62 protein-coding genes and 1 pseudogene are annotated in these 91,392 nt (G+C 68.0%); 31 read left to right on the forward strand and 32 right to left on the reverse strand.

Annotated elements, in window-relative coordinates; genetic code table 11:
• Positions 1 to 134: 134 nt before the first annotated feature.
• Together IEW15_RS26750 and IEW15_RS26755 are read left to right on the forward strand one after the other, a co-directional pair.
• A pseudogene (locus IEW15_RS26750) lies at positions 135 to 656 on the forward strand (NAD-dependent epimerase/dehydratase family protein); the annotation flags it as partial.
• Between the two features lie 438 nt (positions 657 to 1,094).
• Positions 1,095 to 2,261: an anhydro-N-acetylmuramic acid kinase gene (locus IEW15_RS26755; RefSeq protein ID WP_372402851.1), complete on the forward strand. Its 1,167-nt coding sequence runs from the start codon at positions 1,095 to 1,097 to the stop codon at positions 2,259 to 2,261.
• Positions 2,262 to 2,276: 15 nt separating this feature from the next.
• On the opposite strand, the gene IEW15_RS08085 is transcribed toward IEW15_RS26755, so the two are convergent.
• Positions 2,277 to 2,915 carry a class I SAM-dependent methyltransferase gene (locus tag IEW15_RS08085; RefSeq protein ID WP_229707923.1) on the reverse strand — a complete coding sequence of 213 codons (639 nt, stop codon included), beginning with the start codon at positions 2,913 to 2,915 and terminating at the stop codon, positions 2,277 to 2,279.
• A gap of 252 nt (positions 2,916 to 3,167) precedes the next feature.
• A complete protein-coding gene (locus IEW15_RS08090; protein WP_188576644.1) occupies positions 3,168 to 3,662 on the reverse strand; it encodes a MerR family transcriptional regulator in 495 nt (164 codons plus the stop codon).
• Positions 3,663 to 3,823: 161 nt separating this feature from the next.
• Here IEW15_RS08090 and IEW15_RS08095 point away from each other — a divergent pair, with 161 nt between their 5' ends.
• Entirely contained in the window at positions 3,824 to 6,073 is a 2,250-nt protein-coding gene (locus IEW15_RS08095; RefSeq protein WP_188576647.1) for a heavy metal translocating P-type ATPase, read from the forward strand.
• 35 nt (positions 6,074 to 6,108) lie between these two features.
• Here the strand turns inward: IEW15_RS08095 and IEW15_RS08100 are convergent, their stop codons facing one another.
• Positions 6,109 to 7,245, reverse strand: coding sequence for an MFS transporter (locus IEW15_RS08100; protein ID WP_188576649.1), 1,137 nt, complete (start codon positions 7,243 to 7,245; stop codon positions 6,109 to 6,111).
• 313 nt (positions 7,246 to 7,558) lie between these two features.
• Here IEW15_RS08100 and IEW15_RS08105 point away from each other — a divergent pair, with 313 nt between their 5' ends.
• The 5 genes from IEW15_RS08105 to IEW15_RS08125 all read left to right on the forward strand — a co-directional run bounded on the left by IEW15_RS08105 (position 7,559) and on the right by IEW15_RS08125 (position 14,025).
• Complete coding sequence (locus tag IEW15_RS08105; protein WP_188576651.1) at positions 7,559 to 8,779, forward strand: M24 family metallopeptidase; 1,221 nt, start codon at positions 7,559 to 7,561, stop codon at positions 8,777 to 8,779.
• 55 nt (positions 8,780 to 8,834) lie between these two features.
• A complete protein-coding gene (locus IEW15_RS08110; protein ID WP_188576653.1) occupies positions 8,835 to 9,632 on the forward strand; it encodes an IclR family transcriptional regulator in 798 nt (265 codons plus the stop codon).
• 58 nt (positions 9,633 to 9,690) lie between these two features.
• Complete coding sequence (locus IEW15_RS08115) at positions 9,691 to 10,656, forward strand: TAXI family TRAP transporter solute-binding subunit (protein WP_188576656.1); 966 nt, start codon at positions 9,691 to 9,693, stop codon at positions 10,654 to 10,656.
• A 108-nt stretch (positions 10,657 to 10,764) separates the two neighbouring features.
• Positions 10,765 to 12,708, forward strand: coding sequence for a TRAP transporter permease (locus tag IEW15_RS08120; RefSeq protein ID WP_229707924.1), 1,944 nt, complete (start codon positions 10,765 to 10,767; stop codon positions 12,706 to 12,708).
• A gap of 33 nt (positions 12,709 to 12,741) precedes the next feature.
• On the forward strand, positions 12,742 to 14,025 hold the full coding sequence (locus tag IEW15_RS08125) for a pyridoxal-phosphate dependent enzyme (protein WP_229707925.1): 1,284 nt from the start codon (positions 12,742 to 12,744) through the stop codon (positions 14,023 to 14,025).
• A 30-nt stretch (positions 14,026 to 14,055) separates the two neighbouring features.
• Here the strand turns inward: IEW15_RS08125 and IEW15_RS08130 are convergent, their stop codons facing one another.
• Positions 14,056 to 14,655: a TetR/AcrR family transcriptional regulator gene (locus IEW15_RS08130; protein WP_188576658.1), complete on the reverse strand. Its 600-nt coding sequence runs from the start codon at positions 14,653 to 14,655 to the stop codon at positions 14,056 to 14,058.
• Positions 14,656 to 14,663: 8 nt separating this feature from the next.
• A complete protein-coding gene (locus IEW15_RS08135; RefSeq protein ID WP_188576660.1) occupies positions 14,664 to 15,302 on the reverse strand; it encodes an alpha/beta hydrolase in 639 nt (212 codons plus the stop codon).
• 202 nt (positions 15,303 to 15,504) lie between these two features.
• Between IEW15_RS08135 and cysE the strand changes: the two genes are divergently transcribed.
• The 4 genes from cysE to IEW15_RS08155 all read left to right on the forward strand — a co-directional run bounded on the left by cysE (position 15,505) and on the right by IEW15_RS08155 (position 19,292).
• Positions 15,505 to 16,263 (forward strand): serine O-acetyltransferase, encoded by a 759-nt coding sequence (cysE, locus tag IEW15_RS08140; protein ID WP_268237145.1) that lies wholly within the window; start codon positions 15,505 to 15,507, stop codon positions 16,261 to 16,263.
• Positions 16,264 to 16,286: 23 nt separating this feature from the next.
• Positions 16,287 to 16,880 carry an RrF2 family transcriptional regulator gene (locus tag IEW15_RS08145; RefSeq protein ID WP_188576664.1) on the forward strand — a complete coding sequence of 198 codons (594 nt, stop codon included), beginning with the start codon at positions 16,287 to 16,289 and terminating at the stop codon, positions 16,878 to 16,880.
• Entirely contained in the window at positions 16,877 to 18,013 is a 1,137-nt protein-coding gene (locus IEW15_RS08150; RefSeq protein ID WP_188576666.1) for a cysteine desulfurase family protein, read from the forward strand. The genes IEW15_RS08145 and IEW15_RS08150 overlap by 4 nt, the downstream gene beginning before the upstream one ends.
• Before the next feature lie 61 nt (positions 18,014 to 18,074).
• Positions 18,075 to 19,292, forward strand: coding sequence for a cysteine desulfurase family protein (locus tag IEW15_RS08155; RefSeq protein ID WP_229707926.1), 1,218 nt, complete (start codon positions 18,075 to 18,077; stop codon positions 19,290 to 19,292).
• A gap of 350 nt (positions 19,293 to 19,642) precedes the next feature.
• Here the strand turns inward: IEW15_RS08155 and maiA are convergent, their stop codons facing one another.
• Genes maiA through IEW15_RS08185 form a run of 6 tightly spaced genes read right to left on the reverse strand, consistent with a single transcriptional unit; the run spans position 19,643 to position 25,159 of the window.
• Complete coding sequence (maiA, locus tag IEW15_RS08160) at positions 19,643 to 20,332, reverse strand: maleylacetoacetate isomerase (protein WP_188576670.1); 690 nt, start codon at positions 20,330 to 20,332, stop codon at positions 19,643 to 19,645.
• A gap of 60 nt (positions 20,333 to 20,392) precedes the next feature.
• The gene (locus tag IEW15_RS08165) at positions 20,393 to 21,700 is read right to left on the reverse strand and encodes a TRAP transporter large permease (RefSeq protein WP_188576672.1); all 1,308 of its coding nucleotides are present in this window, start codon (positions 21,698 to 21,700) and stop codon (positions 20,393 to 20,395) included.
• Positions 21,701 to 21,706: 6 nt separating this feature from the next.
• The gene (locus tag IEW15_RS08170) at positions 21,707 to 22,297 is read right to left on the reverse strand and encodes a TRAP transporter small permease (RefSeq protein ID WP_188576675.1); all 591 of its coding nucleotides are present in this window, start codon (positions 22,295 to 22,297) and stop codon (positions 21,707 to 21,709) included.
• Complete coding sequence (locus IEW15_RS08175) at positions 22,294 to 23,337, reverse strand: TRAP transporter substrate-binding protein (RefSeq protein WP_188576677.1); 1,044 nt, start codon at positions 23,335 to 23,337, stop codon at positions 22,294 to 22,296. Before IEW15_RS08175 ends, IEW15_RS08170 begins: the two co-directional genes overlap by 4 nt.
• A gap of 41 nt (positions 23,338 to 23,378) precedes the next feature.
• Positions 23,379 to 24,089, reverse strand: coding sequence for a fumarylacetoacetate hydrolase family protein (locus IEW15_RS08180; RefSeq protein WP_188576679.1), 711 nt, complete (start codon positions 24,087 to 24,089; stop codon positions 23,379 to 23,381).
• The gene (locus tag IEW15_RS08185) at positions 24,086 to 25,159 is read right to left on the reverse strand and encodes a cupin domain-containing protein (RefSeq protein WP_229707927.1); all 1,074 of its coding nucleotides are present in this window, start codon (positions 25,157 to 25,159) and stop codon (positions 24,086 to 24,088) included. Before IEW15_RS08185 ends, IEW15_RS08180 begins: the two co-directional genes overlap by 4 nt.
• Positions 25,160 to 25,528: 369 nt before the next feature.
• On the opposite strand from IEW15_RS08185, the gene IEW15_RS08190 reads away from it, so the two are divergent.
• Both IEW15_RS08190 and IEW15_RS08195 read left to right on the forward strand, forming a co-directional pair.
• On the forward strand, positions 25,529 to 26,338 hold the full coding sequence (locus tag IEW15_RS08190; RefSeq protein ID WP_188576681.1) for an IclR family transcriptional regulator: 810 nt from the start codon (positions 25,529 to 25,531) through the stop codon (positions 26,336 to 26,338).
• Between the two features lie 101 nt (positions 26,339 to 26,439).
• Positions 26,440 to 27,270 carry an SDR family NAD(P)-dependent oxidoreductase gene (locus IEW15_RS08195; protein ID WP_188576683.1) on the forward strand — a complete coding sequence of 277 codons (831 nt, stop codon included), beginning with the start codon at positions 26,440 to 26,442 and terminating at the stop codon, positions 27,268 to 27,270.
• An 18-nt stretch (positions 27,271 to 27,288) separates the two neighbouring features.
• On the opposite strand, the gene IEW15_RS08200 is transcribed toward IEW15_RS08195, so the two are convergent.
• The 4 genes from IEW15_RS08200 to IEW15_RS08215 all read right to left on the reverse strand — a co-directional run bounded on the left by IEW15_RS08200 (position 27,289) and on the right by IEW15_RS08215 (position 31,962).
• The gene (locus IEW15_RS08200) at positions 27,289 to 28,572 is read right to left on the reverse strand and encodes a TRAP transporter large permease (RefSeq protein WP_188576685.1); all 1,284 of its coding nucleotides are present in this window, start codon (positions 28,570 to 28,572) and stop codon (positions 27,289 to 27,291) included.
• Positions 28,569 to 29,009: a TRAP transporter small permease gene (locus tag IEW15_RS08205; protein WP_229707928.1), complete on the reverse strand. Its 441-nt coding sequence runs from the start codon at positions 29,007 to 29,009 to the stop codon at positions 28,569 to 28,571. Before IEW15_RS08205 ends, IEW15_RS08200 begins: the two co-directional genes overlap by 4 nt.
• Positions 29,010 to 29,231: 222 nt before the next feature.
• Positions 29,232 to 30,263: a TRAP transporter substrate-binding protein gene (locus IEW15_RS08210; RefSeq protein ID WP_188576690.1), complete on the reverse strand. Its 1,032-nt coding sequence runs from the start codon at positions 30,261 to 30,263 to the stop codon at positions 29,232 to 29,234.
• Between the two features lie 52 nt (positions 30,264 to 30,315).
• Positions 30,316 to 31,962: an amidohydrolase family protein gene (locus IEW15_RS08215; RefSeq protein WP_188576691.1), complete on the reverse strand. Its 1,647-nt coding sequence runs from the start codon at positions 31,960 to 31,962 to the stop codon at positions 30,316 to 30,318.
• Positions 31,963 to 32,190: 228 nt separating this feature from the next.
• Between IEW15_RS08215 and IEW15_RS08220 the strand changes: the two genes are divergently transcribed.
• Positions 32,191 to 33,621: an FAD-binding oxidoreductase gene (locus tag IEW15_RS08220; protein WP_188576693.1), complete on the forward strand. Its 1,431-nt coding sequence runs from the start codon at positions 32,191 to 32,193 to the stop codon at positions 33,619 to 33,621.
• Here the strand turns inward: IEW15_RS08220 and IEW15_RS08225 are convergent.
• Positions 33,587 to 34,648, reverse strand: coding sequence for an AraC family transcriptional regulator (locus IEW15_RS08225; RefSeq protein WP_188576695.1), 1,062 nt, complete (start codon positions 34,646 to 34,648; stop codon positions 33,587 to 33,589). The two genes, IEW15_RS08220 and IEW15_RS08225, sit on opposite strands and share 35 nt — an antisense overlap.
• 171 nt (positions 34,649 to 34,819) lie before the next feature.
• On the opposite strand from IEW15_RS08225, the gene IEW15_RS08230 reads away from it, so the two are divergent.
• On the forward strand, positions 34,820 to 35,611 hold the full coding sequence (locus tag IEW15_RS08230; RefSeq protein WP_188576697.1) for a crotonase/enoyl-CoA hydratase family protein: 792 nt from the start codon (positions 34,820 to 34,822) through the stop codon (positions 35,609 to 35,611).
• A 120-nt stretch (positions 35,612 to 35,731) separates the two neighbouring features.
• On the forward strand, positions 35,732 to 36,226 hold the full coding sequence (locus IEW15_RS08235; protein WP_188576699.1) for a hypothetical protein: 495 nt from the start codon (positions 35,732 to 35,734) through the stop codon (positions 36,224 to 36,226).
• On the opposite strand, the gene IEW15_RS08240 is transcribed toward IEW15_RS08235, so the two are convergent.
• From IEW15_RS08240 to IEW15_RS08270, 7 genes are all read right to left on the reverse strand, one after another.
• Positions 36,183 to 37,832 (reverse strand): N,N-dimethylformamidase beta subunit family domain-containing protein, encoded by a 1,650-nt coding sequence (locus tag IEW15_RS08240; RefSeq protein ID WP_188576701.1) that lies wholly within the window; start codon positions 37,830 to 37,832, stop codon positions 36,183 to 36,185. The two genes, IEW15_RS08235 and IEW15_RS08240, sit on opposite strands and share 44 nt — an antisense overlap.
• Positions 37,829 to 38,764, reverse strand: coding sequence for an aminotransferase class IV (locus IEW15_RS08245; protein WP_188576703.1), 936 nt, complete (start codon positions 38,762 to 38,764; stop codon positions 37,829 to 37,831). The genes IEW15_RS08240 and IEW15_RS08245 overlap by 4 nt, the downstream gene beginning before the upstream one ends.
• On the reverse strand, positions 38,761 to 39,408 hold the full coding sequence (locus IEW15_RS08250) for a TetR/AcrR family transcriptional regulator (protein WP_229707929.1): 648 nt from the start codon (positions 39,406 to 39,408) through the stop codon (positions 38,761 to 38,763). The genes IEW15_RS08245 and IEW15_RS08250 overlap by 4 nt, the downstream gene beginning before the upstream one ends.
• Before the next feature lie 137 nt (positions 39,409 to 39,545).
• The gene (locus tag IEW15_RS08255) at positions 39,546 to 40,298 is read right to left on the reverse strand and encodes a pyridoxine 5'-phosphate synthase (protein WP_188576705.1); all 753 of its coding nucleotides are present in this window, start codon (positions 40,296 to 40,298) and stop codon (positions 39,546 to 39,548) included.
• 144 nt (positions 40,299 to 40,442) lie between these two features.
• A complete protein-coding gene (gene ggpS, locus IEW15_RS08260; protein WP_188576707.1) occupies positions 40,443 to 41,975 on the reverse strand; it encodes a glucosylglycerol-phosphate synthase in 1,533 nt (510 codons plus the stop codon).
• A 76-nt stretch (positions 41,976 to 42,051) separates the two neighbouring features.
• On the reverse strand, positions 42,052 to 42,774 hold the full coding sequence (locus tag IEW15_RS08265) for an HAD family hydrolase (RefSeq protein ID WP_188576710.1): 723 nt from the start codon (positions 42,772 to 42,774) through the stop codon (positions 42,052 to 42,054).
• Positions 42,774 to 44,105 carry an NAD(P)H-dependent glycerol-3-phosphate dehydrogenase gene (locus tag IEW15_RS08270; RefSeq protein WP_322111488.1) on the reverse strand — a complete coding sequence of 444 codons (1,332 nt, stop codon included), beginning with the start codon at positions 44,103 to 44,105 and terminating at the stop codon, positions 42,774 to 42,776. Before IEW15_RS08270 ends, IEW15_RS08265 begins: the two co-directional genes overlap by 1 nt.
• Before the next feature lie 437 nt (positions 44,106 to 44,542).
• On the opposite strand from IEW15_RS08270, the gene IEW15_RS08275 reads away from it, so the two are divergent.
• The 5 genes from IEW15_RS08275 to IEW15_RS08295 all read left to right on the forward strand — a co-directional run bounded on the left by IEW15_RS08275 (position 44,543) and on the right by IEW15_RS08295 (position 49,844).
• Positions 44,543 to 46,186 carry an alpha-amylase family glycosyl hydrolase gene (locus IEW15_RS08275; protein ID WP_188576712.1) on the forward strand — a complete coding sequence of 548 codons (1,644 nt, stop codon included), beginning with the start codon at positions 44,543 to 44,545 and terminating at the stop codon, positions 46,184 to 46,186.
• Between the two features lie 38 nt (positions 46,187 to 46,224).
• Positions 46,225 to 46,677 carry a GFA family protein gene (locus IEW15_RS08280; RefSeq protein WP_188576714.1) on the forward strand — a complete coding sequence of 151 codons (453 nt, stop codon included), beginning with the start codon at positions 46,225 to 46,227 and terminating at the stop codon, positions 46,675 to 46,677.
• Positions 46,678 to 46,794: 117 nt separating this feature from the next.
• A complete protein-coding gene (locus tag IEW15_RS08285; protein WP_188576716.1) occupies positions 46,795 to 47,565 on the forward strand; it encodes a FadR/GntR family transcriptional regulator in 771 nt (256 codons plus the stop codon).
• 80 nt (positions 47,566 to 47,645) lie between these two features.
• Positions 47,646 to 48,794, forward strand: a complete 1,149-nt coding sequence (locus IEW15_RS08290) for a CynX/NimT family MFS transporter (protein ID WP_188576719.1) — start codon at positions 47,646 to 47,648, stop codon at positions 48,792 to 48,794.
• A gap of 90 nt (positions 48,795 to 48,884) precedes the next feature.
• Complete coding sequence (locus tag IEW15_RS08295; protein ID WP_188576721.1) at positions 48,885 to 49,844, forward strand: CPBP family intramembrane glutamic endopeptidase; 960 nt, start codon at positions 48,885 to 48,887, stop codon at positions 49,842 to 49,844.
• 66 nt (positions 49,845 to 49,910) lie between these two features.
• Here IEW15_RS08295 and IEW15_RS08300 read toward each other — a convergent pair whose 3' ends face one another.
• Genes IEW15_RS08300 through IEW15_RS08320 form a run of 5 tightly spaced genes read right to left on the reverse strand, consistent with a single transcriptional unit; the run spans position 49,911 to position 72,807 of the window.
• Positions 49,911 to 50,141, reverse strand: a complete 231-nt coding sequence (locus IEW15_RS08300; RefSeq protein WP_188576723.1) for an MbtH family protein — start codon at positions 50,139 to 50,141, stop codon at positions 49,911 to 49,913.
• Positions 50,142 to 50,178: 37 nt separating this feature from the next.
• A complete protein-coding gene (locus IEW15_RS08305) occupies positions 50,179 to 56,823 on the reverse strand; it encodes a non-ribosomal peptide synthetase (RefSeq protein ID WP_188576725.1) in 6,645 nt (2,214 codons plus the stop codon).
• The gene (locus IEW15_RS08310; protein WP_188576727.1) at positions 56,820 to 60,251 is read right to left on the reverse strand and encodes a non-ribosomal peptide synthetase; all 3,432 of its coding nucleotides are present in this window, start codon (positions 60,249 to 60,251) and stop codon (positions 56,820 to 56,822) included. Before IEW15_RS08310 ends, IEW15_RS08305 begins: the two co-directional genes overlap by 4 nt.
• The gene (locus IEW15_RS08315) at positions 60,248 to 66,424 is read right to left on the reverse strand and encodes an SDR family NAD(P)-dependent oxidoreductase (RefSeq protein ID WP_188576729.1); all 6,177 of its coding nucleotides are present in this window, start codon (positions 66,422 to 66,424) and stop codon (positions 60,248 to 60,250) included. The genes IEW15_RS08310 and IEW15_RS08315 overlap by 4 nt, the downstream gene beginning before the upstream one ends.
• Entirely contained in the window at positions 66,421 to 72,807 is a 6,387-nt protein-coding gene (locus tag IEW15_RS08320; RefSeq protein ID WP_188576731.1) for a non-ribosomal peptide synthetase, read from the reverse strand. Before IEW15_RS08320 ends, IEW15_RS08315 begins: the two co-directional genes overlap by 4 nt.
• Before the next feature lie 366 nt (positions 72,808 to 73,173).
• Between IEW15_RS08320 and IEW15_RS08325 the strand changes: the two genes are divergently transcribed.
• The 6 genes from IEW15_RS08325 (at position 73,174) to IEW15_RS08350 (ending at position 82,141) form a co-directional block, all read left to right on the forward strand.
• Positions 73,174 to 74,433, forward strand: a complete 1,260-nt coding sequence (locus IEW15_RS08325; protein WP_188576733.1) for an efflux RND transporter periplasmic adaptor subunit — start codon at positions 73,174 to 73,176, stop codon at positions 74,431 to 74,433.
• Positions 74,433 to 77,525 carry an efflux RND transporter permease subunit gene (locus tag IEW15_RS08330; RefSeq protein ID WP_188576735.1) on the forward strand — a complete coding sequence of 1,031 codons (3,093 nt, stop codon included), beginning with the start codon at positions 74,433 to 74,435 and terminating at the stop codon, positions 77,523 to 77,525. The genes IEW15_RS08325 and IEW15_RS08330 overlap by 1 nt, the downstream gene beginning before the upstream one ends.
• A 223-nt stretch (positions 77,526 to 77,748) precedes the next feature.
• Complete coding sequence (locus tag IEW15_RS08335) at positions 77,749 to 78,387, forward strand: YcjF family protein (protein WP_229707930.1); 639 nt, start codon at positions 77,749 to 77,751, stop codon at positions 78,385 to 78,387.
• Between the two features lie 130 nt (positions 78,388 to 78,517).
• Complete coding sequence (locus tag IEW15_RS08340; RefSeq protein WP_188576737.1) at positions 78,518 to 78,730, forward strand: hypothetical protein; 213 nt, start codon at positions 78,518 to 78,520, stop codon at positions 78,728 to 78,730.
• Between the two features lie 124 nt (positions 78,731 to 78,854).
• The gene (locus IEW15_RS08345) at positions 78,855 to 80,510 is read left to right on the forward strand and encodes a cyclic peptide export ABC transporter (protein ID WP_188576772.1); all 1,656 of its coding nucleotides are present in this window, start codon (positions 78,855 to 78,857) and stop codon (positions 80,508 to 80,510) included.
• Complete coding sequence (locus IEW15_RS08350) at positions 80,507 to 82,141, forward strand: prohibitin family protein (protein WP_188576740.1); 1,635 nt, start codon at positions 80,507 to 80,509, stop codon at positions 82,139 to 82,141. Before IEW15_RS08345 ends, IEW15_RS08350 begins: the two co-directional genes overlap by 4 nt.
• Here the strand turns inward: IEW15_RS08350 and IEW15_RS08355 are convergent, their stop codons facing one another.
• On the reverse strand, positions 82,142 to 82,933 hold the full coding sequence (locus IEW15_RS08355) for a thioesterase II family protein (protein WP_188576742.1): 792 nt from the start codon (positions 82,931 to 82,933) through the stop codon (positions 82,142 to 82,144).
• A 178-nt stretch (positions 82,934 to 83,111) separates the two neighbouring features.
• On the opposite strand from IEW15_RS08355, the gene ybaL reads away from it, so the two are divergent.
• Positions 83,112 to 84,812 carry a YbaL family putative K(+) efflux transporter gene (gene ybaL, locus IEW15_RS08360; protein WP_188576745.1) on the forward strand — a complete coding sequence of 567 codons (1,701 nt, stop codon included), beginning with the start codon at positions 83,112 to 83,114 and terminating at the stop codon, positions 84,810 to 84,812.
• On the opposite strand, the gene IEW15_RS08365 is transcribed toward ybaL, so the two are convergent.
• From IEW15_RS08365 to IEW15_RS08375, 3 genes are read right to left on the reverse strand one after another with little or no spacing between them, the layout of a single operon-like run.
• On the reverse strand, positions 84,766 to 85,617 hold the full coding sequence (locus IEW15_RS08365) for a 4'-phosphopantetheinyl transferase family protein (protein ID WP_188576747.1): 852 nt from the start codon (positions 85,615 to 85,617) through the stop codon (positions 84,766 to 84,768). The genes ybaL and IEW15_RS08365 overlap by 47 nt on opposite strands.
• Positions 85,604 to 88,702 carry an efflux RND transporter permease subunit gene (locus tag IEW15_RS08370; protein ID WP_188576749.1) on the reverse strand — a complete coding sequence of 1,033 codons (3,099 nt, stop codon included), beginning with the start codon at positions 88,700 to 88,702 and terminating at the stop codon, positions 85,604 to 85,606. The genes IEW15_RS08365 and IEW15_RS08370 overlap by 14 nt, the downstream gene beginning before the upstream one ends.
• A 21-nt stretch (positions 88,703 to 88,723) precedes the next feature.
• Positions 88,724 to 89,923 (reverse strand): efflux RND transporter periplasmic adaptor subunit, encoded by a 1,200-nt coding sequence (locus tag IEW15_RS08375; RefSeq protein ID WP_188576751.1) that lies wholly within the window; start codon positions 89,921 to 89,923, stop codon positions 88,724 to 88,726.
• Between the two features lie 290 nt (positions 89,924 to 90,213).
• Here IEW15_RS08375 and IEW15_RS08380 point away from each other — a divergent pair, with 290 nt between their 5' ends.
• A complete protein-coding gene (locus tag IEW15_RS08380; RefSeq protein ID WP_188576753.1) occupies positions 90,214 to 90,546 on the forward strand; it encodes a HesB/IscA family protein in 333 nt (110 codons plus the stop codon).
• A gap of 302 nt (positions 90,547 to 90,848) precedes the next feature.
• Positions 90,849 to 91,181, forward strand: coding sequence for a ferredoxin family 2Fe-2S iron-sulfur cluster binding protein (locus tag IEW15_RS08385; RefSeq protein ID WP_188576755.1), 333 nt, complete (start codon positions 90,849 to 90,851; stop codon positions 91,179 to 91,181).
• Positions 91,182 to 91,392 lie beyond the last annotated feature (211 nt).

Here is a 91,392-nt window from a genome sequence, read left to right on the forward strand (position 1 = left end):
AGGCCAGGCGCAAACTTGCTACGTGGGACACACAATACCTCATGGCGGCTCTGCAAGCGCGTTAACCTGGACTCGTTGCCCTGCCGGCCTGACGGGCCGGCAGATACCAAAGCCAGATCGAGAAGGACAGGCGGATGCGGATCATCGTGACCGGGGCGACCGGCTTCATCGGCGCGGCGCTGGTGGCGCGGCTTCGGGCGGCGGGTACGATCATGATCGACGGTGCGGCAAGGCCCGTTTCCCGAATCGATACCGCCGGCCGCAACGGCACACCGCCTGTCGACATCACCGATGCCACGGCTGTGCGTGCGCTGGTGGGTGCCGGGGCGGACATCATCTTTCATCTGGCGGCCGGCAATACGCCGGCGGGCGAGGCTGATCCGGCGGCAGCGGCGGCGATCAACCTGGACGCCACCCGCCACCTGATCGACGCGGTGGCGGCAAGCGGCCATCCGGCCCGCTTCGTCTTTGCCTCGACGGTCTCGGTCCATGGCGGCGCGGTCGCCCGATCGCTGGCGACCGAGGCGGATGCACCGCGCCCGGCCACCACCTATGGCGCCACCAAGGCTGCGGCCGAACTGCTGGTGGCCGATGCCAGCCGGCGCGGGGTGATCGATGCCCGGATCGCGCGGCTGGTCAGCATCATCGACCGGCCGGCACCCGCGGCTGGCCGGGATGCGCCGGTCAGCACGGTCGCGCGGCTGGCCGAGGTGCTGACCGGGCCGCCGGCAGGGCGGGCGGCGGTTCTGCCGGTGCGGGCGGATCTGCGTTTTGCCATCGCCGATCTGGCATCGACGGTCGATGCGCTGATCTATCTGGCGGGGTTGCCCACGGCGGCATTTGGCGGCGACCCGGTGCTGGCGCTGCCCTCGATCCAGATCCGGGCAGGCCAACTGATCGACGCGCTGCACCGGGCTGCCGGCGACGATGCGGCTGGTTTGGTGCGCATCGTACCCGATCCGGCGGTCGAGGCGGTGATCGGCGGCTGGCCGGCGGCGCAGGACTGGTCGCGGGCGGCGGCGCTGGGCTTTCCGGCACCGGCCTCGCTCGATGATATCGCGGCACGGCTGGCGGGTCGCGATCTGCCGCCGGCCATGCGGCCCGATGCACCGTTGATCGCGGCCTCGGCCGATCAGGGCATCGCCCGGCGCCGGCCGGTCTGGGCGGTCGGGCTGATGAGCGGCACATCGCTGGACGGTATCGATGCCGCTCTGGTCGAAACCGATGGCGTCGACATCATCCGCTTCGGCCCGACGCTGTTTCAGCCTTATCCCGAGGCGCTGCGTGCCGATCTGGCGGCACTGCTGGGCGGCAATGCGCCGGTGATTGCCGCCGCGCGTGCCGAAGCGGCGCTGACCGAGGCGCAGGCGGCCACCGTCACGGCGCTGCTGGCGGCGGCGCCGGAGATTGCGCCCCATGTCCGGCTGATCGGCTTTCACGGCCAGACCGTGCTGCATCTGCCGGATGAAGGCATCACCGTGCAGCTTGGCGACGGCGCCCGTCTGGCCGCGCGCGCCGGCATCGACACGGTGTCGGATTTCCGGCGGGGCGACATGGCGCGCGGCGGCGAGGGCGCGCCGCTGGTGCCGGTGGTGCATCGGGCGATGATCGCCTGGGCGGGCATTCCGGCACCGGTGGCGGTGCTGAACATCGGCGGCGTCGCCAATCTCACCTTCATCGGCAGCGATGGCGGGCTGCTTGCGTTTGATTGCGGGCCGGGCGGCGCGCTGCTGGATGATCTGATGCGCCGGCGCGCAGGTCTGGCCTTCGATGCCGATGGCGGCACGGCGGCGTCGGGGCGTGTCGATGATGCGGTTCTGGCGCAACTGATGGCCGACCCGTTTTTCGATCGTCTGCCGCCCAAATCGCTGGACCGCGACCGCTTTGCCAGTGCGTTGGATCTGGTGGCGCGGCTGTCGCTGGCCGATGCGGCGGCGACGCTTGCAGCCTTCACCGCGGCGGGCGTCGCCCGTGGTCTCAGCCTGGCGATGGCCGTCGGTGCCGAGCGTCCGTCGCGGGTGCTGCTGGCCGGCGGCGGCCGGCGCAACCGCGCCATCGCTGCCGCCATCGCGGCACGGTCGAACCTGCCGGTGGCCCCCGTGGATGATGCGGGGCTCGATGGCGATGCTCTGGAAGCCCAGGCCTTCGCGGTTCTGGCGGTGCGGGCGGCGGATGGTCTGCCGCTCAGCTATCCGTCAACCACCGCCGCCGCCATGCCGGCGCCGGGCGGTGCGTTGCACAGAGCGGCGCTGGCCAGATGACCGGGCGGCGCGGCCTCAGGCCGGCAGGGGCATGAGCCGTGACGAGGGCCGGCGGGTGATGCGATAGACCGTGGCCGGCGGCAGATTGCGGCGGGTGGACCCCAGCTTCACCGCCTTCAGGCCCAGGCGGTCGAGGATCGCACGGCTGATCGGGCAGCGCAGGCCATAGGTGAACTGATAGAACGCCCCTCCCGGGCGCAGATAGCTGAAGGCGCCGGCCAGGATCGACATCACCTTGCGGGCCGGCATCGACAAGACCGGCAGGCCGCTGACCACCGCGCCGACGCGGGGCGTGTCATAGAGCCGATGCTGCCGCAGCCGGGCGGCATCTGCCTGCACGACCCGGGCCTCGGGGAAGCGATTGCTCAACAGGCCGGCGAAGTCGGCGCCGAACTCGATCAGGGTCAGATCGCGCTGATGCACGCCCCGGTCGATCAGCGCGCGGGTGAATACGCCGGTGCCGGGGCCCAGTTCCAGAACCGGGCCGGTCTGGGCCGAAACCTCGCTGGTGATCAGCGCGGCCAGGCCCGCTCCCGACGGCATCACCGATGCAACCCGCAACGGATCCGCGATCCAGGCCCGGAAGAAGGGCAGGAAATCTCCGCCGATCCGGCGCGCCCTCGCGACCGCCACCATATCGTCGCCCGAATGCATTGCAGAACGGCTGCCGCCGGAGCACGTGACCGATTTCATTGAAATGCCGCCATTCGGATCATCAACAGATGCGGACGCGGCTGTGTCGCCTCCGCTGCACCGGACCGCGAACCGCAGCCCACCAAAGCGCCTATTCGATATCACATCGGCGCGTGGCAGGCTTGGGCTTCGTTGCGGCCCGACATGAATTTTGCACGGCGATGATGGCCATCGCAATCGCTTGTCCCGGGTGCGGCCGGTACAGGCGCCGGATCAGTACGCGGCCTGATCACGCGCGGCGCCGGCCAGCGGTTGTTCCGCCACCTGCTCGTGATGGGTGACGCAATGGCCATGGCTGTGATCGGCCAGAACCTCGATCACCCGGCAATCGGCGATCGTGCCGGTGCGGGCGTGGTCGCACAACATGCGTTCCAGCTCGGTGCGCAGGGCATCCAGGCGGGTGATCCGAGCCTCCACGGCGGCCAACTGGTCGCGGGCGATGCGGTCGGCGGTGGCGCAGGGGTGATCTGGATGATCCGCCACCTTCAACAATTCGCGGATCGCATCCAGCGGAAAGCCCAGTTCCCGGGCATGGCGGATGAAGGCCAGCCGGTCCAGATGGGCGCGGCCATAGATGCGCTGATTGCCGGCACTGCGGGCGGCTTCGGGCAGAAGGCCGATCTGCTCGTAATAACGGATCGTCTGCACCTTGGCACCGGTGGCGCGAGCGAGCGCGCCGATGCTGTGGCCAATGGTCTGCACTGTCATCCGGTTTCGCCTTCGCTGTCTCTGATGCAGTATCGCTCTGATGCAATATGGCCCTGACGCAATATGGGATGCGAGGCCGTCGCAAGAAAGGGCTTGAAGCTACAATCGCTGTAGGTCTTAGGCTGCAGGCCATGAACCGAAGCCGCCGGAGACGGAACATCATGCGCCAGATGGCCCCCCATGATCATGACATCACCAGTCTGGGCACCAGCCCCGGTGGCGCGCAGCCGCCGCTGCGCCTTGCCGTCGACGGTATGGACTGCGCGTCCTGTGCGATGAAGATCGAGCGCGCGGTCGGCCGGGTGGCGCCGGGTGCCGAGGTCAGCGTCAACGTGCCGCAGGGCATCGTGCGCGTGGAGGCCGTCGACGCCACCCGGCCACTGGACCGCACGGCCGTGACCGCAGCGATCACGGCGCTGGGCTATAGCGTCGCGCCGGCCGGCGGCGGCGATGCCGTGGCGGGTGCATTCCGCCATGGCCATGACAATGATGCCGCCGCCCCGGCCGGTGCTCATGATCATGGCGCGTCGGCTGATGCCGGACCTTGGTGGCAGACGGCCAAGGCGCGGATGGTCGGGCTGGCGGGCGGCGCGCTGGCCCTGGCCACGATCTTGGATCTGCTGTGGCCGGCCGCCGGATCCTGGCCGTTTGTGGCGGCGGCCCTGATCGGTCTGGTGCCGGTCGCGCGCTCGGCGATCAGGGCCGCCCGCGCCGGATCGGTGTTGACCATCGAGATGCTGATGACCATTGCGGCCGTGGGCGCGCTGGCGATCGATGCGGCCGGCGAGGCGGCGACGGTGGTGTTCCTGTTCGCGGTGGGCGAGATGCTGGAAGGGGTTGCGGCCAGCCGCGCCCGGCGCGGCATCCGTGCCTTGGCGGATCTGGTGCCGCGCACCGCGCGGCGCATCGGCGCCGATGGCCGGGTTGCCGAGGTTCCGGCCGCGGGGCTCGTCATCGGTGATCGGGTGCTGGTGCGGCCCGGCGACCGGATGCCCGCCGACGGCCGGATCATCGAGGGTGCGGCCCTTATCGACGAAAGCCCGGTGAACGGCGAATCCGTGGCGCGTGAAAAGGGTGAGGGCGACGATGTCTTCGCCGGCACCGTGGTGCAGGATCGTGCGCTGACGGCTGAGGTGACCGCCGCTGCCGCCGACAACACCATCGCCCGGATCATCCGGCTGGTCGAGGAGGCGCAGGAGTCGAAGGCGCCGGTTGCCCGCTTCATCGACCGTTTCGCCCGCGTCTATATGCCGGTGGCGGTGGGGCTGGCGCTGGCGACGGCGGTTCTGCCGCCGCTGGTGGCGCACGCCGACTGGACGACCTGGATCTATCGCGGGCTGACCCTGCTGCTGATTTCCTGCCCTTGCGCGCTGGTGATCTCGACCCCGGCCGCGATCGCCGCAGGGCTTGCCGCAGGGGCCCGGCGCGGGCTGCTGATCAAGGGTGGTGCGGTGCTGGAAGGTCTGGCCGGCATCCGCATGGTGGCCTTCGACAAGACCGGCACGCTGACCGAAGGCCGGCCACGGGTGGTGGCGGTGACCGGCTTCGGCATCGACGAGGGCGAGGTCGTGCGGCTGGCGGCGGCGCTTGAAACCGGCGCTTCCCATCCGATCGCCCGCGCCATTCTGGACCGGGCCATTCTGGACGGGGCCATTCTCGACCCAAGCGGCGGGCTGGATCTGCCGCAGGCGCGCGCTGTAACCGCCATTGCCGGCCGCGGCCTGTCGGGCGAGGTCGAGGGCCGGTCGCTGCTGCTGGGTGCAGCCCACGGCCTGGATGATCCGGCGCTCGACGCCGCCGTGTTGGCGGCGGGGGAAAACGGCTGGAGCATCGCTGTGTTGAGCGAGGCCGGCCGGCCGCTGGGCCTGATCGCGATGGAGGATGCGCCGCGCGCCGATGCCCGGGCGGGGTTGGATGCACTGGCAGCACACGGGGTTCAGGTGGTCATGCTGACCGGCGACACGCCGGCGGCGGCGGCGGCGGCCGGCCGCGCGCTGAGGATCACCGCCCATGGCGGGCTGCTGCCCGAAGACAAGGCGCGGATCGTGCGCGAAATGCAGGCGGCGGGGCAGGGGCCGGTCGCGAAGCTTGGCGACGGCATCAATGATGCGCCGGCGCTGGCGGCGGCAACGGTGGGCATCGCCATGGGCGGTGGCACCGATGTGGCACTGGAAACCGCCGATGCCGCCCTGCTGGAAAGCCGCGTGGGCGGTGTGGCCGATCTGATCGTGCTGGCGCGCCGGGTGATGGCGGTGATCCGCCAGAACGTCGCCATCGCCATCGGCCTGAAGCTGGTGTTTCTGGCCACGACCATCATCGGGCTGACCGGCATGTGGCCGGCGATCCTGGCCGATACCGGCGCCACCGTGCTGGTCACCGCCAACGCGCTGCGCCTGTTGCGGCGCCACTGATCCTCATACCCGCAGGCCCCCACCCCTGCAGGCCCTCACCGCCGCAGAACCGGGTGCCGGCGACCCAGGCGGGCGATGGCGATCGCGCCCGCCACCGCGCCGCCGGTCATCGCGGCGACAAAGCCGTGATCCGGCCAGACCGACATCGCAGCGCCGGCCACCGCTGGTCCGATCATGGCGCCGGCCTGATACATGATCAGGAAGGCGGCATTGGCCACCGCCAGATCCTGCGGCCGGACCTGATCGCCGATCACGGTAAGCGACAGGGTATAGAAGCCGACCAGCAACCCGCCGGCCAGGAACACCACCGGCCCGAGCAGAGCCGGATGGGCCGTGGCGGCGGGCAGGGTGGCGATAACGGTCGCCACCACCAGGGCCAGCGCCACCAGCAGACGCCGCCGGTCCAGCCGGTCGGCCAGCCAGCCGATGGCGAATTGCAGCATGATCCCGCCCAGGATCAGGGTGGAGAGCAGGCGCAGCGCCTGGTTCTCGCCGATGCCGGCCTGGATGAGCTGGTTGGGCAGCAGGGAGAAATGGCTCATCTCCAACAGCCCACCCAGAACCGCCCCGGCCATGGCCGCGGGCGCGAGGCGGATGGCGCCGAAGACGCTGGTCTCAGGGTGCTGCGGCAGTGCAGGGGCAAGCCGCGCCGCGGCCAGGATCGGCACCACCGACAGCACCGCACCGCCGATGCCGAGCAGAAACGGCGCCCAGCCGGTGACGCCCACCGCTTCCAGCAGGATCGGTCCCGTGGCGAAGCCGCCGAACACCGCCATCGAATAGAGCGCGATCATCCGGCCACGGCGCGCGTCGGTGGTGACGGTGTTGATCCAGGTCTCGCCCACCAGCCAGGGCAGGGCGATGCCTGCACCCATCAGGAAGCGCAGCACCAGCCAGGGCACCACCCCCGGCAGCAACGCCATGGCGATGAAGCACAGGATCTCCACCGTGCAGCCGATCACGATCGCACGCACGGCACCCAGCCTGCCGGCGAGGCGTGGGAACACCGGCAGCAGCAGGAAGATCGCCAAGGCGGGCACGCTGCCGGCGAGGCCGGTGAGCCAGGGGGCAGCACCCCAGACCTCGAAATTCAGCGACACCAGCGGATAGCCGATGCCGTAGGACAGTCCGACCCCGAAGGAGGACAGGATCACGGCCGAGATGCTGAGCATCGGCCGCCGGACGGGGGCCTGCCGGACGGGGGCCTGCCCGACGGGGGACTGCCGGATAGGCCCGGCATCGCAGGGGATCATTGAAGGATACCTTCACAGACCATTGGTCTGCGTATGATCTTCGCAGACCAATGGTCTGTCAATGAGGCCCATGCATCCGTCGACATATCCATCCGCGCATCCGCCCGCACATCCGTATGCCGAGGAGAGGCTCTTGACTCCCTCGGAGCAAGGCGGCTACGCTGACTCAATAATGAAACACAAGATCAATTATAGGAACAGTTGGATGCGGGATGGCGGCGAGGACATCAGGATGAGGGCGGCAACACCGGCGCATCGCTCGGAACGCGCGGCACAGGTTGCAGGCAGCATGGCGCTGGCCGGCCAGGTGCGGGAGAGGTGCTTTGCCGAGGTCGGGGATGCCGTCGACGTGGTGGTGTCGTGCCATGCGGCGCATAAGGGCTATCTGAGCGGCTATTTCAGCATCGTCCACGACCTCAACCCGCGTTACCTCAGCGCGGTGATCGCCACCCGCGATACCGTGGCCCTGGTCGTGAGCGCGTCGGATGCCGGCCCGGCCCTGGAAGACTTCGGCAACCCCGACCGGATTTTCCGCTATGGCTTCTTCTGCTTCGAACAGGTCGAAGGGGCGGGCGCCGGGGGCTATGACCTGCCAGGCTTTCCGTCGTTCGACGCGGCGCTGCTCGCCGCACTGCGCGACATCGCGGGCGATGCCCGGACCATCGGGATCGACCGTTCCGGCGACGACAGGGCCTGGGCCGTGATCGCCGGGGGGATGACTGCGCATGTGCTGATCGATATCACCGACGCGATTGCCCGGACCCGGCGCCACAAGCTGCCGGGTGAGGTCGAGCGGGTCCGCCAGGCGACCAGGCTGGTCGAGGCCGGGCTTCTCAAGGTGGCCGATCAGTTCGCCCCGGGCATGACCGAACTGGACATGGCCGCCATCATCACCGCCGGGATGGTCGCCGGCGGCGCCGTTCCCCGCTTCGTCAGCGTGACTTCCGGTCCGCGCTCCGCCCTGGCGGACGCCTATGCGACCGCGCGTCGCGTGGTCCCCGGAGACCTGATCCGAATCGATGCCGGCTGCATCTATCAGGGATACGCGTCCGACATGGCGCGCAGCTTCGTCTTCGGCGCACCGGATGCAGGGCAGGCACGCTGCTACGCCGCAATTCGTGCGGGCATCGAGTACGAACTGGCGGTCATCCGCGACGGTCTGGACGTGGCGGATCTGTTCAACGAGACGGTGCGGGTCGTCCGCGAGAACGGCATCCCATCCTATCGGCGGCAGCATGTCGGCCACGGCATCGGCCTTGGCGGCGGCTATGACATGCCGATCCTGAGCCCGCAGACGGTGGACAGCATCGAGGCCGGCATGTGCCTGTGCGTCGAGACGCCGTATTACCGGATCGGTTGGGGCGGAATGATGATCGAGGACACCATCCTGGTCACCCGCGAGGGTTACGAGCCCATCACCACCATCCCCCGCGACCTGATCTGTGTCGGCTGATCCGGCCGCCACAGATCAGGTCGCCACCGGGCGTCATGAACAAGGACACACGCCTTTGAGCAATGGCAATCAATCCCTGCAGCGCGGTCTGGCGATTCTGTCTGAACTGGAACGCGCGGCGGAAAGTCTGGGCGTTCGCGAAATCGGTCGCCGTCTGGACCTGAACCCGGCGACGACGCAGCGACTGGTGAATACGCTTCTGGACGAGGGTTTCCTCGCCCGCGACACGGAACGGAGCCGCTATTCGCTGGGCTACAAGGCCCTGTCGCTCGGCACCTCGCTGCTGAATGACAACCGTCTGGTGTCATCGTCGATGGAAGTTCTGCAGGGGCTGACGCAGGCGCTGGAGGTCAACACCTTCCTCGGCTCGCTGCTGGGCGATCAGGTCGTGTACCTGCTGTCCCTACAGAGCCAGGGGCCGATTTCGATCAATTCCCGGACGGGGCAGCCGCTCGCCCTGCATTCCACGGCACTGGCCAAGGTCATCCTTGCGGACCTGCCGGAAAGCCGGGCGCTGGCGCTGATCCGCGCGCGGCCCCTCGCCCGGTTCACCGGGCGCACCATCACTGGTGAAGATGCGCTGGTCGAACACCTGCACGAGATCCGGCGTCAGGGCTATGCCACGGCGATCGGCGAGAACCTGACCGGCATCGACTCGGTCGGCGCCGTGGTCCGCGGCTCGAACGGCCAGGTGGCGGGCGCGATCAGTGCCGCTTATGCCCCGACGCTTCAGCCGGGGATCCGGTTCGACGAGCTGACATCGAGGATCGTCGAGGCGGCCCGGGACATTTCCCTCCGGCTCGGCTGCCCGGCATCGGCCCTGCCGGGAGAGAGGCGCGCAGCGGCCGGCTGAACGGCATCGGCCGACCAAGTCAAAATCAGGCGATAAGCCAAAGGCCAGGGAGACTGACATGGACCGCAACCGACTTCTTGCGACGTGCCGCATCGCGGCACTCGCGGTCACGGCATGCTTTGCGATGACGGCGGTGCTGCATGCCGACGACAAGCCCCGCAGCCTCACGATCTTCACCTCGGTGTCCGGCAGCAGTTGGTATGGCATCGGGGCCGGGATGGCAGAGATTTTCGCGAAGAACGGTGTCCCCGCCAATCCGGAGCTTGGGGCGGGCCTCTCCAATGTCGCCAATGTCGGTTATCACAAGGGCGAACTCGGCTTCACGGTCGCGCCGGCGTTGACCGTCGCCGCCCGCGGCCAGGCGCCGTTCCCTGAGCCGATCAGGAATGTGCGGGTCGTCGCCGGCCTTTCCAGTTCCCTGATGCATGTCTTCGTCAACCGGGATGCGGGCATCGCCTCGTTCAGTGATCTGGCCGGCCGGCCGTTCATGACCCAACGTCCGGGCACGATCTCGGCGATCGTGTTCGCCGAAGCGCTGAAAGCGGTAGGCCTTGGCGAGTCCGATCTGAAGCTTTCCGCCGGCGATCTCAACGAACAGACCGACGCGATGAAGGATCGCCGCGTCGAAGGCATGATCTCGGTCGCCTCCTATCCCTCAAGCTGGGGCAACGAGTTGGCAAACACGGTGCCGCTGACGCTTCTGCCCGTGACCGACGAGGCTTACGCGAAGCTCAGGAGCGACATGCCGACGCTCGGCCGCGCGGTGATCAGGGCCGGTGTCTATCAGGGCCAGGATGTCGATGTCCCGACCGTCAGCGCACAGATGGTGGTGGTCGCGGCGGCGGACATGGCCGAGGGCGAGGCTTATTGGATCGCCAGGACTCTGACCGAAAATCTCGACACCCTGAAGACGGTGCACGGCTCGTTTCATGATCTGACGGTGCAGGATCTGGCCAATGTCGCGGGTGGCCATCTGCATCCCGGGGCCGAGAAATACTATCGCGAGATCGGCGCCCTCGAATAGGTGCGGCAAACAACTGCGAGCCCGCTCAAGACAGCCCGCTTAAGGCAGCCCGCTCAAGAAAGATGGAGCGGCCCGGCCGCTCCACGCTCCGCCGTCAGGTCAGATCACATGCAACGCAATGACATCACCCCGCACACCATCCCGCCGGCAGCGGCCGTCCCGACCCTGAACGGGGGCTGGTGGCATGTCGCGGTGCAGATGCGGCGGCTGGCCGCATGTCTGGCCCTGTCGCTGTCCGCCTATCATCTGGTCGTGGCGGTGGTGGGCCCGCCGATCACCGAGGCCCACCGTGCCACGCATGTCATGCTGGGGCTTGCGGTCCTGTTCTGCCTCGGCACGATCTCCACCACCGAAACCCGCGGGCGGCGCCAGATCGTGATCGATCTCGCCTTCCTCGGCGCGATCCTGATCCCCGCCGGCTATATCGTCGTCAATGCCTATGGCGTGGCCTCACGGATGCTCTATGTCACGCCGGTCACCCCCGCGCAGGAAATCCTGGGCTGGGTGGTCGTGGTGGCGACCCTGGAAGCGACGCGGCGGCTGCTGGGCTGGCCGATGGTCATTCTCAGCCTGATCTTTCTGATCTACACCCAGATCGGCCCCCATCTGCCATACCCGTTCTGGCATCGCGGCTACCCGATCGACCAGGTGATCGAGCAGATCTATCTCAGCGTCGATGGGTTGTGGGGCATCCCGATCGGCGCCTCGGCCAGCTATATCTTCCTGTTCGTCCTGTTCGGCGCGCTTCTGGTCTCGTCGGGGGCAGGCACCTTCTTCAGCCGCTTCGCCAATGCGCTGACCGGCAATGTCACCGGCGGGCCGGCCAAGACCGCGGTCCTGTCCAGCGCGATGATGAGCATGCTCTCCGGCAGTTCGACCGCCAATGTCGTCACCACCGGCTCCTTCACCATCCCGGCCATGAGGACTTATGGATACAACCGCGAATTCGCGGCCGGTGTGGAGGCGGTCGCCTCGACCGGCGGGCTGATCACGCCGCCGGTCATGGGTGCCGCCGCCTTCATCATGGCGGATTTCCTGGGTCTGTCATATTCGGACATCATGAAAGCGGCGGCGATCCCGGCCTTCCTCTATTTCGTGGCGATCTTCATCGCCGTCGACGTCGAGGCCCGGCGCAACCGGCTGACGCCACCCGAAGGGGCCGGGGCCGAGAGCATCCGGCAGATCCTGAAGGACGGGCTGTTCATGCTGCTGCCGTTGGGGGTGATGATCGCCACGCTGCTTCAGGGATTGACACCGTCCCTCGCCGGCCTCTATGGCATCGCGGCCTTTCTGCTCTCCCTGGCCGTCCGATACTGGCGGGAACCACGCCGCATCGTCTCGATCGTCCTGGATGCCGCCATCGAGGCGCCGAAGATGATGGCGCCGGTCATTGCCGCCTGTGCCGTCGGCGGCATCATCGCCGGCATCATCTCGCTGACCGGTCTGGGGGTGCGGTTCACCAGCATCATCGCCTATGTGGCGGGCGACAGCGCCGTCCTGTTCCTGGCCCTGACCATGATCGTGGCGGTGGTTCTCGGCATGGGCATGCCGACCTCGGCCGTCTATATCATCCTGGCGTCGATCCTGGCGCCCGGCATGGTGGAACTCGGCTTCCAGCCACTGGCGGCGCATATGTTCATCTTCTTCGGCGCGGTGATGTCGAACATCACGCCGCCGCTCGCCATCGCCTCGTTCGCCGCCGCCGCCGTCGCGGGGGGCGATCCGTGGCGGACCAGCGTGTACGCGGTCAAGATGGGGGTCGGTGTCTTCCTGCTGCCCTTCATCTTCGTCTATGAACCCGCGCTGCTGGGGCAGGGAAGCCTGCTGGAGGTCGCTCACGCCATGCTGACCGCCATGGCTGGCATCGCCATCCTGTCGGTCGCGGCCACCGGCTGGTTTCTGCGACCGCTGCACCCGGTGATGCGGCTGATCCTCGGCGCCGGTTCGATCGGCATGATCTTTCCCGGCACCTTGAGCGACATGCTGGGCCTCGCCGCCGCGGGCTCGGTCATGCTCATGCTGTGGGTACAGCGCCGGCGCGCGGCGACCTGACCGCCCCTGCATTCACAGAACAGGACATCCGCCATGCCGGAACGACGCCCGAACGCCAAGGTGGCCGGGTATGAATGCCTGCGCTGCGGCGCACGCTATCCCGCCGATCATCGGATCGATTCCACCGGCTGCGGCATCTGCCGGGCCGACGCCCCCTCGAACCTGGAGGTGGTCTACACCGCAGAGAGCCTCGCACGACGGACCATGCCGACACTGTCGGCGGATGGAGGCCTTGCCGCCTTCGCCGATTACCTGCCGGTCGAGGCCTGCGAGATGGTGAGCCTCGGCGAAGGACACACGCCCCTGATCCGGGCGAATGAGCTTGGCGCGCGGCTGGGCATCGACGATCTGTGGATCAAGGATGAGAGCCGCAATCCGACCTGGTCGCACAAGGACAGGTTCTCGGCGATCGCTGTGTCCTTCGCGAAGCGGCAGGGCCACCGTTTCATCGCGACCGCCTCGTCCGGGAACGCCGGAGCCTCGCTCGCCGCCTATGCCGCCAGGGCCGGCCTCAACTGTCTGGTGGTCACCTTCGAAGGCGCGCCGGGGCCGGTGGTCGATCAGATCAGGCGCTATGGTGCCGTGGTGGTGGAACTTGCCGACAAGACCAGACGCTGGCCGATCCTGGCCGAGGGGGCAGCACGGTTCGGCTGGTTCGTGACCTCGCCCTTCCAGGCGCCGGTGATCGGCAGTCATCCTTACGGGATCGAAGGCTATAAGACGATCGCCTATGAGATCGTCGCCCGCCAGCAGGGGCGGGTGCCCGACTGGGTCGTCGTGCCCGCCGCCTATGGCGACAATCTCCGCGGCATCTGGCGGGGCTTCTGCGATCTTCAGGCAGCCGGGCTGACCGGCCATCTGCCGAAGATGGCTGCGGCCGAGATCCACGGATCGGTCAGGGACAGCCTTGCCCGGCCGGGCGATGCGCTGGTCACGGCCCGGCCCCGGTCCCCCACCCAGGCCCTGTCCATCGGCACGGTGCAGGGAACCTTCCAGTCCCTGGTCTCGGTGCGCCGGTCAGGTGGGGTTGCCGAGGTGGTCGCCGATGCGGCACTCTGGCAGGCACAGGCCGATCTTGCCCGCCACGAAGGCATTTTCGGCGAGCTGTCGAGCATGGCATCGATCGCCGCCGCCGGTCAGTTGCGGCAGCGCGGGGTCATCGGCCCGGAGGAGAGCGTGGTCTGTATCATGACCGCGAGCGGCCTCAAGGATATCGATCAGCGGCCGCCGCAGCCCGCCACCCGCCACAAGCTGGCAGGCGGTCTCGACGAGGTTCTGCGCCTTCTGGCCGCTGAATTCGGCACCGGCTTCGCCTGATACCGGCGCCCATTCCGGGCTCACCCCATGTCAGGCGGGTGCGCAGTATAGCTCGATCATCTCCCGCATCGCGGCACGGGCGGCGTCCAGCGCCTGGGGGCGCACGCCGTTCTCGCCCAGGATATCGTCGGCCAGATAGTCCGAGGCCGCCATCAGCATGGTGCCGAGCAGATCGGGATGGCGGCTGCGCAGCCGGCCAGCCGCGGCCAGCGCGTGGATCGCGCGTTCCGAGGTGTCCAGACAATGGCTGCGGCTGACGGCGATCCAGTCGCTCCAGCCCAGCACCATCAGCCCGTCGCGATAGATCAGGCGGTGCAGGCCGGGTTCGGCGCAGATGATGTCGAAAAAGCCGTCGAAGGCGAGGGTCAGGGCCAGGCGGGGGTCGGCGGCACCCGCCGCGCGGGCCGAGAGGCGGCGCTCGATCCCGGCGCTCACCGCGACGAAGGCGGCGCGAAACACCGCCTTCTTGTCGGCGAAGTGATGATAGAACCCGCCCTTGGTGACGCCGGCCGCGGCCAGGATGTCGGCCAGCGTCACCGCCTCGAAGCCGCGTTCGGTGAACAGGCGGCAGGCCTCGGACAGGATCCGCGCACGGGTCCGTTCCTTCTGTGCCTGCCGTTGCCCGGTCACCGCGCCGCTCAGAGCCCGGCGCGGGTCAGGTAGTCGTCGGAAAGGGCTGCGACCGTGTCGAGATTCTGGCCGAAGAAATGGTCGGCTCCCGGCACCACGCGATGTTCGATGGTGATGCCCTTCTGCGCGTTCAGCTTGGTCGACAGCTTGTTGACCGACTCCGTCGAGACGATGTCGTCGCGGTCGCCGTGGATGATCAGGCCCGAAGACGGGCAGGGCGCCAGAAAGGTGAAGTCGTACATGTTGGCCGGCGGTGCCACGGCGATGAAGCCGTCGATTTCCGGCCGGCGCATCAGCAGTTGCATGGCGATCCAGGCCCCGAACGAGAAGCCGGCGATCCAGCAGCCGGTGGCGTTCGGGTTATAGTTCTGCATCCAGTCGAGTGCCGAGGCGGCATCGCTGAGTTCACCCTGGCCGTTGTCGAAACTGCCCTGAGAGCGGCCGACGCCACGGAAGTTGAACCGCAGGACCGAAAAACCGCGCGATTTGAACGACTGGAACAAAGTGTATGCCACTTTGTTGTTCATCGTACCCCCATGCTGCGGGTGGGGGTGCAGGATCAGCGCGACCGGCGCGTTCTTGGCTGTGCCGTGGTGATACCGGCCTTCAAGGCGTCCTTCGGGTCCGTTGATGATCACTTCGGGCATTGCTGCTCCTAGATAAACGCTATCGACCGGCGGCAATCGCGACTGCAATCTTGACTGTTTCGGTCGGATTTCCGTAGAGTCCGACGAAACGACGTCGGGTCGCGCAGCTGCGGTCGGGGCGCCATAACAAATCCGTCGCCGAACGCACGAGGGGCGCCATCTGATATCAGGTGGCGCCGCCAAACGCGGGGTGGCGGATGATATCACACGGTGCGAGGCCATGTTCAAGAGCCTGAAACGCGAGATCGACGTCGTCTTCGATCGCGACCCGGCGGTGCGGAGCCGTCTGGAGGTGATTCTGTGCTATCCCGGCTTCCATGCGATCCTGATCTACAGGGCGGCAAACTGGCTCTGGCGCAGGGATGTGAAGCTTCTGGGACGCTGGGTATCGCATCTGGGCCGGTTCCTGACCGGCATCGAGATCCATCCCGGCGCGACAATCGGGCGCGGATTCTTTATTGACCACGGCATGGGCGTGGTGATCGGCGAGACCACCGAGATCGCCGACAACGTCACGCTGTATCAGGGCGTGACCCTTGGCGGCACCAGTTGGGAGAAGGGCAAGCGCCATCCCACGGTCGAGACCGGCACCATCGTCGGCGCCGGCGCCAAGGTGCTGGGGCCGATCACGGTGGGCCGCGACGCCCGGATCGGATCGAATGCCGTGGTGGTGAAGGATGTGCCCTCGGGGGCCACCGTGGTCGGTATTCCTGCCCGCATCGTCAAGGCACGTGGCGGCAAGGACGAGGAACTGCCGCGTTTCGACGCCTACGCGATGGCGGCGTCGGATCTGCCTGATCCGACGACCCGGATCGTCGAGGGATTGTTGAGCGAGGTTCAACGCCTGTCAGGCCGGATCAACACCCTGGAGGCGAGCCTGGATCCTGAGCGTGCCGCGCGTGCCGCCGATGATGGCGAAGCACGCATCCACCGCCTGCCTGCCGCCGGCGACCGGCGCTGACCGCTCAGGAGCCGACCCATCCGATGCCAAACTCTGACACTGTGACTGCCGACGCCTCTCTCGATCCTGACTGTCGCCGCGAGGTCACGCCGGCTCGCGTCACGGCGCCCGCACAGGCGAAGTCTGTATCGCCCGGTGCCGCCGTCGGCGGATCGGGGCTGGTGCGGGTTGGGGCACGCGCGCATTACGCCGTGGTGGCGATGGTCGATCTGGCGCGGCGCTGCTGCGCGACGCCGACCTGCATTTCCGATATCGCCGCCTGTGCCGATATTCCGCCGGCCTATCTTGAGCAGTTGTTCCGCAAACTCAGGCGGCGTGGGCTGGTGCGCAGTGCCCGTGGTGCCGCCGGCGGCTATTGCCTGGCCCGGCCGCCGGAGGCGATCAGTGTCGCCGATGTGGTGGTTGCGGTCGAAGGCGGCGACGGCCGTCTGCGGGGCGTGGAAGGCCGCTATGGCTGTGACGTCGCGGCCCTGTGGGGGATGATCGATGCGGGGGTCACGGCACAGTTGCAGGCGGTCAGCATTGCTGAACTGGCCGGGCTGGTGCCGGCTGCGGCCGACCCCCTGGCCGGCCCTCTGGCTGATGCCGTGAAGCCCCTGGCTGGTGCGGCGGAATGACCCGCATCCGCCATTTCCTGGACCACAATGCCGGCGCGCCGCTGCTGGATGCGGCACGCGCGCGGATGATCGAGGTGATGGATCTGGCCGGCAATCCGTCATCGGTGCATGCCGAGGGGCGGGCCGCGCGGGCGGTTGTGGAACAGGCCCGCGCCGAGGTGGCGGCTTTGTGTGGAACCGCCAGCGACCGGGTGCTGTTCACCTCTGGCGGCACCGAGGCGAATGCCTGGATGCTGCATCAGGTGCGCCCGGGCCGGCTGCTGGTCTCGGGCGTCGAACATGACAGCATCACCCGCGCGCGGCCGGATGCGATGGTGTTGCCGGTGGATGGCGGCGGGGTGGTCGATCCCGATACCGTCGCCCGCGCCCTCGATACCCTGCCGGGTGGCCCCGCGGGTGCCATGGTGGTGGTGATGGCGGTGAACAATGAAACCGGCGTGATCCAGCCGATTGCCGAGATCGCCGGCGTTGTCCGTGCCCGTGGAGCCCGGATCGCTTGCGATGGCGTGCAGGCAGCCGGCCGGATCGATCTGGTGCCTCTGGCCGGGCTGGCCGATTTTCTGTCGCTGTCGGCGCATAAGATCGGCGGGCCGAAAGGCGTGGGCGCGCTGATCGCGGGGGCCGGCGTCGAACCCGGCGCGATGATCGCCGGCGGCCAGGAATTCCGCCGTCGGGGCGGCACCGAGAACCTGCCCGGTATCGCCGGCTTCGGCGCGGCGGCGGCTGTGGTGGCGGCCCGTGATCGGGAGGGCGAGAACCGGCGGATCGGCGCATTGCGCGACCGGATCGAGGCGGCACTTGCAGCCGTCGCCGATGATGTGATCTTTGCGGGACGTGACGCCTGGACCGGACGGGTCGCCAACACGACATCGGTGGTGCTACCGGGCCTTGCGGGCGAGATGCAGGTGATGCGGATGGATCTGGCAGGCATCGCCGTTTCAGCGGGTTCGGCCTGTTCGTCGGGTAAGGTGACGGCGAGCCCGGTGCTTCTGGCGATGGGATTGGGGGATCTGGCGGGACAGGCGATCCGGGTCAGCCTTGGTGTCTCGACCACCGAAGACGATGTCGATGCTTTTGTGCGGGCCTGGACGGCGATGGCCGCCCGTCGCCTGCGGACCACAGTTTCGGCCTGACGTCGATCGGGCCGCACAGAAAGAACCAGCGCCGATGACCGCGATGGAGAGATCCGCCCGCATGTCCGACCCCGCCCGCATGCCCGCCCCCATCGACAGCCCGGCGGGCGACCCCATCTATCTGGACAATCAGGCCACCACCCCCATGGACCCGCGGGTTCTGGAGGCGATGATGCCCTATCTGACCCACCAGTTCGGCAACCCCCATTCGGCGACCCACCGCTGGGGCTGGGATGCCGAGGCGGCGGTGATGAAGGCACGCCGTCAGGTCGCGACGCTGATCGGTGCCGATGCCGACGAGATCGTCTTCACCTCGGGCGCCACAGAGGCGAATAATCTGGCGATCAAGGGTGCTGCCCTGGCGGCGGTGGCGGCGGGTGATCGGCGCCGGCATCTGGTGGTGAGCGCGATTGAACATCGCTGCGTGCTGGCCGCAGCCGAGCGGATGGTGGCGTCACACGGCTTCGAGCTGACCGTGGTGCCACCGGGACCGGATGGCATCGTGCCTGTCGATGCGGTGGTGGCGGCGCTGCGCGATGACACCCTTCTGGTGTCGGTGATGGCGGTGAACAACGAGATCGGCACGGTACAGCCGGTGGCCGAGATCGCCGTCCGCGCCCATGAGCGTGGTGCCCTGGTTCATACCGATGCCGCCCAGGCGGCCGGCCGCATTCCGCTGGATCTGCGACGGGTGCCGGTCGACATGCTCAGCCTGTCGGGCCACAAGATCTATGGCCCCAAGGGTGTGGGCGCATTGTTCGTGCGCCGGGGGATCGAAGCCCGGATCGAACCGTTGTTCGATGGCGGGCGTCAGGAACGCGGCCTGCGCGCCGGCACCCTGCCGACACCGCTGGTGGTGGGCCTGGGCGAGGCGGCGCGGCTGGCGCGTCAGGAGGGGCCGGACGAAACCATCCGCATCGGCCACCTGCATCTCAGGTTGCTGGACCGTCTGCGCGCGGCGGGTCTGGCACCCGAGATCAATGGTGCGCCGTTCACCGGCATGGAGGCGCCGGGACACGGCGCGCGGGTGCCGCACAATATCAACCTGTCGCTGCCGGGCACCGAGGCCGACCGCATCATCCGCAGCCTGCCCGATCTGGCGATGTCGGCAGGCTCGGCCTGTTCATCGGCGGCGGTGGAGCCGTCTTACGTGCTGCGGGCGCTGATGCTGTCGGAGGCCCGGGTCACCGCCGCCCTGCGCCTGGGCCTCGGCCGGTTCACCACCGAGGACGAAATCGACCGCGCGGCGGTGATGCTGTCGCGGGTGGTGGGGCGCTGATCCGGCAGGCAGCATGTGCTGCGCCATAAAACGCCGTGAAGCGGCGGTTGCACCGGAGATAATTATCGGGCCATCGTATGAATGCCCTCGTCCCGCGACAGCGGCGGACGGGCCCTGGCACCGGATATTCCTCACATGAGCCCTGTATCTGCCGAAGGCGCCTGTGTCATGCCGCGGCCGCGCCACACATGACCGCTGGCCCGTCTGGCACCTGCCGGTGCTGTCGGTTGCCGACGTCGACCTGACCGCCGCCGGTTTTGTCGGCGACCCGACGGCGACATCAATTCCGGATTGAAGATATTGAGACAGCAGGATGCGATACCTGACGACGCCGAATCCGGCTGGTGCCATTACCCCTCGGCATCCGGCTGACGTTCCGGCAGGGCATCGGCGAAGGCCGGCAGCGCATTGCAGGCGGCCTCCACCGCCACCAGCCGCGGATAGGCGTCCATCGGGCAGTTGAAGCGGCGGGCATTGTAGATCTGCGGCACGAGGCACAGGTCGGCCAGGCCCGGCTGGTCGCCATAGAGGAAGGCGCCACCGGTCCCCGCGTCCAGCGCCTGCTGTGCCAGGGCCTCGGCGGCCGTCAAACCCTCGGCGATCCAGTGGCGATACCATGTGTCTGCCGTGGCCTGATCATGGCCGAGCGGGCCTTTCAGATATGCCAGGATCCGCAGATTGTTCACCGGATGGATGTCGCAGGCGATGGTCAGCGCGAAGGCGCGGGCCTGGGCGCGGGTCCACGGATCGGCCGGCAGCAGGGCCGGTTCCGGGCAGATCTCGTCCAGCCATTCGATGATCGCCAGCGACTGGGTCAGCACGGTGGCGCCGTCACCGCCCGACAGGTCGAGCGCCGGCACCAACCCCGCCGGCGCGATCGCCTTGAAGGCCGCGCTGCGCTGTTCCGCCTTGCGCAGATGCACGAAACGCTGGTCCGGCGCCACACCCTTCAGGTTGAAGGCGATCCGGCAGCGATAGGCGGCTGACGAGCGGAAATAACCGTGAAACACGGCATGGTTCAGCTCAGCGGTCGACGTCATTGCGTGGTCTCCGGCCAGGTGTGGGATCAGACAGGGGGCGGGATCAGACGGGGGGCGGGATCAGAAGCCCAGAAGATGGGGCAGGTACAACACGATCTGGGGAAGGGCGATCAGGGTCGCGACCCTCAGGCCATCGGCCGCGATGAAGGGCAGCACACCCCGGATCACCACCGCCAGATCGAGCTTGGGATCAATGCCCTTCAGCACGAACAGGTTCATGCCGATCGGCGGCGTGATCAGGCCCAGTTCCACCACCGTGACCAGCAGGATGCCGAACCAGATCGGATCGATGCCATTGGCCTCGATCAGCGGAAACACCGCCGGCACGGTCAGCAGCACCATCGACATGCTGTCCATGAAACAGCCAAGCACCAGATAGAACACCACGAGCAGGATGATGACCTCGATCTGCCCCAGCCCGGCACCGGCGATGGCGCTGACCAGGGCCGCCGGCAGGCCCGATGTCTCGACGAAATAGTTGAACAGCGCCGCGCCGATCAGGATCAGGAAGATCATCGCCGAGGTCAGCGCGGTTTCGGCCATGGCGTCGCGCAGGCTGCCGCCCTTCAGCCCGCCGCGCAGCCAGGCCAGCAGCACGGCGCCGCCGGCACCGATCGCGGCCGCTTCGGTGGGCGAAAACAGCCCGGTATAGATGCCGCCGATCACCAGCCCGAACAGCATCGCGATATCCGCCACCGCCAGCAGCCGGGCGGCACTGGACCGGGGGGCATCGTCGGCTGTGGCACGGCGGTCGCCGCGCGGCGGCAGATTGCGGGCCGATACACGCGCGGCGATCATGTAATAGAGCGTTGCCAGAACGCCCGGTACAAGGGCGGCCGCGAACAGCGCGCCGATCGACTGTTCGGTGATCAGCGCATACAGCACGATAATCACGCTGGGCGGGATCAGCACGCCCAGCGTGCCGCCGGCGGCCACAGCACCGGCGGCGAGCGCATCGGGATAGCCATGGCGGCGCATTTCGGGCAGCGCCACCTTGCCGATGGTGGCGCAGGTGGCGAGGCTGGAGCCGCAGATGGCGCCGAAACCGGCACTGGCGCCGATGGTCGCCATGGCGAGCCCGCCCTTGAAGCGGCCGACTAACAGATCGGCCACGTCATACAGCGCCCGCGACAGGCCGGCACGACCGGCGAACACCCCCATCATCACGAACAACGGCACCACCGACAGCCCATAGGGCGACACGGCATCGAAGGGCAGGGTGCCCGAGAGATAGAGAATGCTGTCGAGCCCGCCCAGCGCCAGCCCGCCGGCCATGCCGACCAGGGCCATGGCGATGGCGACCGGTACGCGCAGGACACCCAGCAGCAGCACGGCCGCGAAGCCTGCCACACCGATCATCAGATCCATCGGAAATCAGCCCTTGGTGGCGGAAACGGAAGCGGTTGCCCCGGCGCCGGCCGTGTCGGTGCCATGCGCTGGCATGCGTCGGGGCAGCAGGCCCAATGCCTCGCCCATATTCATCAGGCAGGCGAGGGCACCCAGGCTGCCACCGGCCACGACCAGCGACCGGTGGATCCACAGCGGCAGCCCCAGATCCTGCGACAGCGAGCTGTAATCGAGCGCCAGAAACAATTCATCCAGCCCGCGCCAGGCGATGACGCCCATCACCACCAGGCCCAGCAGGCCGGCGAACAGGTCCAAGGCTCTCAACACCAATGGCGAGGCGCGGTCGTCGAGGATCTCCACCGCGACATGGGCACCGTGCCGGAAGCCGAAGGGCAGGGACAGGAAGGCGCAGGTCACCACGGCCAACTGGGTGAGGTCGACCGTGCCGGTGACCTGGAAGCCCAGGCCCCGGCGGCCGACGACGTCGGCGGTGGTGGCGATGATGGCGAGGCCGAGGCAGGCGACGCCGGTCAGCGCCGCCCCCTCGATCACATGATCGAGCAGCCGGACCACCTGGCCGGACGTGGTCCGTGGTCGGGATGTCCGGCCGCTGGTCATTTCGCGGCCTCGTATTTCGCGGTCAGCGCCATCGCCTGCTCATAAAGCGCGCGGGCATCGGTGACGCCGGTCTTCTCAAGCCGGGCCAAATAGGCATCGATCATCGGGGTCAACTCAGTGCGCCAGCGGTCGCGGGTGGGCTCGTCGACGGTGATGATCTCGTGGCCACGGGCAACCGCGTCGTCGCGGCCGGCCTTATCCCACTTCGCCCACCAGTCACCGAACTTCGCGACCAGAGTGTCGCCCGACATGTCGTCGATGATCGCCTGGACGTCGGGCGGCAGCTTGTCGAAGCTGCGCCGGTTCATGATCACATAGAAGCCGGCGGTATAGACCCGGCCATCGGTGTGGTATTTCACCACCTCATTCAGCCGGGTGGCGCCGACCAGATCCCAGGTGGTGACCAGACCGTCGAGCGTGCCTTTCTGGAGATTCTCATAGATCTCGCTCGGCGGCAGGCCGACGGCGCTGGCGCCCAGCGACTGCAACATCACCGACACCGCCTCGCTGGGGGTGCGCAAACGCAAGCCATTCAGGTCCGACAACTCACGAACCGGCGTGTTGGTGGTGTGGAACAGGCCGCCATTATGCACGAACAGCGCCAGAACCTTGTAATCCTTGTAATCGTCGGCGAGAGCGCCCGATTTGTACATCTCCCACATCGCCCGGGTGCCGGCGCCGGCATCGCTGACCACGAAGGGCAGCTCGAATACCGAACTGCGTTCGAACCGGCCGCGCGGAATGCCGCGCAGGCCAAGCGCGATGTCGATCACGCCGACCCGCACCTGATCGGCCTGCCGGGCGGCGTTGCCGAAGCTGCTGGTGCCGGGGAAAATCTCGGCCTTCACCCGGCCATTGGTGCGCTGTTCAAGCTCGGCCGCCCAGGGGCCCAGAAAGTCGGTCTGGAAACCATGGCCCGCGGGCAGGTAATGGCTGATCTTGAGTGTGGTGATTTCCTGCGCGGCCGCCGGGGCGGCACCGCCCCCCAGCCCGGTCAGTGTTAATGCCGCGCCAAATGCGGCAGCCAGAAATCTGCGCATGCGTGGTCTCCTCCCCAGGGTTCCGGCGGTATCGGTCGTGGTCAGCCGATCGTCTCTGCCGCTCCAACTGTCACCCGCAAAGGCGGCAGCCCGTCAATTTCCGCATAGATCTCGGCACCGGGCGTCACCGGGCCGACACCGGCCGGTGTCCCGGTGAAGATCAGGTCGCCGGGTTGAAGTGTCCAGCTTTCCGACAGGATCGACACCACCTCGGGCACGCTCCAGATCAGATCCGCCAGATCGGCATCCTGGCGCATCGCGCCGTCGACCGTCAGGTGAATGCGGCCCGTCGACGGATGGCCGATCGCCGATGCCGGCACCAGCGCCGCCATCGGGCAGCTCTGCTCGACATTCTTGCCCTCGTCCCAGGGACGGCCCAGGTCGCGGGCGGCGAGTTGAAGATCGCGGCGGGTCATGTCCAGGCCGACGGCATAGCTGTGGACATGGGCCAGCGCGTCATCGATGGCGATACGGGCGCCACCGGTGCCGATGGCCACCACCAGTTCCACCTCGTGATGGTAATTGGCGGTGCGCGGCGGATAGGCGATGGTGCCGTCACCCGCGACCACGGTCTCGGCCCATTTTGTGAAGAAGAACGGCGGCTCGCGGTCGGGATCGCGGCCCATTTCGCGGGCATGGGCGGCATAATTGCGCCCGACGCAGAACACCCGGCGCACGGCGAAGCCGCCGCCACCCACCACGGGCACGACGACGCCGGGGGCGGTGCCGCCGGCGGTGACTTCAGAGGTCATGAACGGTCCTCACGATAAAGTCCGAGCGCTGCTTGCGCGGCCCGGTCGGACAGGCTGAACAGCACCAGATCGGTGCCGTCATCGGCATGGATCTGAAGCGGCGCCCAGGGCGGGACCACCGCCACGTCGCGGGGGCCGATGGTGATGGTGACCGGCGCACCCGTGGCTGTGCCAACCACCAGGCGGCCCTGTCCCTCAACGCCAACCACGATCGCACTTTCCGTGCGCCGGATCGACCGGGTCGTGGTGCCGGCCGCGATCAACTGCGCGAAGGCCGACAGTGTCGGCAGCACCGGGCCACCGCTCGCCGGGTCGGTGAATTCCAGCCGCACGCCTTCATGCGGGTCATGGCCGCCGGCGCGGGCGGCATCCAGCGCCGGGCGCCAGATCGCGAAGGGATAGTGCATCAGGCCGAAGCCGGCGGCGGGGGTGCCGGTCGCCGGCCGCAGCCCAGCGCCATGCATGGCCGGCGAGATGTCGGGCCGGCGGACGGGGGCTTCGTTGTCGCCGATGCGCTCGGCGAAACCGCTCTGGAACAGGCTGATCATCGGAATATCGAGGCCGTCGAGCCAGACGCCCGGCTGTTGGCCGTCATGGCCATGGGCATGCCAGCGCCAGCGCGGTGTCAGCACCAGATCGAACGGCGCCATGTCGATCCGCGCGCCTTCCACCGAGGTATAGGCGCCGTCGCTTTCAATCACGAAACGCAGCGCCGACTGGGTGTGGCGGTGCTCCGGGGCTCGCTCGCCCGGCAGGATCAGTTGTAGCCCGGCATAGATCGAGGCCGTGGCGCGATGCTCGCCCCGATGGCCGGGATTTTCCAGCACCAGCACCCGCCGCTCGGCCTTCTCGGCGGAAATCAGCCGGCCGGATTCCAGCAGGGCCTCGCGCACCATCGCATAGGGCCAGACATGCGGCACGGTCTTGGGGGTCGGATGCTCGGGCACCAGGTTGGACAGCACCGTCCACAGCGGCGCCATGTCCAGCCGGTCGATCTCGCGGGCATAGTCGGCGGGCAGGCCGTCGGCCGCGGGCGGCCGGGCCGGCGATGCCGGTGTGGACGTGCTCATCGGGTCGGTCCTCCTCAGGGCTTGCGCGCAACCAGACGGGGCAACCCCTCGCATGGCGATGAACGGCATGTGCAGACAGACCCGGCCCGGTGGCTCAGCGCGGCTTCCGGCGGCGGTCCATCAGGGCCGCTTGCGGTGACGCGTCTTGATTTGATCCCGCGTGGCGGGCTCTGTATTCTCTATTAGCAAAACGATTGCTCAGAAGCAAATGCCAATGCGGCAGCATGCCGCAGGCTGGCCAATCGGGCAGATGGCTTGCGCCGGCGCCGGTGGCGCTGCACTCTGCGGCCGCCGACAGGCCGGTGAACGGCCGGAGGACAGGGCATGCGCCGCCGGTCAGGCGGTGGTCAGGGAGGGTGCTGAAACGCGATGACCATGGTTGAAACGGACGAAGGTGGCGGCGAGGCCGGCATCGCGGCGATTGCCGGCGGGTCGCGTGGCATCCAGTCGGTGGAGATCGGCAACCGGGTTCTGACCGCGATGATGCGGGCCGGGCGCCCTTTGCCATTGAAGGCGATCGCGCAGGCCGCCGGCATTTCGGCCAGCAACACCCACCGCTATCTGGCGAGCTATGTCCGCGACGGGCTGGTGGTCCAGGACGGCGATGGCGGGCGCTATGATCTGGGGCCGGTGGCCCTGCAACTGGGGCTGGCGGCGATGGCGCGGCTGGACCCTGTCGCGCGTGCGGCGGCGGAACTGGCGCCGCTGGCCGAGGCGACCGGCTTCACCGCCCATCTGGCGGTGTGGAGCCTGCATGGCGCGATTGTGGTGCGCCTGCACCGCAGCCGGGTGCCGTTCGTGGGGGCGTTGAGCCTGGGATCGGTGATGCCGCTGTTGCGCTCGGCCACCGGCCGGACCTTCCTGGCCTGGCTGCCGGCCAGTGTGACGGCGCCGGTGCTGGCGACCGAGATCGAGGCGGCGGGGCAAAGTCCGTCGGAGAGTGAGATCGCGGTGCTGATCGACGGTATCCGCCGACGCCGGGTCGCCACGGTCGACGGATCGGTGGTGCCGGGGCTGGCCGCCGCGTCCAGCCCGGTGCTGGACTGGCAGAACGAGGCACAATGCGTCCTGACCCTGATCGGCACCGACCGGGCGCTGGCCGATCCCGACCATCCGGCGGCGCGGCGTCTGGCCGAACGCTGCCGCATGGTGTCGGAGGAACTGGGCGCCAGCGCCTGATCCGGTTGGCGTGCATCCTTCGCCGGTGCTGCCGGTTGGGATGGTGAGGCAGGCGGCCCAACCGGGGCTGCTTTGCGCATACCATCCGATGGAGGACCATCATGAAGATCGACCTCAGCAACCGTACCGCCGTCGTCTCGGGCTCGACCAAGGGGATCGGCTATGCCATCGCACGTGGTCTGGCAGGCGCTGGCGCCGCGGTGGTGATCAGCGGACGCAAGCCGGACGAGGTGGAGGCCGCCGTGGCCAGGATGACCAGCGAGGTGGCGGGGACCGGCGAGGTGGCGGGGACCGGCGAGGCGCCGGGCGCCGATATCCGTGGCGTGGTCGCGGATCTCGGCACCGCCGACGGCTGTGCCAAGCTGGTCGATGCCGAACCCGCGCCGGACATTCTGGTCAACAATGTCGGCTTCTTCGGGCCGTCCGACGTGCTGGAGACCACAGATGACGAGTGGCGCACGATTCTGGACGTCAATTTCATGTCCGGCGTGCGGCTGTCGCGGGCACTGGTGCCGGGCATGGTCGACCGAGGCTGGGGCCGGGTCATCTTCCTGTCGTCGGAATCCGCCCACAACATTCCGGGTGAGATGGTGAATTATGGCGTCACCAAGACCGCCTATCTGGCGCTGTCACGCGGGCTGGCCAAGCGGGTCGCCGGCAGCGGCGTGACAATCAACGCCATTCTGCCGGGACCGACCCTGTCGGATGCGTTGCGCGACCAGTTGGCCGAAGACCCTGCCAATGCCGGCAAGTCGCCCGAACAGGCGGGGGCGGATTTCGTCAGGGCCAACCGCCCGACATCGATCATCCACCGCGCCGCTTCCGTGGAAGAGGTTACCAATATGGCGGTCTATATCGCGTCGCCCCAGGCCTCGGCGACCACGGGTGCTGCCCTGCGCGTGGATGGCGGGGTGATCGAGGACATCATCTGAGCCCGCCGGTCGCGCGGCTCAACCCAGCAGCCGGGGCAGGGCCAGCACCACCCAGGGCACGTAGGTGATCAGTGCCAGCACGGCGATCTTGACCAGCAGCATCGGCCACAATGCCTTTGATACCTCTTCGACCGACAGTTTGCTGACCGCGGCGCCCACGAACAGCGAATAGCCGAAGGGCGGGGTCGCCATGCCGATCGCGAAGTTGATCACCACGATGGCCCCCAGGTGGATCGGGTCCAGCCCCAGGCTGGCGCCAATGCTGGTCAGCACGCCACCCAGGATGATCATCGCGGCCACATTGTCCATGATCGCGCCGATGAACAGCAGCAGCACGTTCAGCATCATCAGGATGATGATCGGGTTCGACGACACCGACAGGATGGCCTCGGCGATGGTGGTCGGCAGTTGCTCGATCGCGACCAGCCAGCCGAAGGCCGAGGCGACGGCGATGATGCTGCACACGATGGTGGTGGTGCGCATCGATTGCAGCAGGATCGCCGGCAGGTCGCGGAATTTCAGTTCGCGATAAACGAACAACCCGATGACCAGAGCATAGGCCACCCCCACCGCCGATGCCTCGGTGGGGGTGAAGATGCCGCCATAAATGCCGCCAAGGATGACCAGCGGTGCCGCCAGCGCCCATTTGCCGTCGGCCAGCGCCGTCCACAATTCGGCGCGGGTGGCGCGGCGGGTGGCGGCGCCGATCCCCTGGCGGCGGGCGGCGACATAGCACACGCCCATCAGGCCGGCCGCGATCAGCAGTCCGGGCACGATGCCCGACAGAAACAGTTTGGTGATCGACTGTTCGGCGACAACGCCCCAGATCACCATCGGGATCGATGGCGGGATCATCTGGCCGATTGGTCCAGAGGCTGTGGCAAGGGCGGCGGCGAAGCGGCGGCTCCAGCCGTGGCGCTCCATTTCCGGCACCATGATGCCGCCGATCGCGGCGGTGGTGGCGGGGGCCGATCCTGAAATCGCGGCGAAGAACGTGGCCGACAGCACCGTCACCATGCCAAGCCCGCCGGTGACGTGCTGAACAAGCACCTGACACATCCGCACCAAGCGGCGCGACAGGCCGCCATGCATCATCAGATCGCCCGCGATCACGAAACCGGGGATCGCCAGCAGGGTGAAGACCTGGGTGCCGGAAATGACCCGCTGCGCCAGAACGATCAGGTCGAAATCGGCGGCAAGCAGTCCGGCGATGGCGGCAAGGCCGAGCGAGAAGACGATCGGCACGCCGCCGAACAGGCAGACGGCGAAGGCGATCAGCAGAACGGCTGCGGCGGTGCTCATACCATGCCTCCGGTCTGCGGCTGGCCGTCGATGGCCGATTGCGGGGCCAGAAGGCGGGCCAGGGCATGGAAGGCACCGAGGATGCCGGTCACCGGTGCCGCCAGATGCAGCGCCTCGATCGGGTACTGCACCGCCGCCGAAACCTGGCCCATGGTCTGGGTGAGATAGTCGGCGCCGGATGACGCGAAGACCACGCAGAAGGCCAGCACCGCCAGGGTCAGTACCCGCATCCACAGCCGGCGCAGGGCGGCCGGCAGCAGGTCGACGACCAGTTGCAGCCGGACATGGCCGTCATCGCGGATGGCGGTGGTGGCGGCCAGCAGAACCACCCAGGTGAACAGGAACAGGGCCAGTTCCTCGGTCCAGGTGAAGCCCTGGCCGATCACATAGCGCGAGAAGACCTGGAGGATCAGGCTCGCCATCATGACCGTGGTCATGGCGATGATCACCCAGCCTGTCACACGGGCGAGGCCGCGGGACATGGTTTGAAGCAATGCCTGCATCGGGTGCATCTGCCGTCTGGGGCGGCGCCGGAGGTGGCGCGGGGGAGCGGGGATCGCCGGTGGCCGGCGACCGGGCCATGGTTGCGGTCAGATCTGGCGGGGATGGGATGTCGCTCGCCAGATCTGGCCCACAGCGCCGGTCGGATCGGCTGGTGGTTAGTCGACCTGGGCCAGCGCCTTGTCGAACAGCGCGGCGCCGATCCGGGGCTTGAAGCGGTCATAGACGCCGGCAACCTTGGCGCGGAACGCGGCCGGGTTCTCGACCTCGTTGACCGTCATGCCGGCGGCCTTCAACTCGTCGATGATCTTGGTGGTGTTCTCGGCCACGGCGGCGCGCTGGGCGGCGATCGCCTTGGGGGCCGCGCGCAGCACCGCCTGCTGCTGGTCGGCGGTCATCTTGTCGAAGCTCTTCTTCGACAGCATCACGCCCAGCGCGGAATAGGTGTGGCGGGTCAACGACAGATACTTGGTCACCTCGGCGAACTTGTTGGCCTGGATCACGGCCACCGGGATCTCCAGCCCGTCGATGGTGCCCTGCTGAACCGCGGTATAGGTCTCGCCCCAGGCCATCGGCACGGGGTTGCCGCCAAGCGAGCCGAACATCTCCAGGAACACCGGGTTCTGCATCACACGGTACTTCACGCCGCCGACATCATCCGGCGTCGCCACCGGCCGGGTGTTGTTGATCATGTGGCGGAAGCCGCCCTCGGCGAAGCCGAGGCCGATGATGCCCCGGGTCTTCAGCTTGCCCATCAGCTCCTGCCCGACCTCGCCGTCGAGCACCTTGTGGGCCTGTTCCTCATTGCCGAACAGGAACGGCATGTCGAGCAACTGAAACGAGGGTTCGACATTGGCGATCACCGCATTGGTGATGATGCCGCCGTCGATGGTGCCGAACGACATGCCCTCGATCATTTCCTTCTCGTCGCCGAGCTGGCGGTTCGGGAAGTACTTCACCTCGAAGACGCCGGGCATTTCGGCATCCAGCGCCGCCGCGAACTCACGCGCCGCGATCGCATAAGGGTCGGTGGCGCCGTCCGAGGTGGTCCAGCCGAGCTTGAGGGTGACGTCGGCCGCCTGCGCCGGGGCTGCGATGGTGCCGGTGGCGATCAGGGCGCTGAGGCCTGCGACCGTGCCGAGCAGGGCACGGCGCGACAGGTGGGACAGGGGGTGTCGGGAAAAGGCCATGGGTGCGTTCCTCGAAGAAGCGGTGCGGGGACAGGCTTGTTGGGGGGCGCGATCAGTCGTCGAAGCCGTAGAGCTGCGCCGGATTGGTGGCGAGGATCCGATCGCGGGTCGCGGCATCGGGTGACCAGATGTCGAGCATGTCGAGCAGGTCGCCGTCATTTGGCATCGGGATGTTCACGTAAGGGTGCGGCCAGTCGCTGGCCCAGACCACCCGTTCCGGGTTGGCCTGAATGATCGCGCGGGCATAGGGGGCCACGTCGTCATAGGGCGTGCGCGTGCCGGAGGTGATGCGATAGGCGCCCGACAGCTTGGCCCAGGCGCGGCCATCGGCCAGCATCGACAGCATTTCCTGGAAGCCCGGATGGTCGGTGCCGATCGAGGTGGGCATATGGCCCAGATGGTCGAACACCACATCGACCGGCAGCCGGCCCAGGGTTGCCTTGATGTCGGCGAATTCCGAGACATCGATCAACATCTGCAGATGCCAGCCGAAGGGGGCGATCCGCTCGGCCAGCCGGCGGACATCCGAGACCTCGATGCCGCTCTTGAACAGCAGATTGATGCGCACGCCGCGCACGCCGGCTTCGTGCATCCGTTCCATCTCGGCCGCGTCGATGGTCTCGTCGACCACCACCACGCCGCGGAAATCCGGGCCGCCAGCACGGATCGCGTCCAGTGTCGCCCGGTTGTCGGTGCCATAGACGCTGGGCTGCACGATCACCGCGCGCTGAATGCCAAGGGTCGCCAGCATGTGCTTATAGGCGGGCAGCAGCGCGTCAGGCGGGGTATAGGTGCGATGCCGGGTATAGGGATAGCGGGTCTCGGGGCCGAAGATGTGCGCATGGCAGTCGCAGGCGCCGGGGGGCGGTGTGAAGCGCGGCGCCCGGGGGGCGGCATCGGCCGGCGCACAGACCGGTATCAGGTTCTCTCCGATCAAGGTCATCCTGCTTTCTTCCCAACCCTGCAGGCCGCGCAGGCCCAGGCGGTCGGCGGATCTGAGCAGATGAAACCACGAGGCGCGCCGCGCCTTGTCGGGATCGCCCAGGCGCACGGCCTCAAGGATCGCCTCGAATTCACGCAGCATCTTGCGGGCCGTGTCGCGCGCGCCGGTGGCGCGTTCGGTTTCGACCGACAGCGCCACTCGGATGCGGGAGGCAAGGAACTGCATGAAATCGCGGAAATGCGGGTTGTTGCTGGCAATGGCGATCGCGCGGTGAAAGGCATGCTGTTCATCGACAGCCGCTTCGCCGCGTTCCAGCCGGGATTTGAGGGCCGTGAACGCCGCCTCGATCCGGCCCAACTGCGCATGGGTCCGCCTGCGGGCCGCCATGGCGGCGCCGCTGACTTCCAGCTCCATGCGAAGCTCCATCACGTGACGGAAATCCTCGATGGTGCGCAGCGTGTCGGTATCGATGTGAAAAGAGGCGGCACCCGGATCCTCGGACACGAAGGCGCCGACGCCCTGTCGGGTCTCGACCAGACCTTCCTGTCTGAGCTTCGCGATCGCCTCGCGGATCGCGCTGCGGCCCACCGCGAACTCGTCGGCGAGTTCGGCCTCGGTCGGCATGCGCTCCCCCGGCGCGAAGATGCCCGTCGCGATGCGCTCGGAAATCTGCCGGGCGATCTCGTCGGACAATCGCTTGGGGCGATTGAGGGCCTGGAACTGTCGTTCCGGGGCTTTTCCGCTGCGGTCGGTCACGTGGTCTCTTCCCCCTTGGTCGCGCCTTGTATCCGGCTCCGGCACTGTCGTGCCGGGGCGGTCTGGTCTTCAATGCCAGCAGCGCGTTCGGTTGTCACGACTAGCATGACGTCAGTTGTCTGACAACTGAAAACTGATGTATGAAGGGAGCCAGCCGGGCCGCTCGAAGCCCGGCATCTGCCCATGGCCGTCGCTGATGGCCGGCCCCGTTATCCGGAGGAGTCCCGTATGCCCGCCGCCGCCGCTGCACTGTCACCCTCGGCCTTTATCGACCTGCTGGTCGCCATCACCGGCCCGCGCGGGGTGATCACCGCCGAAGGCGACATGGCGCCGTATCTGGAAGACTGGCGGAAGCTGTATCGGGGCCATGCGCTGGCCGTGGTGCGCCCCGCATCCACCGACGAGGTCGCGGCGATCGTGCGGCTCTGCGCCGGTGCCGGCGTGGCGGTGGTGCCGCAAGGGGGCAATACCGGCCTGGTTGGTGGTGCCGTGCCCGATGGCGATGCCCGGTCGATCCTGCTCCAACTGGGTCGGATGAACCGGGTGCGCAGCATCGACCCGATCGATTATTCGATGGTCGTCGAGGCAGGCTGCGTGCTGGAAGCCGTGCAGGGCGCGGCGCGTGATGCCGGCCGGAAGTTCCCGCTCAGCCTGGGGGCCGAAGGCACTGCCCAGATCGGCGGGTTGATCGCAACCAATGCCGGCGGCATCCATGTGATGCGCTATGGCATGATGCGCGATCTGGTGCTGGGGCTGGAAGTGGTGCTGCCCGATGGCTCGGTGCTGTCGGAACTGACCACGCTGCGCAAGAACAATGTGGGCTATGACCTGAAGCAGTTGTTCATCGGTGCCGAGGGTACGCTCGGCATCGTCACGGCGGCGTCGTTGAAGCTGTTCCCACCCTTGCGCGCCACCCGCACCATCTTCTTTGCGCTGCCGTCACTCGCCGACGGGCCGCGCCTGTTGTCGCTGTGCCGGGAATTCACCGGTGACGCGGTGGAGAGCTTCGAGCTGATCCCGCGCCAGGGCATCGATTTCGCCACCGCCCATGTTCCCGGCACGGTCGACCCGCTTGAAGGCCGGCCCGAATGGACGGTGCTGACCGACATCTCCGGCCGGTCCGACGAACGGCTGCAGGAGGATCTGGATCATCTGGTCGAGGCGGCGTTCCAGGCCGGTCTGGTCACCGATGGCACCATCGCCCAGTCGGAAGCCCAGTCCAAGGCCTTGTGGCTGCTGCGGGAGGCGATCGTCGAAGGTCAGCGCCTGGCCCCGGGCATCCAGATCAAGCATGATGTCAGCGTTCAGGTCAGCGACATGCCCGGCTTCGTGCATGCCGCATCGGAAGCGGTGTGGCGCATCCATCCCGATGCCCTGATCAACCCGTTCGGCCATCTGGGTGACGGCAATATCCATTTCAACGTCACATTGCCCGCCGGCAGCCCGCCCGATGCGGTCAAGGGCGTGTCGGAGATCGTGTATCGGATCATCGATGATTTCGGCGGCTCGATCAGCGCCGAGCATGGCATCGGCCGGCTGAAGGCTGTGGCCTATGCCGCGCGCTGCCCGAAGCCCCGCGCCGATCTGGCGGCCCGGCTGCGCAAGGCCGTGGACCCGAAGGGGATCATGAACCCGTCGGTGTTCCGCCCCGCGCGCTGACCGGCGCTGGCGGCATGCCCGGCCGGCGATAGGCGCCGGGCGTGCTGCCGGTCCAGGCCTTGAACGCGCGATGGAACACGGCGGCCGAATCGAAGCCCAGATCGGCGGCGATGGCGGCGACCGGCCGGTCGGTGCGGGTGAGGTCGCGGATCGCGATGTCGCGGCGCAGCGCATCCTTCACCGCCCGAAAGCTGGTGCCCTCGTCGGCAAGCCGGCGGGTGAGCGTGCGGGTGGACTGGCCGAGCGCCGCCGCGATCGCGGGCAGGTCATGGGCGGTACCCAGCCGACGGGCAATCTCGTCACGCACCCGGTCGGCGACGCGCTGTTCGCGCAGTGTGGTGAACAGCCATTGCCGCGGGGCCGCGTGCAGGAAGGGCAGCATGTCCTGCCGGCTGCGTCGGAACCGTTCGCGGCCGATCGCGGCCGGCATGCGCAGCGCCGTCATCGGCGCATCGAAGCTGACCGGGCAGGGGAAGAGCAGGGCGTGGTCGTCGAGGTGCGGCGGCGGCGGAAAGGCGAAATCGACGCCGGTCACCGGCGTTTCGCGCCCCGCCAGCCACGAGGTAACGCCATGATGCAGCTTCATCATCAGGACATGGCCGAAGGGGCGGATACGGGCATCCGGCGATGCCGGCTCCAGCGTCACCTCGATGACCTCGCCATCGCGCCGGCAATCGAGTCGCCAGTCGTCGAGCAGCAGGTTCCACACCCGGGTGAAGCGGTAGAGGGCGGTCAGGATCGAGGGGGCATCCAGAATGGCGGTGCACAGCAGCTTGAGTGACCCGGTGCGGATGCGCCGCGACCACAATCCCATCATCTCGTCGCCGGTGCCGATGGCGACCCGCTGATACAGCGCCACCATCTGATCGCGTGTCACGCGGGCCGAGGGTGTGTCGAGCAGATCGGGCGCGATCCCCGCCGCCACCACGAAACCGCGCAGCCGGTCGGCTGGCGCGATGGTGGCCGCGGCATCCAGCAGCCCGTGCACGAAATCCGTCGACAGGGTGTCGCCGATCCTGTCCTGCATCCGCTGCTGCTTTCCTCATCGCTGACCATCAGTTTGGCGGATTATGCATATCGGACGGCGCATCGCGGGATTTTTTATGCGGCGATTTCAGCGTATGGCTTGGCACCATGGTCCGGGACGTCGCCATGGCGTCCGGCGCAATCTGCGAGTCCTCACCGGAGAGCCAGTCCCATGACAGCCACGCCCGCCTCAGCCGACGACGTGCTGAAGATCGACATCGACGGCAATGTCGCGATTGTCACCATCAATCGCCCGCAGATGCGCAACGCGCTTGATGAGGCGGCGGTAGCGAAGATCGACGCCTTCTTCTCGAACATCCCGCCCGAGGTGGGGGCTGTCGTGCTGCAGACCGAGGGCCCGCATTTCTGCGCCGGTCTGGACCTGAAGGAACATCACGCCAAGCGGCGCTCGCCCACCGAATTCATGCGGGTCTGCCAGGGCTGGCACCGGGCCTTCGACAAGATGCAGCATGGCGGCATTCCGGTGATCGCGGCGATGCAGGGTGCCGTGGTCGGCGGCGGGCTGGAACTCGCGGCGGCGGCGCATGTCCGGGTCGCCGACCGCACCGCCTATTTCGCCCTGCCTGAAGGCCAGCGCGGCATCTTCACCGGCGGTGGCGCCACGGTGCGCGTCGCCCGCATCATCACGCCGGGCCGGATGATCGAGCTGATGCTGACCGGCCGGGTGATCGATGTCGAGGAAGGCCAGCGCCTGGGCCTTGCCCATTACATCGCCGACGACGCCCGCGCCACGGCACTGGAACTGGCGCGCAAGATCGCCGGCAATGCCCGGCTGTCGAATTACGCCATCGTCACCGCGATCAACAAGATCTCGGACATGTCGGCCACCGACGGGCTTTATACCGAGGGGCTGATCATGTGCATGGTCCAGACCGCGATCGACGACGTCCAGGGCCGGCTTGGCGACTTCGTGGAAAAGCGGACCGAGAAGGTGCAGCTCTGATCGCCACCGGGGCCGCTCTCGCACGCCTGTCGTGATATCGAGACGCAGGCGCGTAGGAAACACCGTGGCGCGGCGTGGGATGCATGAACCGTCTTGCAACCCTCGCCGCCAGAGGTCCAGGTGCCTGTCCGCCATATCCGCGCCGTCATCACCGGCTTCACCCTTACCGTGGCCGTTGTCGGCCCGGCGACCGCGGTCGATCGGTTCGATATCCTCACGCAGCGCCCGGGCGATGCCCAACGTCCGGGCGAAGTTCGGCGTCCGGGCGAAGTTCGGGCGTCACTGTATACGACCGTCACCCGGCAGGCCGGGGGCGCGATCGATGCGTCGGCGGGCGGCCCGGTCCGGATGCCTTACAACCTGTCCGTCGTCGGGCGGGTGATCGAGCATCTGGGCGTGGACGGGGCGCGTGCCTGGGTACGGGCCGTGGCGGCCAGCCATGCCGTCGGCGTGCCTGCAGCCGCGACCCCTGCAGCCGCGACCGGCCAGACGATATGCGCCAAGGCCGACGTCGTCGTGACCGGGACGGATGTGTCGGAACGGGCACCGTCGCCGGTGCCCGCCGGTTTGATCACATGCGGGGTGCGCAGAACCGGGCAAGCACGTTGCGGGTGACCGCCACAGTGTACGGGTCACCGGTGATCAGCCCGTTGACCCATTCGCAGGTGCCGGCGGTGAACACCTCGCCGGCGCCCTTGGTGAAGCTGACCACCATGCCGCTGCCGCGACTGTGCTTGCGGACACTCTCTTCCGAGTCGTCATCGGTCAGCAGGGATGTCCGGAAACGGGCATCGGCGTCGCCCAGCATCAGGGAATAGGCGTCCTCGGGCCGGCCGCCTTCACCCAGGGTCGCCCAGCCCATCGCCAGGATCTGCAGCCCCGCCGGCGCGCCATCGGTGCCGGTGGGTTCGGGCAGGCCGTCGGTGAAGGTATAGTCCAGCCCGTCCATCTCGAAGCCGAAGATATTGGCCTCGTCACCGAACATGTCGGCATAGCAGAGCCCGGTACCGGCGAAGGCCCAGTGTTCGGGCCTGAACACCGTGAAGCCGCGCGGTGCCCGCCGCGCCATGCCGCCGAAGGCCGCATAGATGCCGCGCAGCGCATTGACCCCGAACGTGGCGGCGCCAGGCCAGCCGACCATCGGGTCTTCCCAGGCGCTGGTCAGCCGGCTGGTGTCGCCACTGGCCATGACCGGATCGCGGGCGCGGGCGTCGTATTTATAGGCCACCTGCCGGCGCATGCCGTCTTCCAGGCGAATCTGCCACAGGAAATTGCCGGCGAAACGCGCCACCCGGCCACCCTGCTCGACATAGCGGTCGACCACCTCGCGCATCTCACGCGACCAGTATTCGTCGTGGCCGACGAACACCACGCAGTCATAGCCATCAAGGGCGGCCGGATCGGCGTGAAGCTCGTCCTGGGTCAGAACCTCGACGCCATGGCCCTCACGTTCGGCCCAGTGCAGAAAGGGCCGTTCATAGGACGCCCAGCCGGCGAGCGCATAATATTTGGTGAAGCCGTTGAGGAAGGCCCATTCGACGCAGTCATAGCGCGCCGGCCCCGGTGCCCGTGGCCGCAGCGCGTTGACCGAGCGGGGGGCATCGGATGGCAGCCACACCTGGCCCCGCGCCCAGGGGCGCATGGCCGACAGCAGCGGCGATCGCCCGCGCGGCGTGCCGGGGTTGAGGCCGAAATAATGGTTGGCACCACCCCAGTCGTTATAGGCCGCCCAGGTCGAGGTGGCGGCGACCAGGGCGATCGATCCTGCCCGCGCGGTGCCGTGCACGATGATCAGATGATGGCCCAGCGGCCGGCTGTCCGGTGCCGATGCATCCAGGATCTCGATCAGATAGCCGCCCGAGGGCAGATCGGCCGGGATGATCCAGCTTTGAAACAGCGGCCAGTCGCAGCCGGTTTCATAGGCACGCTCCGGCGCCGGGTGGAAAGCGGCGGCGCGAGGCTCGGTTTCGGCCACGACCATCGGGGTGGCCCTGTCGTGCAGGATGCGCAGCCGGACCGAGGCGACGGTGGCCGACAGGAACAGGTCGACCCTATCGCCCGCGTGATAGCTGCGCCGGTCGGAATAACACCAGGCGGCCGGCGTGCCGGCCGGATCGGGCCGCTCCACCCATAATTCGCGCGCGGCATGCCGTGCGCCCGAGATGGCGGCCGGGCGCAGATCGCCACCCGGCCGGTCGCCCCGTGCCGAGCCCGAACTCATGGCTGCACCGCGAGCGGGCGCACCGGGGTGCGGTAGCGGTCATCGTCATGGGCCTGCCAATAGGCATCATGCAATTGCATGGTGATCGGTCCCGGCCGATCATTGCCCAGGATGCGGTTGCCGACCCGGGCGGCCGGCATCACACCGCCGGCGGTGGTGGTGGTGAAGACCTCGTCGGCATCGTCGAGCATGGCGCGCGGGATCGGAGCTATGGCGGCCTCGATACCCCGGTCGGCGCAGATGTCGAGCACGGTGCGCCGGGTGATCCCCTCAAGGCTGCCGCGATCCGGCGTCAGCACCCGGCCATCCTTGATGATGAACACGTTGAAGCCCGGGCCTTCGGTGACGAAGCCGTCATGGTCGCACAGGATGGCAGTGTCATAGCCATGGTCATGGGCTTCCAGCAGACCGGAGGTCAGGTCGCTCCACTGATAATTCTTCACGGTCGGGTCGACCGAGGCGTCGGGCACGCGTGGGGTGCCTGAAATCCACAGATGCGCGCCGCGCGCCTGGACATCCTTGGGGATGACGTCGATCCACGGGATCGCATAGGCGATCAGGTGGTTCTCGCAATCCTCCGGGCGGCGCGATCCGGCGACGCGCGGGCGGCCGCGCAGGCAGGCCATGGCGACATAGGCATCGCTCAGCCCCGACAAGGCCACGCAGCGATGCAGCACATCCTCGATCGCCGCCCGGTTTTCGGCCGGCACCAGCCGGCGTCGCGCCATGGCGCGCTCGAAGCGGTCGAGATGATCGGCCAGCCGGAAGAACGCGCCCCGATGGACATGCACCACGTCGTAGACGACATCCGAGCGGGTGAAGCCCCAGTCGGTGACCGGGATCACGGCGTCGTCCATCGGCACGAAGCGGCCACGGATATAGGCGGCACCGCCGGCGAAGGGGGTGGTTTCAGGCTCGGTGCGGTCGGTCATGGCAGCATCCCCAATGGATGATCGCGCCGGGGCGCGTGCTCGGCGATATAGAGACGAAGATAAGCCACACGGGCGTTGAGCGACTCCGCCGCCATCTCGTCGGTGACGTCGCCGTCGCGGGCGAAAGACAATGCCCAGATCGCGTCGCCGATGGTCATCGACACCGGCAGCGCCCGTTCCAGCGGCGCGCTGCTGGCCACCACGAAATGGCGCAGCAGCCGCTGATACTGGATGCGGCCGATTTGCAGGTTGGCATCCAGATCCGCCGATCGGATCTGCCATCCGCCCTCGGCCCCCAGCAGCAGCCGCATGGCGACCGGATGGGCACGATAGAAGGCGAGCGCGCGGCTGCAATGGATGCGGAACAGGTCTGGCCAGACGGTCAACTGGCCATGATCGACATCTTCGGCAGCCAGCGCCTGGAAACGGGTCATATAGCGCCGGGCCAGCTCGAACAGCAGCACCTGGGCGTTCGGGACGTAATGATAGAGCGAGGCGGGGGGAAGCCCGGCCGCGGCCGCGACATCGGGCAGGCTGATCGCGATCGTGCCGCGCGTCGCGATCAGGGCCTCGGCGGCATCGAGGCTCTGTTCGAAACGCTCGCGGCTGCGGCGTTGCTTCGGCGGATCGACAAGTGCCGACATCAGCGGATGCCCTCGGTCTGTCACAGGCTGACGGACAATCTGAAAGCCGAAATCATTCGACTTCCGGCCGAGGGTATCGCGGAGCTACACGATCATCAATCGTCAAAAACCGATTTAATTCGGTTCTGCCGCGGCCGTCATCCGGCGTTGAGGATGTCCAGATACCGGCGCACGGTCTCGTCCCAGCCGAGGTCGAGCGCTTCGGCGGTGATGGCATGGCCGATCGACACTTCCAGGCAATTGGGCGCGCGATGGAGGAAATCGCCCAGATTGGCCAGATTGAGGTCATGGCCGGCATTCATGCCGATGCCGGCGGCTTCGGCCGCGGCGGCGGTGGCGGCCAGATGGGGTGCTGCCGTGGTGTCGAAAGCGGGCGTGCCCCAGGCCATGGCATAGAGGCCGGTATACACCTCCACCCGGTCCAGCCCCAGGCGCCGGGCCTTGGACGGGGCGGCGGGGTCGGGATTGATGAAGGCGGCGATGCGGGCGCCGGACGGCCGGACCAGCGCCAGACCATGGGCCAGCTCATCGCCACGGGTGTCGAAATCCCAGCCCTCTTCCGAGGTGCGGGCGCCGGGCGCATCGGGAACCAGGGTCACCTGATGCGGGCGGACGCGGTTGACCAGGGCTGCGAAATCTTCGCTGGGATAGCCTTCGATGTTGAATTCGGCGCCGATGACCTCGGGCAGGTCGCTGGCGAACAGGGCGGCCAGATCGTCGACGTCGCCAAGCCGGATATGGCGCTGATCGGGGCGGGGATGAATGGTGATGCCATGGGCGCCGGCGCGCAGCACCCGCCGCGCGGTCGTCACCACGCAAGGGTAGCCATTGTCACGCTGGTTGCGCAGCAGCGCCACCTTGTTGAGATTGACGCTGAGCTTGGTGGTCATGGCGGCGGTCCCCTGAAGATCAACCGCCCCGCCGGTTCCACTGACCGGCGGGGCGGGGCACAGCATATATCTTCAGGCGGCCCGCGGGCGACGGAATGTTGCGGCAATCGCGCGCGCCGCCGCCCGGCCCCCAGGGCGGACCGATCAGCCGGCCTTCAGCGTCGCCGGATCGGTGGTCTGGTCGAACTGGCCGATTTCGGCGAAGCGCTCGAAGGTATGTTCGGCCCAGCGCGCGACGTCATAGCGGCGCACGGTCTCGTACATCGCCGCCATCCGGGCGCGTGCCTCATCCGGCGCCATGTCCAGCGCCTGATCCATCGCCGCGTCCATCGCCCGTTCCGAATAGGGATTGGCCAGGATCGCCTGCGGGAACTCGATGGCGCAGCCGGTGAATTCCGACAGCACCAGCGCGCCTTCCTGGCCGCGCTTGGCCGCGACATATTCCTTGGCGACAAGGTTCAGACCATCGCGCAAGGGCGTGATGACGCAGACATCGGCGCGGCGGTAATAGGCGATCAGCTTCTCGAAGGGAATCGCGTTCGAGAACAGCAGGATCGGCGTCCAGTTCAGCTTCGAGAACCGGCCATTGATCCGCCCGACCAGGGCCTCCACCTCGCGCTGGGTGTCGCGATAGATCCGCATGCCGGTGGCGGCCTGCACCGACACCACCATCAGCTTAACCTTGGCATGCAGTTCGGGGCGCCGTTCCAGCAGCCGTTCATAGCTCTGCAGGGTTTCACGGATGCCCTTGGTGTAATCGGTGCGCCCCACCGCCACGATCAGCCGGCGGCCGGCCAATTCTTCGGTGATCTCGTCCTGAAGCGTCTGGTTTGCCTCGGTGTCAAGCACCTTGGCCACGAATTGGGGATTGGTGCCGACGGGGAAGGCATCGATCCCCACCCGGCGGCCGTTATGGCGGACAGCGGTCGGCACCTCGGGTTCCGACAGGGCAAGGCCGGCTGGCGACATGCCGTCTTCCACCCGCACGCTCTTGTCGACATGCACGTCGCGCAGCGCGCGCGCGACATCGGCGAAGTTCTTGGCATAGCGCGGGATATGGAACCCGACCAGATCGCAGGCCAGCAGGCTGTCGACGATCTCTTCGCGCCAGGGCAGGATGTTGAAGATATCCGGCGCCGGGAACGGCGTGTGGTGGAAGAAGGCGACCCGCAGATTGGGCTTGATCTTGCGCAGATAGCCCGGCACCAGCCACAGATTGTAGTCGTGCACCCAGACCAGGGCGTCGTCTTCGGCCTGTGCCGCGGCCGCTTCGGCAAACAGCCAGTTCACCTCGCGGAACGTGTTCCAGTCGGTGGTGTCATAGCGGAACAGCCAGGGGAAGGAATGCAGGATCGGCCACAGCGCCTCCTTCGAGGTGACGTGGTAGAACATCTTGACCTGATCGGCGGTCAGCGGCAGGCGTGAGACCGCATATCTGCCATAGCTGTCTTCGATCTGGATGACGCGTTCGAACTTGTCCTGGCGTTTGGGGCTGACCTGTTTCCAGGCCACCCAGGCGCCTTTGCCTTCAGGCACCCGACCGAAAAAGCTCTTCAGGGTCGGAACGATTCCGTTGGGGCTCTTGTTCTCACGATAGACAATCTTGTCGCCGACCACTTCCTCTTCGTAAGGCTGGCGGTGATAGACGATCACGAGTGACGATTTCTTGGCAGTCATCCCTGTCCCTTTCGATCTCGATGCGGTCTCGACCCGGCAGCGGGGCGCCCAGACGGTGCTGGAATGCCACCGCGGTTCAGGTGAGGCCGAAATGACGGATCGCCTCGGCGATACCGGCGGCACCGTGGCCGGTGCTGCGGTAGACCCAGGGCTTGTCGGTGAGCTGTTCGACCAGGGGCGGTTCGGAATTGCCGACGGCAACCCCTTTCAATCCGGTCTCGAACAGCGAAAGGTCATTGAGCGTGTCGCCGGCGACCAGAACCCGGTCGGCCGGCAGGTCCAGCGTGTCGATCAGCTTCAGCAGGGTCGGCCCCTTGGCCACGCCCTTCGGCAGAACGTCCAGAAAGGTACTGGCTGACAGCAGCCAGTCGAAGCCGGCATCCTCGATCTTGGCCAGCGTGCGGGGATCGAGCGTGTCGGGGTCGTACCAATAGCTGACCCGGCGCTCGAACGGCGTCGGCTGAAGCCGGATGCCGGGTTCGGCGGCCAGCATGTCCTTCACGCGCGGGCCGGCATTGTCCCACAGCGCGCCGATCGGTCCCTGGACCTCGTGCACGATCTGAAAGTCGCGCCCGGCCACCACCGTGGTGCCGACATCGCCGATCACGTAATCAGGGTGCGGCATGCCGGGCTCGGCGACCAGTTCGCGAATGAAGCCGATATCGCGGCCGCTGACGAAGATCAGCAGCGCATCGTTTCGCGCCGACAGCGCCTGATACAGATCGCGCCGCTCCTGATCCGAACCGCCAAGGAAGGTGCCGTCGAGGTCGGTTGCGAGTATGAGATTGTAACGGGTCATCATGCTTCCGTAATCGCGGTCAAAAGGTCGCCGGCATCGCTGTCACCGGTTCGGGCACCGGTTCGGTCATCGGCCCGGTTGCCGGCATGGGCGGGATTGCTGAGCGCAACCACCGGCTCCAAGGCGCGGCTTTCGGCGCGGATCGGCCGGGTGAGCAGGGCGGTCATCGCGGCGTCGATGTCGAGCCGGCCCTTGATGATGGCGTGCACCGCCTCGCAGATCGGCATCTCGACCCCCAGCCGCCGGGCGAGGGCCGTGACCGTCTCGGCGTTGACGGCGCCTTCGACCACCGCCGATTTGCCGGCCAGCGCTTCATCGGGCGTGGCACCGCGGCCCAGTGCCAGGCCGAAGGTGAAGTTGCGCGACTGCTCGCTGGAGCAGGTGAGGGTCAGGTCGCCGATGCCGGCCAGGCCGGTCACGGTTTCGCGCCGGCCGCCCAGTGCCTGGGCCAGACGTTTCAGTTCGGCCAGGCCGCGGGTGATGATTGCGGCGCGCGGATTGGAGCCGAGCCCTCGCCCGGCGGCGATGCCGCAGGCGATCGCCAGCACGTTCTTGACGGCACCCCCGACCTCGACCCCGGTCAGGTCGTCGGAGAGATACGGCCGGAAGTCGCGCGTGCTGAGGGTGACGGCGATGCGTGCCGCCAGCGACGATGCCAGTGCGGCCCCTGCCTCGTCGGCGTCGATCAGTTCGTCGTCGTCGGCATCGTCGGTGCGCTGGACGTCGGCCGAGGCGATGGTGACCGCGGTCGGCTGGCCTTGCGCCACTTCGGCCGCGAAGCTCGGGCCCGACAACACCGCCTGCGGCCGATCGGGCATCGTCTCGGCGATCACCTGGGTCATCATCAGCCCGGTGTCGCGTTCGATCCCTTTGCTGCAGATCACGACCGGCACGCCGGGCGCCAGATGGCGCTCCACATCCGATGCCACCGCGCGCAGGAACTGCGACGGCACCACCAGCAGCACCAGATCGGTGCCGTTCAGCGTTTCGGCAAGGTCATTTCCAACCCGGATCGCGGCCGGCATGTCGTGGTCTGGAAGAAAGGGATTGCGACCCCCGCTATTGATCGCGGCCACGGCATCCGCTTCGCGGATCCACAACCGTGTGGCACAGCCGGCGCGGTCGGCGACCATGGCCAATGCGCTGCCCCAGGCGCCGCCGCCGACCACCGTGACCGTGCGAAATGGCTTCAGCCGTGCGGTCGGGGTCTGCTGATCGTCGGGGAGGGGGGACGGGGAGGGGAGAGGTGACGGGGATGGTGCGGGATGCGCGCCGGGGCGCGGAGCGGCGGTGCTGCTGTTGGAACTGGCGGCGATGCCGTCGGTCGTCACGTGTGCGGTGCTCCCTTGCCGGTGAAGCCACGGGCTGCCGGAAGCCGGCCCGAGGCGGGACGCCGGATCTTGACAGATCCGAGGCGGGACGCCGGATCTTGACAGATCCGAGGCGGGACGCCGGATCTTGACAGATCCGAGGCGGGACGCCGGATCTTGACAGATCCGAGGCGGGACGCCGGATCATGACAGGCTGCCAGATCACGACGCGATGCCAGGACGTGCCTGGACATCATATGTGTTGCGGTGCAGCGAAAACCAAGGTCGGCAGGTCGTCAAAAACCCGGTTCCGCCGTCGCCGCACAGGCCGTGCGCGGATCGGTCTGCCATGGGAATGAATGATCCACGGCGTTCATGAATGTTCGACGACGCCCGATCCGCGCTATATGAACTTAGCACAGGGCGCGATTTTGCGCGACAGCGAAGGGGCAGCGAGAATGCAGTGGTGGCGCGGCGCGATTATCTATCAGATTTATCCGCGCAGCTTTCAGGACACGAATGGCGACGGCATCGGCGACCTGCCCGGGGTGACCCGACGGCTGAGCCATCTGGCTTCGCTCGGCGTGGACGCGCTGTGGATCTCGCCCTTCTTCAAGTCGCCAATGGTCGATTTTGGCTATGACATTGAGGATTACCGCGAGGTCGACCCGCTGTTCGGCACCATTGAGGATTTTGACGCCCTGCTGGCCGAAGCCCACCGTCTGGGGCTGAAGGTGGTGATCGATATGGTGCTGAGCCATACCTCTCAGCGGCACCGCTGGTTCCAGGAAAGCCGGCGCAGCCGCGAGAATGCCCGGGCGGACTGGTATGTCTGGGCGGACCCGCGCCCCGACGGCACGCCGCCCAACAACTGGCTGTCGATGTTCGGCGGAAGCGCCTGGACATGGGAGCCGCGGCGCCGGCAGTATTATCTGCATAATTTTCTGCCCGAACAGCCCGATCTGAACCTGCATCTGAGGGCGGTGCAGGATGCTCTGCTCGATGAATGCCGGTTCTGGCTGAACCGGGGCGTCGACGGTTTCCGGCTGGATGCCTGCAACTGCCTGACCCACGACCTGGATCTGCGTGACAATCCGGTCCGGCCGGCAGGCATGGCGCCGACCGAGGCGGTCAGGCCATCCAACCCGTATAATTATCAGATGCATGTCTATAACAAGTCGCGCCCCGAGACCCTGGAATTCCTGGGCCGCCTGCGTGCGCTGACCGATGAGTATGGCGACATCCTGCTGATCGCCGAAATTGCCGCCGACGACAGCCTGTCGGTGATGCGCGACTATGCCGGCCCGGCGGCACCGCTGCACACCGCCTATTCCTTCGCATTGCTGGGCCCCGAATTCGACCCGCGCACGGTGACCGGCGCCGTCGCGGCCTTTCATGCCGAGGGCGTCGGCAACCGGCCCGGCCGCGATGGCTGGCCCAGCTGGGCATTCAGCAACCACGATGTCGAGCGGGTGATGTCGCGCTGGGGCGGGCGCGATGCGCCGGCTGATTTCGCCAAGGCCCTGATCGCGCTGCTGTGTTCCCTGCGCGGCACGGTGTTTCTGTATCAGGGCGAGGAATTGGGGCTGCCCGAGGCAGATGTTCCCTACGAGCAGTTGAAAGACCCTTACGGGTTGAATTTCTTTCCGGATTTCGCCGGCCGCGATGGCTGCCGCACGCCGATGCCCTGGGATGACAGCGACCGCCATGCCGGATTCTCGACCGTCGACGGTTGGCTGCCGATCCCCAACGACCATCTGCGTCGCGCCGTGGGCGCACAGGCCGCCGATCCGGCATCGGTGCTGTCGTTTACCCGCCATTTCCTGCGCTGGCGCGCGGCGCGTCCGGCGCTGGTCAGTGGCGATATCGACATCGTGGCGGCCACCGAGGACGTGATCTGTGTTATCCGGACCCTCGACCGCCGCCGCCTGCTGGTCGCCATCGAGCTTGCCGGGCGCGGCGGATCGGTCGATCTTCCCGAGACGGTCGTTCAGGTCGAGGAAGATCATCATCTGGCGCTTGGCTGGGTGGAAGGCGACCGCATCATCCTGCCGCCATATGGCGCCGTCTTCGCCTGGCTTGAAGACCAGCTTGTGGCCTGATCCTGATGACCATGGCCCAGGCCGAAGGAGATCCCCCGATGAGTGACGCCACCACCGCCAGCGTCAGCGGCACCTGCCGATGCGGCTCCGTGACGATCGCGGCTGCCGGCCCGCCGCTGATCACCATGGCCTGCCATTGCCGGGAGTGCCAGCGTATGACCGGCAGCGCCTTTTCGCTGAGCAGTCTGTATCCCACCGACCACTTCCAGGTGACGGCAGGTGAGCCGGTGCCCTGCAAGGTGGGGGCACAGACCACCCATTATTTCTGCCCGCAATGCCACAGCTGGCTTTACAGCCAGCCGGTGGGCATGGAGCAACTGGTCAATATTCGCGCCACCCTTCTCGACGACGCGGCCGGCTTCCGTCCGTTCATGGAGGTGTATACCAGCGAGAAACTGCCCTGGGTCAATCTGCCGGCCAGCCACAGCTTCGAGAAATTCCCGCCGATGGACGCCTATCCGGCGCTGCTTGCCGAGTTTGCGGCAGCCTGATCACACCGGCCCGGCCCTGCATGGATCGCAGGGCTGGGCTCCTCCCGGCAATCTGGAATCGTGAATCGAAACATCGGATGATTGGATCAATCATCGATACCACCGGAGCAGCCCCTGATGTCCATGCCCGCCGCCATCAACCGCCGCAGTCTTGTCGACGCCGCGATCGAGGAGTTGCGCGCGCAGATCACCGAAGGCACCTGGGCGGTTGGTGGCCGGATTCCGCCGGAACCGGAACTGGCCCAGGCACTGGGGGTGGGGCGCGGCACGGTTCGTGAAGCCGTGCGGGCACTGGCCTATCTGGGCATGCTGGAGGTGCGCCAGGGCGACGGCACCTATGTGCGGGCAATGGCCGAACCTGGCCAGACGCTGCGCCGGGTGGCGCATGCCGGCCATCGCGATCATCTTGAACTGCGTGCGGCGCTGGAGATCGAGGCCGCACGGCTGGCGGCACTGCGCTGCACGCCCGCGGCATTGGCGCGGATCGATGCGGCCCTGGCGCTGCGCGGCTCGATCGAGCCGGCGCCATCGGATCCTGTCGCCTTCGACATCTATATCGACCACGACATCGCCTTTCATGTGGCGGTGGCCGAGGCCGGCGGCAATGCGGCGCTGGCTGAACTCTATTGCTGGTTCACCGAACAGTTGCGGCGCTATCTGCGCCTGTCTCTGGCCGATCGCACCCTGCCCGAGCCCAGCCTTGCGGCGCATGTGGCGGTACGCGATGCCATTGCCGCCCGCGACCCTGATGCCGCCGCACAGGCCGCACGCGACCTGCTGGCGCCGGTGGTGACCACGGTTGAACAACGTCTGGCGGCAACGATGCCGCCTGCCCACACCTCTTCCCCCCCGTCCCGGACCCGTTCCATCGAGGAGCCGCAGTCGTGAATGCGCCGTCCCCCCATCGGCATGCAGGTCGTCCGGTTCAGGACGCGCCATCAGCCACCACACCACGACCGGCAGCGCCCATGACCGCCGTGCTTCTGGTCGTGGCCATCGTGCTGGTGGCCTTGAACCTGCGGCCGGCCCTGACCAGCATCGGGCCGCTGCTCGGCACGGTCTCGGCGGCGCTGGGCATCAGTTCGGTCACCGCCAGTCTGGTCACGACGCTGCCGGTGCTGTGTCTGGGCGCGTTCGGACCGGTGGCACCGCTTCTGGCGCGCCGGATGGGGCTGCCGGCGGCGGCCGTGGTCGGGTTGGTGATGATCGCGATCGGCGTGGTTCTGCGCGGCTTTCTGGGCGCGCCCGGCCTGTTTGCTGGATCGCTGATGGCGGGTGCCGGCATCGGGATCACCGGCGTGCTGCTGCCCGGCGTGGTGAAGCAGGCCTTTCCCGAACGGGCCGGCCTGCTGACCGGCATCTATACCATGGCGCTGTGCGGTGGTGCCGCGGTCGCGGCCGGGCTGACCGCGCCGATCGCCGAGGCATCGGGCAGCTGGACGCTGGCGCTCGGGGTCTGGGCGGTGCCGGCGATTGTGGCGGCACTGGTGTGGTGGCCATCGGCCCGCCATCTCGACACACGCTCGGGCCATCGTCCCGCCGCCGGTACCCGGCTGCTGGCCTCGCCGCTGGCCTGGTCGATCACGCTCTATATGGGCCTGCAAAGCTCACTCGCCTATTCGGTGTTCGGCTGGCTGCCCAGCATCCTTCAGGATCGCGGCGTCAGCGTCGTGACCTCGGGGCTGGTGGTGTCGATGTCGTTGCTGGTGCAGACGGCAAGCGCGCTGGTGGTGCCGATGATCGCCGCCCGGCGGCGCAACCAGCAGGTCTGGGTGTTGGTCATCATGGGTGCCACGCTGGCCGGTATCCTGGGCATGATGTGGGGGCCGATCGCCACCATGTGGCCCTGGGCGGTGGTGCTTGGCATCGGCCAGGGGGGCAGCTTCTCGCTGGCACTGGTGATGATCGTGCTGCGTGCCGGCGACGCGATGACCGCGGCCCGGATGTCGGGCATGGCGCAGAGCGTCGGCTATACGCTGGCGGCGCTGGGTCCGCTCGCCATCGGCATGATGCACGAAATAACCGGCGGCTGGGACAGTGTCGGCTGGTTGTTGACCGGCATCGGTCTGGTGGCATTGGTTGCCGGTCTTTATGCCGCGCGTGATCGCACGCTCTGAACCTTTACGCGAAGGTAAGCTGTCATTTATTACCGCTGATACAGGTTGCCAACTTCATGACCTGTCGCGCAAGATTGGCGCGGCGCCGGCATGGCCGGGCGCGGCACTCTGGCGAATGAGGCGATGATGCGCGAGGCGGATGGCAGGGCCCAAGGGCACGAGAATGCGTATCTGGCACAGGGGCTGATCGGGCGCAGCGGCACGCTGGTCTATATCGTCGGCATCCTGACGATCCTGCTGGTGGTGCCATTGCTGGCCGCGCAGGTGATCGGCCCGATCCAGATGAAGCTGATCAGCACCTTCGGGCCGCCGGATGCCACCGTCAACCTGTTCGCCACCAAGGCCAATATCGCCGGCTTTCTGATCTGGATGGCGATGTTCCCGATCTGGATTCTGGGCGTGTTTCTGGTGGTGCGGCTGCTGAACGCCCGGCCCTTCCTGACCCTGATTTCGCCTGAGCGCCAATACAATCTGCGGTTGATCGCCAAGGCGTTCATCATCTATCTGCCGATCGTGCAGGCGTCATCGCTGGCCGGCATGTGGTTGCAGGGATCACCGATCGATCTGGAACTGGCCTTCGAGCCCGCCGGCTGGGTGGCCGGGCTGGTGTTGGGCGGTTTCCTGTATCTGATTCAGGCGACATCGGATGAACTGGTGTTCCGTGCCTATCCGCTTCAGGGGCTCTATGCCGGCATCGGCCGCCCGGTTGTGGCGGCCGTCGGCGCGTCGGTGATTTTCGCGGCCTATCATTACAGCCCGAACAACACGCCGATGGTTTATGTCAGCCTGTTCGTGGCCGGGTTGTTCGCGGCGGCGCTGACCGTGAAGGCCCAGCGGCTGGAGCCGGCGATCGGCGTGCATCTGGCCAACAACATGGCGTTGTTCTCGATCATCCAGAACCCTGAAGTCACGCCGGCCGAGCCGATCTGGCGGCTGATGACGCCGGCCGGGATGTCGTGGTGGATGGTCGCCACCGCGATCGCCGCAGCCCTGATCTTCTGGGTGGTGTTTTTCCGGCTGGCCGGCGGTGTGAAGAGGGCCAGAACGTGAAGAGTATCAGAGCCTGAGCGCGCCGGCGCCGGTTGACCGGCGCCGGCCGTTCCGGCCAAGGGCTGGTCAGTCCGTTTGCCGGGCCTGTTCGGCCTCCATGGCCTTGCGCAGGCTCAGTGGCCGCATGTCGGTCCACACCTCGTCGATATAGGCCAGGCATTCGGCCTTGGGGCCCGACTTGCCGACCTTGTTCCAGCCAAGCGGCGTTTCGCGATCGGCCGGCCAGATCGAATACTGCTCTTCGTGATTGACCACGACCTCATAGATCGTCGTGTCTTCGGTATCATCCCAGCTCATCGGATCATCTCCCGGATCTTGGGGGCGGTTGACAAGGTCATGCGGTTGACACGGTCACGTGGCCGGGGCCGCCGTGACCGGGATGTGCCAGCAGGCGGTCGATCACCGCTGCCAGCCGGTCGACATGGGGTGGAAACACCATCGTGTCGTGCCGTCCGGGCACAGTCTCGACCGCCGGCATGCGGCCCAGCCGTGCAGCCCAACCACAGGATGGATCGGCACCGGCCAGAGATGCAAGCTCCGGTGTCAGCGCCTCGGCCGCGCGCAGGAAGGTGAGCGGGCCGTCATAATGGCCAAGCTCGGCCTCGCGCGCCAGCCGACCCGAAATCCGGCACAAGGCCAGCAGCCGGTCGACCGTGCCTTCGGCGTCATGGGCGGGCAGGGCGCCGGCCGCGACCGCACGGGCGGCGACCAGGGCTACCCGCCGGGCATGATCCAGCGGTTCCAGCTCGGCCTCGATTACGGCGAGGCCGGCCAGACCGGCCAGATAGGCGAGAAAGGCCTCGTCGCGGCGATAGCGGTCTTCCACCCGGGGCACGTGTTCGGGCGGGAAGGTATCGAGCAGCGCCAGCACCGCCACCGTCTCGCCATCGGCCTGAAGCGTCGCCGCGATTTCATGGGCGACATGCCCGCCGAACGACCAGCCGATCAGATGATACGGCCCGTGCGGCTGCACCCGGCGGACGGCGGCGATATAGGCCTGCGCCATCTGGGCCAGCGTTTCATGCGGCGCCTCGCCCGGTTCGACACCGGCTGCCTGAAGCCCGTAAACCGGGCGGCCGGGTGCCAGGCGCTGCACCAGCGGCGCATAACAGAACACGGTCCCGCCGCCGGGTGGCAGGCAGAACACCGGCAGGCCCCGGCCGGCGCGGCGCAAGGGCACCAATCCGGCGCCCGGCGCATCATGACCGGCGCCATCCGGCTGCCCATGGCGGCGGAGATGGTCGGCCATGTCGCGAACGGTGCCGGCACGCATCAGCAGGTCCAGCGGCACCGCCTGCCCGAAACGCGCCTTGACCTCTGCCACCAGCCGCACCCCCAGCAGCGAATGGCCGCCCAGGGCAAAGAAATCCTCGTCGACGCCGATCGGCGCGGTGCCGAGCATGGCTTCCCAGATCTCGACCAGCGTTGCCTCCAGGCGGTCGGCCGGCAGGCTGCGGGGCCGATCCTGACGAGCGGTGCCGGCGGTATCCGGCACGGGCAGGGATTTGCGGTCGATCTTGCCCGAGGCGGTGAGCGGCATCCGCTCGACCACCATCACGGATGCCGGCACCATCGGCCCCGGCAGCACGCTGCGCGCCAGGGTGCGCAGCCGGTCGGCCAGGGCGGCATCGCGGCGCCGGGCCAGCGGGTCGTTGGTCAACGATGGCCGGTTGCCCGTGTCGCGCGGGCGCGGCTGGCGGATCCAGGCGCGCAGATGCGGGCCTTGGGCGGCGCCCATCTGGTCGAACAGGGCATCCATCGCCGCCGGGTCGCCTGAGGCGGCCGGCGCCAGCCGCAGCGGCCGGCCCAGCCGTTCGGCGATCTGCCACAGCATTTCGGGGTCCATCGCCACCAGGCCGGTGTTGCCGCGTGTGTCGATAAGGCCCAGGCCCTGAGCCAGCGCGCAATCATCGACCAGCCGGGCATTGGGAATGCCGGTGATCTCGATGGCGCCGGTGGTCTCGGCGAGCCGGCGCTCAAGCGCGCCGATAGCCGCCAGACTGTCCCAGCCATAGCGGCTGTCGATGGCAATGGCATCCGGCGTGCTGCCGAAAACCAGGGCGACGTCATAGCGGAAGCGCACCAGTTCGTTGTCGTCCGCCCCCCGCTTCAATGCGATCTCGACATGGGCGAGGCCGGGCAGCCGGCCGGTCAGGCCATGGAACCAGGCCGGGTCGAGCATCAGTTCCTCGTCGGCCAGAACCGCCTGCGTCACCGCCCGGGCACGGGCGGCATCGGCCGGGCCGGGCTGGCTGTGGGCCAGCACCGAGGCGTGGAAGGCCGCTGCCAGCCCATGATCGCGGATATCGCCGATAAAGGCGGCCCCCCGGCCTGCGAGCGCCTCGCCGATCCGCGTCAGCACCTGCAGCAGATGGTCGGGACCGGGGAAATACTGTGCGACCGAATTCATCACCACCAGATCGGCTGTAACGCCATCCAGCGGCAAGGGGTCGGCTGCTTCCTGCCGCAACAGACGGATCGGTGCTGCGGTTGTGCCGGATGCCGCGCGAACCGCAAGCCGCGCCTCCAGCCCGGCCAGGGTCGCGGCCGAAAAATCGGTGCCGAGACACGACGCCACATGCTCGGCCAGCGGGTCCAGCAGCAGCCCGGCACCGCAGCCGATTTCCACCAGATGCGGCGGATGTGCCGCCGGGAACAGCCGGCGGATGGCGGCGACCGTCTGGTCGCGCCAGCGGCGCATCTCGGCCGCCGGTATCGCGCGGCCGGTATAGCTGCTGTTCCAGCCGGCGAACAGGGCGTCGTCGTCGGCCGGATCAGCGATGCCGCTGTCGGCGCCGGCCGTATCCGCCGGTCCGGCGGTTTCATAAAGCGCCCGCCATTCGGCCACGCGGTCGCGGGCAAGGACGGCATCGCCTTGCGGGTCGGCGCCCGGCCGCCGGGTCACCCAGGCGACCAGCCGCCGGTCGGCGATCCCGTCCATATCCCGGCCGGCAGGGCTGATCTCGGGGAAGAGCCGCCGATAGAACGGCGTCGCCCGGAAATCGGCGGCACCACCCGGGGCCGGATGATTGGGGCTGGTGGCATCGAAGTGCTCCACGTCGCCATCCGGGGTCTCGATCCGGCCGGTCAGGTGGAAGTCCGGGTTGATACCATTGGCATGCAGCCGCCGGTCGATGGTCAGATATATGCGGGTGCCGGCGGTGACCTTGCGGCCATCGCCGAAAGCCGGCAGGAACACCGGCAGCCAGCAGCAGATCTCGCCCAGCGTGTCCATCACCACATCAGGCCGGGCATGCAGGTTCAGCCAGACCAACAGGCCCGTGAGATGACCATCGCGGGTGGCGGTCAGCACCAGATCGTGACGGCTTTCGGTCGCGACCGGCCCGGCATGGTCCAGATCCTCGAACACGCCGGCGTCGGTCAGCAGGTCGCCATGGGTCAGGCCCTTGATGCACAGCCTGAGGTCGAAGGCGCCGCCGCGATCCTGGAAGATCCGGCGGACATAGCCGGCGGTGAGGCTGGTGAAGCCCGGCTGGTCGCGGAACCCCTGCGGCAGTTCCACGCCCGCGACCATCGACCGGGTGCGGGCCGGGATCATGGTGCCCTCGGGCTTCAGCAGCCGCCAGGCGTCGTTCAGGATCACGGCCGAGCCCTCGCAGCCGCCGATCGGGCCGATGATTTCCGACACGCAGAGGTCGGCAGGTTCGGGCAGGCTGACGCGCCGGGCATCGCCATGGATGACCGTGATCCGGTCGGCGAGGCCCAGCCGGCGGACGGTTTCGGTCGCGGCGCTGGCCGAGGATTCAAGCAGTTCAATCGCATAGACATGGGCGGCGCCGGCCTCGGCGCAGAACCGTGCCAGGATGGCATCGGCGCCGGTGCCGATCTCGACCACGATCCGGCCCGGCACGGCGGCGCGGATCGCCGCCCGGTAATGGGCGTTGCGGGCCTCGTCATGGGTCATCGCGTGATACAGCGTCTCGTCATAGACGAAATGCTCGGCGATCGACGGCCAGAGTTCCAGCCTGCGGCCATCGGCCAGTGCCGCGGCGGGGCGGATGGCGATCGGCGGTCCGTTACGGGCCGTGTCGGCGCCGGCGTCGGCGACGGTATCGGGCGCCATTGTCGATGCCGGCGCGACCACGCCCACCACCGCATCGGCGACGGCGGGGTCCTGGCGCAGCACGGCTTCGATCTCGCCCGGCTCGATCCGGTTGCCGCCCAGCTTCACCTGGGTATCGATCCGGCCCAGATAGTCGAACCGGCCATCGATGCGGCGGCGCACGAGATCGCCCGACCGGTACAGCCGCGCGCCCGGCCGGCCGGCCGAGGGATGGGGCATGAACCGGTCGGCGGTCAGGCCGGGCCGGCGGACATAGCCACGCCCGACGCCCTGGCCGCCGATGCACAATTCGCCGGCGACGCCATCGGGCACGATCCGGCCATGGCGATCCAGGATCAGGATCTCGACACCGTCGATGGCGCTGCCGATCGAGGGCGGCAGCACGGCCACATCATCGGCGTCGATGTCCACATCCATGGTGGCGCAGACCGATATTTCGGTCGGGCCATAGGCGTTGACCAGCCGGCGGCCGGGGGCATGGCGCCGGACCAGGGCAGCGGGGCAGGCTTCGCCCGCGACCAGCAGCACCCGTATCTGTGGCAGGTCGTGATCGATCGCCGCCAGCATCGAAGGGGTGAGGGTCGCGACCGTGATCGCCCGATCGGTCAGGAAACATGCCAGCGCCGCCGGGTCGCGCGCGACATCCGCCGGCACCGGCACCAGGGTGGCGCCGGCCAGCAGCGCCATCATCATTTCCGACAGCGCCGCGTCGAAGCCGGGTGAGGCGATCTGCGCGACCCGGTCATCCGGGCCGATGCCGCATTGGCGGATCTGGGCGAGGGCCGTGTTCAGCAACCCGCCATGGCTGAGCATGGCCCCCTTGGGCGTGCCGGTGGAGCCGGAGGTGAAGATGATATAGGCGAGGCGTGCCGCGTCGATCGCGGGGATACTGGGCACCGGTGCTTCGTCCGCCATACCGATGGTGGCGATATCGGCCACGGCCGGCGCCTCGAACTCGGCAGAGGCGGCGGCAGGTGATGCCAGCCGGGCGAGGCCGGCATCATCGCTGAGCACAAGGCGCGGGCGGCCGGTTGCCAGCATCAGGGCCAGACGGGCATCGGGCTGGGCCGGATCGACCGGCAGATGGCAGGCGCCGGCCAGCCAGATGCCCAGGGTGGTGGCGATCTGGTCCGGGCCGCGATCGGCCAGCACCAGAACCACATCCTCGGCGCCGACGCCGCGCTGGTGGAGGCCGGCGGCGATGGCGGTCGCACGGGCTGCCAACTGGCGATAGGTGCAGACGGTGCCATCGGCGCCGATCAGCGCCGGCCGGTCGCCGGCCTGTGCCGCGACCGCGAGCGTGCTCCGCCCCAGATCGTCCGCGGGCGATGGCGGTGATGCAGCGCCCCGGCCACGGGCGATGGCGCGGGCAAGCCCGGCGTCATCCAGCAGTGGCAGCGCCGACAGGGTCATGTCGGGATGGTCGAGCCCGGCATCGAGCAGCACGATCCAGGCATCGATCATTGCGGCGACGCTGTCATGGTCATACAGCGCGGTCGCATAGGCGACGACCAGATCGAACCCGGCCGGCGCACCATCGGCTTTGGCGCGTTCGAAGACATGCCATTCCATGTCCATGCGGGTCTGGGTGATCGGCGCCTCGAACGGGCTGAGCCGCAGGCCGGGAAGGCTGATGCCGCCGGTGGCGGCGTTCTGGACCGCGAAGGCGATGCGGAATAGAGGCGGACGGGCGGGGTCGCGTTCGGGCTGAAGCTCGGCCACCAGCCGTTCGAAAGGCAGATCCTGATGGTCATAGGCGGTCATCGCCGCCTGGCGGGTGCGCTGGAAGATCTCCGCCATCGCGGGGTCACCGGTCAGCGGCACCCGCACCACCAGGGCGTTGACGAAAAAGCCGATCAGCGCCTCGACATCCGGATGGGTGCGGTTGGCGACCGGAATGCCGACCGACACATCGGTCTCGCCGCTGAACCGGGCCATGAAGGCATTGAACGCCGCCAGCAGGATGATGAACGGCGTTGCCTTGGCGGCGCGGGCCGCGGCCGTCACCCGCCGCGCCAACGCCGCCGGCAGGCGGCGGTTGATGGTGGCGCCGTCGAACTGCTGAACCGGCGGGCGCGGCCGGTCCATCGGCAATTCGCCGGGCACGAAGCCATCGAGCGTGCGGCGCCAGTGGTCGAGTTCCCGCGCCATCACCGGTCCTGACAGCCGGGCCCGCTGCCAGGCGGCGACATCGCCATACTGGCAGGCAAGCGGCGGCAGCGGATCGGGGCGGCCATCCAGGGCCGCTGCGTATTGCGCACCGATCTCGGCGGTCAGCACGCCGATCGACCAGCCATCGGAGGCCACGTGATGCAGGGTCAGCAGCAGCAGATGCTCGTCCGTGGCCAGCCGGATCAGGCGGGTGCGCAGCTTCAGGGGCGAGGCGAGGTCGAAGGGGGCTGCCGCTTCGGCGGCAACCCGTGCCTGAATGTCCAGAGGGTCGGCACCGCTCATATCCTCGACCGTCAGCGGCCAATCGGATGGCGGCGGCGCGATCACCTGTACCGGCCGGCCATCGTGAGCGATGAGGCTGGTACGCAGGGCTTCGTGGCGGGCGACGATGCGGGCAAAACAGGTGGCGAGCGCCGCCACATCCAACTGCCCCGCCAGCCTGAGGGCAGCCGGCATGTTATAGGCCGCCGTGCCGGGCGCCAACTGGTCGATGAACCACAACCGCTCCTGCGCGAACGAGGCCGGCAGCGGCTGATCGCGCGGCACATGCGGGATCGGCGCGGCACCGGCCGTTCCGGTCGGGCCAGGGCTGCGGGGGGTGTTCGCGTCGGCGGGGGCAGCGCGCTTCGCGGCCGCGAGCCTGCGTTCCAGGGCCGCGCGTTGCTCCGGCGTGAGCGCGCGCAGCCGGTCGCGCAACTCGGCGGCAGAGGATCGGTCGCTCATCGCGGCAACTCCGTGGTGTCGTGATCCGTGCCGTCATCGTCAAACAGCGCGAGCAGATCGGCATCGGTCAGGTCGGCGAGTTCCGAGGCCAGGGCATCGGTACGGGCATCGTCGATCAGCGCCGCCATCTCGGCCAGAACCGGCGCCTCGAAGATCCGGGCGACGGCGAGGTCGACGGCGAGATCGCGGGCGATGCGGGCGACGAGTTGGGTGGCGCGCAGGGAATGGCCGCCAAGGGCGAAGAAATCATCGCCGGCATGGATGCTGGCGCTATCGATGCCCAGCACCTCGGCCCAGAGGGCGGCGAGCGCGATTTCGGTGTCGGTGGCGGGCGGGGCCGATGCGGTATCGCCGGCGAGTGTCAGGCCGTCGGTATCGGGCAAAGCGCGGCGGTCGAGCTTGCCATTGGCCGATCTGGGCAGCGCCGGCGCGATCACCCAGCGCGCCGGGATCATCGGATCGGGCAGGCGGGCGCGAAGATGGGCGCGCAGGGCATCGGCGAGGGCGACATCATCGCCCGGCATCACCCGCGGCTCGATATGGGCGACCAGGGTCGCGGCACCGGCGATGCGGCGGACCACCACCAGCGCCTGGGCGACATCCGGGTGCGTGCCCAGCGCGGCCTCGATCTCGCCCGGCTCGACCCGGACACCGCGGATCTTCACCTGATCGTCGGCGCGGCCCAGATAGGCCAGCCGGCCATCGGGCAGGCGGCGGACCCGGTCGCCGGTGCAATAGACCCGGCCGCCATCGGGGCCGGTGACGAAGCGCTCGGCGGTGCGGCCGGGATCGCCATGATAGCCGATGGCGGGGGCCGTGCCGCCGACGCGGAGTTCCCCGGCCACGCCATCGGGCAAGACCCGGCCCTGCGCGTCGGTGACATGCAGCACGGCGCCATCGACAGGATGGCCGATGGGTGGCCGGTCGGGCCAGTGTTCGACATCGCCCGGCTCCAGCAACTCGGCCGCGACGACATGGGTTTCGGTGGGGCCGTATTGATTGTCGAGCCGGAAGCGGCTGCGGCGGCACCAGGCACGGACGGCGGGGGTGATGCGCAATTGCTCGCCGGCGGTGATGACGGTGGTGACGGTCGAGGGGATGTCGCCCGGATGCTCGGCCAGATGATCGGCCAGCGCATGCAGCATCACCACCGGCAGGAACAGGCGGGTGATGGCGTGATCGTCGATGAAGCGGGCGAGGGCTGTGGGGTCGCGGCGGGTGGCATCGCAGGCCACGATCCAGCAGCCGCCCTCGGCCCAGGCGATGGCGGCTTCCTGAAGGCTGACATCGAAGCCGGTGGGCGCGAAACCGAGGGTGCGGGCCGGTTCGGGGTGGCGGGCACGGTGCCAGCCGGTCAGTTGATCCAGCGTCCGCCATGCCACCGCCACTGCCTTGGGCGTGCCGGTGGAGCCAGAGGTGAACAGAAGATAGGACAGGCTGTCGGGGGTGGTGGTGACGGCGCCGCCGGTATCGGCCGACATGGCGGCCGCCTTGGCATCCGGCACCAGCACCGGCACCGGGCCGGCAATGGCCGTCAGGCGCGGTTGCAGCGCCGCGGTGGTGATCAGGGCCGCGGGCTCCGCGATGTCCAGCATGACCTGAAGCCGGCTATCCGGCAGATCATCATCCAGCGGCATCACGCCGGCGCCGGCAAGCCAGATCGCCAGCAGCCCGACGCCGTGGTCGATCCCGCGCCCCGCCATCAACCCGACCGGCCGGCCACGGACATCGTCGCCAAGCTGTGCCGCCAGATGACGCGCCCGCGACAGCAGGCCGGCGCGGGACAGCGTGCCGGTCCGATCGGCGAGCGCCGGCGCATCCGGGGCTTCGGCCAGACGGGCCAGGATTTCGCCCGGAACATGCGGGTGACGGGTGGTGGCACCGCGCGATGCCCTGTCGATCCGCGTGGCTTCGGCCGTGGTCATCAGGGGGATCGCGGTCCAGGGCTGATCCGGATCGGCGGCGATCGCCTCCAGCACCAGCGCCAGCCGGTCGATCAGCATTCGCGCCGCCTGATGGCCGATCACCGCCGGATTATGGGTGACGGTCAGCCCGAAGCGGCCGGGGCTGGCATCGCCATGGATTTCAAGATCGAGCCGGGTGGCCGAGAGCGGCGCGGGGCGCGGGATCACGGTCAAACCGTCCAGCACCAGATCCGGAATCGCCGTGTTCTGCACCGCCACCAGCACCCGGAACAGCGGGTTGTCGGTGCCGCTGCGCGGGATGGCGAGGACATCGACCAGACGGTCGAAGGGCAGGGATTGATGGGCGAGCGCCGCCAGCGTGTCGCTGCGGATCGCGGCCAGAAGCTGGCGCAGCGCAGCCTGATCGCCCGCGGCCGTCAGGCTGCTGCGCAGCACCACCGTGTTGACCAGAAAGCCGACCAGCGGCTCCAGCGCCGGCCGGTCGCGGCCGGCAACCGGGGTGCCGATGGCGAAATCGACCTGCCCCGACAACCGGGCCAGCAGGATCTGCACCGCCGCCGACAGGATCATGAAGGCGGTGACGCCCTGCGCGCGGCCCAGTGCCTCCAGGCGGGCGATGGTGGCGGCCGGCAGGTCGTGGCGCACCACCGGATCGCGGTCGAGACCGGATGTGGCGTGGGGATCGGTGGCAAAGGGCAGGGGTTCGGGCGGTGGCAGGCCGTCGAGATGGTGGCGCCAATATGCCAGATCCCGGGCGCTGATCCGCGCCTGATCGCGCGCGGCATCGGCATAGCGGAGCGGCAGGGCCGGCAGGGCTTCGCCGCCATACAGGGCCGCAAGCTCACGCACCAGAACGCCAAGAGACCAGCCATCGGCCGCGGCATGATGCAGCACCACGACCAGACGATGCCGCCCCGGGTCGCGGGCGACACGGATCAGCACCGTGCGCAGCAGCGGCCCGGTCGCAAGCTCGAAACGACGGCCGGCCTCGGCACGGGCGATGATGTCGGCGGCTGCGTCATCGGCGGCATCGATGATCGGCAGGGGCCAATGGGCAGGTGCCGGGTGCAGCACCGCGCGGGGTGCGCCGTCATGCCCGACCAGCGCGGTGCGCAGCGGTTCGTGGCGGGCGACGATCGTGGCAAAGGCGGCCGACAGCCGGCCGGTGTCGAGCGGTCCGACCAGATCGAGGGCCGCCGCGATCGCGGCCGATTCCGCGGGCGCGCCCAACTGATCCAGAAACCACCAGCGCGCCTGACCGGGGGCGATCGGGATCTCGTCCGGCAGCACGGCCGTGAATGGCAAAGGCGGCTCGCGGTCGTCACCGGTCATCGCCGCCGCGTCGGTCAGCAACTGGATCAACTCGTCGCGGCGTGCGGCAAGCGCGGCCCGCAGATCTTCGGTCAATGCACCCTTGGGCGCGCGGAAGCGCAGGGCGCCATCTTCGACCCGAAGCGTGATGCCGGCACTGGCGACACGGCTCAGCAGATCTGTGGCGGTCACAGCGCGCCCTCCTCGAAATCGTCATCCGCATCGGCACTGCTCCGGGCGTCGATGTCCGCCAGATCATGTGCCGCGCGCAGAGCGTCGATCCGTGCGGCCAACGCACGGATGGTCGGCGCATCGAAGATCACCGCCGGGGCCAGCGTCAGGCGTGCCCTCTGCCCGTCTGCGCCCGGCTGATCGGCCATGGCCTCGGTGATCCGGGCCACGATCCGTGCCGCCAGCAGCGAATGACCGCCCTGCGCGAAGAAATCAGCATCGATGCTGGTGACCGGTGCCGGCAGCAATGCCGACCAGATCCGGGCCAGCAGATGTTCGGTGGCGGTGCGTGGTGCTACCGCCGCCGCGATCTGGCGGTTTCGCGCCAGATCGGCGGCGGCTGCAGGATCGAGCCGGCCATCGGCACCGCGCGGCAGGCGGGCGATGCGCACCACCCGTGGCCGCAGCCTTGTGCCGAACCGGTCGGTGGCCTGAACCAGGGCCGCCGGTGCTATGGCGTCATCCGCGACCAGCAGCACGGCCTCTGTCCGCGCATGACCGGCTGCCGGATCGATCACCCGCGGCCTGATGAAGGGATGGCTGCGATCGATGCCGATAACCGCGCGTGTCAGGCCGGCGGCGATCGTCACCTCCAGCGCCATCATCCCGTCTTCAGGCACCACCGGCAGCAGGCCGCGGGCGCGGGCAAGGCCGGCGGCACCGGTGACCGACTGCCCCATGCCCGGTCCGTTCCACTGGCTCCAGGCGATGGTCAGAATGCGCGGGCCATGACCGTTATTCGTGGTGCGCAGGCGGCTGGCGAGCGCTTCCATCCCGGCATTGGCGGCGGCATAGGCGGCGGTGGATGCGGCCGGCAGATGGGCGACCACCGACGAAAATCCGACCAGCATGCTGTCGGGCCGCCCGGCCAGCAGATCATGAAGCTGCTGAAATCCCGCCAGCTTGACCGTGGCCAGATCGATCACCGATGCCGCGGTCTCATCCGTCGCCGGCGCTTCGCGATAGCGGCCGGCAAGGTGGAAGATCCCGTCCAACGGACGGCATGCCGCGGCTTCGGCGTCGTCTCGGACCATCATCAGTGCCGGCGCGGCGGAGGCGGCGCCGAGGTCGATCGCCGCATAGCGGATGGTCGCACCCGACCGGCCAAGGTCCGCACAGGCGGCGGCAACCGCCGGGTCGGCCGGAACGCGCCGGCCGATGATCAGCAGCGCGCCGGCCCCCCGATCGATCAGATGCCGGGCAAGCGCCTGTCCGATGCCACCCAGCCCGCCGGTGATCAGATAGTGGCCGCCGGGGCGGATGACCGGCCCGTCTGCCGACAGATCCGGGGCGGAGCGATCGGGCGCCGGCCGCAGCGCCGGCATCAGCCGGTCGCCGGTGGCGGTGATCGTCACATCGCCGATGCCATGGTCGATTTCGGCGCGGATCAGCGCTTCGGGCGTGGCCGGATCGACGCCGATCCGCCGCAGCCGCCATGCACGGCCATCGGCATCCTGATACTCGGCCAGGGCCGCGGCGGTGAAGGCGTCGGCCGCTGCGGCGGTGACGTCACCGGCGATGGTGACGCTGACCAGTTCGCCATCCGCGCCGGCGGCAGCCAGCCCGGCCAGAACCGCCTGACGCCGGTGGATGGCGGCGGCAAGCTCCAGACCTGCCGGCAGCCGGTCTTCGACGACTGATGGTGCGGATACGGCCAGGGCAGATGGAGCGGAAAGCGGTGCCGCCGGCACCATCACCGGTTCCAGCATCACATCGGGCAGGCTGCGCGCGGCGCCGAGCGCCTCGTCAATACGCTTGAGCCGGGCATCGAAGGCGCCGGATTCCAATTGTCGGCGCAGGGCCGTGCGCTGGATCTTGCCGCTGGTGGTCTTGGGGAAGGCGGCGCGATCCAGCGGCACCACCGCCGCCGGGGTCAACCCCAGGCTGCGCGCAAGCCGGGTGGTGAGTGCGCGGATCTCGGCCGCGCGCGCCGGGGCGTCGTCGGCATCGCCGTCCGCATCGCCCTCCGGGACATAGAAGATCGCCACGCCCTCGGTGCCGATCTCCGGTCGGTCGACGGCGGTGGCGGCAACGAAGGTGGCGGCGATGCCGGGCACCGTGCCGGCGATATCCTCGATCTCGTGGGCGTGATGATTGACGCCCCGGACGACGATCACCTCTTTCTCGCGACCGGTCAGCACCAGCCGGCCCCGGGCGATGAAGCCCAGATCGCCGGTGTCGAACCAGCCGGCATCGGCGAAGGCTGTGGCATTGGCGGCGGGGTTGTCGATATAGCCGGGGGTGGTGACCGCGCCTCGCGCCTGGAACCGGCCGATGACCCCTTCCGGGCAGGTGCCACCATCGGCATCGGCGATCCGGATCGCGACGCCGGGGATGGGCCAGCCGGCATCGACGAAGGCGGTGACACCGGGACCGGGGCCGCCCGCGCGCCGCAACCGGCCGGCCAGCGAGGATTTCGCCACCAGATGCACGGCATCGGGATCGGTGGCATCGACACCGCCGGTCATCACCGTGCACAGCTCGGCCATGCCGAATTCATTGCGCACCGCACCGGGCCGCAGCCCATGCGGGGCCAGCGCCCGCAGGAAGCCGTCCACCACCGGCGCCGTTACCTGTTCGCCGGCATTGATGAACCAGCGGATCGACGACAGGTCGCGCTGCCGGTCGCTGCCGACGATCCCGGCACTGACCAGCTTGAAGGCGAAATTCGGTGCCCAGGCCAGGGTGACGCGATGGCGTTCGATCAGGTCCAGCCACAGCAGCGGATCGGCCAGAACCGCCGCGGTCGGTGCCTGGATCTGCATCCGGCCCAGCACGGTATCCTTCAGATGACAGGTCAGCATCGGCACGACATGGTCGAGCGGCAGCCAGTTCATCGACACGTCGTCGGACCCATGCCCGAAGGCCGCCACCTGACCCCGGATATGGGCGATCACGCCCCTGTGGGTGATGGGGATGCATTTCGGCGTGCCGGTCGAGCCGGAGGAGAGCTGAATGATCGCGACGTCATCGGGGGTCGGGACATGACGCCGGCCGTCGCCGGTGCCAGCCAGCCGGTCGATCGCGAGCAGGGGCAGGGCGGCCATGCAGGCCTCGGCGGTCAGCGAGGCCAGACGCGTGGCGATATCGGCCGAGGTCAGAACCGCCGGTCGGCGATGAGCGGTCGACAGATGGGTGTGGGTGTTGACGAGCTTGGCCAGCACCGCATCATCGGCCGCCTGCGGCACGGCCACGGTCACCGGCTGAATGCCGCCCAGAATGCAGGCCCACAGGGTTTCCAGATGCAGGGCCAGATCGGCGAAGACCAGAACTGCCCGATCGCCGGCGCCAAGCCCTGCGGCCTGAAGCGCGCCCAGCCGCCGGCGTGCGGCGGCGAGCAGCGCGTCATAGCGCTGAAGCCGCGGCTCGCCCGTGCCATCGTCATGAAGAATGCCGCGAGCGGGATAGCGGGCGGCGGTGGCGACCAGTGCCGAATCCAGCGTGGTCGGTGCATCTTCGGGCAACACCAACGGCCCGCCATCGGCGAATGCCGGCGGGGGCGGATTGCCGGGCACCAGCCAGTCGGTGTCATCGGCGGGCGCGTCCGTTACGGGTGCTTCCGCATCTGCACGGCGCATCGGCCGGTGACCCGGCAGATCCGACAGATGGCGGCGGCCGGGGCCGGCGGCGGGAATGTCGATGAACAGCAGGGCCGCCTCGCCATCGATTGCGGGGGCTGCGGGCAGAGCGATGCGGTTCAACAGCCGCAGATCGGGGCGGCCCGTGCTGTCGCGGGGGATGGCCGCAACCGGCACCACCAGATCGGGACGCAGGCCGGCGGGCAGGGCCGCGCGGATGTCTTCGTCGACACGCAGCGGATCGATCGCGGCGATCGTGATCGCCACCCAGGCCAGCATCAGCGGCTGACCGGCCAGATCGGTGCGGATGGCCACCGCCAGATCGGCGATGTCGGGCCGGCAGCGGATCGCGGCGGCGACCTCGTCGGGCCCGATACGGAGACCATGGCGCGGCAGGCGGCCGGCCATATCGGGCAGGGGCCGGATGCGGCCGCAGGCAAGGCGCCGGCCACGGCTACCGGCCGGATGCAGGCGCCCCGCCGCCTCGACCACCGCCAGTTGGCCCGGCGCGCCCACGGGCAGGGCGGTCAGGCGGCCATCGGGGCCGCCGGCCACCGGTATCAGCCGGGCGGGCGTGTCCAGAATGCGCAGACCCTGATCATCCAGCAGCCAGGCATGGCCCGGCAGGCCATCATCGGTCAGCAGCAGCCCCAGCAGACGGGCGACGCCATCCGGGCGCCGGTCGACGGGTGCTGCGTCGGCGGCGATGACGACGGTTGCTGTGCCGGTGGTCTCGCTGCCGTCTTCGGCGACGGCGACGACATCGGTACCGGCGGCCTGGGCATGGGCCAGGGCAGCGGCATGGCCGGCAAGCCCCGGTGCCAGATCGATCCGCAGCCGGTCACCGGCGGCCAATGGCAGCACTCGTGCGAGCCAGTCTCGCCAGACCGCAGCTTCATCGGTGGCGGATGATGGCCGGGCGAGATCCGGCATGAAGGGGACGGGGGCGAGCGGCAGCGCCGACAGCACGACATCGCCATCGGCGGCAAGGGCGGCGGCGATGCGGGGAATGCTGGCGGCGATCGCATCGGCCAGCGCTGCCGGCACCTGGTCGGGTGCATGGCTGAGCGACCCGCCAAGCCCGCCGCCGGGCAGGTCATGCACGGTCAGATACAGGGCGAAATCCAGCCGGCTGCCCGCCACCGGCAATGACCGGAAGGTCAGGCCATCGCGGGCGGTGGCCGGCACCGGCACATTCAGGAAGCTGAAGGCGGCATCGATCGCCGGCCGTGCATCGGCGCCATGGGCCTGATCGATCGCGTCCATGATCTCGGCCAGGGTGATGCCGTCATGGGCCTGGGCGTCGATCGCCGCGTCACGCGCCGCGATCAGCAGCCGGTTGGCGGAGCTGTCGTCGCTGAGCGCCGCGCGCAGCACCACGACATCGGCGAATTCACCGATGGTGCGGTCCAGCGCCGGATCGTTGCGGTTGGCGACAGCCACCGCCACCGTCAGGTCGTCCATGCCGGTGAAGCGGGCAAGGGTGGCCTGGAAAGCGGCGAGCAGGCCGGTGAACAAGGTAGCGCCGGGCACACGGCGGCTGAGACCCGTGAGCGCGGTTGCCAGCGCCGGCGGGATGTCGAGCGGTATATGGCGCACCGGCAGTACGCTGTCTGTGCTGTCCCCGGCACCGGTCGTGCCGCCATCCAGCGCCAGCCGCGACGGCGCGCCGGCCAGCATGTCGACCCAATAAGATAGCCGATGGTGATGAGCCGCTGTTCCGGCGGCGCCATCGGCGCGCGCGGCCACCAGCCGTTCGGCCTCTTCGAAGGCCTGGCGGGCCGGGGGTGGTGCCGGCGGCAGGCCGGCCCCGCGTCGAGCATAGGCGTCCTGGATTTCGGCCAGACACAGGCCGATCGACCAGCCATCTGCGATGACGTGATGCAGCACCACCACCAGCCCATGCAGATCCGGCCCATGCAGATCCGGCCCGTGCAGATCCGGCCGATGCGGATCCGACCCATGCGGGCCGGGGCGGCACCGGATCAGCCGAAGTCGCGACAACGGGCCGGTGGCGGCATCGAAGGGGCTGCATCGTGCCTCTGTCGCCGCGGCCGACAGGGCGGCATCGATCATGTCGTCATCGGCATCGGCCGACAGATCCAGCGTGATCCGTTCGAGCGCCGCCGCTGGTACCGGCAGCACTTCTTGAACCGGGCCCGCGGGGGTGTCGATGATGCGGGTGCGCAGGCTGGCCTGGGCCGCGACCACGTCGCCAACCGCCAGCGCCAGCCGCTCGGCATCCAGCGGGCCATCGATCCGCAGCACCGCCGCCATGGCATAGGCATCGGCTGCCTGCCCGCCATCCATCAGAAACCGGAAGCGCGACTGTGCCGGCGACAGCGGCGCCCGGCGCCCCGCCTCCGGCAGACCGCCGCCGGCCACCAAGGTCGCGGCTGTTCCACCTGTTGTCGTTCCGGCGACGCCCTCGCGCCCGGCCAGCCGCTGTTTCAGGGCAGCACGTTGCGCCGGGGTCAGCGACGACAGCCGGTCGAGCAGGCTGGCAGTCTGTTCGCGGGCGGCCTGCGGGGCCTGGGCTGCGGGATCTCGGGTCATTGGGCGGCGGTATCCGGAAGCGATTCGATGCTGGCGAGCAGGGCCGCAAGGTCGTCATCGGTCCCGGCCAGATCGGCGGCCAGGGCGTCGGCGAGCGCTTCCAGCGCGGGGGCGAGGGTGGCGATGGTCGGGTTCTCGAACACCGTGCGCAGCGGCACATCCACCGGCAGCGCCTCGTTCAGCCGCCCGACCATGCGCACGGCCTTGAGCGAATGGCCGCCGAGGGCGAAGAAATCGTCATCGATGCCGATCGCCGGGCGGCCGAGGATGTCGGACCAGATGCCCGCGATCAGGTGCTCGGTCGGCGTTGCGGGCAGGCGCTGTGTGGTGGCGGTGCCGGCCGGCACCGCACGGGCTGCAAGCGCCCGCCGGTCCAGCTTGCCGGATGTGGTCAATGGCAGGTCGGTGGTGTGGATGAACCGCGCCGGGATCATGTGGATCGGCAGGTGGCGCGCCAGATGCCGGCGCAGGGCCTCAGGGGCCGGCAGTGGTGCCGTGCCACGCAGCAGCAGCCAGGCGATCAGCGCCTCGGTGCCGTCGGCCTCGGCCCTGACCACCACGCCGGCCTGTGCGATGCCGGGGTGACGGATCAGCGCCGCCTCGATTTCCGCCGGTTCGATCCGCTGGCCGCGCAGCTTGACCTGGGCATCGATCCGGCCCTGATAGCAAAGCCGGCCGGCCGCATCCACCCGCACCCGGTCGCCGGTGAGGTAGCGGCGCGCGCCCGGCGAGGTCGCGGCCGGATCGGGGCGGAAGGCCAGCGCCGTGCGTGCCGGATCGCTCAGATAGCCCCGGCCGACGGCATCGCCGCCGATCGCCAGTTCGCCCGGCAGCCCCGGTGGAAGGCTGTGGCCGGTGGCATCGATCACCGCCAGATGGCTGCCGTCGATGGCAGACCCCAGCGGTGCGGTGCCGCTGGCTGGTACGGCATCGGCCACCCAGGCGGTGGCGTCGATGCAGCATTCGGTGGGGCCGTAGAGATTGATGATCGCGCAGCCGGCGGGGAGGGTCGCGCGCGCGGCGGCGATGGTTTCAGCACCCAGCGCCTCGCCCCCTGAAAACAGCCGGCGCAGATGGCGGGCACGGGCGAGCGGCGCCGGCCCTGTCGCGGCATCGGCCAGTGCGTCGATCAGGGTGGGCGTGGCCTGAAGCACGGTGACCGCCTGCGCCTGCAACAGATCGCCCAGCATTGCCGGATCGCGATGGCTGCCGGCAGGCGCCAGAACCAGCCGTGCCCCCGCCATCAGCGGCGCCCAGAACTCCCAGACCGAGGCATCGAAGCCGACCGGGGTTTTCTGGAGCACCGCATCGCCGGCCGTCAGCGGAAAATGCCGTGACATCCAGTCCATATGCCGGGCCAGCGCCCGATGCGGAACCATCACGCCCTTGGGCGTGCCGGTCGATCCGGAGGTGAACAGGATATAGGCCAGCTGGTCGGGATGTATCGGCCGCGGCGCCGGCATCATCTCGCCACCGGCACCCGCATCGAGCGCGCGGACGCTGTCGTCATCCAGGATCAGCGCAGGTGCTGCCTGATCGCGGATCTGCCGCAACCGGGCTTCGGGTTCATCGGGATCGAGCGCCAGCCATGCCGCGCCCGTCATCACCACCGCCAGCATCGAGACCACAAGCTCGATGCCGCGTGGATGGGCAAGGGCGATGACCGCCTCGGGGCCGGCACCGGCCCGGACCAGAGCTGCGGCGCGCCGGCCGGCACGGGCGACCAGCCCGGCATAGCGCAGCGTCTCGCCGCTGGTGGCATCGACGACCGCTGCGGCATCCGGATCGCGGCCGGCGGCGTCGAGCACGGCGGCGGCGATGCCTGCGGGCTCCGCGGCCGGATCAGGGGTGGTAACCCATGCCGGTCGCGCGGGGGCGCCATCGCCATCGGCCAGACCGGCGACCAGCGCCGACAGGCGCGCATCGGGCGTGCCGGCGGCATGGCGGGCAAGAGCATCCAGCTGATCGGCGATCAAGGCGATGGTGGCGGCATCGAATAGCTGGGTGCGATAATCGAACCGCCAGATCATGCTGCCGCCCAGATCTTCGACCGACAGCATCAGATCGAATTTGGCGGCAGTGAAGACGGGGGCCATGCGGGTGAGTTGCACGCCGGCAAGATCGAGCCGCGACGCGCCCGCCATCTGCCAGGCCAGCATCACCTGGAACAAGGGCGTGTGGCTGAGCCGGCGTTCGGGCGCGAAGGCATCGACCAGACGTTCGAACGGCACATCCGGATGATCGAAGGCGGCGAGGCTGGCTCGCCGTGCCCGGGTCAGCAGCTCGACCATCGCCGGGTCGCCATCCAGCCGCAGCCGGATCGGCAGCGTGTTGGTGAAGAAGCCGACCAGCGGCTCGATGTCGGGATCGGGACGATTGGTGACCGGCGTGCCGATGACGATGTCGGATTGCCCGGCCATGCGGCCCAGCAGCGCCGCGAACAGGGCCAGGATGACCATGAACGGCGTGCAGCTGGCATGCACCGCCAACCGCCGCAACTGGTCGGCGGTGGCCGGCGCCACGAGGTGAACGAGGCTGTCGCCATCCGACGACACCACCGGCGGGCGCGGCCGGTCGGTCGGCAGGTCCAGCACCGGCACCGCCGTCAATACGTCGTGCCAGAAGCCGAGCTGGCGGTCGATTTCGGCGTCGGTCAGGCGCAGGCGCTGCCATGCGGCGACATCGGCATAGGTGAGCGATGGCGGCGGCGGCAACGTTCCGCCGTCATAGAGCGCCGCCAGGTCTTCAAGGATGATCTGGCCCGACCAGCCATCGCCGGCGATGTGGTGCAGATTGATCAGCAGGATATGGGCATCCGCGCCAAGCCGGAGCAGGGCAAGGCGGATCAGCGGCGCGGTCGCCAGATCGAAGGGGCTCGCCGCATCGCGCGCCGACCGGTCTGCGATCACCTGCGCCTGTGCCGTGTCGGGCAGGGCCGACAGATCCTCGACCGGCACCGCTATCGGCAGGCTGGCCGCCGCCTCGACGATCTGGACGGGATCGCCGTCTATAGTGGCGATCCGGCTGCGCAGCATCGGATGGCGGGCGATCACACCGGCCACGGCGTGGTTGAGGGCATCGAGCCGCAACGGCCCGTCGATCCGCACGGCCATGGCCATGTTATAGGCCACGGCGCCGTCGGGCCACTGTGCCAGGAACCAGATCCGCTCCTGGGCAAAGGACAGCGGCCGGGGCGTGCCGTCGGGCAGCATGGCCCGGATCAGGGGGGGAGGCGGCAGGGCGGTGCCATGGCGGCGCAGGGCGGTCACCCGGGCCGCCAACTGGACGAGGCGGGGATGATCGAACAGATCCTCCATCCCGATCTCGACCTCGAACACCGCCCGCAGACGGGTTGCAACCTGCATCGCTTTCAGGGAATGGCCCCCCAGGGCGAAGAAATCATCCTGCGGGCCGGGGCGGACATCATGGGATGCGGGGTGGGCACTGGCCAGCACCTCGGCCCAGATCGTGGCGATGCCCTGCATGATCGGGTCGACGATGCCGGCGCCGGCTTCCCCCTCGGCTGCCGGCATCATGATGGCATCGGCGGCAAGCGCCCGGCGGTCGAGCTTGCCGGATGCCGTCAGCGGCAGGTCGGCGGCGGTGCTGATATGGGTCGGGTGCATGTTCACCGGCAGGATCGCCTGCAGATGACGGCGCAGCCCGGCCATATCCGGCAGAACCTCGCCCGGGGCCGGCACCAGGTGCGCGCCCAGCCGGACGCTGCCATCGGCCAGCCGGGCCAGGGCGACACCGGCCCGCAGGATCGCCGGGTGGCTGGTGAGAGCGGCCTCGATTTCGGCGGGCTCGATCCGCTGGCCGTGAAGCTTGATCTGATCATCCAGGCGGCCGAGCGGCAACAGACGGCCCGCCGCATCCAGCCGTACCCGGTCGCCGGTCAGATAGCGGCGCGCGCCGGGGCGGGCGGCATCGGGATCGGGACGGAAGGTATTGGCGGTGCGGGCCGGATCGCCCGGATAGCCACGCCCGACACCGGTGCCGCCGATCGCCAGTTCACCGACGACGCCGATGGCGACCGGCTGGCCGGTGTCGTCGAGCACGGCCAGGCTGGCCCCGTCGACCGGCTGGCCAAGCGGCGCCACCGTCGGGATCGATGGCAGCGGCGCAGGCAGGGGCGGGCCTGCCGTCCATGATGCGGCGTCGATGCAGCATTCGGTGGGGCCATACAGATTGATGATCGCGCAGGCATCCGGCAGCACCGTCCGCGCGGCGGCGATCGTGGTCATGGCCAGTGCCTCGCCGCCGACGAACAGCCGGGTGAGATGATGGCCGCCGTCGAGCCCGCCACTACGGATCAGGGCGTCGAGCAAGGTGGGCGTCACCTGAAGCGTGGTGACGGCGTGGGAGGTGAGCGCGCGGCCGAGCGCATCCGGGTCGCGATGGCTGCCCGTGGGCGCCAGCACCAGCCGCGCGCCTGCCATCAGCGGCGCCCAGACCTCCCAGATCGAGGCATCGAATCCGGATGGGGTTTTGTGGAGGACGACGTCACCCGGCCCCAGCGGGAAGGCCCGCTGCATCCAGGCCATATGGGCGGCAAGTGCCTGATGCGGGATCGCAACCGGCTTCGGCCGGCCGGTCGAGCCCGAGGTGTGCAGCAGATAGGCCAGCTGTTGGGGGTGCAGGAGATGCTGGACGAGACCGGCCCCGGCATCGGCGCCGACGGTGCTGTCGAGCGCCCCCGCTGTGGTGTCGTCCAGGATCAGCACCGGCTTGGCGCTGGCGAGCACCGCCGCCTGTCGTGCCGGCGGCTGGTCGGGATCGAGCGGCATCCAGGCCCCGCCGGCCAGCACGACGGCCAGCATCGATACCACCAGCTCGATGCCACGCGGATGGGCGAGGCCGACCAGGGCTTCCGGACCGATGCCGGCCGTAGCCAGGGCGGTGGCGCGGCGGCGGGCGCGGCCGGCCAGATCGCGATAGCTGAGGCTCCGGCCGGTTTCGACCTCGACGACCGCGGTGGCGTCGGGTGTGCGTCCGGCGGCGGCAAGGACCGCATCGGCGAGCGGCGGGCCGGCCGCGTTGTCGGGCAGCGCACCGGCGATGGCTGCCGGCATTGTGGACCCGTCGGCGGCATCGGGGCGGTCGATCTGGTCGAGTGTCGCATCCGGCGTGGCGATCAGCCGGGCAACGAGCAGCTGGAACCGGCGGGCACATTCGGCGATGTCAGCCGCCGAATGGGCATCGCTGCGCCAGTCGATGTCGATCACCACCGGGGCGTCATCGTGATAATCCCGCACGAACACCGCCAGCGGATGCGGCTCGCGACCCGTCGACAAGGTGATTGCGCGCGAGGCGGCGGTGCCGAAGCGGGCGTCATAGTCGTGACGCTCGAACGACAGGGTCAGGTCGAATGCCGGGGCATGGCGACCGCGGGAGCGGGCGAGCACCGCCGCCTGTGCCGCCAGTGGCAGCCGCCGATGCCGATAGCCGGCCCGCAACTGCCGGCTGAAGGCGGTGGCGGTGGCAAGCGGCCGGTCGGCGCCGGCGATCGACAGGATCGCCGGTTGAAGGGTGGCGAACAGCCCGATGGCCGCCTTGTGGGCGGGGCTCGGGCGGTTGGCGACCGGCAGGCCGGCAACCAGCGCCCCGGCGCCGGTCACCCGCAGCAGGGCAGCCGCGAAGACAGTGGTGATCAGCGGCGCCGGGCCGATGCCGGCGGTGCGGGCGATCCCGTCCAGCGCGTTGAACCGGTCACGGGCAAGGGTGATCGTCAGCCGGCGTCCGGGGGCCGGCGCCGCCAGATCAGGCAGCGGTGGCGGCACCACCAATGCGGCCGGGGCCGGATCGAGCGCGTCTGTCCAGTAGCGCTCGGCCGCCGCCTCGTCTCCGGTCAGCGGATCGGGCAGGGCGCCGGCGTCGCTGCCGGTCGATTGCGGCTCGCGGCCTTCGATGATGGCGGTATAGGCGCGGGCGGCATCCTGGACGATCAGCGAGATCGCGGCACCGTCGACCAGAAGATGATGATAGGCCTTGAACCAGAGATGGCGATCCGGTGCCAGCCGGATCAGCGCCCAGCGAAACAGCGGCGCGTCATCCGGAAACGGCTCCCTGAACCATGCCTGCATATGCTCATGGGCCGCGAGATCAGGATTTGATGTACCGGAAAAGTCACGCCAACCGAGTGACCATGAGACATCTGTTGATATATAAAACTGTGGCAATTTGCGCGTGAAAATATGTGACGCGCACAACTGAAGACTGCTATGGCGATCGAGCAGCCCATTCAGCGCCGACTTGAAGGCATCGTGGTCAATATGCCCGGCGATTTCAACATGACCACCGATATGATACGAGCCGCGACCGGTATTCAGTCGTTCATCCAGCCAGATATTTTGATGAGCAATCAGAGTTCGAAAAGACATGACAAAATCGTTACCCGTTGACTGACTGCTGGATCATAGGCGTTGTCGGGTGCGATCTGCAACCAGACTACGGGGGACGGTATCGACGGGCGTTTATATGCCAGATGTTGATGTGATGCGGTCGGGGGGGCGATGTTATAGACAGGGTGGGAAGGGAGCGGCGATCACGTCCGTACTGCCTTGTGTCCCTAACGGAAGTGCCGGGAAAAATCCACCGCGTATTGCCGTTAGGGTTGTTTAAAGGTGACTGTTGCGGTGGACAGCCTTTGCACGCCATGTCACCTTCCCATAGGCCGCGACCGGCATCGGTAACCTGACGCGGTATCATGCACCGGCAGCCGAAGGGCATGCCACAGGGGGATCGGGATGAGGCTTTGGCGTTGGCTTGCGGTGCTGGTGGTCATGGGCATCGTGGCCGCGGGGATCTGGGGCTGGCAGTCGGGCATGTTGCCGCAGATGCTGGCGGAAAACATGTCGCCGACGGCTGCGTCCTCTCCATCCACGCCAGGTCAGACGTCGACGGCGGCGCAGGAGGGCTCCGGCCCTGCCAGCGCCAGTTCCAGTGCTGCGGATGCACCGGCGGTGACGGTGTCGGTGACCAGGGCGGTGCGCGGTACGGCGATCGACAGCCTGACCACCTTCGGCACCATCGAGCCGCGCGCTATGATCGTGCTGTCACCGCAATCCGGCGGTCATGTGACCGAGGTGTTGTTCCAGGAAGGCGGGCGCGTCACCGCCGTCCAGCCGCTGGTGCGGCTGGACGACCGGGTGGCCCGCTCGGAACTGGCGAGCGCCCAGGCGGCGGCACACCTGGATCGCGAGACTCTGAAACGTGATTCAGAACTGGGGCGACGTGGCACTAAATCGCACGCCGATATCGACCGGTCCCGGGCGGCGCTTGCCGCCTCGCAGGCGTCTCTGGCGGTGAAGCAGACCCAGCTCGACCTGCTGACCCTGCGGGCACCGATCGACGGCGTGACCATGACCCGCAAGGTCGAGGTCGGCAGCTTTCTGGCACCCGGCGAGGAAGCGGTGACGGTTGCCGATCATTCACAATTGCGGGTGACCTTTCGCCTCTCGGAACGGCTGCTGCCCCGGCTGTCGGTGGGTCAGCCGGTGACGATCACCGCCGAAAGCCTGGGCACCCGACCGATCGACGGCAAGGTGACACTGGTCGACCCATCGGTGGAGGCCGACAGCCGCAGTGTGCTGCTGCGTGCCGGGTTGACGCCCGCCGATGTCGCTGGACGGGCGGTCTATCCGGGCCTGTTCGTCAATGTGTCGCTGGAACTCGGGCGCAGGACCGGCGCCATACTGGTGCCGCGGCCGGCGGTGCAGTCGTCGCTGTCGGGCGATTATGTCTTCGTGGTCGAGCCGGATGCATCCGGCCGTGACACCGGCCGCGCGGTCAGGCGTGCGGTGACGATCGGCGCCGACGGCACCGATGGCCTGGTCGAGGTGGTCTCGGGGCTCGACGAGGGCACGGCGGTGGTCAGCACCGGGCAGTTCAAGGTCGAGGACGGCATGCGGGTGGCCATCGTGCCGGCATCCACGCCCACTCCGGCGTCGACACCCGCGCCGGCATCCACGCCCGCAGCGGCACCGGCAAGCGGTGGGGCCGGCTGATGCTGATCTCGGACCTGTGTATCCAGCGGCCGGTCTTTGCCATCGTCATCAATCTGATCCTGGCATTGCTCGGGATCTATGCGCTCGACCATCTGTCGATCCGGCAGTTGCCGGCGATGGACTTCCCCTATGTCACCATCACCACGGTCTATCCGGGTGCCGCCGCCGAACAGGTGGAACGCCAGTTGACCACGCCGATCGAGCAGGCGGTGTCGGGTGTGCCCGGGGTGCAGCAGATCACGTCGCAGAGCCGTGCCGGCATGTCGCTGGTCCAGATCCAGTTCCGGCTGGGCCTGGACGGGCTGTTGCTGGCCAATGAGGTCCGCAACAAGGTGGCGCCGCTGACCGACAGCCTGCCGCCGGCGGCGCGGGCGCCGGTGGTGGCTCAGCAGAGCCTGGACGCCCAGCCGATCATGTTCGTGACGGTGGCCAGCCAGACGCATGACGCGCTGGAGATCAGCGATACCGCCAACCGGCTGTTGCTGCCGCGGATTTCGGCGCTGGAGGGGGTGGCCCAGGCACTGCTGCTCGGCGAGCGGCGCTATGCCATCCGGCTGGTGCTCGATCCGATCCGGCTAGCCTCCTATGGCCTCACGATCGGCGATGTGCGGGCGGCCGTGGTGGCGCAGAACGCCGACGTGCCGGGCGGCGAGATCCGCACCCGCACCGACCGTACCGATGTGGTGGTCGAAGGCGCTTTGGCAACGGCGGCTGAATTCGAGCGGCTGGTGGTGCGGCCGGAGCCGGGCTATCTGGTGCGGGTGTCGGATATCGGGCGGGTCGAGGTCGGGCCGGAATCGCTCGACAATGCCATCCGTTTCGACGGCCAGGACGTGGTCGCCATCGGCATCGTGCCGCAGAGCACCGCCAATCCGCTCGACATCGCCAAGCTGGTCAAGGCAGAGCTTCCGGCCCTGGAAGCCGGCCTGCCGGGCGGCTTCCACCTGACCATCGCCTTCGACAGCACTGTTTATATCGAGGCATCGGTCCATGAGGTGTTCGAGACGATCATCATTGCCGTCGGGCTGGTGCTGGGCGTGGTGGTGTTGTTTCTGGGCTCGCTGCGCTCCAGTGCGATTGCGCTGGTCACCATTCCGCTGTCGCTGCTGGGCACGCTGGGGATGATGGCGGCGCTGGATTTCAGCATCAACACCCTGACCCTGATGGCGGTGGTGCTGGCGATCGGACTGGTGGTCGACGATGCCATCGTCGAGATCGAGAATGTTCAGCGCCATGTCGATGACGGGCTGGACCCGTTCACGGCCTCTTTCCTTGGCAGCCGCGAGATCGGCTTCGCCGTGATCGCGACCACCCTGACGCTGGCGGCGGTGTTCGCGCCGATCGGGCTGGTCGGCGGCCAGATCGGTATGCTGTTCCGGGAATTCGCCTTCACGCTGGCGGGTGCCGTGCTGGTTTCGGGCTTCATCGCCCGGACATTGTCGCCAATGATGTGCGCGCGCCTGATCGGCACCCGATCGGAGCGCGGCTATGCCCGGCGGGTGGAACGGTTGAGCGAGCGGGTGGCCGTGGCCTATGGCCGGCTGCTGGGCTGGCTGCTGCACCATCGCTGGATCATCGTTCTGGCGGTCGTCGGCGCATTGGTGTTCGGCTATGGTCAGGCCGGCCGGCTGGGTTTCGCCTTCGCGCCGACCGAGGATCAGGGCTATATCCTGTTCGACATCGAGGCGCGCGGCACATCGACCCTGTCTCATCTTGAAGATCAGGTGGCCGGGCTGGAAACCATCCTGCGCGGCGTGCCCGAAGCGACCGGCGCGCTGACATTGCTTGGCAGCCCCAGCCCGTCGAAGGCCAATGCCTATCTGCTGTTGAAGCCATGGGACCAGCGCCAGCGCAGCGCATTGGAAATCGGTGACGCGCTGAAACCACAGCTCGCGGCGCTGCCCGGTCTGCGGGTCAATGTGTTGCAGGTGAGCCCGCTTGGCGGCGGCGGCAGTTCGCGTCCGATCCAGCTGATGATCACGACCACCGGCGACTATCAGGATCTGGCGGCGGCGATGGACCGGCTGGTGGAACGGGCGCGCGCCGTGCCGTCGATCGCCGACCCGGCATCCAGCCTGCAGCTTGAACGGCCCGAACTGCGGGTGACGCTGGATCGCGATGGCGCCGGAGAACAGGGTGTGACCGCAACGGCTCTGGGCGATACGCTGCAGGCGGCGCTGGGTGGCAATCCGGTCTCGACCTTCTCGAACCGTGGTGAGCTGTACAAGGTGATCATCGACCTGCCGCCGGAATGGCGCGGATCGATCGACACGATCAACACCCTGGAAGTCCGTGGCAAAAGTGCCGACCCGCTGCCGCTGCGCGACTTCGTGCAGGTGACGCGCGGCGTCGGCGCCGACATGCTGGAGCATACCGACGGGCTTCGGTCCGCCACCTTCACGGCCGGCGTCGCCCCCGGCCATACGGCGGCCGAGGCCTTCGCGGCGCTGCTGCCCCTGACCACACAGGCGCTGGATCCGGGCATGAAGCCGGTGCTGGGCGGTGATGCCGCCAAAGCCGGGGCCGAGAGCGGATCGGCGGGCACGGTGCTGCTGCTGGCGCTGGTGTTCATCTATTTCATGCTGAGCGCGCAGTTCGAAAGCTTTCGCGACCCGGCGATCGTGCTGGCGGTGGCGCCGCTGGCGGTGGCGGGCGCCATCGTCACGCTGGCCGAAACCGGCGGCGGGCTGAACATCTACAGCTTCATCGGCTTCGTCACCCTGATCGGACTGATCGCCAAACACGGCATCCTGATCACCGAATTCGCCAACCAGCTGCGCGATGCCGGCCGTGACCGGACCGAGGCGGTGGTGGAGGCGGCAACCACGCGCCTGCGTCCGATCATCATGACCACGATCGCCACGGTGCTGGGTGCCGTGCCGCTGGCGATCGCCACCGGTGCCGGCGCCGGCGGCCGCACGCAGCTGGGCTGGGTGATCGTCGGCGGTATGACATTCGGCACCATCGTGTCACTGTTCGTCATTCCGGCCGTCTATACACTCTTGTCGCGGAAGGTGAGGCGGCCGCTGGTCGAGCCGCCACCACCCGACGCCCTGCTTCATCAGCGGCTGAAGGATGCGCCACAGCCATGATGCCGTCACATGTTTCGCCAGCGGACCCGCCCGTCACCACCGGGAATTCCATTGGCGTTTCCCCGGAAGGATGGCACGCTCTGCATGGGCTTTCGGTGCACTGGTTGCCGGCAATCCGGCAGCGGTGGCGGCGACCACCCATGACGGGCCACCTGACGGTTTTTCCTTCCGACCCCATGACCGCTCCCGGCAGAGTCCGGGCCCCAGAATGAGGACAAGATCGATGACCACTGCTGCCGAAATGACGGCCGAGCCCGTCGACACCATTGATCCGGCCGCTGATCCGGCCACCGATCCGGCCGTGCGGGCCGATGACGCCCGTGCGCTGGTCAAGCGCTTCTCGCTGTGGTCGGCCGGCGCCGGCCTGCTGCCGTTCCCGGTCCTCGACATGGCGCTGATGACCGGCGTTCAGGTGAAGATGATCTATCACCTGTCGAAGCTGTATGACATTCCGTTCAGCGAGAACCGCGCCAAGGCGGTCGTCGGCTCGCTGGTCAGCACCGTCGTCCCCGGCGGCGCCGCGATGGGCGTGGTCGGTTCGGTCGGCAGCCTGGTCAAGTCGATCCCGGTGGTCGGCACCCTGGTGGGTCTGGTTGTCACCCCTGTCGTGGGTTATGCGGTCACCTATGCGGTCGGCCGGGTGTTCATGCAGCATTTCGAGACCGGCGGCACGCTGCTGAACTTCAAGCCCGAAGAGATGCGCGAGCATTTCAAGGCCGAGTTCGAGGCTGCCAAGGCCAATGCTCCGGCGACGGCCGAGGCTGCAAAGGCCGAGGCGGCAGGCACCGAGGTCCCGACGACCGAGACCACGAAGACCGGCGACACCACCACGACCACCAAGACCTCGACCAAGACCGCCTGAACAGGCGTTCCGGTTGCGGAGACGATGAAGCCATCCGACGCGACCTCAGGGGCGCGCCGGATGGCGTTCGTTCACGTTCCGCCGCCATTCTGATCCACTGACACCTGATGCCCCGGGAGGGCACCGCTTCATGTCGTCTGCCATCGGTCTGGTCCTGCCGACCATTTATGTCGTCATGTCGATCATGGTCGGGCTGTGCTCCATCGGCCGGAAGCCCGGTTTCGTGGTCTCGTTCCTGCTGTCGTTGCTGATCACGCCGTTCGTGATGCTGCTGATATTGTACGTCACACGTCCGCGTGAGCCCGCACTGCCGCCGCGGCCGGCGAAGACCAAGCGCCGCTGATGGTGATGTCTGCCTGTCTGGCGAACCTTGCCCGTGCCGTTCCATGCGGTGGCCCCGTCGTCGGCCATCCGTCGGCATGCATTTCCCGTTTTATCGACCAGAAGACCGAGACCGCCCGGTGACGATGCCCCTGATCGATCTCATCCGCCGCGAGATGACGACCAAGCCGATGACCATGCTGGTCATCGCGGCCCTTGCCGGTGTGAGCAACGCCCTGGTGATGGCGATCATCAACACCTCATCCAGTCTTGCCGACGAGAAGGTCGACCTGCGGACGGTGGCGTTGTTCGGCATCGTGGTGGCGATCTATATCCTCAGCCAGCGTCGGATGATGCAGATCACGGCGATCGAGGTCGAGGAGATCATTCACCGTCTGCGTCGCGGCCTGATCGAGACCGTCGCCCGGTCGGATCTGCTGCCACTGGAACAGATCGGCCGCAGCAATATTCTGGCCGGCCTGATCCGCGACACCCAGACGATTTCACAGGCCGCGAACATTCTGGTGATCGCCGCCCAGTCGGTGATCCTGATCGCGCTGGCGATGATCTATATCCTGATCACCGACCGCACGGCCTTCTGGTTGAGCACCGGCTTCATCGCCATCGCGGTGTTTCTGGTCGTCCGGCGGCTGATCGATCTGCGCAACAAATATCCGATGGCGATGGGCAAGGAGAACCTTGTCTTCCAGAGCATGCGCGATGTGCTTGACGGCTTCAAAGAGGTCAAGCTTTCCGCGGCGCGTCGTGATGCGCTTCTTGAAGATATGGTTGTGGTCTCGGAACTGGCCCGTGATGCCAAGGCCGATCTTCAGGTCAAATCAGGCAACGAGTTCGTCTTCGGCCAGACGATGATCTTCCTGTTGCTGGGCGTCGTGGTGTTTCTGGTGCCCAGCATCGGCGATACAAAACCCGAGGCGGTGGTGCAGACCGCCACGGCGATCCTGTTCATCGTGGGGCCGCTGGGCATGGTGATCCAGGCGGTGCCGGTTCTGGCCATGGCCAATGCCGCCGCCGACAACCTGTCGCGCATGGACCGGATGCTGCGGGAAATCGCGGCGGCATCCGCGACCGCCACCACGACCGCCGTGACGCCCCTGACGCAGTTCGACGAGATCCGTTTCGACGGCATCACCTTCGCCTATGCCCCGGTGGGCGGCGTGGCATTCGGGGTGGGGCCGTTCGATCTGACGGTGCGCCAGGGCGAGACGATCTTCATCACCGGCGGCAATGGCTCAGGCAAATCGACCCTGGTGCGGCTGCTGGTGGGCCTGTACTACCCCGACCGAGGCATGTTGCGGCTGAACGGGCAGGTGGTCGACCGCCATTTCTATGACAGCTATCGCTCGCTGTTTTCGGTCATCTATGCCGATTACCACCTGTTCCGGCGGCTCTATGGCATCACGCCCCCCTCGGCCGAGGAGTTCCAGGCGTTGGTGACGCTGATGGAAATGGGCGGCAAAGTGGCCCTGGACAAGGACGTGTTCGACACGATCGACCTGTCGAGTGGCCAGCGTAAACGCCTGGCATTGATGGTGTCGATGATCGAGGACAGGCCGATCCTGGTGCTGGATGAATGGGCGGCCGATCAGGATCCCCAGTTCCGGCGCAAGTTTTATCGGGAATTGCTGCCGCTGTTGAAGGCGCGCGGCAAAACGGTGATCGCCATCACCCATGACGACCGCTATTTCGACGTGGCCGACCGCCGCATCGCGATGGAAGAGGGCCGGGTCGTGGCGATCGTCGAACGCGAAGCCGCCACGGGCGGGGAGGATGTGGAATGACGGTCGCGGATATGGCGGGCAGCGACGAGCCGGGGTTCTTCGGCCGGATCGGCGCCTGGTTCTGGCGCCATATATGGTCGATCACCATCACCACGCTGGTGTTGCTGGCGGCGATCATCCTGCTGTGGCCAATGGTCTTCATCACCGTGCCGGCGGGCCATGCCGGCGTGGTCTGGTACCGGTTCGGCGGCACGAATGTCGACGAGACCCGCGGCGAGGGCCTGCAGTTCATCTGGCCCTGGGACCGTCTGGAAATCTATGACGTCCGTTTTCAGACCGTGACCCAGACCTATGATGCCATCACCGCCGACGGCCTGACCGTCGGCACCACGATTTCGTTCCGCTTTCGGCTGGACGAGAAGTATGTCGGCATCCTGCACAAGAATGTCGGCCCGGATTACCTGTATAAGATCATCATCCCCGAGGTCGGGTCGGTCACCCGTGCGCGGATTTCGCAGTACACCGCCGAGGATTTCTATTCGAACCTGCGCACCATCGTACAGACCGAGATCTATGAGGGCGTGAAGACCAACTTCCTGCGGGGCAGTTCCTATAGCGCCGAGGGCGTCGATCTGATCGAGCTGGAGGATGTTCTGATCAAGGCCATTCACCTGCCCGATCGGGTGGCGCAGGCGATCGAGCGCAAGGTCGAACAGTATCAACGGCAGTTGGAATATGATTTCCGTCTGGCCAGCGAGCAGAAGGAAGCCGAGCGCAAGCGGATCGAAGGCGAAGGCATCCGGATGCTGTTCGATCAGGTGGGCGATGCCCAGATCCCGGATTACCTGACCTGGCTCGGCATCAATGCCACCGTTCAGTTGGCCCAGTCGCGCAACGGCAAGATGGTGATCATCGGCAACAAGGACAGTGGCGGCATGCCGCTGATTCTGGGCGGGATCGACAGTGGTGGATCGCAGGCGGTATCGACGCTGGAACGCGATCGCGCCAGCAATCCGCTGATTGCCGGCGACAACAATGTGGGCACGGTTGCCATCGACCCGCTGGGCACCGGCATCAACGGCCATGATGCCGCCGATGCGGCCGGCGTGACCACCGACACGGCCGGTACCGCCGGCCCGCCATCGGGTGGTGACGGTGCCGGTCCACGCACCTATGGCGGGCGCATGGACACGGGCGAGAGCGAAGCGGTCGTCGAGGGGCGCGTGCCCGCGGCCGCGGCAGCCAATCCCCAGCGCGGCACGATGCTGACGCCATCAGCCGCCGCCGCCCATGGCTTCGTGCCGGAGGCCGCCTATCCGCAGACCAGAAACAACGGCATGATGACCCAGCCGGGCATGGCGGCCGCGGCCATGGCCGGTCAGCCCGGCACCAGTGCTGCAGGCGGCGGCATGATGCCGCCGGGCTATGCCGAACATGGCCAGGCGCAGCCCGGCTATGGCCAGCCGGCCTATGGTGCGGCCGGCACCCAGCAGCCGCCATCGGGCCAGATGGGCCGCAGCATGCTGCCCGGTCAGCCGATCACGATCGATCAGGTGGCACGCTGGCTGGGCTGGTCCGAGGGCGGCGAGCTTGCCGGCGGCAATGGCCAGCAGGGCTTCGGTGCTTATGGCGTGGTTCCGGAAACCGCACCACGGACCGGCGCTGCCGGTGTCGCCGGCAGCGGCGGCTGATCAGCCGAGGTCGTCGGGCAGGCCCGCCATCAGGCGGGCCACCACCGCAGCCGGATCACTGCCCAGATAGAAATGTCCGCCCGGGAATATGGCGCTGTCGAAGCGAGCGGTGGTGAAGCCCTGCCAGCCGGCAAGCGTTTCCGGCGCGGCATGCCTGTCGTCGATGCCGCCCATCGCCAGGATCGGGCAGGGCAGGGCCGACAGTTCGGCCGGCTTGGGTTCGTATTCGGCGACCATCCGGAAATCGGCCCGGAGTGTGGGCAGGAACACGGCCATCAGCGCCGGATCGGCCATCAGTGCCGCCGGAATGCCGTCATAGCGTTCCGACAGTGCCCGGGCGAAATCGTTATCATCCATGCCCAGCAGATCTTTCAGCGTGCTGCGGCTGCCGGGCGGCGTGCGTCCGGATACGGCAAGCAGGCGCGGGCCCTGTGACGGCGCGGTCTGGATCAGCCGGCGCGCCAGTTCATAGGCCAGCATCGCCCCCATGCTGTGACCGAACAGCACCGTTGGCTTCGGGGCCAGAAGGGCGATCGCATCGGCGAGTGCGGCGACCACAGGCTGGACCCGATCGAGCGCCGGTTCACGAAACCGGCTTTCGCGTCCAGGCAGCTGTGCCACCAGCAATTCGACATCGCCGCCGGTCAGGGCATCCCAGGGGCGGAAGCTCGACGCGCCGCCGCCGGCATGGGGAATGCAGATCAGCCGCCAGCGCGCCAGATCCCGGCCCGCGGGTCCGGTCAGCCAGCGCTGGCCGGCTGGCTGCACCCAACGATTGGCGGTTGCGTGCATGATCTGTCGCTCCCTCTATGCGCTGTGTCTGGCCACGCTATACCGCAGCACTGTCGGTCTGTCACCCGACGGTTGCGGTGTCGGTGTATCCTGTGGGCGAGGGGGCGGCCCTGTCGAACAGTCACAGCGACACCCGTCCATAGCACATCGACCCCGTTGACCGGAGCGCGCGCGCCGTATGCCCCATGATCTGCCGCTGATCACCACCATCGTTGCCGGCATCGGCCTTGCCTTCATCCTGGGCGCCATTGCCCATCGGCTGCGGGTGTCGCCGCTGGTCGGGTATCTGCTGGCGGGGGTTGTGATCGGGCCGGCAACGCCGGGCTATGTCGCCGACACCACTCTGGTGCCGCAACTGGCGGAGATCGGCGTGATCCTGCTGATGTTCGGCGTCGGGCTGCATTTTTCGGTCAAGGATCTGCTGGCGGTGCGGGCGATCGCCTTGCCCGGTGCCATCGCGCAGATGGGGCTGGCAACCGTGATGGGACTGGGACTTGCCGTGGCGCTTGACTGGGGCATCGGTGCCGGTCTCATCTTCGGGCTGGCCTTGTCGGTGGCAAGCACGGTTGTGCTGCTGCGCGCGCTTCAGGATCGCCGGCTGGTCGAGACCGAGCGTGGCCGGATCGCCGTCGGCTGGCTGATCGTCGAGGATCTGGCGATGGTGCTGGTGCTGGTGCTGCTGCCGGCCTTTGCCGGCCTGCTTTCCGAAGGTCGTGGCGGGGCAGGCCTGCCTCTGGCGGATCTGGTGGCGACGGTGGCGGTAACGCTCGGCAAGGTTGCCGTGTTCGTCGCGGTCATGCTGCTGGCGGGGCGACGGATCGTGCCATGGATCCTGCATCAGATCGCCCATTCGGGATCGCGCGAACTGTTCCGGCTGTGCGTGCTGGCCCTGGCGCTGGGCGTTGCCTATGCGGCATCGGAACTGTTCGGCGCCTCATTCGCGCTGGGGGCGTTTTTTGCCGGGCTGGTGCTGAGCGAGTCGACGCTGAGCCACCGCGCGGCGGAAGAGACCCTGCCCCTGCGCGACGCGTTCGCCGTGTTGTTCTTCGTCTCGGTCGGCATGCTGTTCGACCCGGCGATCATCGTCGACGATCCCGTGCCGGTGATGGGGGCACTGGCGATCATCGTGTTCGGCAAGTCGATCGCGGCCTATCTGATCGTGCGGGCCTTCGGCCACAGCCGTGTGACCGCGTTGACGATTTCGGCCAGCCTGGCCCAGATCGGCGAGTTTTCGTTCATCCTGGTGGCATTGGGCGTGGCGGAAGGACTGATGCCGCCCGAAGGGCGCGATGTCGTGCTGGCGGGCGCGATCCTGTCGATCCTGATCAACCCGCTGCTGTTCCGGGCGATCGACGTCTGGACTGCGCGGACCGCGCCGGTGCTGCCGCCGCGCAGCATCGAGGATGCCCGCGACCTGCCGCCGGCCCCGACCCGGTTGTCGGGCCATGCCGTGGTGGTGGGCTATGGCCGGATCGGCCGGCGGGTCTGTGCCGCTCTGGAAGCCGCTGCCGTGCCGTATCTGGTGATCGAGGATCTGCCGGGGCGCACGGCCGATCTGGCAAGACGGGGGATCGAGACCGTGCACGGCAATGCCGCCACACCTGACATCCTGGCTGTTGCCAATATCGCCGGAGCCAGCCGGCTGTTCGTGATGATCTCGCGCAGTTTCGAGGCGGGGCAGGTGATTGCCCAGGCGCTGGCCGCCAATCCGGGACTGTCGGTGGTGGCGCGGGCGGGCGATGACGACCATGCCGCCTATCTGCGCCGCCACGGCCCGGTCGAGGTGGTGAGCGATGCCGATGAGATTGCCCGGGGCATGCTCGACCGGTCGTTCAGGGTGTTGCCCCTGACAGAAGCCGGGCCGGCGTCATCGGCGTGATCCGCCAGTGCGGTGGGGGCAGGGTTGCCTGACAGAGCAGGCCGGCTGCCAGATGCATGCCGTCATAGTCCTGATGCATCAGATGCCAGGCGAGGCCCTGGGCGAGCGGCGGGTCGCGGGCCTCGATATCCGGCAGCAGGCCCGGGCCGGGCCAGCCGGCGGGAAAACGGATACTGAAGCCCGACAAGGCCTGTGACAGCCCGGCACCGGTGGCCTTGATCACGCTTTCCTTCAGCGTCCACAAGGTCAGGAAACGGCGGGCGCGGTCGGCGGCATCCGGCAGCGCCTCAAGGGCTGCTGCCTCATCCTCGGCAAAGAAGCCACGGGCGATGCGGGCGTCATAATCGCCCAACCGGTCCGCCGCCTCGACATCCACGCCCAGATCGATCACGGCGGTTTCGGGGTCGGCAGTGACGGCGATCGCGACCATTCCCGCGGTGTGCGACAGATTGAAGCGCAGCGCCGGGCGCCCGTCGGGCGTCAGCGGCATCTGCGACGGCGCCAGATCGGGCTTGCCACGCGCGCCGGCGGTGAAGCGCAGGACCGTGGGCGCAAGCCCCAGCCGCCGGCCCAGCCATGCGCGGAGCAGGGCATGAGCGGCGATATAGATCCGACGATGGCGGGCGAAGTGGAAGCGGGCGGCCCGTGCCCGCTCCTCGTCGTCCAGCCAGCCGGCCAGCGCCACCTCGCCATCGTCGTCCATCCCGGCCACGCCCATCACGACCAGCTCGACAACAGGTGCGGCGATGACGGGTGTGGTGATGACGGAGGCGGGCAGGCCTCGGCCCTGATCAATGCTGGACATGACCCTGCGCACCTTCACGGGCCAGGTCGGCGTCGCTTGGGGCATCGATGATCGGCTTCATGTCGCGGCGGCTGATATAGGTATAGACGGTCGGGATCACGAACAGGGTGAAGAAAGTGCCGACCAGCAGGCCGCCCACGATCACCCAGCCGATATCCTGGCGGGATTCGGCACCGGCGCCGGTGGCGAGCGCCAGCGGCACCGTGCCCAGCACCATCGCTCCGGTGGTCATCAGGATTGGCCGCAGGCGCTGGACTGCGGCTTCGACGACCGCATCGCTGCGCGACAATCCCTCGCGCCGGATCTGGTTCGAGAATTCGACGATCAGGATGCCATGTTTGGTGATCAGACCGATCAGGGTGACCACACCGACCTGACTGTAGATGTTGAAGGTGCCGCCCGACAGATACAGCGCCAGCAGGCCGCCGGTGATCGACAGGGGCACGGTCAGCATGATGATGAACGGATCGCGCCAGCTTTCGAACTGCGCCGCCAGCACCAGGAAGATGAAGCCGAGCGCCAGCACGAAGGTGACGACAAGGCTGGAGGCGCTGTCGCGGAATTCGCGGCTCTGGCCCGACAGATCGGTGGTGGCGCGGCCGCCAAGCTCATCCCGCGCGATATCGTTCAGATAGGCCAGGGCCTCGCCCAGCGCATAGCCGGGGGCGAGGTTGGCGTCGAGGGTGACCGCGCGCAACTGATTGAAATGGTTCAGCGCCTGCGGCGCCACAGTTTCCGTCACCGTCACCAGATTGGACAGTTGCACCATCTCGCCGCTGGCAGAACGGACATAGATATTGGTCAGGTCGGAGGGGGTCGCGCGATAGCGGTCATCCAGGCGGACGATCACGTCGTACTGATCGCCATCCAGCTTGAAGCGGGTGATCTGGCGGCCGCCGAGGGCTGTCTCCAGCGTCCGGCCGATGACATCGACGCCGATGCCCAGATCGGCCGCCTTGGCGCGGTCGACCGACACCGACAACTGCGGACGATTCAGCTTCAGGTCGGTCTCGATGTTCTGAAGGCCGGGGTTCTCGCGCGCCTTGGCGACGATCCGGTCGACCAGTTCCCCCAGTTCCTGATAGGGCATCGACGACTGAACCACGAATTGGACGGGCTTTTCACCGATTGCCTGGCCGAGCGGCGCCGGCGGGATCGGGAAGGCGAGCACGCCCGGCAGGCCACCGAACATGGCGGGCCCCACCGATTCGGCGATCGCGGCGGCGCTGCGGCTTCGCTCATCCCAGGTCTGCAGCTTCACGAAGCTGATGCCCTGGGATTTCAGCGGGAAGCCCGCGACCACGAAATAGGTCTCGGTTTCCGGAATGCCGGCATAGATGCCTTCCAGCCCGCGGGCATAGCGTTCCGTATAGTCGAGCGTCGCACCCTCAGGACCGATCAGGAAGCCGATCAGGAATCCCTGATCCTCGTAAGGCGCCAGTTCCTCAGGCAAGGCTTTCAGCAGAAAGAAACTGCCGCTGGCGACGCCCAGCCCGATCAGCAGGATCAGCGGCCGCACCTTCAGGGCGCCGCGCAACGTGGCGCGATAGCCGCGGGTGAGCGCGTTCAGCGCGCCTTCGATGACGCGATAGAACAGGCCGTGGCTGGTCTGGTGCTTCAGCAGCAGGCCGCACATCATCGGCGTCAGGGTCAGCGCGATGAAGCCTGAAATCAGCACGGCACCGGCCAGCGTCAGGGCGAATTCGGTGAACAGCCGGCCGGTGGTGCCGGTCTGGAAGGCGATCGGCAGATACACCGCCGCCAGTGTGATCGTCATCGCGATCACCGCGAAGGCGATCTCGCGACTGCCCTTGAAGGCCGCCCGCATCGGCGACATGCCGGCCTCGATGTGGCGGAAGATGTTCTCCAGCATCACGATCGCATCGTCGACCACCAGGCCGATGGCCAGCACCAGCGACAGCAGGGTCAGCGTGTTGATGGTGAAGCCCAGCATATACATGATGAAGAAGGCGCCGATCAGCGACACCGGGATGGTGACCAGCGGCACCAAGGTGGCCCGGAACGACCTGAGGAACAGGAAGATGACCGCGACCACCAGCACCACGGCTTCGATGATGGTGGAATAGACGTTGTCGATCGATGCCTGAATGAAGATCGAGCTGTCATAGGCAATGTCGACCTTCATGCCTTCGGGCAGGTTGTCGACGATCAGCGGGATGCGCTCGCGGACGGCAGCCGACACGTCGAGCGGATTGGCCGTCGCCTGCTTGACCACGCCCATCGCGACCGCCGGCTGGCCGTTGAACCGGGCGGCGGAATCCTCGCTTTCGGCGCCGATGAAGGCCTGGCCCACATCCGACAACAGCACCTGATGGCCCATGCGTTCGGCCAGCACGATGTTGTTGAACTGTTCGGGGCGTGCCAGATCGGTTTCCGACAGCACAGTGAATTCGCGCTCGGCGCTCTCGATCGTGCCGGCGGGGATCTCGACATTCTGGGCAGCCAGTGCCGCCTCGATCTCCTGAAGGGTCAGGCCATAGCCGGCAACCCTGGTGGGATCCAGGGCGATGCGCATGGAGTAGCGCCGCTCGCCGAAGATCATCACCTGCGAGACGCCGGTCAGGATCTGGAGCTGGTCCTTCACATAGCGGTCGGCATAGTCCGACAGTTCCAGCGGTGAGTGCCGGTCGGACGAGAACGCCAGATAGATGATCGGCTGGGCATCGGCCTCGACCTTCTCGATGATCGGCTCGTCGATCTCGTCGGGCAACTGGCCACGCACCCGGGCCACGCGGTCGCGGACATCGGCCGCCGCGTCGCTGGGATCGCGGTCGAGCTTGAAGCGCAGGGTGATCTGGCTCTGCTGCTGACGGCTGACCGAGGTGATGTAGTCGATTCCCTCGATGCCCGACAGGCTGTCTTCCAGCACCTGGGTGATCTGGCTTTCCATGATCTGAGCGCTGGCGCCCGGATACACGGTTTCCACATTCACCACCGGCGGGTCGATATTGGGATATTCGCGCACCGACAACCGGTCATAGGCCACCAGACCCAGCAGCAGGACGACGAAACTCAGCACGGTCGCAAAGACCGGACGCTGGATGCAGATATCTGAGAGCTTCACGGGTGCGTCCTCGTCTGCGCGTCAGCCGCCGGCCGCGGCATTGCCGCTGGCCGGGGTGGCACCATCATCCGCCGGTGCCGCCGGCGTGGCGCCGGCCGCGGGTGCGGCGTCCTGGCGCGCGAACGGATCGGAGCCGCCCGGCAGCGGCGTCACCGGCATACCGGGGCCGATCTTGATCTGGCCGGCGCTGATCACCAGGTCGCCGTCCGCAAGGCCCTTGGTGACGCCGACCTCGCCCACCCGCCGCGCGCCGATGGTCACCGGCTGCGGCACGGCCTTGCCGTCGACGATCTTGTAGACGAACGGCCCGTTACGATCGGGCACGATCGCCTGTTCGGGAATGATCACCGCGTTGCCGATCTCGTTCAGGACCGCGGTGATACGGGCGAACATGCCAGGCTTCAGGCGGGTATCGGCATTGGGGATCTCGGCGCGGATCGCAAGGCTGCGACCGCCTGCATCGAGCCGGGGGTCGATGGCGGTGATGGTGGCGGTAAAGCGTTCGGCCGGAAAGGCATCGACTTCGACGATGACCGTCTCGCCCGGCTTGACCACACCGGCGAAGCGCTCCGGCAGCCGGAAGCCGACCCGGATCGGGTCCAGCCGGTCGAGGGTGGTCAGGGTCTGGCCCGCCGAGATATAGGCGCCAAGGTCGACGGCGCGGAAGCCGGCGACGCCATTGAACGGGGCCGTGATGGTGGTTTTGTCAAGCCGGACCTGCGCCGAGGCAACCTGGGCCTGTGACAACTGGAGCGCCGCCACCGCCTCGTCGAGTGCACGACCGGTGCCGGCGCCGCGCCTGGCCAGATCGCGCGCACGCTCGGCATTGCGGCGGTTCGCTTCGATCGAGGCCCGGGCTTCGGCCAGTTCGGCGCGCGCGATCGCGTCGTCGAGCTTGAACAGCACGTCGCCTTCCGTGACCCGCGCGCCGTCCTTGACCGAAATCGCCGATACCCTGCCGGCAACTTCCGACGCTACGTCAATCGATTGCACCGCTTCCAGTGTGCCGGCGACCATGATGGTTTCGGCAAAGGGCTCGGCCCGCGCCTTGACCGCTTCGACCGGCATGCCGCCGCCGGCACCCTGGGCCAGGGCATTGCCGCCGCACAAAGCGGCGCCCGCGAGCAGGACGACGGCCGACAGGACATGACGGATCGCCAGACGGTGCGTGCGGAGCGTGGAATGGCGACGGGCGCCGGAAGAAGGCTGCTGAGCGATCATGCGGGTCTGGTCCTGGCTCGTTGAAATCCCGCCGCCGAACCGTCTGACGGAACGGCGGACGGTTCGTGGTCACGGGCAGCGTAAAGCGGGCTGATGTATTGTTCATCCGGACAGCGAAATAGCGTCCGCGGCGGCACGGATCGCCTCTTTCATCCGGCTGGCGAGTGATTATGTTAGAAGACGAGCGCGACGTCGCCCGGAAATCGGGGGCCGACCGACCGGCCGGTTCCATGACGTATCCGATTTGTTCGCGAGCGTCGCATGCAAGCCACAGAGGGGAGACCCTGCCCATGCCCATGGCGGCGATGAGCATTACCGATGCGGCGGCCGACCGGCTGCGCAGCCTGATGGCCGACAAGGATGGTGTGGTCGGGATCCGCGTCGGCGTGAAGACCGCCGGCTGCTCCGGCCTTGCCTATACCATGGAGATGGCCGAACAGGTGAATAAGCACGACGAGGTGGTCGAGGACAAGGGTGTGCGCATCCTGATCGAGCCCAAGGCCGTGTTGTTCCTGATCGGCTCGGAGATGGATTGGGAAGAGGACAAGCTTCAGGCCGGTTTCGTCTTCCGGAATCCGAACGAGAAGGGCCGCTGCGGCTGCGGCGAGTCGTTTCACGTCTGACCTCCACTCAGCCGGCCAGGCTTCGATGCTGGTCCGCCGCCTGCAAAGCGCGCTCCCTGGCCTGGGCGCGCTTTGTCGTACCGGATATCCGCTGCGGTTGCATCCTTACGCCGATATTGACTATAAGTTGATTGGCGATGGGCGTTGCCATCTCCCACGGGGAGTGGACGGTGCCGGTGGCGGGGGATTTGAGAGTTCGCGCTTGCCCCCGACCGCGGAATGCGGTTCAAGAAACGCGAGCGAGCGCGCCGCCGCGACCGGGAGACCGGGCGGCAGCCACGAGGGACGAGAGAAAAAACGCCATGCCCAAGATCACCTTTATCGAGCGTGACGGCAACCGCCGTGAGGTCGAGGCGCCCGTGGGCCTTTCGATCCTTGAGATCGCTCACCGCAACAGCATCGACATCGAAGGCGCGTGCGAGGGGTCGCTGGCCTGCTCCACCTGCCATGTGATCGTTGCGGCCGAGGATTTCGAACGCTTGCCCGAGGCCGCCGAGGAAGAGGAAGACATGCTCGACCTCGCCTGGGGCCTGACCAAGACCTCGCGTCTCGGCTGCCAGATCATCATCACCGAAGAACTGGACGGTCTGACCGTCGCGCTGCCGACCGAAGTGCACAATGCGCTGATCGACTGATCGGCCGCAATGGTGCCGCCGGCGGGGTTCCGCCAGCCGCCATTGGCTGTGGCACGGGTTCCGGCCGGGACGACTGATGATGAAGCGCCGTCGGCCGGTATGGGCTGGCGGCGTTTCGTCGTGATGATGGCAGGGGAATCGGGTGAAAATTTTAAGCTGCGATGATGCTTGCGAGGAAGTCGTCGTCCCAAGCGGCGACCTTGCGTCGGAG

This window comes from Tistrella bauzanensis, assembly GCF_014636235.1.
In the GTDB taxonomy this organism is placed as follows: Bacteria; Pseudomonadota; Alphaproteobacteria; order Tistrellales; family Tistrellaceae; genus Tistrella; species Tistrella bauzanensis.

Bases quoted from the DNA above. Each gene is read 5' to 3' on its own strand.
- IEW15_RS26755 (WP_372402851.1), top strand. From the start codon at position 1,095: ATGCGGCCCGATGCACCGTTGATCGCGGCCTCGGCCGATCAGGGCATC.
- IEW15_RS08085 (WP_229707923.1), bottom strand. From the start codon at position 2,915: ATGCATTCGGGCGACGATATGGTGGCGGTCGCGAGGGCGCGCCGGATC.
- IEW15_RS08090 (WP_188576644.1), bottom strand. From the start codon at position 3,662: ATGACAGTGCAGACCATTGGCCACAGCATCGGCGCGCTCGCTCGCGCC.
- IEW15_RS08095 (WP_188576647.1), top strand. From the start codon at position 3,824: ATGCGCCAGATGGCCCCCCATGATCATGACATCACCAGTCTGGGCACC.
- IEW15_RS08100 (WP_188576649.1), bottom strand. From the start codon at position 7,245: ATGCTCAGCATCTCGGCCGTGATCCTGTCCTCCTTCGGGGTCGGACTG.
- IEW15_RS08105 (WP_188576651.1), top strand. From the start codon at position 7,559: ATGAGGGCGGCAACACCGGCGCATCGCTCGGAACGCGCGGCACAGGTT.
- IEW15_RS08115 (WP_188576656.1), top strand. From the start codon at position 9,691: ATGGACCGCAACCGACTTCTTGCGACGTGCCGCATCGCGGCACTCGCG.
- IEW15_RS08120 (WP_229707924.1), top strand. From the start codon at position 10,765: ATGCAACGCAATGACATCACCCCGCACACCATCCCGCCGGCAGCGGCC.
- IEW15_RS08125 (WP_229707925.1), top strand. From the start codon at position 12,742: ATGCCGGAACGACGCCCGAACGCCAAGGTGGCCGGGTATGAATGCCTG.
- IEW15_RS08135 (WP_188576660.1), bottom strand. From the start codon at position 15,302: ATGCCCGAAGTGATCATCAACGGACCCGAAGGACGCCTTGAAGGCCGG.
- IEW15_RS08145 (WP_188576664.1), top strand. From the start codon at position 16,287: ATGCCAAACTCTGACACTGTGACTGCCGACGCCTCTCTCGATCCTGAC.
- IEW15_RS08150 (WP_188576666.1), top strand. From the start codon at position 16,877: ATGACCCGCATCCGCCATTTCCTGGACCACAATGCCGGCGCGCCGCTG.
- IEW15_RS08155 (WP_229707926.1), top strand. From the start codon at position 18,075: ATGTCCGACCCCGCCCGCATGCCCGCCCCCATCGACAGCCCGGCGGGC.
- maiA (WP_188576670.1), bottom strand. From the start codon at position 20,332: ATGACGTCGACCGCTGAGCTGAACCATGCCGTGTTTCACGGTTATTTC.
- IEW15_RS08165 (WP_188576672.1), bottom strand. From the start codon at position 21,700: ATGGATCTGATGATCGGTGTGGCAGGCTTCGCGGCCGTGCTGCTGCTG.
- IEW15_RS08170 (WP_188576675.1), bottom strand. From the start codon at position 22,297: ATGACCAGCGGCCGGACATCCCGACCACGGACCACGTCCGGCCAGGTG.
- IEW15_RS08175 (WP_188576677.1), bottom strand. From the start codon at position 23,337: ATGCGCAGATTTCTGGCTGCCGCATTTGGCGCGGCATTAACACTGACC.
- IEW15_RS08180 (WP_188576679.1), bottom strand. From the start codon at position 24,089: ATGACCTCTGAAGTCACCGCCGGCGGCACCGCCCCCGGCGTCGTCGTG.
- IEW15_RS08185 (WP_229707927.1), bottom strand. From the start codon at position 25,159: ATGAGCACGTCCACACCGGCATCGCCGGCCCGGCCGCCCGCGGCCGAC.
- IEW15_RS08190 (WP_188576681.1), top strand. From the start codon at position 25,529: ATGACCATGGTTGAAACGGACGAAGGTGGCGGCGAGGCCGGCATCGCG.
- IEW15_RS08195 (WP_188576683.1), top strand. From the start codon at position 26,440: ATGAAGATCGACCTCAGCAACCGTACCGCCGTCGTCTCGGGCTCGACC.
- IEW15_RS08200 (WP_188576685.1), bottom strand. From the start codon at position 28,572: ATGAGCACCGCCGCAGCCGTTCTGCTGATCGCCTTCGCCGTCTGCCTG.
- IEW15_RS08205 (WP_229707928.1), bottom strand. From the start codon at position 29,009: ATGACCACGGTCATGATGGCGAGCCTGATCCTCCAGGTCTTCTCGCGC.
- IEW15_RS08210 (WP_188576690.1), bottom strand. From the start codon at position 30,263: ATGGCCTTTTCCCGACACCCCCTGTCCCACCTGTCGCGCCGTGCCCTG.
- IEW15_RS08220 (WP_188576693.1), top strand. From the start codon at position 32,191: ATGCCCGCCGCCGCCGCTGCACTGTCACCCTCGGCCTTTATCGACCTG.
- IEW15_RS08225 (WP_188576695.1), bottom strand. From the start codon at position 34,648: ATGCAGGACAGGATCGGCGACACCCTGTCGACGGATTTCGTGCACGGG.
- IEW15_RS08230 (WP_188576697.1), top strand. From the start codon at position 34,820: ATGACAGCCACGCCCGCCTCAGCCGACGACGTGCTGAAGATCGACATC.
- IEW15_RS08240 (WP_188576701.1), bottom strand. From the start codon at position 37,832: ATGAGTTCGGGCTCGGCACGGGGCGACCGGCCGGGTGGCGATCTGCGC.
- IEW15_RS08245 (WP_188576703.1), bottom strand. From the start codon at position 38,764: ATGACCGACCGCACCGAGCCTGAAACCACCCCCTTCGCCGGCGGTGCC.
- IEW15_RS08250 (WP_229707929.1), bottom strand. From the start codon at position 39,408: ATGTCGGCACTTGTCGATCCGCCGAAGCAACGCCGCAGCCGCGAGCGT.
- IEW15_RS08255 (WP_188576705.1), bottom strand. From the start codon at position 40,298: ATGACCACCAAGCTCAGCGTCAATCTCAACAAGGTGGCGCTGCTGCGC.
- ggpS (WP_188576707.1), bottom strand. From the start codon at position 41,975: ATGACTGCCAAGAAATCGTCACTCGTGATCGTCTATCACCGCCAGCCT.
- IEW15_RS08265 (WP_188576710.1), bottom strand. From the start codon at position 42,774: ATGACCCGTTACAATCTCATACTCGCAACCGACCTCGACGGCACCTTC.
- IEW15_RS08275 (WP_188576712.1), top strand. From the start codon at position 44,543: ATGCAGTGGTGGCGCGGCGCGATTATCTATCAGATTTATCCGCGCAGC.
- IEW15_RS08280 (WP_188576714.1), top strand. From the start codon at position 46,225: ATGAGTGACGCCACCACCGCCAGCGTCAGCGGCACCTGCCGATGCGGC.
- IEW15_RS08285 (WP_188576716.1), top strand. From the start codon at position 46,795: ATGTCCATGCCCGCCGCCATCAACCGCCGCAGTCTTGTCGACGCCGCG.
- IEW15_RS08290 (WP_188576719.1), top strand. From the start codon at position 47,646: ATGACCGCCGTGCTTCTGGTCGTGGCCATCGTGCTGGTGGCCTTGAAC.
- IEW15_RS08295 (WP_188576721.1), top strand. From the start codon at position 48,885: ATGGCCGGGCGCGGCACTCTGGCGAATGAGGCGATGATGCGCGAGGCG.
- IEW15_RS08300 (WP_188576723.1), bottom strand. From the start codon at position 50,141: ATGAGCTGGGATGATACCGAAGACACGACGATCTATGAGGTCGTGGTC.
- IEW15_RS08305 (WP_188576725.1), bottom strand. From the start codon at position 56,823: ATGAGCGACCGATCCTCTGCCGCCGAGTTGCGCGACCGGCTGCGCGCG.
- IEW15_RS08315 (WP_188576729.1), bottom strand. From the start codon at position 66,424: ATGACCCGAGATCCCGCAGCCCAGGCCCCGCAGGCCGCCCGCGAACAG.
- IEW15_RS08320 (WP_188576731.1), bottom strand. From the start codon at position 72,807: ATGTCTTTTCGAACTCTGATTGCTCATCAAAATATCTGGCTGGATGAA.
- IEW15_RS08325 (WP_188576733.1), top strand. From the start codon at position 73,174: ATGAGGCTTTGGCGTTGGCTTGCGGTGCTGGTGGTCATGGGCATCGTG.
- IEW15_RS08330 (WP_188576735.1), top strand. From the start codon at position 74,433: ATGCTGATCTCGGACCTGTGTATCCAGCGGCCGGTCTTTGCCATCGTC.
- IEW15_RS08335 (WP_229707930.1), top strand. From the start codon at position 77,749: ATGACCACTGCTGCCGAAATGACGGCCGAGCCCGTCGACACCATTGAT.
- IEW15_RS08340 (WP_188576737.1), top strand. From the start codon at position 78,518: ATGTCGTCTGCCATCGGTCTGGTCCTGCCGACCATTTATGTCGTCATG.
- IEW15_RS08345 (WP_188576772.1), top strand. From the start codon at position 78,855: ATGCCCCTGATCGATCTCATCCGCCGCGAGATGACGACCAAGCCGATG.
- IEW15_RS08350 (WP_188576740.1), top strand. From the start codon at position 80,507: ATGACGGTCGCGGATATGGCGGGCAGCGACGAGCCGGGGTTCTTCGGC.
- IEW15_RS08355 (WP_188576742.1), bottom strand. From the start codon at position 82,933: ATGCACGCAACCGCCAATCGTTGGGTGCAGCCAGCCGGCCAGCGCTGG.
- ybaL (WP_188576745.1), top strand. From the start codon at position 83,112: ATGCCCCATGATCTGCCGCTGATCACCACCATCGTTGCCGGCATCGGC.
- IEW15_RS08365 (WP_188576747.1), bottom strand. From the start codon at position 85,617: ATGTCCAGCATTGATCAGGGCCGAGGCCTGCCCGCCTCCGTCATCACC.
- IEW15_RS08375 (WP_188576751.1), bottom strand. From the start codon at position 89,923: ATGATCGCTCAGCAGCCTTCTTCCGGCGCCCGTCGCCATTCCACGCTC.
- IEW15_RS08380 (WP_188576753.1), top strand. From the start codon at position 90,214: ATGCCCATGGCGGCGATGAGCATTACCGATGCGGCGGCCGACCGGCTG.
- IEW15_RS08385 (WP_188576755.1), top strand. From the start codon at position 90,849: ATGCCCAAGATCACCTTTATCGAGCGTGACGGCAACCGCCGTGAGGTC.